This is a genomic window from Mesorhizobium sp. ISC15 (genome assembly GCF_037162615.1).
Taxonomy (GTDB): Bacteria; Pseudomonadota; Alphaproteobacteria; order Rhizobiales; family Rhizobiaceae; genus Mesorhizobium; species Mesorhizobium mediterraneum.
Window position 1 is genome coordinate 5,457,402 of sequence record NZ_JAVSPX010000001.1, and the last position, 111,644, is coordinate 5,569,045.

General features: G+C 62.9%; 112 protein-coding genes and 1 pseudogene (1 of these 113 only partly in view). 57 read left to right on the plus strand and 56 right to left on the minus strand.

Features of this window, described 5'->3' with window-relative positions; genetic code table 11:
* Window positions 1-532, plus strand: the final stretch of a protein-coding gene (locus RPG13_RS26315; protein ID WP_337126365.1) for a mandelate racemase/muconate lactonizing enzyme family protein. Its footprint begins 626 nt before the window's first position; only the last 532 of its 1,158 coding nucleotides appear in the window; its start codon lies off the left edge, out of view; its stop codon occupies window positions 530-532.
* Window positions 533-1,254: 722 nt separating this feature from the next.
* Window positions 1,255-3,447, plus strand: a complete 2,193-nt coding sequence (locus RPG13_RS26320; protein WP_337127056.1) for a tetratricopeptide repeat protein — start codon at window positions 1,255-1,257, stop codon at window positions 3,445-3,447.
* An 11-nt stretch (window positions 3,448-3,458) separates the two neighbouring features.
* On the opposite strand, the gene RPG13_RS26325 is transcribed toward RPG13_RS26320, so the two are convergent.
* From RPG13_RS26325 to RPG13_RS26340, 4 genes are all read right to left on the minus strand, one after another.
* Window positions 3,459-3,977 (minus strand): YHS domain-containing (seleno)protein, encoded by a 519-nt coding sequence (locus tag RPG13_RS26325; protein ID WP_127204159.1) that lies wholly within the window; start codon window positions 3,975-3,977, stop codon window positions 3,459-3,461.
* Between the two features lie 13 nt (window positions 3,978-3,990).
* On the minus strand, window positions 3,991-4,581 hold the full coding sequence (locus tag RPG13_RS26330) for an ankyrin repeat domain-containing protein (protein ID WP_337127057.1): 591 nt from the start codon (window positions 4,579-4,581) through the stop codon (window positions 3,991-3,993).
* 241 nt (window positions 4,582-4,822) lie between these two features.
* Window positions 4,823-5,722, minus strand: coding sequence for a sigma-70 family RNA polymerase sigma factor (locus tag RPG13_RS26335; protein ID WP_337126366.1), 900 nt, complete (start codon window positions 5,720-5,722; stop codon window positions 4,823-4,825).
* A gap of 1 nt (window position 5,723) precedes the next feature.
* Window positions 5,724-6,035 carry a hypothetical protein gene (locus RPG13_RS26340; protein WP_337126367.1) on the minus strand — a complete coding sequence of 104 codons (312 nt, stop codon included), beginning with the start codon at window positions 6,033-6,035 and terminating at the stop codon, window positions 5,724-5,726.
* Between the two features lie 148 nt (window positions 6,036-6,183).
* Here RPG13_RS26340 and RPG13_RS26345 point away from each other — a divergent pair, with 148 nt between their 5' ends.
* Entirely contained in the window at window positions 6,184-6,549 is a 366-nt protein-coding gene (locus RPG13_RS26345) for a VOC family protein (protein ID WP_127293740.1), read from the plus strand.
* Between the two features lie 82 nt (window positions 6,550-6,631).
* On the opposite strand, the gene RPG13_RS26350 is transcribed toward RPG13_RS26345, so the two are convergent.
* Window positions 6,632-7,369: a cation transporter gene (locus RPG13_RS26350; protein WP_095482837.1), complete on the minus strand. Its 738-nt coding sequence runs from the start codon at window positions 7,367-7,369 to the stop codon at window positions 6,632-6,634.
* 65 nt (window positions 7,370-7,434) lie between these two features.
* On the opposite strand from RPG13_RS26350, the gene RPG13_RS26355 reads away from it, so the two are divergent.
* On the plus strand, window positions 7,435-7,860 hold the full coding sequence (locus tag RPG13_RS26355; RefSeq protein WP_095482838.1) for a MerR family transcriptional regulator: 426 nt from the start codon (window positions 7,435-7,437) through the stop codon (window positions 7,858-7,860).
* Between the two features lie 105 nt (window positions 7,861-7,965).
* On the opposite strand, the gene RPG13_RS26360 is transcribed toward RPG13_RS26355, so the two are convergent.
* Window positions 7,966-8,670 (minus strand): SDR family oxidoreductase, encoded by a 705-nt coding sequence (locus tag RPG13_RS26360; protein WP_337126368.1) that lies wholly within the window; start codon window positions 8,668-8,670, stop codon window positions 7,966-7,968.
* Between the two features lie 127 nt (window positions 8,671-8,797).
* On the opposite strand from RPG13_RS26360, the gene RPG13_RS26365 reads away from it, so the two are divergent.
* Window positions 8,798-9,703 (plus strand): LysR substrate-binding domain-containing protein, encoded by a 906-nt coding sequence (locus RPG13_RS26365; protein WP_337126369.1) that lies wholly within the window; start codon window positions 8,798-8,800, stop codon window positions 9,701-9,703.
* Between the two features lie 220 nt (window positions 9,704-9,923).
* On the opposite strand, the gene RPG13_RS26370 is transcribed toward RPG13_RS26365, so the two are convergent.
* From RPG13_RS26370 to RPG13_RS26380, 3 genes are read right to left on the minus strand one after another with little or no spacing between them, the layout of a single operon-like run.
* Window positions 9,924-10,634 carry a HoxN/HupN/NixA family nickel/cobalt transporter gene (locus RPG13_RS26370; protein WP_337126370.1) on the minus strand — a complete coding sequence of 237 codons (711 nt, stop codon included), beginning with the start codon at window positions 10,632-10,634 and terminating at the stop codon, window positions 9,924-9,926.
* Window positions 10,635-10,673: 39 nt separating this feature from the next.
* Window positions 10,674-11,717: a cation diffusion facilitator family transporter gene (locus RPG13_RS26375; RefSeq protein ID WP_442921357.1), complete on the minus strand. Its 1,044-nt coding sequence runs from the start codon at window positions 11,715-11,717 to the stop codon at window positions 10,674-10,676.
* Entirely contained in the window at window positions 11,714-11,992 is a 279-nt protein-coding gene (locus tag RPG13_RS26380; protein ID WP_337126371.1) for a metal-sensing transcriptional repressor, read from the minus strand. Before RPG13_RS26380 ends, RPG13_RS26375 begins: the two co-directional genes overlap by 4 nt.
* A gap of 299 nt (window positions 11,993-12,291) precedes the next feature.
* On the opposite strand from RPG13_RS26380, the gene RPG13_RS26385 reads away from it, so the two are divergent.
* Window positions 12,292-12,513, plus strand: coding sequence for a hypothetical protein (locus RPG13_RS26385; protein WP_095482866.1), 222 nt, complete (start codon window positions 12,292-12,294; stop codon window positions 12,511-12,513).
* 21 nt (window positions 12,514-12,534) lie between these two features.
* Here the strand turns inward: RPG13_RS26385 and RPG13_RS26390 are convergent, their stop codons facing one another.
* Entirely contained in the window at window positions 12,535-12,774 is a 240-nt protein-coding gene (locus tag RPG13_RS26390) for a hypothetical protein (protein WP_337126372.1), read from the minus strand.
* Between the two features lie 187 nt (window positions 12,775-12,961).
* Entirely contained in the window at window positions 12,962-14,206 is a 1,245-nt protein-coding gene (locus RPG13_RS26395) for an NAD(P)/FAD-dependent oxidoreductase (RefSeq protein ID WP_337126373.1), read from the minus strand.
* A 135-nt stretch (window positions 14,207-14,341) separates the two neighbouring features.
* Here RPG13_RS26395 and RPG13_RS26400 point away from each other — a divergent pair, with 135 nt between their 5' ends.
* Window positions 14,342-14,992, plus strand: a complete 651-nt coding sequence (locus RPG13_RS26400; protein WP_337127058.1) for a GntR family transcriptional regulator — start codon at window positions 14,342-14,344, stop codon at window positions 14,990-14,992.
* 2 nt (window positions 14,993-14,994) lie between these two features.
* The gene (locus RPG13_RS26405) at window positions 14,995-15,789 is read left to right on the plus strand and encodes a pseudouridine synthase (RefSeq protein ID WP_442921358.1); all 795 of its coding nucleotides are present in this window, start codon (window positions 14,995-14,997) and stop codon (window positions 15,787-15,789) included.
* Window positions 15,790-15,989: 200 nt separating this feature from the next.
* Here RPG13_RS26405 and RPG13_RS26410 read toward each other — a convergent pair whose 3' ends face one another.
* The 4 genes from RPG13_RS26410 to RPG13_RS26425 all read right to left on the minus strand — a co-directional run bounded on the left by RPG13_RS26410 (window position 15,990) and on the right by RPG13_RS26425 (window position 21,083).
* On the minus strand, window positions 15,990-17,720 hold the full coding sequence (locus RPG13_RS26410) for a Na/Pi cotransporter family protein (protein ID WP_337126374.1): 1,731 nt from the start codon (window positions 17,718-17,720) through the stop codon (window positions 15,990-15,992).
* Window positions 17,721-17,804: 84 nt separating this feature from the next.
* Entirely contained in the window at window positions 17,805-18,899 is a 1,095-nt protein-coding gene (gene pstS, locus RPG13_RS26415) for a phosphate ABC transporter substrate-binding protein PstS (protein ID WP_337126375.1), read from the minus strand.
* A 433-nt stretch (window positions 18,900-19,332) separates the two neighbouring features.
* Entirely contained in the window at window positions 19,333-20,076 is a 744-nt protein-coding gene (locus tag RPG13_RS26420; protein WP_292220090.1) for a 2OG-Fe(II) oxygenase, read from the minus strand.
* Window positions 20,077-20,189: 113 nt separating this feature from the next.
* Entirely contained in the window at window positions 20,190-21,083 is an 894-nt protein-coding gene (locus RPG13_RS26425) for a DMT family transporter (protein WP_337126376.1), read from the minus strand.
* 169 nt (window positions 21,084-21,252) lie between these two features.
* Here RPG13_RS26425 and RPG13_RS26430 point away from each other — a divergent pair, with 169 nt between their 5' ends.
* Window positions 21,253-22,650 carry an NfeD family protein gene (locus RPG13_RS26430; protein WP_337126377.1) on the plus strand — a complete coding sequence of 466 codons (1,398 nt, stop codon included), beginning with the start codon at window positions 21,253-21,255 and terminating at the stop codon, window positions 22,648-22,650.
* Window positions 22,647-23,417: a slipin family protein gene (locus RPG13_RS26435; protein ID WP_292505975.1), complete on the plus strand. Its 771-nt coding sequence runs from the start codon at window positions 22,647-22,649 to the stop codon at window positions 23,415-23,417. The genes RPG13_RS26430 and RPG13_RS26435 overlap by 4 nt, the downstream gene beginning before the upstream one ends.
* 172 nt (window positions 23,418-23,589) lie before the next feature.
* Here the strand turns inward: RPG13_RS26435 and RPG13_RS26440 are convergent, their stop codons facing one another.
* A complete protein-coding gene (locus tag RPG13_RS26440) occupies window positions 23,590-24,519 on the minus strand; it encodes a LysR family transcriptional regulator (RefSeq protein ID WP_337126378.1) in 930 nt (309 codons plus the stop codon).
* A 110-nt stretch (window positions 24,520-24,629) separates the two neighbouring features.
* On the opposite strand from RPG13_RS26440, the gene RPG13_RS26445 reads away from it, so the two are divergent.
* A complete protein-coding gene (locus tag RPG13_RS26445) occupies window positions 24,630-25,640 on the plus strand; it encodes a zinc-dependent alcohol dehydrogenase family protein (RefSeq protein WP_337126379.1) in 1,011 nt (336 codons plus the stop codon).
* Window positions 25,641-25,713: 73 nt separating this feature from the next.
* Here the strand turns inward: RPG13_RS26445 and RPG13_RS26450 are convergent, their stop codons facing one another.
* The 3 genes from RPG13_RS26450 to RPG13_RS26460 are packed head-to-tail and all read right to left on the minus strand — an operon-like array spanning window position 25,714 to window position 29,515.
* A complete protein-coding gene (locus tag RPG13_RS26450) occupies window positions 25,714-28,035 on the minus strand; it encodes a xanthine dehydrogenase family protein molybdopterin-binding subunit (RefSeq protein WP_126105616.1) in 2,322 nt (773 codons plus the stop codon).
* Window positions 28,032-29,015, minus strand: a complete 984-nt coding sequence (locus RPG13_RS26455; RefSeq protein ID WP_337126380.1) for an FAD binding domain-containing protein — start codon at window positions 29,013-29,015, stop codon at window positions 28,032-28,034. The genes RPG13_RS26450 and RPG13_RS26455 overlap by 4 nt, the downstream gene beginning before the upstream one ends.
* Window positions 29,012-29,515, minus strand: coding sequence for a (2Fe-2S)-binding protein (locus tag RPG13_RS26460; RefSeq protein ID WP_337126381.1), 504 nt, complete (start codon window positions 29,513-29,515; stop codon window positions 29,012-29,014). Before RPG13_RS26460 ends, RPG13_RS26455 begins: the two co-directional genes overlap by 4 nt.
* A 435-nt stretch (window positions 29,516-29,950) precedes the next feature.
* Here RPG13_RS26460 and RPG13_RS26465 point away from each other — a divergent pair, with 435 nt between their 5' ends.
* Window positions 29,951-30,583 (plus strand): TetR/AcrR family transcriptional regulator, encoded by a 633-nt coding sequence (locus tag RPG13_RS26465; RefSeq protein WP_337126382.1) that lies wholly within the window; start codon window positions 29,951-29,953, stop codon window positions 30,581-30,583.
* A gap of 83 nt (window positions 30,584-30,666) precedes the next feature.
* Here RPG13_RS26465 and RPG13_RS26470 read toward each other — a convergent pair whose 3' ends face one another.
* The 3 genes from RPG13_RS26470 to RPG13_RS26480 all read right to left on the minus strand — a co-directional run bounded on the left by RPG13_RS26470 (window position 30,667) and on the right by RPG13_RS26480 (window position 32,043).
* A complete protein-coding gene (locus RPG13_RS26470) occupies window positions 30,667-31,572 on the minus strand; it encodes an alpha/beta hydrolase (RefSeq protein WP_337126383.1) in 906 nt (301 codons plus the stop codon).
* The gene (locus RPG13_RS26475; RefSeq protein WP_210212089.1) at window positions 31,569-31,805 is read right to left on the minus strand and encodes a hypothetical protein; all 237 of its coding nucleotides are present in this window, start codon (window positions 31,803-31,805) and stop codon (window positions 31,569-31,571) included. Before RPG13_RS26475 ends, RPG13_RS26470 begins: the two co-directional genes overlap by 4 nt.
* Before the next feature lie 79 nt (window positions 31,806-31,884).
* Window positions 31,885-32,043, minus strand: a complete 159-nt coding sequence (locus RPG13_RS26480; protein ID WP_292651573.1) for a hypothetical protein — start codon at window positions 32,041-32,043, stop codon at window positions 31,885-31,887.
* Window positions 32,044-32,115: 72 nt separating this feature from the next.
* Between RPG13_RS26480 and RPG13_RS26485 the strand changes: the two genes are divergently transcribed.
* The 5 genes and pseudogenes from RPG13_RS26485 (at window position 32,116) to RPG13_RS26505 (ending at window position 35,395) form a co-directional block, all read left to right on the plus strand.
* A complete protein-coding gene (locus RPG13_RS26485; RefSeq protein ID WP_292651571.1) occupies window positions 32,116-32,415 on the plus strand; it encodes a hypothetical protein in 300 nt (99 codons plus the stop codon).
* Window positions 32,416-32,856: 441 nt separating this feature from the next.
* Complete coding sequence (locus RPG13_RS26490) at window positions 32,857-33,639, plus strand: SDR family NAD(P)-dependent oxidoreductase (RefSeq protein ID WP_127292923.1); 783 nt, start codon at window positions 32,857-32,859, stop codon at window positions 33,637-33,639.
* A gap of 234 nt (window positions 33,640-33,873) precedes the next feature.
* Window positions 33,874-34,809, plus strand: coding sequence for a hypothetical protein (locus RPG13_RS26495; RefSeq protein WP_337126384.1), 936 nt, complete (start codon window positions 33,874-33,876; stop codon window positions 34,807-34,809).
* A gap of 116 nt (window positions 34,810-34,925) precedes the next feature.
* A pseudogene (locus RPG13_RS26500) lies at window positions 34,926-35,054 on the plus strand (DinB family protein); the annotation flags it as partial.
* Between the two features lie 110 nt (window positions 35,055-35,164).
* Window positions 35,165-35,395 carry a DinB family protein gene (locus RPG13_RS26505; protein ID WP_337126385.1) on the plus strand — a complete coding sequence of 77 codons (231 nt, stop codon included), beginning with the start codon at window positions 35,165-35,167 and terminating at the stop codon, window positions 35,393-35,395.
* Between the two features lie 201 nt (window positions 35,396-35,596).
* On the opposite strand, the gene RPG13_RS26510 is transcribed toward RPG13_RS26505, so the two are convergent.
* The 5 genes from RPG13_RS26510 to RPG13_RS26530 form a co-directional block, all read right to left on the minus strand.
* A complete protein-coding gene (locus RPG13_RS26510) occupies window positions 35,597-37,153 on the minus strand; it encodes a serine hydrolase (RefSeq protein ID WP_337126386.1) in 1,557 nt (518 codons plus the stop codon).
* Window positions 37,154-37,390: 237 nt separating this feature from the next.
* Entirely contained in the window at window positions 37,391-37,966 is a 576-nt protein-coding gene (locus RPG13_RS26515) for a dihydrofolate reductase family protein (RefSeq protein ID WP_292506011.1), read from the minus strand.
* Window positions 37,967-38,091: 125 nt separating this feature from the next.
* Window positions 38,092-38,616 (minus strand): SRPBCC family protein, encoded by a 525-nt coding sequence (locus RPG13_RS26520; RefSeq protein ID WP_095489352.1) that lies wholly within the window; start codon window positions 38,614-38,616, stop codon window positions 38,092-38,094.
* A 5-nt stretch (window positions 38,617-38,621) separates the two neighbouring features.
* Window positions 38,622-39,011, minus strand: coding sequence for an ArsR/SmtB family transcription factor (locus RPG13_RS26525; RefSeq protein WP_128284027.1), 390 nt, complete (start codon window positions 39,009-39,011; stop codon window positions 38,622-38,624).
* Between the two features lie 102 nt (window positions 39,012-39,113).
* A complete protein-coding gene (locus RPG13_RS26530) occupies window positions 39,114-39,749 on the minus strand; it encodes an ankyrin repeat domain-containing protein (protein WP_126105604.1) in 636 nt (211 codons plus the stop codon).
* Window positions 39,750-39,877: 128 nt separating this feature from the next.
* Between RPG13_RS26530 and RPG13_RS26535 the strand changes: the two genes are divergently transcribed.
* From RPG13_RS26535 to RPG13_RS26550, 4 genes are all read left to right on the plus strand, one after another.
* A complete protein-coding gene (locus tag RPG13_RS26535; RefSeq protein ID WP_337126387.1) occupies window positions 39,878-40,447 on the plus strand; it encodes a histidine phosphatase family protein in 570 nt (189 codons plus the stop codon).
* 87 nt (window positions 40,448-40,534) lie between these two features.
* Window positions 40,535-40,927 carry a VOC family protein gene (locus RPG13_RS26540; RefSeq protein ID WP_337126388.1) on the plus strand — a complete coding sequence of 131 codons (393 nt, stop codon included), beginning with the start codon at window positions 40,535-40,537 and terminating at the stop codon, window positions 40,925-40,927.
* Window positions 40,928-41,160: 233 nt separating this feature from the next.
* Window positions 41,161-42,171, plus strand: coding sequence for an Lnb N-terminal periplasmic domain-containing protein (locus RPG13_RS26545; protein WP_292651565.1), 1,011 nt, complete (start codon window positions 41,161-41,163; stop codon window positions 42,169-42,171).
* A 116-nt stretch (window positions 42,172-42,287) separates the two neighbouring features.
* Window positions 42,288-43,142, plus strand: a complete 855-nt coding sequence (locus tag RPG13_RS26550; protein WP_337126389.1) for an aldo/keto reductase — start codon at window positions 42,288-42,290, stop codon at window positions 43,140-43,142.
* Between the two features lie 123 nt (window positions 43,143-43,265).
* On the opposite strand, the gene RPG13_RS26555 is transcribed toward RPG13_RS26550, so the two are convergent.
* The 3 genes from RPG13_RS26555 to RPG13_RS26565 all read right to left on the minus strand — a co-directional run bounded on the left by RPG13_RS26555 (window position 43,266) and on the right by RPG13_RS26565 (window position 44,980).
* Entirely contained in the window at window positions 43,266-43,571 is a 306-nt protein-coding gene (locus tag RPG13_RS26555) for a hypothetical protein (RefSeq protein ID WP_337126390.1), read from the minus strand.
* 145 nt (window positions 43,572-43,716) lie between these two features.
* Window positions 43,717-44,523, minus strand: a complete 807-nt coding sequence (locus RPG13_RS26560) for a class I SAM-dependent methyltransferase (protein WP_292625204.1) — start codon at window positions 44,521-44,523, stop codon at window positions 43,717-43,719.
* Window positions 44,524-44,737: 214 nt separating this feature from the next.
* Complete coding sequence (locus RPG13_RS26565) at window positions 44,738-44,980, minus strand: hypothetical protein (RefSeq protein ID WP_337126391.1); 243 nt, start codon at window positions 44,978-44,980, stop codon at window positions 44,738-44,740.
* 486 nt (window positions 44,981-45,466) lie between these two features.
* Between RPG13_RS26565 and RPG13_RS26570 the strand changes: the two genes are divergently transcribed.
* The 5 genes from RPG13_RS26570 to RPG13_RS26590 all read left to right on the plus strand — a co-directional run bounded on the left by RPG13_RS26570 (window position 45,467) and on the right by RPG13_RS26590 (window position 54,305).
* Window positions 45,467-46,141: a response regulator transcription factor gene (locus RPG13_RS26570; protein ID WP_337126392.1), complete on the plus strand. Its 675-nt coding sequence runs from the start codon at window positions 45,467-45,469 to the stop codon at window positions 46,139-46,141.
* Between the two features lie 335 nt (window positions 46,142-46,476).
* Window positions 46,477-50,094: a beta strand repeat-containing protein gene (locus RPG13_RS26575; RefSeq protein WP_337126393.1), complete on the plus strand. Its 3,618-nt coding sequence runs from the start codon at window positions 46,477-46,479 to the stop codon at window positions 50,092-50,094.
* Window positions 50,095-50,172: 78 nt separating this feature from the next.
* Window positions 50,173-51,954, plus strand: coding sequence for a type I secretion system permease/ATPase (locus RPG13_RS26580; RefSeq protein WP_095489274.1), 1,782 nt, complete (start codon window positions 50,173-50,175; stop codon window positions 51,952-51,954).
* The gene (locus RPG13_RS26585; protein WP_127203967.1) at window positions 51,951-53,300 is read left to right on the plus strand and encodes an HlyD family type I secretion periplasmic adaptor subunit; all 1,350 of its coding nucleotides are present in this window, start codon (window positions 51,951-51,953) and stop codon (window positions 53,298-53,300) included. The genes RPG13_RS26580 and RPG13_RS26585 overlap by 4 nt, the downstream gene beginning before the upstream one ends.
* A gap of 111 nt (window positions 53,301-53,411) precedes the next feature.
* Window positions 53,412-54,305 (plus strand): LysR family transcriptional regulator, encoded by an 894-nt coding sequence (locus tag RPG13_RS26590; protein ID WP_095489211.1) that lies wholly within the window; start codon window positions 53,412-53,414, stop codon window positions 54,303-54,305.
* A 58-nt stretch (window positions 54,306-54,363) separates the two neighbouring features.
* Here the strand turns inward: RPG13_RS26590 and RPG13_RS26595 are convergent, their stop codons facing one another.
* Complete coding sequence (locus RPG13_RS26595) at window positions 54,364-54,702, minus strand: winged helix-turn-helix transcriptional regulator (protein ID WP_065008584.1); 339 nt, start codon at window positions 54,700-54,702, stop codon at window positions 54,364-54,366.
* Window positions 54,703-54,720: 18 nt separating this feature from the next.
* Here RPG13_RS26595 and RPG13_RS26600 point away from each other — a divergent pair, with 18 nt between their 5' ends.
* The 3 genes from RPG13_RS26600 (at window position 54,721) to RPG13_RS26610 (ending at window position 57,127) form a co-directional block, all read left to right on the plus strand.
* Window positions 54,721-55,761 carry an NAD(P)-dependent oxidoreductase gene (locus RPG13_RS26600; protein ID WP_337127060.1) on the plus strand — a complete coding sequence of 347 codons (1,041 nt, stop codon included), beginning with the start codon at window positions 54,721-54,723 and terminating at the stop codon, window positions 55,759-55,761.
* Window positions 55,754-56,167 (plus strand): GFA family protein, encoded by a 414-nt coding sequence (locus RPG13_RS26605; protein WP_337126394.1) that lies wholly within the window; start codon window positions 55,754-55,756, stop codon window positions 56,165-56,167. The genes RPG13_RS26600 and RPG13_RS26605 overlap by 8 nt, the downstream gene beginning before the upstream one ends.
* Before the next feature lie 306 nt (window positions 56,168-56,473).
* The gene (locus tag RPG13_RS26610; RefSeq protein WP_337126395.1) at window positions 56,474-57,127 is read left to right on the plus strand and encodes a hypothetical protein; all 654 of its coding nucleotides are present in this window, start codon (window positions 56,474-56,476) and stop codon (window positions 57,125-57,127) included.
* A gap of 84 nt (window positions 57,128-57,211) precedes the next feature.
* Here RPG13_RS26610 and RPG13_RS26615 read toward each other — a convergent pair whose 3' ends face one another.
* From RPG13_RS26615 to RPG13_RS26635, 5 genes are all read right to left on the minus strand, one after another.
* Window positions 57,212-58,996 (minus strand): ABC transporter ATP-binding protein, encoded by a 1,785-nt coding sequence (locus RPG13_RS26615; protein ID WP_126105594.1) that lies wholly within the window; start codon window positions 58,994-58,996, stop codon window positions 57,212-57,214.
* Window positions 58,996-60,066: a glycosyltransferase family 2 protein gene (locus tag RPG13_RS26620; RefSeq protein ID WP_126105593.1), complete on the minus strand. Its 1,071-nt coding sequence runs from the start codon at window positions 60,064-60,066 to the stop codon at window positions 58,996-58,998. Before RPG13_RS26620 ends, RPG13_RS26615 begins: the two co-directional genes overlap by 1 nt.
* A gap of 1 nt (window position 60,067) precedes the next feature.
* Window positions 60,068-61,171 carry a glycosyltransferase family 2 protein gene (locus tag RPG13_RS26625; protein WP_337126396.1) on the minus strand — a complete coding sequence of 368 codons (1,104 nt, stop codon included), beginning with the start codon at window positions 61,169-61,171 and terminating at the stop codon, window positions 60,068-60,070.
* Between the two features lie 2 nt (window positions 61,172-61,173).
* Window positions 61,174-62,358 (minus strand): acyltransferase family protein, encoded by a 1,185-nt coding sequence (locus tag RPG13_RS26630; RefSeq protein ID WP_126105591.1) that lies wholly within the window; start codon window positions 62,356-62,358, stop codon window positions 61,174-61,176.
* A 625-nt stretch (window positions 62,359-62,983) separates the two neighbouring features.
* Window positions 62,984-64,186 (minus strand): MFS transporter, encoded by a 1,203-nt coding sequence (locus RPG13_RS26635; protein WP_337126397.1) that lies wholly within the window; start codon window positions 64,184-64,186, stop codon window positions 62,984-62,986.
* A 212-nt stretch (window positions 64,187-64,398) separates the two neighbouring features.
* Here RPG13_RS26635 and RPG13_RS26640 point away from each other — a divergent pair, with 212 nt between their 5' ends.
* Window positions 64,399-64,821: a VOC family protein gene (locus RPG13_RS26640; protein ID WP_292670513.1), complete on the plus strand. Its 423-nt coding sequence runs from the start codon at window positions 64,399-64,401 to the stop codon at window positions 64,819-64,821.
* A gap of 69 nt (window positions 64,822-64,890) precedes the next feature.
* On the opposite strand, the gene RPG13_RS26645 is transcribed toward RPG13_RS26640, so the two are convergent.
* Entirely contained in the window at window positions 64,891-65,784 is an 894-nt protein-coding gene (locus RPG13_RS26645) for a LysR family transcriptional regulator (RefSeq protein ID WP_337126398.1), read from the minus strand.
* 97 nt (window positions 65,785-65,881) lie between these two features.
* On the opposite strand from RPG13_RS26645, the gene RPG13_RS26650 reads away from it, so the two are divergent.
* Both RPG13_RS26650 and RPG13_RS26655 read left to right on the plus strand, forming a co-directional pair.
* Complete coding sequence (locus tag RPG13_RS26650) at window positions 65,882-66,631, plus strand: SDR family NAD(P)-dependent oxidoreductase (protein ID WP_337126399.1); 750 nt, start codon at window positions 65,882-65,884, stop codon at window positions 66,629-66,631.
* Window positions 66,632-66,773: 142 nt separating this feature from the next.
* Window positions 66,774-67,157 carry a YybH family protein gene (locus RPG13_RS26655; RefSeq protein WP_337126400.1) on the plus strand — a complete coding sequence of 128 codons (384 nt, stop codon included), beginning with the start codon at window positions 66,774-66,776 and terminating at the stop codon, window positions 67,155-67,157.
* 105 nt (window positions 67,158-67,262) lie between these two features.
* Here RPG13_RS26655 and RPG13_RS26660 read toward each other — a convergent pair whose 3' ends face one another.
* Window positions 67,263-67,724, minus strand: coding sequence for an Lrp/AsnC family transcriptional regulator (locus RPG13_RS26660; RefSeq protein WP_095489198.1), 462 nt, complete (start codon window positions 67,722-67,724; stop codon window positions 67,263-67,265).
* Between the two features lie 158 nt (window positions 67,725-67,882).
* Between RPG13_RS26660 and RPG13_RS26665 the strand changes: the two genes are divergently transcribed.
* On the plus strand, window positions 67,883-68,890 hold the full coding sequence (locus RPG13_RS26665; protein WP_337126401.1) for an ornithine cyclodeaminase family protein: 1,008 nt from the start codon (window positions 67,883-67,885) through the stop codon (window positions 68,888-68,890).
* A gap of 46 nt (window positions 68,891-68,936) precedes the next feature.
* Here the strand turns inward: RPG13_RS26665 and RPG13_RS26670 are convergent, their stop codons facing one another.
* Both RPG13_RS26670 and RPG13_RS26675 read right to left on the minus strand, forming a co-directional pair.
* Window positions 68,937-69,869: a dimethylarginine dimethylaminohydrolase family protein gene (locus RPG13_RS26670; protein WP_095489196.1), complete on the minus strand. Its 933-nt coding sequence runs from the start codon at window positions 69,867-69,869 to the stop codon at window positions 68,937-68,939.
* A 22-nt stretch (window positions 69,870-69,891) separates the two neighbouring features.
* Window positions 69,892-71,487: an amidohydrolase gene (locus RPG13_RS26675; protein WP_292220157.1), complete on the minus strand. Its 1,596-nt coding sequence runs from the start codon at window positions 71,485-71,487 to the stop codon at window positions 69,892-69,894.
* 75 nt (window positions 71,488-71,562) lie between these two features.
* On the opposite strand from RPG13_RS26675, the gene RPG13_RS26680 reads away from it, so the two are divergent.
* From RPG13_RS26680 to RPG13_RS26700, 5 genes are all read left to right on the plus strand, one after another.
* Window positions 71,563-72,450, plus strand: coding sequence for a LysR substrate-binding domain-containing protein (locus RPG13_RS26680; protein WP_095489195.1), 888 nt, complete (start codon window positions 71,563-71,565; stop codon window positions 72,448-72,450).
* A gap of 264 nt (window positions 72,451-72,714) precedes the next feature.
* A complete protein-coding gene (locus RPG13_RS26685; protein WP_126105583.1) occupies window positions 72,715-73,809 on the plus strand; it encodes an ABC transporter ATP-binding protein in 1,095 nt (364 codons plus the stop codon).
* Window positions 73,810-73,884: 75 nt separating this feature from the next.
* The gene (locus RPG13_RS26690; protein WP_337126402.1) at window positions 73,885-75,000 is read left to right on the plus strand and encodes an ABC transporter substrate-binding protein; all 1,116 of its coding nucleotides are present in this window, start codon (window positions 73,885-73,887) and stop codon (window positions 74,998-75,000) included.
* 24 nt (window positions 75,001-75,024) lie between these two features.
* The gene (locus RPG13_RS26695; RefSeq protein WP_337126403.1) at window positions 75,025-75,858 is read left to right on the plus strand and encodes an ABC transporter permease; all 834 of its coding nucleotides are present in this window, start codon (window positions 75,025-75,027) and stop codon (window positions 75,856-75,858) included.
* Window positions 75,858-76,664: an ABC transporter permease gene (locus RPG13_RS26700; RefSeq protein ID WP_126105581.1), complete on the plus strand. Its 807-nt coding sequence runs from the start codon at window positions 75,858-75,860 to the stop codon at window positions 76,662-76,664. Before RPG13_RS26695 ends, RPG13_RS26700 begins: the two co-directional genes overlap by 1 nt.
* Here the strand turns inward: RPG13_RS26700 and RPG13_RS26705 are convergent.
* On the minus strand, window positions 76,661-77,449 hold the full coding sequence (locus RPG13_RS26705) for a 2-keto-4-pentenoate hydratase (RefSeq protein WP_127203953.1): 789 nt from the start codon (window positions 77,447-77,449) through the stop codon (window positions 76,661-76,663). The two genes, RPG13_RS26700 and RPG13_RS26705, sit on opposite strands and share 4 nt — an antisense overlap.
* A 252-nt stretch (window positions 77,450-77,701) precedes the next feature.
* On the opposite strand from RPG13_RS26705, the gene RPG13_RS26710 reads away from it, so the two are divergent.
* Window positions 77,702-78,019 carry a DUF982 domain-containing protein gene (locus tag RPG13_RS26710; RefSeq protein WP_370453318.1) on the plus strand — a complete coding sequence of 106 codons (318 nt, stop codon included), beginning with the start codon at window positions 77,702-77,704 and terminating at the stop codon, window positions 78,017-78,019.
* Window positions 78,020-78,063: 44 nt separating this feature from the next.
* Here RPG13_RS26710 and RPG13_RS26715 read toward each other — a convergent pair whose 3' ends face one another.
* Both RPG13_RS26715 and RPG13_RS26720 read right to left on the minus strand, forming a co-directional pair.
* Entirely contained in the window at window positions 78,064-79,128 is a 1,065-nt protein-coding gene (locus tag RPG13_RS26715) for a glycosyltransferase family 2 protein (RefSeq protein WP_126105579.1), read from the minus strand.
* 493 nt (window positions 79,129-79,621) lie between these two features.
* Complete coding sequence (locus RPG13_RS26720) at window positions 79,622-80,953, minus strand: dicarboxylate/amino acid:cation symporter (RefSeq protein ID WP_245457973.1); 1,332 nt, start codon at window positions 80,951-80,953, stop codon at window positions 79,622-79,624.
* Window positions 80,954-81,194: 241 nt separating this feature from the next.
* Here RPG13_RS26720 and RPG13_RS26725 point away from each other — a divergent pair, with 241 nt between their 5' ends.
* Both RPG13_RS26725 and RPG13_RS26730 read left to right on the plus strand, forming a co-directional pair.
* Window positions 81,195-83,054, plus strand: coding sequence for a sensor histidine kinase (locus RPG13_RS26725; RefSeq protein ID WP_337126404.1), 1,860 nt, complete (start codon window positions 81,195-81,197; stop codon window positions 83,052-83,054).
* 13 nt (window positions 83,055-83,067) lie between these two features.
* The gene (locus RPG13_RS26730; RefSeq protein ID WP_337126405.1) at window positions 83,068-84,423 is read left to right on the plus strand and encodes a sigma-54-dependent transcriptional regulator; all 1,356 of its coding nucleotides are present in this window, start codon (window positions 83,068-83,070) and stop codon (window positions 84,421-84,423) included.
* Between the two features lie 30 nt (window positions 84,424-84,453).
* On the opposite strand, the gene RPG13_RS26735 is transcribed toward RPG13_RS26730, so the two are convergent.
* Window positions 84,454-84,981 carry a hypothetical protein gene (locus tag RPG13_RS26735; protein WP_292505950.1) on the minus strand — a complete coding sequence of 176 codons (528 nt, stop codon included), beginning with the start codon at window positions 84,979-84,981 and terminating at the stop codon, window positions 84,454-84,456.
* A 44-nt stretch (window positions 84,982-85,025) separates the two neighbouring features.
* Window positions 85,026-85,451 carry an OsmC family protein gene (locus RPG13_RS26740; protein ID WP_292505947.1) on the minus strand — a complete coding sequence of 142 codons (426 nt, stop codon included), beginning with the start codon at window positions 85,449-85,451 and terminating at the stop codon, window positions 85,026-85,028.
* A gap of 286 nt (window positions 85,452-85,737) precedes the next feature.
* Here RPG13_RS26740 and RPG13_RS26745 point away from each other — a divergent pair, with 286 nt between their 5' ends.
* The gene (locus RPG13_RS26745) at window positions 85,738-86,463 is read left to right on the plus strand and encodes a 3-keto-5-aminohexanoate cleavage protein (RefSeq protein WP_128242203.1); all 726 of its coding nucleotides are present in this window, start codon (window positions 85,738-85,740) and stop codon (window positions 86,461-86,463) included.
* A 50-nt stretch (window positions 86,464-86,513) separates the two neighbouring features.
* Here the strand turns inward: RPG13_RS26745 and RPG13_RS26750 are convergent, their stop codons facing one another.
* Complete coding sequence (locus RPG13_RS26750; RefSeq protein ID WP_128242202.1) at window positions 86,514-87,350, minus strand: NAD(P)H-dependent oxidoreductase; 837 nt, start codon at window positions 87,348-87,350, stop codon at window positions 86,514-86,516.
* A gap of 93 nt (window positions 87,351-87,443) precedes the next feature.
* On the opposite strand from RPG13_RS26750, the gene RPG13_RS26755 reads away from it, so the two are divergent.
* Window positions 87,444-88,367, plus strand: a complete 924-nt coding sequence (locus tag RPG13_RS26755; RefSeq protein WP_337126406.1) for a LysR family transcriptional regulator — start codon at window positions 87,444-87,446, stop codon at window positions 88,365-88,367.
* Between the two features lie 81 nt (window positions 88,368-88,448).
* Here the strand turns inward: RPG13_RS26755 and RPG13_RS26760 are convergent, their stop codons facing one another.
* Entirely contained in the window at window positions 88,449-89,177 is a 729-nt protein-coding gene (locus RPG13_RS26760) for a class I SAM-dependent methyltransferase (RefSeq protein WP_128283994.1), read from the minus strand.
* Between the two features lie 253 nt (window positions 89,178-89,430).
* Here RPG13_RS26760 and RPG13_RS26765 point away from each other — a divergent pair, with 253 nt between their 5' ends.
* The 6 genes from RPG13_RS26765 to RPG13_RS26790 all read left to right on the plus strand — a co-directional run bounded on the left by RPG13_RS26765 (window position 89,431) and on the right by RPG13_RS26790 (window position 94,199).
* Window positions 89,431-89,952 carry an Lrp/AsnC family transcriptional regulator gene (locus tag RPG13_RS26765; protein ID WP_095489182.1) on the plus strand — a complete coding sequence of 174 codons (522 nt, stop codon included), beginning with the start codon at window positions 89,431-89,433 and terminating at the stop codon, window positions 89,950-89,952.
* A complete protein-coding gene (locus RPG13_RS26770) occupies window positions 89,949-91,112 on the plus strand; it encodes a saccharopine dehydrogenase family protein (protein ID WP_095489181.1) in 1,164 nt (387 codons plus the stop codon). Before RPG13_RS26765 ends, RPG13_RS26770 begins: the two co-directional genes overlap by 4 nt.
* 109 nt (window positions 91,113-91,221) lie before the next feature.
* Entirely contained in the window at window positions 91,222-92,010 is a 789-nt protein-coding gene (locus tag RPG13_RS26775; RefSeq protein ID WP_127203944.1) for an ABC transporter substrate-binding protein, read from the plus strand.
* Between the two features lie 88 nt (window positions 92,011-92,098).
* Entirely contained in the window at window positions 92,099-92,770 is a 672-nt protein-coding gene (locus tag RPG13_RS26780; RefSeq protein WP_337126407.1) for an amino acid ABC transporter permease, read from the plus strand.
* Complete coding sequence (locus tag RPG13_RS26785; RefSeq protein ID WP_095489178.1) at window positions 92,767-93,441, plus strand: amino acid ABC transporter permease; 675 nt, start codon at window positions 92,767-92,769, stop codon at window positions 93,439-93,441. The genes RPG13_RS26780 and RPG13_RS26785 overlap by 4 nt, the downstream gene beginning before the upstream one ends.
* A 29-nt stretch (window positions 93,442-93,470) precedes the next feature.
* Entirely contained in the window at window positions 93,471-94,199 is a 729-nt protein-coding gene (locus RPG13_RS26790; protein ID WP_127293006.1) for an amino acid ABC transporter ATP-binding protein, read from the plus strand.
* 42 nt (window positions 94,200-94,241) lie between these two features.
* On the opposite strand, the gene RPG13_RS26795 is transcribed toward RPG13_RS26790, so the two are convergent.
* The gene (locus tag RPG13_RS26795) at window positions 94,242-95,243 is read right to left on the minus strand and encodes an NADP-dependent oxidoreductase (RefSeq protein ID WP_292650601.1); all 1,002 of its coding nucleotides are present in this window, start codon (window positions 95,241-95,243) and stop codon (window positions 94,242-94,244) included.
* 107 nt (window positions 95,244-95,350) lie between these two features.
* Between RPG13_RS26795 and RPG13_RS26800 the strand changes: the two genes are divergently transcribed.
* Together RPG13_RS26800 and RPG13_RS26805 are read left to right on the plus strand one after the other, a co-directional pair.
* Entirely contained in the window at window positions 95,351-95,953 is a 603-nt protein-coding gene (locus tag RPG13_RS26800) for a TetR/AcrR family transcriptional regulator (RefSeq protein WP_337126408.1), read from the plus strand.
* Window positions 95,950-96,816 carry an alpha/beta fold hydrolase gene (locus tag RPG13_RS26805; protein ID WP_292505934.1) on the plus strand — a complete coding sequence of 289 codons (867 nt, stop codon included), beginning with the start codon at window positions 95,950-95,952 and terminating at the stop codon, window positions 96,814-96,816. Before RPG13_RS26800 ends, RPG13_RS26805 begins: the two co-directional genes overlap by 4 nt.
* A gap of 182 nt (window positions 96,817-96,998) precedes the next feature.
* Here RPG13_RS26805 and RPG13_RS26810 read toward each other — a convergent pair whose 3' ends face one another.
* The 3 genes from RPG13_RS26810 to RPG13_RS26820 all read right to left on the minus strand — a co-directional run bounded on the left by RPG13_RS26810 (window position 96,999) and on the right by RPG13_RS26820 (window position 100,644).
* Window positions 96,999-98,057: a Gfo/Idh/MocA family protein gene (locus tag RPG13_RS26810; protein ID WP_337126409.1), complete on the minus strand. Its 1,059-nt coding sequence runs from the start codon at window positions 98,055-98,057 to the stop codon at window positions 96,999-97,001.
* A gap of 76 nt (window positions 98,058-98,133) precedes the next feature.
* Window positions 98,134-98,919: a ThuA domain-containing protein gene (locus RPG13_RS26815; RefSeq protein WP_337126410.1), complete on the minus strand. Its 786-nt coding sequence runs from the start codon at window positions 98,917-98,919 to the stop codon at window positions 98,134-98,136.
* Between the two features lie 231 nt (window positions 98,920-99,150).
* Window positions 99,151-100,644 carry a DUF2778 domain-containing protein gene (locus RPG13_RS26820; protein WP_128283987.1) on the minus strand — a complete coding sequence of 498 codons (1,494 nt, stop codon included), beginning with the start codon at window positions 100,642-100,644 and terminating at the stop codon, window positions 99,151-99,153.
* A gap of 500 nt (window positions 100,645-101,144) precedes the next feature.
* On the opposite strand from RPG13_RS26820, the gene RPG13_RS26825 reads away from it, so the two are divergent.
* Entirely contained in the window at window positions 101,145-101,570 is a 426-nt protein-coding gene (locus tag RPG13_RS26825; RefSeq protein ID WP_095489267.1) for a hypothetical protein, read from the plus strand.
* Between the two features lie 148 nt (window positions 101,571-101,718).
* Here RPG13_RS26825 and RPG13_RS26830 read toward each other — a convergent pair whose 3' ends face one another.
* Window positions 101,719-103,158, minus strand: a complete 1,440-nt coding sequence (locus RPG13_RS26830; RefSeq protein ID WP_095489171.1) for an FAD-binding oxidoreductase — start codon at window positions 103,156-103,158, stop codon at window positions 101,719-101,721.
* A gap of 397 nt (window positions 103,159-103,555) precedes the next feature.
* Window positions 103,556-103,879: a hypothetical protein gene (locus RPG13_RS26835; RefSeq protein WP_126105556.1), complete on the minus strand. Its 324-nt coding sequence runs from the start codon at window positions 103,877-103,879 to the stop codon at window positions 103,556-103,558.
* Between the two features lie 282 nt (window positions 103,880-104,161).
* On the opposite strand from RPG13_RS26835, the gene RPG13_RS26840 reads away from it, so the two are divergent.
* Window positions 104,162-104,425, plus strand: coding sequence for a hypothetical protein (locus tag RPG13_RS26840; RefSeq protein WP_095489169.1), 264 nt, complete (start codon window positions 104,162-104,164; stop codon window positions 104,423-104,425).
* Between the two features lie 314 nt (window positions 104,426-104,739).
* On the opposite strand, the gene RPG13_RS26845 is transcribed toward RPG13_RS26840, so the two are convergent.
* The 3 genes from RPG13_RS26845 to RPG13_RS26855 are packed head-to-tail and all read right to left on the minus strand — an operon-like array spanning window position 104,740 to window position 107,743.
* Window positions 104,740-105,969: an NAD(P)/FAD-dependent oxidoreductase gene (locus tag RPG13_RS26845; RefSeq protein ID WP_292220205.1), complete on the minus strand. Its 1,230-nt coding sequence runs from the start codon at window positions 105,967-105,969 to the stop codon at window positions 104,740-104,742.
* Window positions 105,966-106,679, minus strand: coding sequence for a methyltransferase domain-containing protein (locus RPG13_RS26850; RefSeq protein ID WP_095489167.1), 714 nt, complete (start codon window positions 106,677-106,679; stop codon window positions 105,966-105,968). Before RPG13_RS26850 ends, RPG13_RS26845 begins: the two co-directional genes overlap by 4 nt.
* Complete coding sequence (locus RPG13_RS26855) at window positions 106,676-107,743, minus strand: type III polyketide synthase (protein ID WP_128286212.1); 1,068 nt, start codon at window positions 107,741-107,743, stop codon at window positions 106,676-106,678. The genes RPG13_RS26850 and RPG13_RS26855 overlap by 4 nt, the downstream gene beginning before the upstream one ends.
* 903 nt (window positions 107,744-108,646) lie before the next feature.
* On the opposite strand from RPG13_RS26855, the gene RPG13_RS26860 reads away from it, so the two are divergent.
* From RPG13_RS26860 to RPG13_RS26875, 4 genes are all read left to right on the plus strand, one after another.
* On the plus strand, window positions 108,647-109,042 hold the full coding sequence (locus tag RPG13_RS26860; RefSeq protein ID WP_245330098.1) for a hypothetical protein: 396 nt from the start codon (window positions 108,647-108,649) through the stop codon (window positions 109,040-109,042).
* Between the two features lie 242 nt (window positions 109,043-109,284).
* Complete coding sequence (locus RPG13_RS26865; RefSeq protein ID WP_442921359.1) at window positions 109,285-110,619, plus strand: multicopper oxidase family protein; 1,335 nt, start codon at window positions 109,285-109,287, stop codon at window positions 110,617-110,619.
* A 29-nt stretch (window positions 110,620-110,648) separates the two neighbouring features.
* Complete coding sequence (locus tag RPG13_RS26870) at window positions 110,649-111,089, plus strand: DUF411 domain-containing protein (protein ID WP_095489164.1); 441 nt, start codon at window positions 110,649-110,651, stop codon at window positions 111,087-111,089.
* A gap of 14 nt (window positions 111,090-111,103) precedes the next feature.
* Window positions 111,104-111,631, plus strand: a complete 528-nt coding sequence (locus tag RPG13_RS26875; protein WP_128244338.1) for a TlpA family protein disulfide reductase — start codon at window positions 111,104-111,106, stop codon at window positions 111,629-111,631.
* Window positions 111,632-111,644: the final 13 nt, after the last annotated feature.

The following is a 111,644-nucleotide window of genomic DNA, read 5'->3' on the forward strand; positions in this document are numbered from 1 at the left end:
GAATGTCAAGCTCGCGATGGACGGCAATCTGCGCATGAATCTGGCCCAGGCAGCGGAACTGTGCAAGCGATGCGAGGAACTCGACATCAGCTTCGTCGAGGAGCCGCTTTACTACAACGACCCGAGGCTGCTGCGCGAGCTGCGTTCGAAAACGACCATCCCGGTCGCTGCCGCAGAGAATGAGAAGTTCTCCGCGCGCGACCTGATCCTGGCCGACGCAGTCGACTACATACAGCCCAATGTCAACAATGACGGCGGCTACTCGGCAGCGATCCGCACCGCCGCCCTTGCCAAGATGTTCCATATCCCGCTCTCGCACGGCAACGGCAATGGCCCGCATAACATCGCGCTGCATGCCGGGATTTCGAACGGCGGACTGGTCGAATACCACTTCCACAAGTGGATGGCCTACAACGCAATCTTCAAGAGCGTCCCACAACCCGAGGATGGCTATCTGCGTGTGTCGCAGGAGCCGGGGCTGGGGCTTGAGCCGAAGGATGGCCTGATCAAGGAGTTCGCGGTGCAAATGTAGCGCGGCCAGGCGTCGGCGTAATAAGGTAGATTGGCCCAACGCGGCCGGCGAGCGAAGTTTGCTGCCTGTCCCGCCATCTGCCCTTCCCTGTCAATGACCATGGAATGGGAATCCCAGCCTTTCGTGCAAAACGGGCTGTGACTCATATGTGGGAACGTATAGGACCCCGCCCGATTGCAACAGGTTAGCCGAATCCGGTTGATGGTCACAACTGCTGACGTATATCCGGCTTCTTGATGCGGCTGGATGTTCAGCGCCGTGAGCCTCGATGGGTTTTTGCCCGCATCCATCTCAACGGCCCACACATCGACATCGCCGAAGCCGTGCCGGGTCCACACAAGGTTCGGGACACGGCGGGGCGAGGAACGTCTCGATTGGGCCGGAAGCGGACGGTCGGCTTTCAGCCGTTAAAGGGGTGGAAGCGGACATTCAGGACCTTGGGGAGCATCGACGCGATCTGACCCATTCCGGTCATTCCCAGAGCATTTTGGCGTCTCCAAAGCGGACACTCAGCCAAGCCGGCGCTGATGACCTAAGCGGACATCTTGTCGAGAGAGCTTTCCGTTCAGAACTCTCGTGGATGGAAGGACCGGCGCGTTGCGTATGCCGAGTAACCCCGCCATCCGCTAGCTATAGCTAAAGCACGCTCGCGTCCGAAGCAGGACTAGAATAGGGTGAAAGGTAAAGCCGCTACGACCGACCAGGGAAGGCGCACGGCACGTATGGACCGACGGCTTACGGCAATACTTGCTGCCGACGTGGTTGGCTACAGCCGCCTCATGGGCGAGGACGAGGTAGGCACGCTCGAGGGACTGAAGAGCTGCCGTCGCGAACTGATCAACCCCGAGATCAAGAAGCACCACGGCCGCATGATCAAGCTCATGGGCGACGGCGCGCTCGTCGAGTTCGCCAGCGTCGTCGATGCCGTCCAGTGTGCTGCTGTAATCCAGCGCCGGATGGCCGACCGCAACAAGGGCACCGCCGAAGCCCGGCAAATCCGGTTTCGCATTGGTGTCAATCTCGGTGATATCATCGTTGAGGGTGACGATATCTACGGCGACGGGGTAAACATCGCCGCCCGTCTGCAGGCGATCGCAGAGCCCGGCGGAATTTGCATCTCCGGCACGGCGTTCGATCACGCAGCGCACAAAGTGGATGTAGGCTTTGCCGGTCTGGGAGAGCAGCGCCTCAAGAATATCGCCGATCCGATTCGCGTCTATCGGGTCCTGCTAGATCCCGGACAATCGGGGAAGATCGTGGCCGCGCCACACCGGCCGGGCTCCTGGATCATGATTTTGGCAGGAATCGCGGCGGTCCTGTTGATCGGCTTGGTTGTAGGCATCTTTGCCTGGCAGAGGCCCTCCGCGCTTCAACGACCATCCGTTGCGGTCCTGCCATTTGCAAACCTGAGCGGCGATCCGAGCCAGGACTATTTTGCCGACGGCATCACCGAGGACTTGATTACCGACCTTGCCAAGCTTTCAGGCCTCGATGTCATCGCTCGCAACTCGGTTTTTGCCTACAAAGGAAAGCCCCTCGTTTTGGCCGATGTCGGACGCGATCTTGGCGTGCGGTTTGTCGTTGACGGCAGTGTAAGGCGGACCGGCGATCAAATCCGCCTCAATGCGCAGCTAATCGACATAGCCACTGGCGACAATCTGTGGGCCGATCGGTTCGATCGCGGCATCGCGGAAGTGTTTGCCGTCCAGGACGAGATGGGCCGGGAAATCGCCAAGGCGCTCGGCGTCCAAGCTTCGGCAGCCGAGAGCGAGCGAATGGCACGCCCGCCGACTGCAAATCTCGAAGCCTATGATACCTACCTCCGTGCGGAGCGGGAGGCGCGCACCGGTCGAGGCGACGGATTGCGCGAGGCGCTTGCGCTGTATGAGAAGGCGCAGAAGCTCGACCCCACCTTCGCCGAGGCCTTCGCCGCCGACGCACGGCTGAGTGTCTATCTTTGGCGCACTGCCTCCGATGATATCATTCAGAGCGCGCTTGCGCGCAAGAGAGCATATGAGAAGGCAAGCCGTGCTTTGGAGCTCGATTCGGAGTTTTCATCGCCCTACGCCGTTCTCGGGATTATGCAGGTCATGGATCGCCGCTATGAAGATGCGATCACCTCGGCGGAGCGTGCTGTCGCATTAGGCTCCGGAGACGCTGCGACGCAAATTGCCGTTGGTTATATCCAGCTGTTCGCCGGCAACCATAACAAAGCGGCATTGGCGGTCGAGACGGCATTGAAGCTTGATCCCAATCTGGCTCCGATAGACCGGGAGGTTGTCGGGGTTGTCTTGCTTTTGCTCGGGGACACCAGGAAAGCCATTGAGACTCTCGAGCGCGCTCGCGACGATGCGCCAGAGGCGGGCAGCCTTAGGATTCTGCTCGCAGCGGCCTATTCCCGCGCCGGCCGCACAGAGGACGCCAAAGCGGCGATTGCGGACGGCCTCCGGCTGGTGACGAAGACCGAATCCTTGGCTCGACTGCGGTCGTTGGACGCGTTTCGGAATCACTATGCCCATCTTCGCAACGCTGAAGATTTGGCGCCGATCATCGACGCCCTACGCCTGGCAGGACTTCCCGTATGGCCGTTCGGCTTCACCGCCGATGAACAGGACCGGTTGAACGGCGCGGAAATCGCATCTCTTGTTGTTGGCAAGACCTTGAAAGGCAACATCGAACCCGACGGGCTTCCAGCCATTATGCAGATAGAACAGGACGGCACGGCAGTCTTCCGCACGATGACACGAATGCTCACCGAGAGGGTCTACGTCGATCGCGACCTCTTATGTGAGCATAGCGAAAATATGTTTGGGCGCCCCATCTGTGGTCCCGTCTACAGACGCAGGGACGCTGCCGGCAACGGGTATTCTTATGTCAATGCAGGTATGGTGTTTCACTTCGTGACAGTGAATTGAGCTCGCAAGACTCAGGGGTTATTGATCAAGTTCCAATCCGGCTCATCGACTGCCAACTTTGCTTCGACGACCGGCCATTTTGCATCGCCCTTCGGAACAAGATCATCGGCATTGTCCGCAAAGGCGGCCGCGTTCCCTTCGTCGTAGATCAGGTAGAGCTTGCCATCGATGATCTTGAACGCTTCCGGATCGACATTGACGGTGACGGATTCATGGAGCGCGACCTCGCCCGCGCAGTAACCACCGTATTGAGGAGCGTATTTGGCAGGTTCGCTCATGAACATTTCCTTGTGTTCCTTGCTGGCGAAATGCCACGGCGTGCCAAGCCACTCATAGGAAAAATCTTCGGAACCCTTCACGGCCTTGCCATCGGTGAAATAAGCGACCGTGTCGTAGCCCATGATCGCCACTCCGCCGAAGTAGCCGGTATTCACCGAGTCGGCGAAGGCAGAGCCTGCACCGGCCATCAAGGTGAGCGCACATACGACTGCCGACGCCGAATTGGGAACCAGTCTGATCGATATGTTCATCTGCGTTCTCCGTTCAATCGTGGATAGATTCGCACTTCGCAGCGTTCGCTTCGCCAAGGACTTTCGCCTGGCACGTCGCGCCATGCCGTTTGAATAGTTTTATGATGTCGGTATTGCCCTTCCAGAACGCGCGGGTGGTCGGCCAGTAGCCGTGAGCTTCAGGATGGTTCACATCCGCGCCTTTGCCGATGAGGAACTCTGCCAGTTCAACGTGGTTTTCCTCACCCGCTACTATCAACGGCGTGACGCCAGACTTGTTGGCCGAGTCTTCCAGCACCGCCCCCTTCTCGAGCAACAGCTTGGCGATCGGGAGGCTTCCGGAAAAGGCAGCCGCATGGAGGGGGGTAAACCCACCGGAATTGCGTGCCATGACGTCGGCGCCCTTGCCAAGCAGGAATTCCGCAATGGCAAGCTGATCGTCGAGAGCAGCAGCGATGAGGGGGGTGGCCTGGTCGCGCGCCCGGCTGTCGACGTCGGCACCGCCTGCCAAGGCTTGCTCCACGGCACTCTTGTCGCCGGCAGCGATGGAGTCGAACAACGGCTCACCTGCGACTACTCTTGTAGCCGCCAATACCAGCATAGTAAGTGCCAGCAGTCCGCGCATCGTGTAAAATAGCATATTAGCTTCGAGTCATACAAGCTGCATTGGGCTCATCGGGGCAGATGCCGGCGGACAGCGCGGCCGGATGTCCGCTTTAAGCTCCACCAGGGAAGTCGCCTCCGGGTCACGGCGGAAGGTTCCACCCGCGACCGCAGGCTGTGTCAAATGCCACCTCGATAAATAGGGCAGCCGGTGGCTTGGCCATGTCGCCTTCGCGCCATATCCCGCTATTCCAGCCTTCCCCTCACCGCTCCATCGGGCTGATCTCCGCATCGACCAGGCACCAGGGCGCGTAGCGGAAATCGCGGATCTGGACGACCCGCTCGTCCCGCCATTCGACCAGCATGAAGCCGCGCACGGCGCCATCCGGCTCCTGCGGGTTGCGGATCAGGATCGCCGGCCTGCCGTCGACGAAGCCCAGCGACAGCGCCCAGTCGGTCACGCGGTCGTAATTGCCGAAATAGGTCGACACTTCGGCCTTGCCGCGCAGGCGGAGGCGGTTGACGACTTCGAGCTGGATATCTTCGGCGATCAGCGCCCTGACCGCGTCGAAGTCACGTGCGTTGAACAGATCGACATAACGGCGCAGCCGCCGCTCGTCATCGGCGTCGAGCCGGGGCGCGGCGACCTGCTCCGGCTCGGCTGCAAGCAAGCGCAGCTGCGCCCGCCCGCGATGCAGCGCCGCCTTGGTCGCGGCCAGCGTCGCGCCGGTCACCTCGCAGGTCTCGTGCAGCGAAAGGCCAAGCACGTCGACCAGGATCACGGCGCCGCGCTGCGCCACCGAAAGCTGCATGAAGCTGCGCAGGCCGGCCGCCGCGGCGAGCCGCGCGTCGGCGCTGCCGGAGGGATCCTCGATCGTGGTCATGTCGGTCTCGGCCATGCGCGATCTTTCCCGATGGCGCCGGCGCAAATGGTCCTGCGCGGCATTGTGGGCGATGCGAAACAGCCATTGCTCGGGCCGTTCGACCGTCATGCTGCCGTCGACCGCCTGCAGCGCCTTCACCAGCGTGTCCTGCACGATGTCCTCGCCGTCGATGACCGAGCCGGCCATGCGGGCGCAGTAGCGGTGCAGCCTCGGGCGAAGCTCGGAGAGCATCGCCTCCAGCGCCGGCCGGTCGAGTTTCCGTGGAATCGTGGCGTCCATTCTATCCGGCTTTGCCGCCCTCGAGCACATGATAGTTGCCGATGATTTTGGCAGGCGATCGCTTGACCGGGGTCGAACGCCGCTCCGCATGGTTTTGCGTGAACGCCTCGAAAGCCGCAAGCCCGGTCAGCGCGGATGTGTCATTTCCCTCGCCGACGACGTGGATGAATTCGCAGTCGTCGAGTTCGAGCACAAGATAGCGCACGCTCTGCGGCGCCGTCTCATTCAGCGCCTCGAACACTTTTGCCACCAGCGCTCGGTTCTCTTCAAGCCCGGTGTCTTTCACGCCGTAGCGAATGAGTTTGTAGCCCATTGTTCGTCTCCTGATTGGTTGACCTGAGCAGAAGACGTTTCGCGTTCCCGAAAAGATTCTCGGCTCGGCATGAATCTTTTCGGCCGCCCGGATCGTCTTCCACCTGTGAACCGCTACGCAGCACCATCAAGGAGCAGGAGAGACGACCATGCACATCCAGTTTGCTGAACTGCCGGTGTTCGACCAGGACCGCGCCAAGGCGTTCTACATCAGGCATCTCGCCTGCCAGGTCGCAGCCGACGAGAAGATGGGCGATAGCGGCTGGCGCTGGATCGAGCTGACATTTCCCGGCGCTGTCACCAACCTGCATTTCGTGAGGCGCGCCGACGACACGGCAGGCGCGGAGCCCGTGCTGGTGCTGGTCGACGAGAATGTCGAGGCCACGATCGCCGCTTTGAAGGCTGGCGGCGTCGAGATCATCACCGAACCGCAGGAGGCGCCCTGGCAGCCAGGCCGCACGGTGGCGGAATTTCGCGACAGCGAGGGCAACCGCATGGTGGTCGCCAGCCAATAAGCGACCGGCCGGAGAGCGAGCCTCTGAATTCTGACGCGGCCATTTGGACGGCTGGAGAGGGTGGTGAGTGGACGATGGCCTGTCATTCTGCAGCAACCCGACCAGGGCGCTGTCCTTCGTGATACTCGCGCCACGCCTGTCGCAGGATTTGCACTGAAGACGTGAGGAAGATGCCTGCCATCAGTGCCGCCACCGCCAGATCGGGCCATGCCGTCGATGTGCCCCACACACCCAATGCCGCTGCCATAACCACAACGTTTCCGATCGCATCATTGCGGGAGCAAAGCCAGACCGATCGCACATTCGCGTCGCCGTCCTTGTAGCGTCGGAGCAGGAGCACGGAACCAAGGTTTGCCGCTAGCGCAAGAAAGCCGATCGCACCCATTACCTCAGCGCTCGGAAGTCCAAGGACAAGGGTCTGATAGACGGTGGAGCCAAAGACCCAGACAGCCATAACGGAAAGCGAGAGGCCCTTGAACAGGGCGGCCGTCGCTCGTGTGCGCAGGCTTGCCCCGATCACGGCGAGGCTCAACCCGTAGGTGATGGTATCGGCGAAAAAATCTAGTGCATCCGCCTTCAACGCCTGCGAGCCCGCAAGCTGACCGGCCACCATCTCCGTCAGGAACATCGCCCCATTGATGCCGATGACTGTCCAGAGCATGCGCTTGTAGCGCGGGTCCATACCGTCAAAGATTGGCACGCGCCCAGAGCAGCAAGCCTTTTCGACCTCGTTGCGAGCGGCCGTCGTGCTCACTGGAAAGACCAACGGCGTCGGGACGCAGCAAGCGTTCGTTTCGTGATTGCAGCAATGGTCAGCCATGCGGCGCCTCCTTTTGTGCAGGCACCGTAGTCCCTATAGTGACTAGAGGTTCAAGAGGCTTTTTCATGGATTTTTCGATTGGCGAACTCGCGCGGCGCACCGAAGTGAAGGTGCCGACCATCCGCTACTATGAACAGATCGGCCTGTTGCCGCCGCCGCCTCGCACCGAAGGGCAGCAAAGGCGCTATGGCAAAAACGCCACGGCGCGACTTGCGTTCATCAAGCATGCGCGTGAACTTGGCTTCGATATCGAGGCAATCCGTGCGCTTCTGTCGCTGCAGGACAACCCAGATCAATCTTGCAGTGTTGCCGACAGGATCGCAAAAGCACGCCTTGCTGAAGTCGAGGAACGCATTGCCAGCCTCAACGCTCTACGAACGGAATTGCAGCGGATGGTCAAGGAATGCGCCTCTGGCCGGGTGGCTGAATGCCGCGTCATTGATACTTTGGCCGACAGTAGTCACGGGCATGGCCGCTTAGTTGAGACCTGATTGAGTGCAGTCTGCAAAGGGTCGATTCCGGCCGGTGGATCCGGGCCGCTTGTAGCGTCATTTTGCCCCCTGCCGTAATGCCCCAGCCACGGCGTCGAGGCGGCGTCAGATCGCACGGATGATGCCACCATCGACGCGAATGTTCTGACCGGTGATGTATCCGGCCCCTTCGGAAGCGAGGAAGGCAATCGTCGCGGCGATTTCATCGCTGGTGCCATAACGCTGCATCGGCACGCTGTCGCGGCGCTCCTCGGTGGCGGGAAGGCTGTCGATCCAGCCGGGAAGGACGTTGTTCATGCGAACGTTGTCGGCGGCGTATGTGTTGGCGAAGATCTTGGTGTAAGCGGCAAGCCCCGCCCGGAACACGGCCGAGGTCGGGAACATCGGGCTCGGTTCGACAATCCATGCCGTCGAGATGTTGATGATGGCGCCGGCTTTCTGCTTGACCATGTGCGGCGCGGCGATACGCGTCGGCCGGATGACGTTCATCAGGTAGATGTCGAGGCCGGTGTGCCATTGGTCGTCGGTGATTTCGAGGATCGGCGCACGTGGCCCATGACCTCCGCTATTGACCAGGACATCTATGCGACCCCAGCGATCGAGCGTGAGATCCACGAGACGCTGCAGATCGTCGTTCGACTGGTTGGAGCCGGTCACGCCAAGCCCGCCAAGCTCCGTGGCCAACGCCTCGCCCTTGCCGGATGAGGACAGGATGGCGACCTTGAAGCCATCCCCCGCCAGGCGCTTTGCGGCCGCAGCGCCCATGCCGCTGCCACCGGCAACGACAACAGCTACTTTTTCTACACTCATCTTATCTTCCTTCTCGGGTGACAGGAATCTGAAAGCGATGTCTTCGAGGCTGAAGTAGTGATATAACCGGTTCTCCCGGCTGGTTCGAACCAGAAAGTCTGAAATCAACCTGTAGAAAAACTCCTGGATGCCCGAAGCCTTCCATAGCTTGCCGGCGCTCAATGCGCTTCGCGCCTTCGAAGCGTCCGCGCGCCATCTCAACTTCCGCATCGCAGCCGAAGAGCTGAGCGTGACGCAGGGTGCTGTGGCGCAGCATATCCGCGGGCTGGAGGCCGATCTGGGGGTAAAGCTGTTCGAGCGGCTGCCGCGCGGCCTCGCGCTCACGAGTGAGGGTCGCGCCTATGTGCCGAACATTCGTCGTGCCTTCGACCTGATCTCGGAGGCAACCCTGCTGCTGCGCCCCGAGCCGGCCCGGCTGACGATCAGCGTAACCCCGAGCTTTGCCACCAAATGGCTGATCCCGAAACTGCCGGAGTTCGTGGCGCACAACCCGCTTGTCGACCTGCGAATTCTGGCCAGCGAAAGCCTGTCGAGCTTCCAGGCCGACGGCGTCGACATCGCGGTCAGGCAAGGCCGCCCGCCCTTCGGCGCTGGCCTCGTCGTCGATCTCCTGTTTCCGCAACAGATCATCGCCGTGTGCTGCCCCTCCTTGCTGCCTGCCGGCGCGAGCGAAATCGCGCCGGCAGAAATCAAGGATCATGTGCTGCTCCACGATGCGCACAATCTGTGGCCGGAATTCATGGAAAAGGCCGTCGGCCTGAAGATGACGACGGAGCTAAGACGCATACGCTTCAATCAGACCGCGCTTGCGATAGAAGCGGCTGTCGCGGGCCAGGGCATCGCGCTTGCCAGCCGCTTTCTTGTCGCGGCTGATCTCGCCGCCGGCCGGCTGGTCCAGTCTCTCGGCGTGGAGATGCGCGGCACGCAGGATTTCTACGTCGTGGTTCCACGCAAGCAGCGGCACCCCGAGCCGACGCAAGCCGTTCGGCAATGGCTGCTGAACGAGGGTGATGAGGCACGGCTGTTGTCGTGAACACCAGCCCCGATGTTCGAGAGACGCGCCTGACACGGCTCGCCCATGCCGAACCTCGGGTCTGAACGTCATGGCGCCGACAATCCTGCGTCGAAGCGGCTGCGCGCCCGACATCGTGGCGCGGAGACATCACATGATCCGGAAAAGTTCCATCAAACAAGGAGATAGAGACCTATCTTGATCCTATTGTGCGGATCAAGCGCCTGACACCTGAGCACGATCAGGAACCGGACATGATCTGCCAGACGGCCACGCCCGCAAGCGCTAGCCCAGCAGCGCCTTCGATGGTTCGGGAAATGGCTTCGAGTGGCTTGTCGGCGAAGAAATCCATCAGGCGTTCCCGAAACAGGATCGACAACACCGCGACGCAGGACAGCGTCAGCGCCACACCGACCATCATGGTGATCGCGAAGAGAATGCCGGCGCCTGGAATGCCCCTGGACATCGCGAAGGTCATCACGAAAAGCGTCAGCGGGCACGGGATCAGACCTGCCATAACGCCGACCGCCTCGCCCTCGTGCTTGTGGTGACGGCCGCGGCTCAAAGCGCGCCAGAGCATCCAGACACCGATCAGGCCGAGCAGCCCACGACTGATATCCTCCAAAAGCGGAGCGCGGCCGACACTGCCCAAGGCGATGGAAACCAGTGGCAGCGAGAGAACCGCAATCAGAACGGCAATCATCACATGCGTGAACGACAGCGTGATCGATACGAGAAGGCCGCGCGGAACCTTTGCATCCGAACCGGCAAGATATGTCGCCAGCACGGCCTTGCTATGACCCGGCGTCAGCGCATGGGCGGCGCCGAAGACGATGCCCATCGGCAGAAAAGCCATGAACGCCAGCCAGTCGCCTCCCACCGAGAGCAGTTTGATCTGCTCGCCGACCGCCAGATAGATCGTTCGTTGAAACTCGACAAGAATTTGGAACATCAGCCGAGGGTAACAGAAACGAGCCGGTCGGAGCGACCGTTAGTGCCTGTGTTCGCCGTGACCATGTTCATGGGGATGATCCGCATCCGCTCTCGCCAATCTTATGTTTGCCGCCGCAAGCGCCGGCATATGATCGAACAGCTCGGCTTCCAGCGCTGCCGTGATCTTTTTCGCTTCGGAAACCGGCAGGCTTTCTTCGACAGCGACAGCAATATCGGCGTGCAGCTTGTGACCGATCCACCGCGCCTTGGCATCGACAATGCGCGCCCCAGGCACATGCGCGGCGGCATGGTGGATTTCGCCAATGACCTCAGGCTCAATACCGTCGAGCATGCGGGTCAGCACCGAGCGAGCCGACTGCCAGACGATGCCGAAGATGGCAAGCGTGATGAGCAGGCCGACAATCGGGTCGGCCAGCGGAAAACCGAGCCAGACCCCGAGCGCCCCGATGACCACGGCAAGGCTGGTCAAGCCGTCGGTGCGGGCATGGTAGCCGTCGGCGATCAGCGCGGCGCTGCTGATTTCCCGGCCGACGCGGATGCGGAACACCGCAACGGCCTCATTGCCGAGAAAGCCGACAATGCCTGCCGCCGTCAGCCACCCAAGATGCGTCACCACGCGTGGATTTATCAAACGATCGATGGCCTGATAACCGGCGACGATGGCGCTGAACAGGATGATCCCGACGATGATGATCCCGGCCAGGTCCTCGACCCGGCCAAGGCCGTAGGGGAAGGTCGGCGACGGCTTGCGCCGGGCCAGTATGAACGCGATCCACAGCGGAATGGCGGTGGTGGCGTCGCCGATGTTGTGGATCGTGTCGGCCAGCAGCGCCACGCTGCCCGACAGCACCACCACGACGATTTGCAATGCCGCGGTGATCGCCAGGATGACGAACGACCATTTTATCGCCCAGATGCCCCGGTCGGTCGTCGTGATGGTCGCATCGATGACCCCGTGGGTATGCCCATGCGAGCCGTGATCGCCATGGTCGTGACCATGCGCCGTGTGATCGCGCGCCCCGAACCCAAACCAGTCGAGAATGCGCGCGCCGAGGCTGTTCACAGGTATTTGACTGCTCACAGGTATTTCGCCAGTTGCTTGAGTTCCGCCAGCGAGTTGCCGCCCGCTTCCGCGGTGCCCGTTTCCGCAGTATCGCTCAGGCAGTGCTCGATATGATCGTGGATCAGTTCGCGCTTTGCGCTGCTGATGGCGCTTTCCACGGCATGGAGTTGCTGCGCCAGATCAACGCAAGGACGATGCGCCTCGAACATGGACAGCACCGCCGCAAGGTGGCCTTGCGCGCGCTTCAGACGCTTCACGATATCGGGATGCGAACGGTGGATGCCTTCGGACATGCCTGCGTTCCTATCCTCCCCGGGGGGATATGGTCAATCTTTTTTGAACTCACCTTGCCGGTGAGGCTTCCCACAGATCGAAGAAAACCACCGGCCCGTCCAGCGACTTGCCACCTTCCTGCGGTTAACCTGTCGGACCGGCCGGCCCGTATTATTTCGTGACCATGTCGCGCTGGAACCTTCCCTCGCACCACGCGTTCGGGGCGCTGTATTCGCCGTGCCTCATATTTAGGCAAACTTGGCGACGGGCGAATATCGGTGGGGAGGCAAGAGCATGGGTTGGGGAGGAGCATGTTGTCATGTCGAACCGAGAAATTGGAACGTCCCACACATTGGGGCTGCGCGTCGCTGATCTCAAAGCCAGGATGCAGAGCGCCCGGATTACCGAGCACGAGATGAAAACCTTTCAGAAGGTCGCCGCCGTCATGGGAGGAAGTGAAGGCTCCCTACGCCTCGATGCCGACGACCTGATTGCCGCGTCTTTCGTTGTCGAGATGCTGGACGACCCCAGGGCGAATTGACGATCGTGGCACCCCTGGCGATCAGCCAGGCACCACGTCGGAGGCCAGGAAAGCGGCGCGCCCGAGACTGGCGGCCGCTTTCCTGACGCGTTGCAAATGCGCCTGGCGCTCGGCCACGGAGACAGTGTCCATGCGATAGAGCGCCAGGAATTTGGTCGAGCACAGCGGATGGCAGACGGAGCGGAAGCCGCGCAGCAAGGTGCGCCGGCCCGGCTGTCCCATGATCCACGACATCAGCGGCGTCGCGCCGCATGTGGTCAAGACGGAACACCATCAGTCGCGTCAAGGCCTGCTCGCTAAGGCTGATGCTCTACGACGCCCCCTCTGTCCTGCCGGACAGAGGGGGCGCGGTCCAGCAATGCCGGCATTGAAATCCTGTTTCTTCTCAAGTGGATGCAAGTCACAGGTGAATCTATTGAAGAGGTGCCGTCGCAATGACGGCAGGCACTCATCGCCCCCAGCCGGGAAAGCGCTCCGGACGCAGCCATTGCTGCGCCGGGTTGCCGTCGCCCGAAAGCACCGCGTCCACCAGCCAGCGCGCCGTGGCCGGTGCGGCATGCATGCCGATGGAGCCCATGCCGCCATGCACGAACAAGCCATCGATATCAGTTTTGCCGGCGACCGGCAGACCGTCGGAGAGCATCGGCCGGTTGCCGGGATAGACGTTGCTCACCCGCGGCGAGCCAAGACCGGGCAGCATGCGCAGCGTGCGGCTGGCGATCCGGCTCGCCATATCGGTGTTGCGAACCAAGTCGCGAAAAGCCGGCTGGACCGATGCGCCGAGCCGCGCATCGCCGCCACGCATCGGATTGAGGCAGATGGCCTCGACGGCCGGCTGGTCGTCCCGCTGTTCGGCGACGTCGGCAAGGCCGGCGAGGCTCATCCGCTTTCCCAGTTCCTCCTGGTCCGGCCATGTCAGCTCCTCGACGATCCACGGCAGCTCGAAGTCGAGCTTGCCCAACTGGATCAGCCAGCCGCGGCCGGCTGTGAACGGCAGGCTAGGCAGCGGCCCGTCGCCGACGGTTCGCCGCAGCAGGTCCGACATCCACAGCCCGTTGGCGATGAAGACGAGGTCGGCTGATATGATCCCCTGATCCGTCAGCACGCCCTGGACCTTGCCGCCCTTCGAGAAAATCTGGGCGACGCGAAGCCCTGTCCGGATCGCGGCACCGGCCTCGCGGGCAGCGTGGGCGAAGGCATGCGTCGCCCCCATCGGCTCCAGGGTCCAGGCGCGGCCGACGCTATAGCCGCCCGCCACCTTGAAGCCGATGCGCGGATGGTCCCGCGCGAGTTCCGCGCCGGTGACCTTCTCCATGGCGACACCGGCGGCCCGGTAGCGATCGGCGACAGTGCCGGCCGCCTCGAAGCTGGCCTGGTCTTCCGAGATGAGCAGGTGACCTATCGCCGAGAACTCGAAGGGCACCGCTCCTTGAGAAAGCTCCTCATAGATCGCCGCGCAGGCGTCGAGCATCTCGACCACTTGCGTCTGCGGGCCGCTGAGCAAGGTGCCGGTGTTGCGTCCCGACGATTCGGCGGCAATCACGGCCTGTTCGAGAACGACCGTTTTGACGCCTCTGGACGCCAGCTCCCAGGCCAGCGTGCAACCGGCGATGCCACCGCCGATGACGACGGCGTCGACCGGTCTGTTGTAGGAGCCCGGTTGCTTGGCTGAGCGGCCCGATGCGAGCGACATGGAGTTTCCCCCTGCGGATATATGGCATATCTGGATACTCGTATACGAGTATCCAGATATCCAGACAAGCTGCTTTCTGTTAGGCAGGGTCCAAGTGACAAGGAGAATCGAGTGAGCGGACTTGGCGAGGGCTTGATGCAGAAACCGCTGACGGTGGCCGAGCAGGTGGCGAATGTGCTGCGCGAATCGATCGCCGACGGCAGTCTGGCGGCCGGCACGCCACTGCGTCAGGACGATCTTGCCGAGCGCTTCGGCTTCAGCCGCATGCCGGTTCGCGATGCGCTTCGCCAGCTCGAAGCCGAAGGCATCGTTTCGATCCATCCGACCAAGGGGGCGCATGTCGCCAGAATGGACGCTGCCGAGATCCGGGAGATCTTTGCGGTCCGCGCACTGCTCGAAAGCGAAGCGCTGCGGCTCTCGGTGCCGAACCTCGGCAAGGAGAAGCTCGACGAGGCCGGCTATGTGCTCAACCAGATCGACGCCGAGCCGAATGTCGGCCGCTGGGGAACGCTGAACCGTGCCTTTCACCTGGCCCTTTATAGCGCCTGCGGCAACGCCCGTCTTCTTGGCCTCATCGAAGCCCACCACAATGCGGCCGACCGCTACGTTCGCGTTCTCCTGTCCAACCTCAACTATCGCAGCCGCTCGCAGGCGGAGCACCGCGACCTGGTGACCACCTGCCGCCACCGCGATGCCGAGGCGGCCGTCCGCGTCTTGCGAAAGCACCTCAGCGAAGGCATGGAAACGCTTGCCAAGGCTGGAGATGGGCTAGCGGGAAAGTCCTGACCTTGCCGGAACGACGTAAGCCGCCACAACCGAGTACCGGCCGGCCACGCCCCTCGCCTGGCGCCAGTCGTCCCCGAGCGAGTCCACCCAGCGTCAGCCTTTGCCGTGCGCTGTCGAAACTCGGCCTGTGCTCGCGCAAGCAGGCCGAGATCCTGGTCGCCGAAGGGCGCGTCCGGGTCGCCGGCAAGATCGTGCGCAACGGCTCGATGCGCGTCGATCCCGGCCGCGACCGCATCGAGGTCGACGGCAGCCGCGTCGTCGCCGAGCGCAAGGTCTATCTGATGATCAACAAGCCGCGCGGCCTGGTCACCACCCGCGACGACCCGCAGGACCGCGGCACCGTCTATGACTGCCTGGCAGAACTCGACCTGCCCTTCGTGTCGCCGGTCGGCCGCCTCGACAAGGCCAGCGAAGGCCTGCTGTTGATGACCAACGACACGCGTTTCGCGCAGCGCCTGCTCGACCCCGCCTCGCACGTCGCCAAGATCTATCACGTGCAGATCGGCGCCCTGCCCGACGAGACCATGCTGGCGCGGTTGCGTGCCGGCGCGACGGTCGATGGCGAGCTTTTGACGGCGCGGTCGATCGATGTTCTGCGCAGCGGCACCAGCACCGCCTGGCTGGAAATCACCCTTGACGAGGGCCGCAACCGCCATATCCGCCGGCTGCTCGGGGCGCATGACGTGGAGGTGCTCCGCCTCGTGCGGGTGGCGATCGGCCCCTTGCAGCTCGGCGAGCTTGCCAAGGGCAAGGCACGCCACCTCACCGCCGAAGAGCTGGCGCTGTTTCAGGGCTGAGCGAAGACGCATCGCTCTCCCTTCTCCCCTTGTGGGAGAAGGTGGCCGAGCGAAGCTCGGTCGGATGAGGGGTGTTCCAGCTTGGCACCAACAGCGATCCTTCCAACACCCCTCTTCCGTCTTGGCGCTACGCGCCAATCCACCTTCTCCCACAAGGGGAGAAGGGAAAGGGCAGCCCCGCCGCCCCCCCAGCTTTCCCGCTACTCGGCCGGAACCGGGCTGAGGCCGGTATCGCCCATCGAGTGCGGCCTGGCTTCCTTGCGTGCCGAGGCACGGGCGAGAACGCTTTGCCGGTTGATCGATTTGCGCTCGGCATCGATGCGCTGGATCAGGATTTCCGCGCGTTCGATCGACCCGAGCAGGGCCAGGATCGTGCCACGCTCAGCAGCGCCAGCATTCGGTCCGAGCGCCAGCGTGCGGGCGCGCAGCTCCTCGACCTCCGGCAGATTGACGTGGCCGGCCGGCATCTGCGGGTTGGAGATGCCGTAAGTCGGCAAGATCTCCCGCAGCGAAACATCGAGCTTGCTCAACGCCACGTCGACGATGGCCTGCGCCGGGCCGCTGAACTTCTCGCGCCTGACGCGGCGTGCCACCTGATGCATCGATTCCGTCAAGGCAGCCGTGAAGTCGGCTTCCTCGATCAGGCTGGCGATCAGGTCGAGCTGGTCATAAGGCAAATCCTCCTTCATTAGTTCGGCGGTGTAGGCACGGATATCGCGGCTGAGAATGTCGGTTGCGAGATAGTGCTCGCCCGGATCCGACGGCGCCTTCTTGGACGAGCGTGCGATGTCGAGGAACATTGCGCCGGCCTCGAGGTGACGGGCCGTTTCCTGCTGAACGGCGGGAACGGCCTTGGCAAAATCGCCGGCCAGCTTGCGGTCGAGGAATCTCGGCGTCGAGAAATCCTCTGCGTCATCGGCATCCGTGTGGCCGACACGCGACAAAATCCGCTCGAACACACCGATGAACGGGAACAGCAACAATGTATTGAAGATGTTGAAGAAGGTCGAGTAGAGGCCGACCGCGACCGGCACCAGGGGGAAGGTCTCCTTGCCGTCGACGATCACCGGGATGGCGGGATCGCCGCCGAAGAACTGCATGGCCCATTCCAGGACCTGCATGGAGACGAAGAACAGCGGGATGGTGATGCACACGCCGATGATGTTGAACGAGATGTGCGCGTAAGCGGTCCGCTTGGCGTTCTTCGAAAGATTGAGCGAAGCCATCCACGAGGTGATCGTGGTGCCGAGATCGGCGCCGAGCGAGAAGGCGACGGCCGTCGTCCAGTCGAGAATGCCGGCGGCGCCAAGGCCCATCACAATGCCGATCGTCGCCGAGGACGAATGGATCATGGCGGTCACGCCGGCGGCGATGAACACGCATTTGAGGAGGTTGAGATAGGAGTCGGCCGTGAGGGTCTGCAGCAGGGCCATGACTTCAGGCAGGTTGCGAAGCGGGCGCAGGCCGCCGGTCATCAGGTTGAGGCCATAGAAGATCAGCGCGAAGCCCATGCAGGCGAGCGCAATGTTCTTGACCTTTTCGCTTTTGGCGAAGCAGTAGACCAGCGAGAACACGCCGGCCAGGATCAATCCAAGCGGGCCGAGCGGCAGGGCGATGAGCCCGTTGCCGAGCGTGGTGCCGATATTGGCGCCCATGATCACGCTGATCGCCGGTCTCAGGGCGATGACCCCGGCATTGACCAGGCCGACGACCATGACGCTCATCGCCGTCGACGACTGGATGACGCCGGTGATCAGCGTTCCTGCCAGCACGCCCTTGATCGGCGTTCCGGCGGCCTTGGCGAGAAAGGCGCGCATCCGGTTGACCGAAAGCGCCTGGATGCCGTTTGCCATGAAGTCGAGGCCGAGCATGAAGATGCCCAACCCCCCGATCACCGGCACGAGGATGTCCTTGAAGATATCTATGTCCATGTCACGCAGTCCCCAACAAGCCGTTACCACGGCGCGATATGACGTTCAGTTCAGGTGCTGCGCGAGGCAGCCTGGCTCTTCAGCTCAGTTTCCGACGGGCGCTTGGCTCGCCCAGTATTGTTCGACCTGGTCGACGAGCGCCTTCGGCAGCGGCACATAGCCGAGCGCGGCGGCGTCGCCCGCGCCCTGCGCGAAGGCGAGCCGGAAAAGGTCGTGCACGCGGCGATAGCGATGTTCCGAACGGCCCGAGACCTGAACGACCGCGAACACAGCCGTGCTGATCGGATAGGCGGCATCTCCGTCTCGATCGGTCAGCGAAGCGAAGAAATCGGTCGTTTGCGCCCAGTCGATGGACGTCGCAGCAGCCTGCACGCCGTCGGGCTCCGGCTTGACGAACTTGCCGGATTTGTTCTCGATCAGCGCGTAGGAAAGGCTGGCGCGCTGCGCCTGGCCGGATTCGGCATAGGCGATCGCCCCCTTCGTGTCATGCACGGCTCGAATGAGGTTCTGCGTGCCTTCGGCATCGGCGCCGAGCGGCCACGAGATCAGTGTGTTGGCGCCGTATTTGCTCTTCCACTCGTCGCTGACCGCCGACAGATACTCCGTGAACACAAAAGTCGAGCCGGACCCATCCTTACGGTGAAGAACGCTGATCCTAAGATCGGGCAGCGTCAGATCCGGATTCGCCGCCTTGATCGCGGGATCGGACCATGACTGGATCTTGCCCAGATAGATGTCGGCCAGAAGCGGCCCCGTCAGGCGAAGGCTTCCCGGGCCAATGCCGTCGAGATTGACGACGACGGCGATGGCGCCCATCACGATCGGAAACTGCTGGCGGCCGGCTTTCCTGAGGTCGGCGGCGTTGATCGGCGCATCCGTCGCGGCAAAGTCCATGTCCGGCTGGTCGAGACGCAGGATGCCGGCGAGCGAGCCGACGATCTCATAGTCAACCTTCCAATCGGGCGAGATATAGTCGCCGCCATCTGCGCGGGCGCTCTCGTAGGCCGTTGCCCATTTGCCGATGATCGGGGCAGCCAGTGTCGATCCAGCGCCGCGAATAGGCTCAGCCTGCGCAGCGGCACCGATCATCAAGGCAACAGCCAGCGTGATGGCGCCACTTGATCCGGTTATCTTCGGCCATTTGCGCCGAAGTGACGCAAAGCTTGCTGGAAACATCATGGCGATCCCCGACTATACTGCGCAAATAAAAATCTACTTTTCAGTCTTGGCAGATATCAACAGTCGTCCGCCCGGCGAACACACACCGGCCGAGAGACAACATTGCTCATCGTATGAACCTTGGTTAACAATTGGATGACAGAGATCTTGTGGGGCGAATCTTTTTTATTCGGATTTTCCGCGATCACTTGTCCCGCCCGTTCCTCGGACTCCTATGAAGAATTGGGGTCCGAAGGACTGGGCTCCAACGTTGCGCCTCGCGCTCACCCTTCTCCCCCTTGTGGGAGAAGGTGTCGCCGAAGGCGACGGATGAGGGGTGTTCCAGCTTGGCAACGACGGCGCTCCGTCCAACACCCCTCAACCGTCTTGGCGCTGCGCGCCAATCCACCTTCTCCCCCAAGGGGAGAAGGGGAGAAGGAAGTCTACGCAGCCCTCACTTCGCGTCGTGGAAGATGATGCCGACGGTATGGCGCATGCCGGAGCGAAGCCTACTGACGCCGTGCCTGAGATTGACGCGGTAGCTGCCTTTGCTGCCCTGGACCGGACGATTGTGCACCGCGAAGGCGACCGCATCGCCCTGGTGCAACGGCACCACCTCGGCCCGGCTCTGCATGCGCGGGCGCTGTTCGGTCAGCACGAACTCGCCGCCGGTGAAGTCCTTGCCGGGTTCGGACAGCAGGATCGCCACCTGCAGCGGGAAGGCAAGATCGCCGTAGAGATCCTGATGCAGGCAGTTGAAGTCGCCGGTACCATATTGCAGCAGAAGCGGCGTCGGCCGTGTCTGGCCCTGGTCATGGCATTGCTTGAGGAACGCGGCATGCTCGTCCGGATAGCGCTGGGCGATGCTCATGCGCTGGTTCCAGTCGTTGGCGACCGCGGCGAGGCGCGGATAGAGCGCGGTGCGCAAGCCGCCGATCAGCTCGGGCAAGGGATAGCGGAAATAGCGGTACTCGCCCTTGCCGAAGCCGTGCCGCGCCATATGGACATGGCTGCGGAAATGGCTCTCGTCCGGGTAAAGCCCGGCGACCTCCCGGCATTCTTGCGGCGTCAGCAGCTTTTCCATCACCGCGCAGCCATAGCCGCTCATCTCCCCGGCCAACGCCTGCCAATCATATGCGGCGACGCGCGTCTCCGCCGATCGGACCGCTGCCCTCGAACCTATCGAATGAATGGTCATGGCTTTGCCTCCTCTGGCTTCGTCCTGCCCATCAGATGGGTGAAACAGTGCGCGCGAACCACCCGTTTCCTGCCAAAGGGGTTGCATAGTTCGGTGTGTCGCGTCTCACAATCTCAAGCACCGGTGGCGCCGTTTTCGGGCGCTGGCCTGATCGCTCCGCCCCCCGAAGTAGCGAGGTAGAGGGCGGCGGCCAGCATGATCGTTGCCCCAAGCATGCCGACGAACGATGTCCGCTCGCCCAGGAAAAGTGCCGCGCCCAGGGCGCCGAACACGCTTTCGGCGCTGACGATTACCGCCGCGTGGCTGGCCGAGGTGAAACGCTGGGCAATCGTCTGGATGCCGAAGCAGACGGCGGTAGAGAATACGCCGAGCACAAGCAGTTGCGGCCAGGCATCGAACGCATTGGCAGGCGACAGATTGCCATGGAAGAAGCCGAGCGGCAGGCTGATCACCGCCGCGCCAAGGAACTGCGCCGCCATGGCGGTGAACGGGCGTCCATAGGTCTGCGCATGACGACCGAGCTCGACCATCCAGAGCGCGTAGCAGGCCGCCGACAGCATGATCGCCACATCGCCCTGGTTGAAGCTGGCGATGCCGCCGGACAAGAGCAGCGCGCCGACCAGCGTCAGGCCGGCGGCGAGGCCGACGGCCGCTGTCAGCCGCTCGCCGACCAGCAGCCACGCCGCGAAGGGCGTCATCACCGTCGCCGTGCTGACCAGAAAGCTGGCATTCGTCACCGACGTGCCGAGATAGCCGATCTGCTGCAGGACGATCGCGATTGCAAACAGCACGCTGACCCTTGCCAAGCTCGCGCGATAGAGGCCGCCTGGCGGTCGCCGGGGTTCGGTGGCGATCAGCGGCAGCACCAGGATCCAGCCGATCAGGCAGCGCATGCCGACCGCGCTCAACGGGTCGAGATGGTCCAGAATGGTCTTCTGCGAAACATTGCCGAGGCCCCATAGTGCCGCGGCGAACAGAAGCAGAAGATTGGCATGCAGCTTCGACATCGGTCTTCCCCTCGCTTTGGACGTCGAGGGAAGGCTGGCTGAACCCCGCTTACGGATCGCCTACGCGTTGGAATCGGACGGGGCGTTGCCCTGGATCAGCTTCACCCGCCGCGAAGTGTCATGGATTTCGGCAAAATCGAGCCCATATCCTTGATATGGAGCTTTGAGCGTGAAACTCGCGCGTGTAGCCCTGATTGCCGCGGCTTTTGTAGCCGCTGTGTTCGTTTGTTTTTCTTCCACAACCGGAGAGGCGAACGGCCAGGAGAGGATTGCGCTGCGCGTCGAGATAGACGGCGCCATCGGTCCGGCGAGCGCCATGCAGCTCGAGGAAGCGCTGGCGGTAGCCGCGCAGCGGAACGCCGAGGTTCTCATCCTGCAGATGAACACGCCCGGCGGGTTGGTCACCAGCATGCGCGAGATCATCGCCGATATGCTCGCCTCGCCGGTTCCCGTCATCGGCTATGTCGCGCCCGCCGGTGGTCATGCGGCGAGCGCCGGAACCTACATCCTCTACGCAACCCATGTGGCGGCGATGGCGCCCGGCACCAATCTGGGTGCGGCAACGCCGATCGAGATGGGCGGACCGCTGCCATCCTTTCCCGGCGGCGACGACAAGAACAATGGCCCAGGAGCCGGCAAAGACCAGAAGAACCCGCCAGCGGGCGATGCGATGATCGCCAAGGCGACGAACGACGCGGTTGCGTTGATCCGCAGCCTGGCTGAACTGCGCGGGCGCAATGCCGAATGGGGTGAAAAGGCCGTGCGCGAGGCGGCCAGCCTGTCGGCCAACGCGGCGCTGCAGGAGCATGTCGTCGACTTCGTCGCCCGCGACACGACCGAGCTGCTTCAGCTGGCTGACGGCCGCACGGTGGAAATGGCCGGCAGGAAAGAGGTGCTGGCGACGAAAGGGCTGCCGGTTGAAACGCTGGAGCCCGGCTGGCTCATCCGGCTTCTCGCTGTCATCACCGACCCGAACATCGCCGTGATCCTGATGCTGATCGGCGTTTATGGCCTCGTCTTCGAGTTCACGAGCCCGGGCGCGGTCGCGCCCGGCGTGATCGGCACGATCTGCCTTCTGCTCGGACTCTATGCACTCAATCTCCTGCCGATCAGCTATGCCGGCCTTGCCTTGATGCTGCTTGGCATCATCTTCCTCGTGGTCGAGGCCTTCAACCCCACAGTGGTGCTTGGGCTGGGAGGCGTGGCTGCCTTTCTGCTGGGCGCTGCCATGCTGCTCAGGATCGAGGGGCCCGGCTTCGAGATGTCGTGGGCCGTCATCGGCACCGCCGCCGCCCTGACGCTCGGCCTGGCGCTGTTGACCGGCAGCTATCTGTGGGCGGCCCGCAAGAACGCTCCGCGTGTTGGCGCACAGGCCATGCAAGGGCTGCCGGCCAAGGTCCTCGACTGGGAGGGCAGCGAGGGTCACGTGCTCGCCCGAGGCGAGCGCTGGCGGGCGAAGGCCGACGAACCCTTTGCAGTCGGCGACAGCGTCGAGGTGGCTGATGTCAGGGGTCTCGTGCTGACGATACGGCGCCGCAATGCGGGAAGCGATGGAGCAAGGCAATGATCATCGGTTATGTGGCCTATCTGGTAGCAGCGCTCGTCGTGCTCATGTTCCTGTCCGCGGCCATTCGCATCCTGAGGGAATATCAGCGCGGCGTGGTCTTCACGCTCGGCCGTTTCACCGGGGTCAAGGGGCCCGGCCTGATCATCCTCATCCCCTTCGTGCAGCAGATGGTGAGGGTCGACCTGCGGGTGGTGGTCCAGGATGTTCCGCCGCAGGACGTGATCTCGCGCGACAACGTCTCGGTGAAGGTCAACGCGGTGCTGTATTTTCGTATCGTCGACGCCGAGCGGGCGGTGATCCAGGTCGAGGACTTCATGGCCGCGACCAACCAGTTGGCGCAGACCACATTGCGCTCGGTGCTCGGCAAGCATGAGCTCGATGAAATGCTGGCCGAGCGTGACAAGCTCAACAGCGACATCCAGGAGATCCTCGATCAGCGAACCGATGCCTGGGGCATCAAGGTCTCTGATGTCGAGATCAAGCATGTCGACCTCAACGAGAATATGGTCCGCGCCATCGCCAAGCAGGCCGAGGCCGAACGGCTGCGGCGTGCCAAAGTGATCAATGCCGACGGCGAACAGCAGGCGGCGGCAAAACTCGTCGAGGCCGGCAAGATGCTGGCCGAGGCACCGCAGGCCATGCAGCTGCGCTATTTCGAGGCGCTCCACGACATCGCCGGTGAGCGCTCGTCGACGGTCGTGTTTCCGCTGCCGGTGGATCTCCTCGCTCATTTCATCAAGCAGCAAGGTGGAGGCGGAGGCGGCTGAGCGCGTAATCTCCCCCTCGAGGGGGAGATGGCCGCGAAGCGGCCAGAGGGGGTCGTCTCACATAGATCGCCGACGCCTTCCTCTACGAGAGACGGCGCTGACGCCCCACGCGCGGCGACCCCCTCTGTCGCCTTCGGCGACATCTCCCCTCAAGGGGGGGAGATCAGCACCCTCACCTCCGCCAAGGCGGCTCTGGCGCAAAGCGCTTGCCGATCCAGTCGGCGAAGGCGCGCGTCTTGGCCGCTTGCCCCTTGGCTGAAGGCATCACGATATAGACCGCGCCCTCGTCGGCGAGCGTCCAGTCCTCCAGAACAGGCACCAGCCGTCCGTCGGCGAGTTCGCGTCCGACCAGCCAATCCGTGCTCATCATCAGGCCGACGCCCTGCACGGCGGCCTGGACCAGCACCTCGGCATCATCGGTGACCAGCGGCCCGGAAACCTCGATACGGACGCGACGGCCCGTGCCGTCGGTCATCTCCCAGGCGGGAAAGGTCTGGAACCCGGTGAAACCCAGGCAAGCATGCTCGACAAGCGCCTGCGGCCTGGCCGGCGTGCCCGCGCGAGCAAGGTAGGACGGTGCGGCGCACAGCAGCCGGCGCCGCGTCGCCACCTTGCGCGCCACCAGGCGCGAATCCTCCAGCGCGCCGAGACGGACGGCGACATCGAAATTCTCGGCGACGAGATCGACGAAACGGTTGGAGAACTCGGCCTCGATGCGGACGTCGGGAAATTCGGCGAGAAATTCTGGCAGCAGCGGTCCGATCCACATGCGCCCGAACGATCCGGGCAGCGCCAGTCGCAGCACACCGCGCGGCCCGCCGCCGGCATGCGCCGACGCAGCCGCCTCGGCCTCATCGACTGCGGCCAGGATGGCGCGGATGCGGACGAGGAACTCCGCTCCCGCCTCGGTCAGCGACACGCTGCGCGTCGTCCGGTGCAGCAACCGCACGCCGAGCCGCTCCTCCAGCGAAGCGAGGCGACGCGACAGGATCGTCGCGTCGCGTCCGACGCGCGCCGCCGCTTTGGTGAAGGAGCGTGCCTCGGCGATCGCCGCGAAGGCTGCCATCTCGGCCAGTGCGGCCGGTTCATGGGATTGCTGCATCTGGCGCATAACTCAACTGCAAAATCCAAGGATTATGCAGAGATAGCGCAGCAGCTAGTTTCACTCAATCCCATCTATTGGCCCGTCGGCCGATCAACCGGAGTGAGACCATGAAAGCCATCGAACTGACTGCACCCCGACTGGACGCCTTTCGCGCGGCAACCGTTGCCACACCTGAACCGCAGCGCGGCGAAGTGCTGATCCGCCTGCGCGCCGGGAGCCTCAATTTCGTCGATGTCGCGGTGGCGAGCGGCAATTATCCTGGTCCGAGCTTTCCGCTCATTCCGGTCGTCGACGGCGCCGGCGAGATCGTCGGCATCGGCGAGGGCGTGTCGAGGCTCGCCGTTAACGACCGCGTCATCGCCCATGCAAAGCCGCACTGGATCGGCGGCCGTCCGCGGCCCTACGAGACGACCGAGATGCGCGGCCTGACGCTACCCGGATCGCTCGCCGAATATGTCGCGCTGCCGGCCAATGCCGTCGTGCCGGTGCCGGCGCATTTGTCCTTCGAAGCGGCGGCGACGCTGCCGATCGCCGGCACCACCGCGTGGAATGCGATCCGCGCCGCCGATGTCGGGCCGGGATCGGTCGTCGTCCTGCTCGGCACCGGCGGTGTCTCGATCCTGACCCTACAGCTTGCCAAGGCCGCCGGCGCCACGGTCGTCATCACCTCGTCATCGGACGAGAAGCTGGAGCGCGCCAGGGCGCTCGGCGCCGATCACCTCATCAACTACCGCACGACGCCGGACTGGGACACGAGGGTGCTCGAACTGACCGAGGGCGTCGGCGCCGACCTGATCGTCGAGACCGGCGGATCGGCCACCTTCGCCCGCTCGGTCAACGCCGCCGCGCCCGGCGGCACGGTGTTCACCATCGGCTTCGTCACCGGCGCCGAGACCACCGCAAACCTGCTGCCGATCATCGTCAAGGCACTCAGGGTGGTGGGCAACAATACCGGCTCGGTTTCCGACCTGCGCGACGCCGCCCGCGCCATCGCCGCTGCCCGTATCGAGCCGGTCATCGACACGGTGTACAGCCAGGACCAGGCAGCCGAAGCCTACGCACACATGGCGGCCGGCGGCCGGCATTTCGGCAAGCTGGCTTTTGCGCTGTCGTGGTGAGTCTGGACAGGGCGCCGTAGTTGAAGCTGCCAATCTCCCCACGACGGGGAGATCGACAACTTCACGGCCTCCGCTAAATCAGCTTCTCCAGCGTGATCGGCAGATCCCGCACCCGCTTGCCGGTGGCGTGGAACACCGCGTTGGCGATCGCCGGAGCAACGCCGACGATGCCCAGCTCGCCGACGCCCTTGCCGCCGAGCACCGAGGAATGCAGGTCGGGGATGCCGACCGAGATCACCTCAATGTCGGGAATATCGGCATTGGTGGCGATGAGATAGTCGGCCAGATTGTTGTTGACGACGCGGCCGTGGCGGCGGTCGACGATGCCTTCCTCCAGCAGCGCCTGGCCGATGCCCATGATGATGCCGCCCTTCCACTGGCTTTCGGCGAGCTTGGGATTGTAGAGCCGGCCCGAATCGAGCGCCGACACCACGCGCGACACGCGAACCGTGCCAAAGTCCTCGTCGACGCGCACCTCGATGAAATGCGCGCACCAGCTGTGGCGGGAATAATCGCCCTCGGTGTGCGACAGCGCCATCGTTATGGTCGTATTGTTCTTGTAGCGATCCTCCGCCGTCCAAGTGGCCGGCGTGGTGTCGCCCATCGCCTCGATCTGCTCGCGTCCGACGCTGCCGAGCAGCTCGGCGATCGAGACATCCGGACCGTCGCCGCGCGGTGACCTTATGCGGCCCTCACTGACGACCAGCGTGTTGGCCTGCAGCGCATGGAACGGCGAATTGGGATCGCTGATCGCCAGCCCGACCAGCTCATCGAGCGCGGCAGTCGCCGCCTTGTGCACCGCGCCCGTCATCACGCCGGCCAGCCGCGACCCGCCGGTGACGCCTGCTCGGGCATAGCGCGAGTCACCTAGCTTCACCACGACGTTCTCAGCCGGCACGCCCACCACTTCGGCGGCGGTCTGCGCCAGGATCGTATAGGTGCCCTGCCCCATGTCGATGCTCGAGCTTTCGACCTCGACCGAGCCGTCGGTGAGGATGCGCACCATCGCCTCGCCATAGGCGCGCCGCACCGGATAGGTGCCGGCGGCAACGCCCCAGCCGATCAGCTGATTGCCGTCGCGCATCGAGCGCGGCTCGCGTGGACGCTTCGACCAGCCGAAGGCTGCCGCGCCAACCGCGAAGGCCTCCCGCAACTGCCGCGTCGACCACGGCTTCTTCACCTCCGGATCCTGCTCGGCATAGTTCCTGAGCCGGATTTCCAGCGGATCGATGCCGACCTCATAGGCGAGCTCGTCGATCGCGCTTTCGATGCCGAAGGCGCTCGGGTTCTCGCCCGGCGCACGCAACGCACCCGGCACCACGGTGTTCACCCGCACGACATTCTGCCGCGATGAGAAATTCGGCGTCGCATACATGATCGAAGTGACCGAGCCGAGCGGCTCGACCCACATGCCGTCGACCGAAGTCTCGTTGACGCCGCGATGCACGATCGACTGGATCCGTCCCTCTGCGTCGGCACCGAGCGCCACCGTCTGGCGCGTTGCCGCCCGTCCGCCATAGGCGGTGAAGGTCTGCGGCCTGGTGACCGCGAGCTTCACCGGCCGTCCCAGCATTTTCGCGGCCATCGCCGCCACCGCGCCGTAGCCGTAGGCGAACGCCTTGGAGCCGAAGCCACCGCCGATATAGGGCGAGACCAGGCGCACATTCTCGAACGGCACGCCGAACCATTCGGCATAGGTCCGCGCCATGCCGTCGAGCCATTGGCTGGGCTCCCACACCGTCAGCCGGTCGCCTTGCCAATGCGCGATCAGGCCATGCGGCTCCATCGGCGCCTGGTATTCGCGCGGCGTGTTGTAGGCGGCGCAGATGCGCACCGGGGCGGCGGTGAAAGCCGCTTGTGCATCGCCCCATTCCTTGGTCATCGTGTCGACCGGAATGCCGTCGCCGGCCTTTGGATCGTCGAGATCAACGATGGCCGGCGTCTCGTCATAGCTGACCTTGACCAGCGCCGCGGCCGCGACCGCCTGCTCGAAACTCTCGGCAACCACCGCCGCGACATGCTGGCCGCTGAAGGTGATGTCGCGCGCCAGCGGGCAATAGGGAACATCCGGCGGCGGCGTGCCCAGCCAGTCCGTCGCGGTGTTGAGGCGCAACACATTGTCCGGCGTCAGCACCAGAAGCACGCCGGGTGCGCTTTCAGCGGCGGCGGTGTCGATCGACCGCACCTTGCCGGCCGCAATCGTGCTCTCGACGAGAACGGCGTGGCTGAGCCCTTCGAGCTGCTGCTCGACCGCGTATTTTGCGGCACCGGTGATCTTGGCCGGGCCATCGACGCGCGACAGCCGCCCGCCCACTGCCTCTGCAAAGATGGCGCCGTCCGATGCGTCGCCCCTCTTCGATTCACTTTGTCGGGTTCTGATCTCGTGAACGGTCATGCCGTTTCTCCAACTTTAAGGATGGCGCGGGCGACGACGCGCGGCGCCAGTTCGATCTTGTAATGGTTGGCGCCGTGGTCGACGGCGCCCTCGATGGCGAGCAGGCTGGCTTGCTTGACGATATCAGCCTCCAGCAACTTGCCTTTCAGCGCCTCTTCCACGGCGCGTGCCCGCCACGGCTTGGTGGCGACACCGCCAAGCGCCACACGCAAATCCCTGATCGTGCGGCCGTCGGCCTCGAATTCGACGCCGACAGCAGCGCTCGCCACGGCAAATTCGTACGACTGGCGGTCACGGACTTTCAGATAGGTCGAACGTCCCGCAGCGGCGGAAGCAGGAATGCTGATCGCGGTGATCACCTCGCCTGGCTCGATCGCATGCTCTCTGTCGGGCGTGGCGCCCGGCAGGAGAAAAAAGTCGCCGGCCGCGACCTGGCGGTCGCCGAGATGGACTGTTGCGTCGAAGGCGACCAGCGCCGTCGCCAGATCGCCCGGATAGGTGGCGATGCAGGCCTCGCTGGTGCCGAGCACGGCATGGCCGCGGGTGACGCCGCCGATCGCCGAGCAGCCGCTGCCGGGCGTGCGCTTGTTGCAGGCGGGAAAGTTCGCCGGATCGCGGAAATACGGACAGCGCGTGCGCTGCATCAGATTGCCGCCGATAGTCGCCATATTGCGGAGCTGCGCCGAGGCCGTCTGCCACAGCGCTTCCGAGACGGCGGGGAACCGGCTTTTTATCTCGGCATGGTCGGCGACGCTGCTCATCCTGGCCAGCGCGCCGATGGTGACGCCCCGGTCATCGACCGTGATCGTATCCAGTCCCTTGAGATGGCTGATGTCGACCACGGTTTCGGGTTCGGTGACGCCGCATTTGGCGAGATCGATGAGGGTGGTGCCGCCGGCGAGCAGCATGGCGCCGGGCAGCGCCGCCGCCTGGCGTGCCGCATCGACGGAATTGGCGCGCAGATACGAAAAATCCCTCATGACGCGGTCTCCATGGATGACGCAACCTCCAGTGCCGCCTGGCGCACGGCGGCGACGATGTGCGGATAGGCGCCGCAGCGACAGAGATTGCCGGCCATGTATTCGCGGATCTCGTCATCCGAGCCGGCATGGCCTTCGCGGATGCAGGCGACCGCCGACATGATCTGTCCCGGCGTGCAGTAGCCGCACTGGAAGGCGTCCTGTTCGAGGAAGGCGGCCTGGACCGCGTGCAGCGTGCCGTCGCCATCGGCAAGCCCTTCGATTGATGTGACCGCCCTGCCCTGGGCCTGGGCGGCAAGCGTCAGGCAGGCCAGCACGCGCTGGCCGTCGACATGCACGGTGCAGGCGCCGCATTGGCCCTGGTCGCAGCCTTTTTTGGTGCCGGTCAGGCCGAGATGATCGCGCAAGGCGTCGAGCAGCGTGACGCGCGGCTCGACCTCCAGTTCATGGCGAAGTCCGTTGATCTGAAGTTGGATGGGAATTCGGGTTTTGCTTGTCATAGGGGCGTCTGGCTCCAGTTTGCTTGACGCGGAGGGGAGTGATCTGATGCCCGGCCGGCGAGCGGCAAGGTCACCAGGTGGCTAGGTCTGGCGGCTCCCCGGTGATTGGCGAAAGCGGCGGAGCGCATAATCTCCCCCCTTGAGGGGGAGATGGCCGCGAAGCGGCCAGAGGGGGTCGCCTCGCATAGAGCGCCAACCTCCATCTGCCGCAGGAGGCCGCGCCCGGTCGAACCGACCCCCTCTGTCGCCTTCGGCGACATCTCCCCCTCGAGGAGGGAGATCACGCTCTCGCCGGCTTGCAGGCTTTCAACACGTGACATACGCGTTCCCCTGATTATATGATAAAGGTGCTCCACTAAAACGGAGGCGCCTCCGTTTATTACGTGGGGGCTGAACCCGTCGGGTTCAAGCCCCGTATTTGCAGTGGAGAAAAAATTGGCTTCACAGCCGCCCGCAACCGCCAAAGACAAGCCCGACGCGACAGCGGCAAAACCGTTGCGCGCCGATGCGCAGCGCAACCGCGACGCGCTGGTCGAGGTCGCGGCAGTGGCCTTTGCCGCACATGGCGTCGATGCCTCGCTGGAAGAGATCGCGCGCCAGGCCGGCGTCGGCATCGGCACGCTCTACCGGCATTTTCCGACGCGCGAGCATCTGGTCGAGGTGGTCTACCGGCGCGAAGTGGAAAGTCTGTGCGCGGCCGCAGACGAACTCGCCCTTCACCACCCGCCCGACGTCGCGCTCGAACAATGGATGCAGCGCTTCGTCGACTACATCGCCACCAAGCGCGGGCTGGCGACAAGCCTGCGCATCCTGCTCAACACCAATTCAACCCTGTTCTCGGACATGTCCGGCCGGGTGTCGCTCGCTTTGCGGCGGCTGATCGAAGCGGCGGTGGCCGATGGCTCGATCCGCAGCGACGTCGACGCCTCCGACGTGCTGCACGCGCTGGGCGGCATCTATTCGGCGCCCGATACCGACGACTGGCGCGACCGCTCGCGTCGGCTGGTATCGCTGCTGATGGATGGGCTGAGGTTTGGGGCGGGCAGGTCGGCGAAGGATAGCGGGTGAAGGCTGGGCCGCCGAAAGCGCGGCGCTCGGACGAAGTCCGCTTTGCGCCGGCAGCTGCCCCACCCAAGGGTTATAGCCAAGGGTTATAGATAGTCGCGGACAAACATGCCGGCGCTGTGAAGAGCGCGCCTACCGGCACTCAACCCCGCATTCCAAACCGGCCAAGCGTGAATCATATGCGGCCAAATTTCGAGACGTGCTTTGACGTCAGCCGCGCCAGCGGCTTCCGCGAGCCGAGTTGCGTCCGACAACAGCGTCTCGGCCGAACCGACTTGTATCAGCATTGGGGGAAATCCGCTCAGATCGGCGAACAACGGCGAGATCAGGGGATCGCGCCGACCAACGCCATGGCGAACATAGGCGGTTGCCAGTTCCTCCAGATACGCCCGGTGGATGATAGGGTCGATCGCGTCCTTAGTTGATAGTGTCGCGCCGGACATCGAAAGGTCCGTCCAGGGCGAAACCAGCCAAAGACATCGCGGCAGCCGCTCCCCTGCCGCGCGCAATATACTGACCAAGCACAGGGTAAGGTTGCCGCCCGCACTGTCTCCGCCAACCACGATGCGATCCGGCGCGATGCCTTGCCGGCTCAGAAAGCGCCATGCGGTGAGCGCGTCTTCATGTTGCGCAGGGAAAGGATGTTCCGGTGCGCGTCGATAATCGATCGCGAGGGTGCGCATTCCCATTGCTCGACCTGCCTCGGTCACCATTCGACGATGACTTTTGAGAGAGCCTGAGCAGTAGCCACCACCGTGGAAAAAGAGCAGAACCTTATCCCTGTCACTCTCAGGCGCTAGGGACCACTCTCCCTCGAGGCCATCGAAAACCGCATCCTCGCATCGGATGTCGTCCGCAATCGGCCACACCGAACCAACCTCGTCGAGCCGTGCCCGGCGTTCGTCCCAGCTCACCGGTCGCGGCTTTGACATCAACAACCTGCGGACGGCGTTGATCTCCGTCAGATCGACGTGTGCGTCCACATCGCTCATTTTGCTTCCCTAGCCTCATCAAGCATAGAAAACCGGCGGACGGCAGCAGCCACACGCATCCAATAAAGCGCCAATGCCAGCGCTGGGAATTTTTCGTTACAATTGAATACATGGGACGACAGTTCGCCCGCAAACCCGCTCGTCGTCTTTTTAGCACTGACCCACCTTTTAGCACTGACCACCTCCCGCACATGGTCGAATATTTCCATCTGATATTTGGCCGCTTCGGGCACATAGCTGTCCTTCAAGATGAAACATGGTACTCGGACGGCGCGCGAGAGGCTGGTGTTCGAAAGCGACGCCTAAGGGCGCCTAATCGAAACGCCAGCCTGTCGCCTTGCGCGGACGGCCGGTGCGGTTCGCCGAAGACATCATCGGCTCGAGGCTCGGATCGTCGATATTGCCGAAATCGGGCAAGCCATACTTGTACGCCCGGGGATGTGCAGGTGCTGCCCCCTTAGTCAATCTCATTCCAAGCTGCCCTTCACACAGCCTGGATGGGCTCTATCTGCATCTGGAGTCCAAATACTGGAGGACAGCACAATGAAGCACGTTCTCGCATTTGCACTCTTCATCGGCGCCGGATCGCTGTTTGCCACGGCAGCCTATGCCGAACCGCCGGACCATGCCCGCAACGATGACGCATCGCTCCATCCCGGTCATCAAGGGCACCTGTCGAGCGGCCGCGAATACCCAGGAAGACCTGCCACTGAGTTCCACGAGAGCCTAGAGGCGGAAGGAGAGCCGAGCTTTCCGACCGGTCCGGGTGGGTGGGCCGAGCAACAGAGCGACGGCGCCAACGTCCAGCGCAGCAGCACCGACGCAACGGCCGAGGGCAGGTAAACACAGGTCCTGACGGGTAAATCGGCAATGGCCGGTGCATGCACCGGCCATGATCCCGATAGCGGGAGAGCAGGAAGAAAATGACTGCGGCATGGATCGCAGGTCCATGAGGCCTAAACGATCGATGACCGGCTGACGGTCGTAGAGCCGCGCGCTTGCCGCGCCGCGATGGCACCCTCAAGCTCGCCTGAATGCGGCTGCTGCCCTTATTCGATGCCTCTTGGCGTTTCGGTCTAAGAGACTGAGATCCGCCTTCCAGCTGACTTCCCGCGCCGATTAATAGGTCAATCGGAAAGAGCGCCGAGCGCCATTGCCCGACGTTGGCAGTCAGCGTCGCGGGTGTCGCGATCCGCCGCGTCACTCGCAAGACCTTCCTGCGGCAGTGCCAATGGCTTTCCCAGACTGCAAAGGTATAGTGCTCGAAACTGGCGGGGTGGTGTGATGTCGACCATACTTGTGACTGGGGCAACAGGTGGGATCGGGCAAGCAATCTGCGAGCGCCTTGCGGCCAGTGGCACTCGGCTGATGCTAGCGGCCCGTAATCAGGTGCGACTTGAGTCGCTGGTTTCGAGCCTGCCTGCACCAGCCGACGGTTCGCATGAGGCCATACCGGTTGATATGGCATCCGATGCCGCATTGGTCGAGTTCGATCGACACCTCGCCACCTCCGCCCTGAAGCTTGATGGGGTGGTTCTTATGCCGCCCCAACCGCATTCGTCCGCTGACCCTATGCCCGAGCCAGAGGTCTGGCGAACACTGTTTCAGACAAGCTTCATTGGGCCGTTGTCCCTGTTGAAGTCGGCTATCGCTCGGATGGAACCGGCCCCCGAAGCAGGCCGTCGCTGCAAGGTCGTGATCATTTCCGGCATTTCTTCGGCTCAGGTTCTTAGCCACTATGCAACCGCCAACGTCATCCGCACTGCTTGGCTTGGAGAAGCGAAGACGCTTGCCTTTGCGCTGGGCGAAAGAGGTATTCATGTGAACACTCTTTCACTCGGCGGCACGCTGTCGCCCTGGTATCGGGATGCGATTGGCAGGCGTGCGCTAGATGCCGGCGTGACCTTTGAACAAAGGATTGCGGTCGAGACCGACAATATCCCACTCAAAAAGTATGGGACGCCGTCTGAAGTTGCCGTCGTCGTCGAGGGCTTGTTGTCGCCCCTCACTGATCACATGACAGGTTTGAACATTCTACACGATGGCGGCTTCACTCGGGCGTATTGAGGACGCCCTGAGCGCGATTGCGGGCTGACCTTCCATCTTGTCCGTGGTTGCCTGATCTGCCGTTTATTTGTCGTGCAACGCTCCCCTTTCACCGATTGCTGACGTTGAGCGCAACGGAGCTGAAGGTCGTTTTGGGGTCATTTTCCGGATGTTGACGCCCCTATGAACATGTAGGTGTTGAGGCCGAATGGTATTAGTCTGCGCGGTCTGGGGCTTCAGGGACGCGGCAAAGGAATGGATTTCAACTCAGGCCAAGGCTATTTCCTCATCGGCGGCCTCATCCTGGTCGGTGCCGGGCTCCTGATCCTTTCGCTGATCGTCAATATTCGTGTGGCACAAAGCGTGCGCCACGACATGCGCCATCGTGAAAAGCTGCTGGAATATTATCGCAACATCTTTTCCCAGCTCGGCGTCATCCTGATCGGCATTGGCGTTTCCCTGTTCATCTTCTTTTTTCAGCAGAATTATCAGGACCAGCGCAAACGCGAAACGGAACTCCAGCTGGTTCTCGCCAAACTGGCCGCGCGCATTGCTCGCGGCGCCGCCGTGGTCGAATACCTCGGCGAATTCGATGCGCTGCTGGACGATGGCGGGCCCTACGTCAGCCCGGAACTCGGTGGAACGAACACCGCGATCAGCGCACACGGGGCGGAACTCGGCAAGCAGGTCGCCAGTATCTTTTTGGTTGAGCGCGACGTTGAGGTTCAAGCGTTCGAGATCCTGAATTTGTCGCGCGATTTCGAAGCATCGTTCGTCGTCAACGAACTTGATCCCTCGCTGTGGTTCAACATCGTCCGGGATGAGAGCGAAATCAAATATGCCACCACGCAGCTCGCCCTCGACTACAAGGACCTGCAGGATGCGATCGGCGGAGACTCAATCGCGGTTGCGATCGCAAATCCTGGAAAGGAGGCAAAGATCAAGCAGGAGGTGCTCGACATCTTTTATGATGCCGACCTCTTGCGCCTGCGCAGCAGGAGACTTCTCGGCCGTGCGTGCTGGCTTTTCAGCGAGGGGCGGAACTTCGTCAACCTTGGACCGGTCAACGAGATCGAAGCCGATGCCAGGTCGCACCAGGAGTGGATCGACCGGTCGAAACCCTTCCTGACGCAGTTGAAATCGGGAAGCGGCGATTGCTTCAAATTGCTCCAGTTCAGCCCGGCACCCTGAGTTGAGACCAGCGTCTTGAGTTGGTCAAAACTCGATCAGCTGGCTGCCGCCAATCCACCGAACATCGATAACTATTGGAGCCCGAGAAAATGATCTCAGCCGAATACTGCCGACTTATGGCCCGTTACAACACTTGGCAGAATACCTCTTTGGTAACTGCCGCCGATGGGCTCACGAATGTGGATCGCTGGAAGGATCGAGGTGCGTTCTTCCAATCAATCGCAGCTACGCTGAACCATCTTTATTGGGCTGATGCCCTGATTCTACAGCGATTAAAGGGAACGAGCGCCCAGAGGAAACCATCAAGCACTCCCTCACAAGCCCATCGGATTGGGATGACTTCAAGACGCTCCGTTTGCAACGGAACGAGGAAATCGAAGAGTGGGCAGCACGATTGCTCGACGCGGACCTCAACGGGATGGTTGTTTGGTATCCTGGGGGAGGTTCAACGCGGATCGAGAAGCCAAAGGCTCTCTGTGTTGTTGAACTCTTCAACCATCAGACCCACCACCGGGGTCAGGTCCACGCGATGTTAACAGCAGCGGGTGCAGAACCAGAGCCAACTGACCTTTCGATGCTGGCATAGCTTGTCCGTTATGGGCTGATTGCGGGCGAGTGCTTTGTCGCGAAACTCCCGATTAAAACGACAGTTCTGCACCCGACTTCTGCGACAGATATGATCCATGACGACGGCCACCTGCAAGGTCAGCTTTCAGAGCCATCACTTCCTGACTGAACGGCCGAGATGGGGTCGAACTCGGTCGTTCAGATTGATTGGGTTTTGACTCTAATCTCCCACGCGCCGCAGTGTGCCGAGATGATTGTCGTCGAGAAACTCTATGGTCATGGCCGACGCCTTGCCGTCGGGGCCGATGACAAAGCTTACGCCGGCGGGCCTGTCCGGCGTCTCGGCGTCCGGGAAGCTCAGGAACAGGTCGCCGTCGAAATGCTTCAATGAATAGGACCGCGCGCCGGCTGGCCCGACCTTGAGCACAAGAGCGTCTCCCGCACTGGATACGACCGCATCGCCGATGAAGTCGTTGGAGTAACGGCCTGCATAGGCGCTGGCCGGGACGGCTGGCCTTGCCGGAGACGGTGGCACGGCATAGGTGGCCTTGGCCCTCGCGACCGCCGGGCCGAACAGGCTCGCATAGGTGTCATCCCATGCCTTGACCCAATCCTTCTCGACCGTTCCGTCAAAGGCGAGATCGGCGAAGCTGTCGGACAGCCCTTCCGGCACGCCTGTCGAAAAGGCATTGGCGACGATGACGATGCCAAGCTTCTCCTCCGGAAAAAGTGTCACCAGGGTGCGGGCGCCGACGCTGAAGGCGCCGGCATGGCCCCAGCTCAGGCCATGCCGGCCGAATTCGACATTCCAGCCGAGGCCGTAGAAGGACGTGCCGCCTGAGACGGGGTTCTTGCCGCGGGCCATCAGGGGAACATGCGTCTGGTCCAGCGCGTCGGCTTTAATGAGTGTCTCACCGGCATAGACCCCATTGCCGAGCACGAGGCGCACCCATTGCGAGAGATCGCGTGCCGTGGAGCTGACGCCGCCTGCGGGCGCCTGCGCATCCGGGTCGCGCCTTACCTTCGCGGTCCAGACGCCGTCGATCTTGACGTGGAGCGCGGCGCGATTGGCGTGCTTGATGAAGTCCGCATGACGGGAGCTGGTCGAGGCCATTCCAAGCGGTCGGTAGAGCTTCTCCTCGGCGATCTCCTCCCAAGGCTTGCCCGTTGGCTTCGCGGCCGCGACGGCACCCTCGGTCAGTCCGAAATTGCTGTAGGAGTAGCCGGCACGAAAGCTCGACGATGGTGACACGAACCGCAGACGACGCAGGATCTCCGCGCGGTCGTAGCCAATGTCCTCGAGGTCGTCGCCGGCGGTGCCGGGAAGTCCGCTGCGGTGGGCGAACAGGTCGCGGACCGTGAGCTCACTGGTCGGATAGGGCTCGGACAGCCGGAAGGCCGGATCGAGATCGGCGATCTTCGCATCCCAGGAAACGATTTCCCCGCTGACCAGCGCCGCCACTATCGTTGCGGAGACCGGCTTGGAGAGGGAGGCGATCTGGAACACCGTGTCGGCGTCGACGGCCTCCGGCTTGCCGGCCTCGCGATGCCCGAACCCCTTGAGGAAGACCACCTTGTCGCCGTGGACGACCCCGATGGCGAGACCAGGCACCCCACCATCCGCGACGACGCCTTCGGCGAGCGCCTCGAGCTTCGACAGGGCGGCAGTGATCCGATCAGGCGTAATGGTGTCGGCCGACGCCGCATGCGGCGAAAGCACCATGACGGCGATGAAGGCCCACATCCCCCAACGGCGGAGAGTCCGATCCAGTCGCACGCTCCAGCTCCTCCCCTGCATTCACCTGTTCATAGTACAGGCCCGCGCAGGAAAGGCCAACACTCAGGATGATGCAATGTGGCAAAGCTCCGCGATGGTCCGGATTGTGTCACGACCGGACCTTTGTCGACGCGAAGCTCGCCCCGAGCCTTGCGGTCGTTCAGTTGCAACGGCGGGTCTCGCTCCTGATGGACGGCCTGCGCCTCAGCGCTGCGAAGTCTGCGAAGACCGGCTGAGTTAGCCAATTCCATAGACCAGGCTCACGCGCCCATCCGAAAGCTGCCCGACCTTCCGCAATTCGAGCCCACGACGATTTTGCGTCGTCGCAAACAGCGCCTTCCCGTCGCCGACGAGCAGCGGGTAGACGATCAGCCGGAGCTCATTCACCAGCCCGGCATCGATGAGGCTCGCGGTCATTCGGGCGCCGCCCATGAGATAGATGTCCTTGCCGGGCTGCTGCTTGAGGGCAGCGATGTCCTCGAAGGTCCGCACGAAGCGCGTCTTTGGCCACAGCGCCGAAGTCATCGTGTTCGACAGCACATAATGCGGGGTCTGTTCGGCAAAGCGGGCCCATTCGAGCTCGGCCGGCGTCGGCAATTTGCCGGTCATCGGCAGCGGCTTGTCCGGCTCGTTCTGTATCGCGGTCCAATAGCGCTCGTAGCCGGCATACATGGCGCTCCCGAGCAGACAGGCGTCGATTTGCGGCATCAGGCCGTATTCCTCCGACCATGCGTCGACCCAATCCGCGTATCCCTCGGGTCCCTCCATCTTGCCGTCGAGGGAAATCTTCATTCCGGTGATCAATTTGCGCATGACTTCCTCCATCGGGCTTGCGAAATGCAAGCACGTCTCATCGTCGGTCCGTTGCTGGTGTGCGAGCTTTCCAGGGGCGGATGCCGGCAGAGGCTCGGCGGTGACTTCAGGGCTGGCCGATCGTGTCAGGCCGGCAGGCGGCGGTCGTATTCTTCGCGCAGGCGGCTCCAGCCATCCCAGAACGAGGTCGGCGTCTTGCCCGCGAGGCGGGCGGCCAGCATGTCGAGGTGCATGTGCCAGCCGGCGGTGACGTTGAGCTGGGTTGCGCGTTCCGGCAGCCGGCGATGGATGACGGTGAGCAGCACATCATTGCCCTCCGGCTCCAGCAAGAAGGAAACTCCGCCGGTGTTTCCCCAGGTGATCGCGAGCTTGCGCGGCGCATCGAGCTCGGTAATACGGCCCTCCATCCGATGCTCTTCGGGAAAACCTGCGGGGCGCTGGCCAGGCGGATCGGTCAGCTCGTCGTTACGCCAGACGAGCTCGAACGACGTGCCGGCCTTCATTTCCATCTGGCCCGCAGCCATCCACTGCCGGCGCAAGTCACTCTCGGTGAGATAAGCCCAGACGCGCTCGATAGGACCGGGCAAAAGGCGTTGAATGGTGAACGTGGCGGGCTCGGTCAGCTCGCCATAGGCTTCGATGCTTTTCATCTGGTTCACTGGTCGTCTCCTTCTTTTGAGTTGGGCGATTTCTTGGAATCATCCTGGGCTTTGCGTGCGTCCTCCTCGCGAAGGAGGCGTTCGAGAACGTCGAGACGGCTGGTCCAGAAGCGCTCGTAGAAGCCCAGCCACTGATGGGCGCTGGCCAGCGGTCCGGGTTCGAGCCGGCAGACATGCGTCCGGCCCCTCACCTCTCGACGGATAAGCCCTGCGTTCTCCAGCGCCTTGATGTGCTTGGAGGCGGCGGCAAGCGACATGGCGAAGGGTTGCGCCAACTGGCTCACCGTTCGCTCGCCGCCGGCGAGATCGCGAAGCATGTGCCGGCGGGTGGCGTCGCCAAGCGCGTGAAAGACCGAGTCCATCTGGGGCGTCTCTAATTCAACCATGTAGTTGAATATAGACGCGCGTCTTCAGATAGTCAACCGTTTGGTTGAATGATTTGGAAGGAGACTCCACAGGCAGCCTGTAGCGGAAGCGGAGCGAAACCTTCACTTGCCTTCGAAGAAAGTATGAATCGAGGTTTCCAGCTTTTCGATAAGTTGAGGGTTATGGCAGCTTCCAGCCCAGATCAGGGCGTTCAGTCTCATATCCTTGTTGAGAAAGTTCATTTTCCGAGAATCAAGCAGGTATCCCGCGACGTCGTAGTGCCGTCCCTTGATAGCCTCGATAAGCGCGTTGTTTCTTCCGGTCTTATCACTCAGATTCACGTCGGCGCCATTCTCGACAAGCAGCTTAACGACATCCAGATGCCCGTTCTTTGCTGCTTCGATAAGGGCCGTCCTGCCGTAGTATTCGGCTCTTGCATTGATCTCTATTTCGGGATGTTTCACGAGAGCTAGAATGGATGCGTAGTGGCCCTTGGCCGAAGCGAGGCTCAAAGGCGTGCTCTTCCATGTGTTTCTGGAGTTCACATCGACAGCTGGGTGTTCGATCAACGCCTCGACCGCCGCGGTGCGGGCGTTGAGGGCTGCGAGATGAAGTGCTGACCAGCCGCCGCCGTCCGCCTCGTTGATATTGGCGCCGGCCGCCAACTCCGCTCGAACGGCCTCCGCATCGCCCCGTTCTGCCGCGAGCAGCAGATTCGACCAACCTCTCGCCCCTTCGGCTTCCAAGTTCTCGGTCAATGCAGTCGCCTCTCCGAATGCTCCCGCAGAATATCATTGTTCCGGTTCGGCCGACATCCATCGAATGACAGGCTTCCAGCGAAAAGCCTTCTCATTCGACAGCCCTATCGGATAAGGTGAGAAGCAAGATGCGAATTGGACGTCGGCGATTTCTGGTCCTGTCGCTCGGAGCGGCTGCCTTCGGCAAGGCACAAGCCTCCGAGCCACTTTGGGCAGCCCTGCGATCCGGAAAAGCTATCGCCTTGCTGCGCCATGCTGCAGCCCCTGGCTCCGGCGCCCCCCCTGGCTTCAGGCTCGGTGATTGCAGCACACAGCGGAATCTGTCGGCAGAAGGTCGTGCGCAGTCCCGCGCGATCGGCGACCTGTTCCGTGCAAATGGCATCTCCTTGGCAGCGGTCTATTCGAGCCAGTGGTGTCGTTGCATCGATACAGCTCGCCTGCTCGGTTTGGGCAAAGTTGTGCCTCTTGAGTTGCTCAATTCGTTCTTCGGCGACAGTGCGGCCGCAAAGGAGCACACCGCTGCCCTTTCGGCCTGGCTCCGCGGGCAGCGTTTCGGTGGACCAGCCGTTCTTGTCACGCATCAGGTCAACATCACCGGCTTGACCGGCGAGGTGCCGGATAGCGGCGAAATGATCATCGCCAGTATTCATGAAGCTGACCCCGTGCAGGTCATCGGGCATGTTGCCACGCCAGCTTGAGCATCATGGCCTTCGACCCCATCTCGTGCAGCGTCGCCTCAGTCGTGGAACAACGACGCGCGAGGAGAGATCAAAGGGAGTGATGGCATGGCTATCGATTTCAACCACACGATACTGTCGGCCCGCGACAGCGAGGCGTCGGCAAAATTCCTGGCGGAAATGCTTGGCCTTCCAGCCCCGAGGCGCTGGGGACCTTTCCAGATGGTCACAACCGAAAACGGTGCCAACCTCGACTACATGGATACCTCAGGCGAAATCACGCCGCAGCATTATGCGTTCCTGGTCAGCGAAGCCGAGTTCGACGCGATCTTCGGTAGGATTCGTGAACGGGCGCTCCCCTACTGGGCTGACCCTGGCCGAGCGCAGCTGGGCGAGATCAATCACCACGACGGCGGCCGCGGTGTTTATTTCGAGGACCCGAACGGTCACCTTCTCGAGATCATTACCCGTCAATACGGCAGCGGCGGATGGAACCCGTGATCGCTCGGTGACGTAGCCAGGCGGCGGACGCACTCAACTAGGTCATCATTTGATCGAACGGCCGATGCCGAGGCGCGCCCGTTTCGCGTGGGTACCTTGTCGCTCGCTCCATGCCTGCGAAATCCGCGGCGACAGGTGGTATCGGAGTGATTGGTGCGCAATATTGACATGTGGAGTTGCCTCGACGTTCCGTGACGGGCCGCCGGAGGGGCAGCCCGCCAGAGGGGGACTAAATGCGTCGCATCGCTCGGATCTCGCTTGCCATCGTCCTTTCGCTAGCCGTTGCAATCTTGACTGGCTGGGCCGGACTTGCCATGTGGTATCGTCTGCCCGTGGCCGAGCTTGGACGGGCTGTGGGCGGCGTCCTTTTCATCTTGTTCGGTCTCGCCACCGTCATTGCGCTCTTCAGCCGATTTCGCATCAGGGCGCTTGTCCCGTTTGTGGCTGCGCTTGCTGTGGTTCTGGCTTGGTGGAGCACCATCAGACCTTTCGACCACGCGGACTGGGCGCCCGATGTCGCCCGTCAGGTGACCGGCACCCGCGACGGGAATCTGTTGACGCTGACGGACGTGCGCGACTTCGAATGGCGTAGCGACACTGATTTCACCGAACGCTGGACAACGCGGACCTACGACCTCTCCAACATTCAGACGGTCGACCTCTTCATGTCTTATTGGTCCGGGACCAAAATCGCCCATGTCATCATAAGCTTCGGCTTTGCAGGAGGTGACTACCTTGCCTGGTCGATTGAGGTGCGGCGCCGTGCAGGCGGCAAGTTTTCACCCATGGCAGACCTGTTCAAGAGCAATCCCCTGGTCATTATTGCGGCTGATGAGCGAGACGTCGTCGGCGTCAGGTCAAACGTTCGTGGAGAGGACGTCCAAATCTATCGGCTAAAAGTGTCACCGGACGCGGCCCGGGCGCTCTTGCTGGAATACGTCCTGGACGCAAATGCACTTTCCACGACGCCGGAGTTCTATAATTCCATCACGACGAACTGCACGACCACGATCGTCAAGATGATGCGAGCCGTCGGTGACGTGGTCCCTCTTGACTGGCGCCTGATCGTTAATGGCTATCTTCCAGAATATGCGTATGCACGGGGCGCGCTCGATAGCCGCTTGCCGATGTCGGTTTTGAGGGAGTTGGCCCACATTGACGGCCGTGCGCGGGAGTCAGGCCTTTCGCCGGACTTTTCGAGATTGATCCGGATTGGCGTGCCATCTCCCGGTCCAATTTATTGATCTCCAGGACCGTGTCACGGAGCACTTCTACTTTCTCCGCCTGTCGACTGGCCTTGGCGGGCACCGAGCCTAGATAAGCACTGCGCTGGGGCGAAAGGATGCAGAAGGACCTGAGCATGCCTGAACAGATTACCCTGAGTAAACCTGAACAGATCACGTTGAACGATGGCTCAGCCATTCCCCAGATCGGCCTTGGCGTGTGGCAGGTCGATCCAGCCATCACGAGCCAAGTGGTGAGTTGGGGAATCGAGGTCGGCTACAGGTTGATCGACACCGCCGAAGGCTACCGGAACGAGGAAGGCGTCGGGCAGGCGATCCGCAAGGCTGGCGTGCCGAGAGGCGAGTTGTTCATCACCTCCAAGCTGCGCAACGGCGCGCATCAGCGTGACGCCGCCCTTCGGGCTTTCGACGAGACGATGAGCAAGCTCGGGATCGAAAAGATCGACCTGTTTCTGATCCACTGGCCAGTGCCCAGCCAGGATAAATATGTCGAGGCGTGGAAGACCCTGATCGAACTCAGGCAATCCGGCCGAATCAAGTCGATCGGCGTTTCGAATTTTAACCAGGACCATCTGGAGCGGATCATCGGCGAGACCGGGGTCACGCCCTCGGTCAACCAGATCGAGCTTCATCCCCGGTTTCAACAGCGCGGCATCAGAGATTTTCATAGCACGCACGACATCCGCATCGAAAGCTGGAGCCCGCTGGGCAGCGGCCGGCTATTGAGCGACCCGACCCTTGAAAAGCTCGCCGGAAAACATCGCAAGTCCGTGGCGCAGGTGATCATCAGATGGCACCTTCAGGAAGGGCTGATCGTCATTCCAAAGTCGGTCCACCAGAACCGGATCGCCGCCAATTTCGATGTCTTCGATTTCGAGCTGGACGCGGCAGACGTTGCGCTCATTCGAGGCATGGACTCATCAGACGGTCGCACCGGGCCGAACCCCACCACGGCTGCGTTCCTGTTCTGAGGGAGCCGACGGCGAAGCTGCCAATCTCCCCCCTCGTGGGGGAGATGCCAAGTTGGCAAAGAGGGCAGGACAGAGGGGGGCGCTGTCCCGCCGGCCCGTTGAAATTAGCCCTTCCCGCTCACCTCATATCCCCGATCCATCCAGCAGCGGGACATCTTCTTCGTCCCAGGGGCTCGGCAATGAACCCTTGCTCAGATTGGCTGTCGGCAGCGGCATCCAGCATTTCAGCTCGGGTTCGGCGTATTCAACCACGCGTCCTGGAGACGAGTCGGACGCGCGCCAGCCCTCGCTGCCGAACTGGTCGGCTCGAGACCAGTAAGCCAGGTCGACTTCCGCCGGCCCCTGTTCGGAGGGCCGAACCGTGACGAGGATTCGGCTGCCATCCCTTGGCGCGCTTGACATGTGATGCCACCGATCGGGCTCGTCCATCGTATCTCCTCCTGACGCCGGCATGACGACCTCGGCCGTCCAGACGAATAGTCGCTTCACGTGCAAAGCCGGTCAACCCGAACTTTGCGCAGGACAGGCTATAGTTGGCGGCCTGTCGGTCTGTCGCGACGTGGGCTCGCTGTCATCAGCGAACCTTGGCCTTGACCGCCCAGGCTCTCGTTTTCAGGGGAATCGACCCGTCCTCGCCGCGCGGCAGACTCTCACGGAGCCTCTCCATCAATTTCTGGCGAGCTGCGGGGGCGAGGCTCATGCAATAGCCGGGTGCGGGTCCCGCACCCAGGGTGAAGGGGTGCCAGTAGTCGTCAAAATCCTTGAATACGGCCGGCATTTCAAGCCGGGTGGAGTCGACGGAAACCAGGCCGGCCTTCCTGGCGAGATCGGTCAATCCGTCTTGTGTGCAGAACGGAAAGCGCCTGTCCTCGGTAAGGTCGACAGCGCCGGGGTCGAGCGCCGCCGCAGCGGTCCAGAAGGCCCGCATGAATTCCACCCCGCCACCAGGATAATCCCAGACATAGAACCCAATCGTCGCGTCGCGGCGGGCCACCCGCCCCATCTCCGCGAGCGCCTTTTCCTTGTCGGGGATGAAGTTGAGAACAAGCGCCGACACGACCATGTCCTTGCTGCCGGATTCCATGGCCAGGGCCTGCGCATCGCCTGCGAGAAACTCGACGCGTTTGTCCGGCACGTTTGCCCGCGCCTTGGCGAGAAAACCCTCCGATGGGTCTATGGACACCAGGCTCCTGGGATTGCAGCGCGCCAGGATGGCTGCCGACAGCGCCCCGGTTCCGCAACCCACCTCCAGCCAATCCAGTCCCTCCGCCGGATCGAGCCAATCCAGGAACAGTGGAGCGATCTGACGGCTCCATCGCCCCATATAGAGATCGTAGCTATCCCCGGCCTGCCAGGCGTCGTGACGCGTTGCCTGAGCCATCGCAATCTCCTCCCCGAGATAATTTCAGAGCATTGGTCGGCGGCAAGAATACGCCCGCCGCAATCCCAGGAACAGAGGCGCAAGAGTGCGACTTGAGCTCGAAATGCATAATCAGAGGGTCAGACGCTGGACCTCTCCGGTCCCGAGGGAAATCGCCTGCTGACGCAGGCGATCGGTCGGCTGGTTTCGTGCGGCTCTCTGGACCGCTCGCCGACTATCGCCGCGTTGCCGTTCTGGGAAATTCCACCACGTCTGCGGGCGGACGCTTGTACTGGGCTGCGGCAATTGCATCGATCAGAATATCCAGAGCCGCACGAGCCGTGCTGCTCGTCTCGTCATCGCCGCGCAAATAGTGGCAGGCTCGTTCAAGATGGAGGTGGGCGGCGGCAAAGTCGCTAGTCATGGATTCTCCTTTTGCCCGCCGTTCGACAAGGATGGCCCATTTCGATTTACCCAAAGGCGAATATCCACAGGTGGATTTGAATCAATTTTGGCCGGTTAACCAGATCTTCAGCATCTCAAGGCGACCTTGCTGTGCGGACATGTGTTGAGTTCCGCCCAGGCAACAGACCCGCTCCGGAGACCGGGGCGGGTTTTTGCTTGAATGTCGCCTGGGCAGAACTTGACATGGCGCGACGGCTGGAAGTCCGCCATTCGTCCAGGTTGGGCCAACCGGAGCAAGCATGCCTGACGTGGAAACCAGCCGCTACGCGCGCGCTCTCTTTCGCCCGACACCAGCAGATCGACGAGGGCGCGCACCCGGTCGGCCTAAAGCGCGCCGCATCAGCCGTGGTATCGATGCTACACATGCGTGCCAGGCTAGGGCAGCCGGGCCCGGCATGGCCCTAGCCTGGGTTACTGTTATAGCTACAGGTATATTAGTGATTTCTTGACAATCGCTTGGAGCTCTGCTTTCCTTGATTCATTGATAATTAAGTAAGTCGTGCGTTTTTTTGGGGACGGTGTTCGCATGTCAACCTTGGTTGTTGCGGACCCGCGGGGAGTCTATCTCGCCGGTCTGGAGTGGGTTCTGCGGAAGGCTGGCCACAGCGTTGTGGCAAACTGCCATCGCATAATTGACGTTGTCCCGCATGTGGAGCGCCATCGGCCTGATATTGTCGTCATAGGCGTGGACATCGCCAGTCAGCAGACGGCCAGTCTCTCCTCTCGACTGAGAACTATGAACAGCGCGCTGGGCATAATTTTCATCCTGCAACCAAACGGCGGGTTCGGCGTCAAGGACATACAGGAGCTCGACGCCGACGGCTTGCTGCTGGACGGCATCAGCCATAGCTATCTTGTCGAATGCGTAAATGTCGTGGCGGCCGGTCGAAAATGGGTCGACAACAACATCCTCCAGCATCTGTTGATGCCGATATCTCAGCATCATCCCGAGCCGAGGCTTACAGGACGTGAGGCCGAAGTCGCCAGCCTCGTCGTGCGCGGGTTCCGCAACAAGAACATCGCCGAGCAGCTGCACGTATCCGAGGGCACGGTGAAAATGCACTTGCACCACGTCTACGAAAAGCTCCACCTCAGCAGCAGGGCTGAATTGGCCTGGGCGACGTTTGACAAAGCTGCCGATCATCCGGGGACAGGTCACAAGAGCGGGCTTTGACCATCACCTTCGGCCAAGCGTCGAGGCCGCTGCGTCAACATGATATCGGCCACAGGCCGGAAACCCACAGCATATCGATCGCCCGTTACACCAACGCGGTCATCCGCAAGCGCCTGTCGGCGCTCGATAAATCGAAGGATGTATATCGTTCGATCAGGGTGCGGTTATTCACCACAATACTATCGAACCGAGAATGGACGCGTCCTCTCCATCGGCGACACAATAGGTTCGAGGGCTGCAATTCAGGACGCGACCGATTCACTCGGGTAGGTGCAATTCCGGCGTCTGGGGGTGGATCCCTTTTTCTTGAAGCGTTTTAACCAAGGAGAATCTCCATGGCAATCGACATCGTAGCTCAAGACATCATCATCGACGAGACCACCGGTCTTCAGGTCGAGGACGATGATGTTAACCCGTTGGATTCGCCGCACAGCACCGATCCCACGCTGCAATATCTCCTAGGTCTCGACGATGCGGGCGGGCTGACCTCACCGGAGGTCGCCTTCCAGACCGACTTCGTGGTCGCCTCGGCGAGTGCAGGGGAAACCATCACCTCGGTCGTTCTCTCCCAGAACCTCAATGGAACCCCGTTTTCCACCACCGTCGGCGTGAACAGCGACATTCAGACGGTCGATGGCAATTATGTCTGGCTGTTCCAAGACCCAACTCATGCAAACGTCGTGATCGGCGTCATCGGTACCTCTGACGGGACCGTCGCGCCCGACCCAACCGGTCCGCTCGCCTTCTCGCTTGGGCTGAACAGCACCAGCAACACCAATGCGAACCTGTACACGGTCCAGTATGTGCCGTTGTTCCATCCGGACGAGACCAACCCGGACGACCGCATCGATCTGACTGACAAGGTGTTCGCCTCTGTCACGGGGACCACCGTGGTCAATTTCGGCCAGCTTGGTGACGCCCCTCCTGGACACAACAATTGGTATATCCTCGACGCCGACGTAGCGAGCCCGCAGAAGATTCTTGTCACGGCTCACGACAATGGCGTGCAAGCTGAAGTCAACATCAGCACGCAAGGCTTGGGTGTCGCATCTCAAGACGTGCGCTTTGGCCGTGAGCTCCAGATCGACCTGATCAGCGGCGGCACCCAGAGCGCGGGTAAGGACTTTACCAACACGCCAACCGCGCCTGACTACGACGCCCACATCGAGAACGTCTCCGGCGCGGGTTTCTCGGTCTCGCAGTCGACGCCGACCAACACCGTGGCTGACATCGAGATCCACGCCTATAATAATGACGACAACGCGGAAGGCGCTAATCTCCCCGGTGATGACAACGATACGGAGATCAATATCACCGGAGTGACTTTCAAACTGAACGGCGTCGCAACAACAGCCGCGGCCCTGGGCATCACGGTTGATCTCAGCGGCACTGGACTGATCCTTCAGGATGTCGGCGAGGGCGTGACGGTCGACTTCACGACCGCAGGCGGGGCTGGCGGAACCTTTGACCGCTTCACCATCAAGAACATCGACACCGAGAAAGACTATTTCGATGTCAAGGAGGTGCACTTTTCTGGTGCTGTAGCCAACGCCCACAACGAACAGGTCGGCTCCTTCATCAACTTCGACGATGACGGGCCGACACTCTCGATCACGGCCGCGCCGACGGTTGGCGCCGCCGAGGTGGTCGAGGCGAGCGGGGTTGGCGGGCAGAGCCAGGCGACGATCACGCCGCCGACCTTCACGGCGAGCGCGGTCGACGGCTTCACAACCAATGTGACCTACGCCCTGGCCCTGGCGGGCGGGACGGCGACCGGGCTGCTGACGACGGCGGGCAACCATGCGATCACGCTAGTGGCCGACTCGGCCAGCCAGATCTCGGGCCAGTATGACAGCGACGGCAACAACACGCTCGATGCGACGGCGTTCACGGTGACGCTGTCTGGCACGACGGTGACGCTGACGTCGTTGGTTGCCCTTGAGCATTCGAACGCGCCGCAAGGCGCGGGCGAGGACAACTCGCTCGACCTCGGCACTCTGATCAACGTGGTGTCGACGGTGACGGTGACGGACGGCGACGACGACGTCGTGTCGTCGCAAAGCGCGAGCTCGGGGCTGTCGCTGACCTTCAACGACACCGATCCGACGCTCTCGATCACGGCCGCGCCGACGGTTGGCGCCGCCGAGGTGGTCGAGGCGAGCGGGGCTGGCGGGCAGAGGCAGGTGACGATCACGCCGCCGACCTTCACGGCGAGCGCGGTCGACGGCTTCACGACGAATGTGAGCTACGCACTGGCCCTGGCGGGCGGGCCGGCGACCGGGCTGCTGACGACGGAGGGCAACCATGCGATCACGCTGGTGGCCGACTCGGCCAGCCAGATCTCGGGCCAGTATGACAGCGACGGCAACAACACGCTCGATGCGACGGCGTTCACGGTGACGCTGTCTGGCACGACGGTGACGCTGACGTCGTTGGTTGCCCTTGAGCACTCGAACGCGCCGCAAGGCGCGGGCGAGGACAACTCGCTCGACCTCGGCACTCTGATCAACGTGGTGTCGACGGTGACGGTGACGGACGGCGACGACGACGTCGTGTCGTCGCAAAGCGCGAGCTCGGGGCTGTCGCTGACCTTCAACGACACCGATCCGACGATCACGGCACCGTTCGACGGTGACCAGACCGGTGCCCCCGGAACCCCCGAGACGCTGGCTAACACGCTCAACGCGTCGGCTACCGGAGCCTTCGGGTACGACATGACGGACAAGCACACGGCCGCAGAGTATGCGGCGGGTGTTAGCGACTTTGTCGATACCAACGGTGCTTTGGCGGGCACCCAGATCGCGCTGACCGGCACGGTCGACAACGCGCAGAACCCGAATATCACCCAAGCGGTCGCAACCCGCACGGCTGAGACCGATACATCTGCGTCGTTTGCCTTCTCGTTCCACTACGACAAGGACCCAATCACGGCTGGTGTGCAGGACGCTACGGCGGGCGGCACGCTTATCTTCGACAAGGCTGCCGACACCTACACCGTCACCCTGACCGACGTGATCGACGGGTTCAGTTTCGACGTGCTTCACACCAGCGAGTTGGTGGCGAAAGCGCCCACCGGCAACACGGGACACCCGCTGATCGTCGCGGAGCAGCTGACGCCGAACGGCGATCCGGATCCGTTCTTCGTGCAGTTCACCGCAAACTCGACCACCCAGCAGATCGGCTTCGGGTTCAACTCGACCGGCGACGGAGCGACCGTTGGTGACACCACGTTCAACAACGGAGGTGCCACCCACGACATGATCACCAACACCCACGAAGACTGGGTGTCTGCAACCCGGGCGACAAACGGGGTCGCCGGTGACACGATCCAGAAGGGTGAAGTGCTGACGTTGCGGTTCTTCCAGGAGAACATCCTGGGCGACGTTAACCCGAATGCTCCCGGGGGCGGCACCGAGAGGCTTGACCCGACCACATCTGCCAGTGGGGTCGTGATCAAGTTCGACGGCATCGGCAACAGTGAGGACCTGGTCCTGATCCTCGATCTCAGGGACGCCAACGGCAATGAGATCACCAGGGCCGTCAACGTCCAGAACTTGGACTTGATCAAGGGCAACGCCAATGTCCCCTTCCCGTACAACACGGAGTTCACGCTCGATAACAACGATGCCCTCCTGATCTTGGAGAGCAACGACTACAATGATGGCATCGAGACGTTCCAGATCCAGGGCGTGCAGATCATGCAGAGCGACAATGGGCTGACGGGTACCGCCATCAACCTGAACGGGGCCGTCGGAGCGGGCGGTGACAGCAGTGCCACCTCTGGTCTGACGGCATGGGACACGACCGATAACGACGTCCTGAAGATCGTGGACATCGGGTTTGTGCAGCAGACCAGCGGGACGATCAGCGCCGACCTCGTCTTCGCCTTCAACGTTGCGGACGCGGACGCGGACCAGACTTTGACGCAGCAGATACTTGTTGACGTCGCCTGACACTTGACCAAACGGGGGCAGCCAATGCTGCCCCCGTACTGCCACCCGCGATCTGTTGCACGAGATGTCATCCAAATGATGAAAACCAACCAACAGCCCCCTGCCCTGCAGGTGGTGATGAAAGAGGCCCGACGCGCCGTCAAGCCGCTTATCTGGTTCAGCGCCGGTATTAACATGCTGATGCTGACCGGGGCGCTGTACATGCTCCAGGTCTACCACCGCGTGTTGGGCAGCCACAGCACGGAGACACTGGTGGTGTTGACGTTGATGGCGGCGACGGCGCTGGCGACAATGGCGGCACTGGAAGTCGTGCGCCAGCGCCTGCTGGCCAAAGTCGGAACGTGGATGAACGCGCGGTTGGCGCCTGTTCTCCTGACCGCATCGGTAGAGTACGCGGCCGCCGCGCCCGGTCAGGTTACCTCCCGCCCGCTGCGTGACCTCGACCAGGTGCGGAATTTCTTCACCAGCCCGAGTATCTACCCGATCCTTGACGCGCCTTGGGCACCGATCTTCTTCGCCGCTATCTTCCTCATGCACCCTTGGTTGGGCTGGCTGGCGTTGTGTGGCGGGATTGTATTGTTCGCACTGGCGTTGCTGAACGAGTACACCACACGCAAGCCGCTGACGGAGGCCGGTAGCGCGCAGTCGCGGGCTTACACGCAGGCTGAGGCCGTGATCCGCAACGCCGAGGTCGTGCAGTCTATGGGCATGTTGAAGCCCCTGCTCGAAATTTGGAAGGTCCACCAGGACGAGGCGAACGAGGGACATTCCCGCGCCAGCAGCCGGGGCGGCACCATCTCGGCCATCGCGCGCTCCTTCCGTCAGGCCCTCCAGATCGCCATCCTCGGCCTCGGCGCTTATCTTGTATTGCGGAACGAGGCTTCCGGCGGCATCATGATCGCCGCCTCCATCCTGATGGGCCGCGCGTTGGCCCCGGTCGAACAAGCGATCGGCACGTGGAAGGCGACGGTGGGGGCCCGCGACGCCTACAAACGTCTCGTCGCAGTCGCCGGACAGCACCCGGAGGCCACGCCGGCCTTGCCGTTGCCGCGCCCGAAAGGTAAGTTTGAGGCCGAGAACATCGCACTCGCCCGGCAGGGCGGCGGCGAGCCGATTCTGAAAGGAATCAGCTTCCAACTCAACCCGGGCGAAGTGATGGCGTTGATCGGCCCGAGCGCGGCCGGCAAGACGAGTCTGGCGCGAGTGTTGGCCGGCGCTTGGCGCCCATCCGCAGGCCGCGCGTTGCTCGACGGCATGGACGTCGCCCAATGGGCGGCGGAGGACCGGGGCCGTCACGTCGGCTACCTGCCGCAAGACATCGAGCTCTTCGCCGGTACCGTCTCCGAAAACATCTGCCGCTTCGCGACGCTCAACCCCGCGGTCTTCAAGCACGTGGTCAACGCCGCGCAGCTGGCGGGCGTCCACGAACTGATCAAGGGGCTGCCGAAGGGTTACGCCACCGAGATCGGCGAGGCGGGCGCGGTGTTGTCGGGCGGACAGCGCCAGCGCATCGGGCTGGCGCGGGCACTCTACGGCGACCCGGCGCTCCTTATCCTCGACGAACCCAACTCCAACCTCGACAAAGAGGGCGAAGACGCACTGGCCGCCGCCATCGGTATCGCCAAGGCCACGAAAACGACCATCATCTTGATCGCACACCGCCCGAACATCATGGAGAAGGTCGACAAGGTGTTGGTCCTCAACCGCGGCCAGCAAGACCTCTTCGGCCCGCGCGACTATGTCTTCAACGAACTCGCCAACCGCGCCGGCAAGGTGGCCCAGATGCCAAAGGCAGCCCAGCTGCCAACCCTCGAAGTGGTCAAGGAAGTCAAAAAAATTAAAGAGGTCAAAGAAGCATGAGCCGTTCCCCAGAATTGAACGTCGTGCCGTTACCCGTCCCGCCACCCTCCGTGCTGGAACCGGTACCCCTGCGTCTCACGGGCGTGACGTGCACCGGGTTCGCGATCATATTCCTGTTCTTCGGCGTGGCGGGGGGTTGGGCGGCGCTGGCACCGTTGGACAGCGCCGCAGTGGCTCCGGGCGTTATCAAGGTCGCCGGCGACCGCAAGCTCATCCAGCACCTCGAGGGCGGCATCATCGCGGAGTTGAACGCCGCCAACGGTGATATCGTCAAGGCGGGCAAGGTCCTCATCCGACTCGACAACACACAGGCAACGGCGCAGCTTGACCTGATCCAGAACCGGATAGCAACGCGTGAGGCGCTGGCCGCGCGTCTCAGGACTGAGCGTGACGGCAAGGCCGAGATCGAGTTTGATCCGGCGTTGCTCGCAGACCCCGCCACCGCCGTAAAGGACGCGGTGGCCGCACAGCGTGACGTGTTCGCGGCGAAGCACCACAACTTGAAGGACGAGCGGGAAATTCTCAGCCAGCGCCGTCACCAGACCGAGGAAGAGATAACGGGACTAGAGGAACTTATCGTCACCGAGGACAAGCAGATCGAGGCGATCGAGGGTGAAACCAAAGACCTTGAAAGTCTGCTCAAGAAGGGGCTGACCACCCGCGAGAGGAACCTGTTGCTCAGACGACAACAGCGGGTGGTAGAGGGGGAGCGCGCTACCAACGTCGCGGCAATCGCTCGTGCCAGAAGCGCCATGGCCGAGATTGAGATGCAAATTTTGAACCTCAACACAGTGCGGCTGAACGAGGCCGTCGAGGAGTTGAGCAAGGTCGAGGCGGAGTTGTTTGACCTCAGACAGGAGGAGCGTTCCGCCAAGGACGTGCTTACCCGTACCAATGTCGTCGCCCCAGTTGACGGCATCGTCATGGACCTGAAGGTCCACACGGCGGGCGGTGTCGTGAAATCCGGTGAGACATTGATGACAGTCGTGCCGCTCGGACAACAACTCGTGGTCGAGGCTATGGTCAAACCAGAGGATGTCGAGACGATCGCCCCCGGACAGCCCGCGCGTGTCAGCTTCCCGGCCTTCGCCCGCTACAACCTGCCGCCACTCGACGGCGTCGTGGAGATCGTGTCGGCCGACCGCATGGTGGAGGAGCGCAGCGGCGCACCGTATTTCGCCGCAACCGTGTTGATCGACAAGAGCGAACTCGCCAAGCTGGAGGGCCGTAAACTGCTGCCGGGCATGTCGAGCGAGGCGCTGATCCGGACAGGTGCTCGCACCGTGCTTTCTTACCTCGCCGAGCCGATCACGCAGAACTTCCGCCGAGCCATGCGGGAAAAATAGGCCGCCCAACGTCTTCTTCATCTGACCAGATAAAAAACCGGCCCCGCGCTTGTGCATGGCCTTGCAATTAAGTGCCTGAATTGGGCATTAAGTTATGAGGTGGATTCATGAATGGCGCGCACAAACGTCAACGACCTTCTTGCCTTCCTGGCTGTGGCGAAGGAGCGAAGTTTCACCAGGGCGGCCGCGCAACTCGGCGTTTCGCAGTCGGCGCTCAGCCATACGATCCGGGGGCTTGAAGAGCGGCTCGGGCTCCGGCTGCTGACCCGCACCACACGCAGCGTCTCTCCGACGGAAGCGGGCGAACGCCTGCTGCAAAATGTTGGCCCCCGGTTTGATGAGATCGAGACGGAGCTTGCCTCGCTGAGCGAGCTGCGCGACAAGCCCGCCGGCACCATTCGCATCACGGCTGGCGAATACGCGGCCGACACGGTCCTCTGGCCCGCGCTGGCGAGGCTCCTGCCGGACTATCCCGACATCAAGGTCGAGATCATCGTCGACTACGGCCTCACCGACATCGTCGCGGAACGCTACGACGCCGGCGTCCGTCTCGGCGAGCAGGTGGCAAAGGACATGATCGCCGTGCGCATCGGGCCCGATATGCGCATGGCGGTCGTCGGCGCGCCGTCCTATTTCGCCAGGCGCAAGCCACCAAAGACACCGCAGGATCTGACGGCGCACGACTGCATCAATCTGCGGCTGCCGACCTATGGCGGACTCTACGCCTGGGAGTTCGAGAAAAACGGGCGCGAGCTCAAAGTGCGGGTGGAAGGGCAGTTTGTCTTCAACACCTCTGCGCTCAGGCTGAACGCGGTGCTGGCCGGGTTTGGGCTGGCGTACCTGCCCGAGGATCAGGCGCGGGCTCACATTGCGGAAGGGCGCCTTGTCCGTGTGCTCGCCGACTGGTGCCCGCCCTTCTCGGGCTGTCACCTCTACTATCCGAGCCGAAGGCAGAACTCGCCGGCCTTCGCCGTGCTCGTCGACGCGCTGCGCTTTCGCGACTGAAAGGAGAGGCCGCCGCTCGCGCGGTTGATACTAAACCGACGCGACGCCGATGCCCGCGTCAGGCCGCTTTACGCTGGGATTTCCATGTCTCGTGGTGCTTGCCCCAGGCCGACATGACAGTCACCGCATCGTTCAGACTAAAGCCGAGCGGCGTGATCGAGTATTCCACGCGCGGCGGCACCTCGTCATAAGCGCGCCGGCTGATGAGCCCGTCGGCTTCCATCTGCCGCAATTGCTGCGTGAGAACCTTCTCGCTGACGCCAGGTAGCAACCGGCGCAATTCTGCAAAGCGGTATGGCCGCAGGTGCAGTTCCCATAGCAGCGAGGTTTTCCACTTTCCGCCGATGGCCTGCAACGCGGCAGCAAAACCGCAGCTGTCTGGTTCCTTGCGCCTCATTTGGCAGCTCCTGTCATGATGGCGATAGCTTACCTCAAGGTGCGTACTTCTCAATGCAGCAAGAATTTATATCTTCGGATCGAGCGCGCCAAACATAAAACGGACCCTCGTCGAGAGGGCCATCAGTCTATCGGAGAAGTTATTATGACATCAAATGTCTGCGTGCTCGGCGCGGGCCGAATGGGCTCGTCCATTGCTCGAACGCTGCTCGATCGCGGCTACACAACGTGGGTCTGGAATCGGACCGCGGCAAAGTGCGAGCCATTGGCGGCCCTTGGCGCCAAGGTCGTCCCTTCCGTGGAGGCTGGCATCCAGGCGGCCGAAATCGTGATCATCAATGTTCTCGACTATGCCGCCAGCGATGCTTTGCTGAAGCGGGACGGCATCGCTTCGGCATTGGCCGGCAAAGCCGTCGTGCAACTCACCTCCGGCTCACCGCGTCTGGCCCGGGAAGAAGCGCGCTGGGTGGAGGCGCATGGTGCCGGCTATCTGGACGGGGCGATCATGGCCACTCCGGATTTTATAGGCAAACCAGAGACCGCGCTGCTTTATTCGGGTTCCCGCGACGTTTACGAGAAGCACAAGTCCCTGCTGTTCGCGCTCGGCGGCGGCACGAGCTATGTCGGCGAGCTGCCTGGCCAGGCCTCTGCGCTCGATACCGCTCTGCTCACCCAGATGTGGGGCGGGCTCTTCGGGGCACTCCAGGGCATGGCTGTCGCCGAGGCTGAAGGGCTCGACCTGGAGACGTTCAGGAGCCATCTTTCCGCATTCAAGCCGGTCGTCGATGCCGCTCTGTTCGACGTGGTGGATAGAACAAATGCGCGCCGTTTTGCCGGCGACGACGCAACCCTCGCCTCATTGGGTGCCCACTACAGCGCCTTCCAGCACCTGCTTGAGGCATGCGAGGAGCGAGGTCTCGACGCGGCTATGCCGCGCGCCATGGATATGATCTTTCGACAGGCGCTTTCGCGCGGGCGCACGGAAGATGATTTCGCATCTCTCGCGCCCTTGTTTCGAAACGGCGCGCCGCGCCGGAGCCGGGAGCCAGCGAATGCATAGCGGCAAGACGAGAAGAACCGCGACCTGCTCGTGCCGGGGCGTGGAGCTTGTCCTCGCCGGAGAGCCGCGACGCGTCTATGCGTGCAGTTGCCTGGAGTGCCAGCGATGCACCGGGGCGGCGTTCTCGTATCGGGCCATCTACGCCGACTCCGCCCTCGTCGGCCTGAAAGGCGAGACCAGATCCTGGCGCAGAACCGGCTCGTCGGGGCAATGGTTGGAGCAGACATTCTGCACCACGTGCGGGTCGGTCGTTTTCATGCGGGCAGAAGGGCTGAAGGATGCGCTGTCGGTATCGGTCGGCTGTCTGGAGGACCCGGAATTCCCGCCCCCGATCATGCTCCATTGGCCTGCCCGAAAGCATAAATGGCTTTGTTTGGAAGGCGTGCCCGAAGCCGCCGCCTCTTGAGGAGCGGATCACCAACGGCGATGCCTGGCTTGCGGCAGGGCGGATAACTGCCGCGGGCGACTGCGAACTGTAGGCTCCTTTGCAACACTTTGCGCTCCTCGACGTTCCCCCAAGGCACGCTCCGAAGCTGATTGTCGCGGCAAGTTTTTTCGACTCCCGACGGCTTGCCGAGGGGTCAGATCGCGAATCCGATCACCGGAGTGAGGAAGCCGTGTCGGCTTCGCCCGGTGGGCTGCGGGAAGCCGGCCGGCCGATCATAATCGCTTTTGGTCGCGTTGTGGTTGAGCCGGCCGAAGGAGGACGCCAATGGCGGTAGAGAGCAACAACACGCAGCAGGTCCTGCAATGCATGACAACCGAGCACTTCGTGCTGCAGACCGCCCGCGCAGCCACGATTCAAGAAGCGAACCAGCGCGCCAATCTGTTCCTCACGTCGGTCTCAAGCGTAACGATCGCTCTGTCATTCGTCGCGCAAGTCACGGAAATGGGTATGCCTTTCGTGCTGTTCAGCCTGATCCTGCTGCCTTGCCTGTTCTTCATCGGTCTGGTCACCTTTGTGCGCGCCGTGCAGGTTGCGATCGAGGATATGGTGCACGCTCGTGGCATGGCGCGGATCCGGCACTATTACGTCGAAATCGCGCCAATCATGCAAAAGTACCTCATCCATTCCACGCATGATGACCGCTCGGCGGTGCTCGTCGACAAGGGCTTCAACCCGTCGCCCCTGCAGTATTTCATGACGACCGCAGGCATGGTGAGTACGATCAGCGGCGCGATCGCAGGCGTCTTTACGGGCATAGTGGCAACATCGGTAATCGGCTCGGGAATGTCGCTCGGGGTTATTTCCGGAATTTTGGGTTTCGTTACAAGCATCCTGCTGCTGCGGCATTACCACGCCCGAGCCTGGGCGGCGGCCGAGCAGAAATTGATGACACTTTTCCCGGGCGTGCCCGGCAAATGACGTCACTCAGCCCTGCTCGCCCCTACGCCGGTTGCAGCCGCCCGCGGCAAGGCGCGACCGCGCCAGGCAGAATCGCAGCCCTCGTCAGTCGAGCGGTTCATGCTGATAGAGCTCATCCATGCTGAGCGATGCCAGCGCAGCAAAGGGCGCCTGCTTTTTCACACGGCCGCCGCTCAGGATCACCACGTCGTCGCAGAACGAGATGGTGCTGTGATGATGGCTGATGACTATGGTCGTGCGGCGGCCGGCCCTCGACTTCAGGGTTTCGACGATCGCCGCTTCCGACAGTCCGTCCACCGCATTGGTGGCTTCGTCCAGGATGAGGATGTCGGGATCGCGCACCAGGGCTCTCGCCAGTGCGATCCGCTGCCGCTGTCCCGCTGAAAGATTGACGCCCCTGTAGCCGACGACCGTCTTGTAGCCTTGCGGCAGATGTTCAATGAATTCGTGCGCCTCGGCCAGCCTTGCAGCGCGCTCGGCATCGCCGGCCGAGGCTGCGTCCTGCCCGTAGATTATGTTGTCGAAAATGGTGCCATCCACCAGTTCCAGGTCCTGGCTGGCAAGTGCGATATGCCTTCGCCATTGGCTGGGATCGATCTGGTCGAGGGGTGATCCATCGACGAGAATTCTACCGGTATCAGGCTCGACAAAGCGGCACAGGAGATTGACGATCGTCGTCTTGCCTGCGCCTGACCGGCCGATCAGCGCCGTCGAGCGGCCGCTGCGGATTTCGAAAGCCGCCGAATGCAGCACCACGGCGCGCCGGTCCTTGCCGGAATAGGTAAAGGTCACGTCATCGAACTTGATTCCCTGGCCCAAGCCGCGAAAGGGTCCGCTGCCTTGCGGAGGTTCGGGCTTGTCGGATGGATCCAGCATCCAGACCACCTCTTCAAGCGATCCGCTCAAGCCCTGCAACTGGCTCCAGGCCATTTGCAAAGCCCGCATATACGGCTGCAGCCTGTAGAGCAGGATGACGAACGCGACGATCAGCGGGAAACTCACGCCCACGAACCAGGCGCCGATCACCACCGCCAGAAAGAGCATCGCGTGGAGAACCTCGGTCAGCGGCGGCAACGCGCCCTGACGCGTAAGCAGGACGAAAGCAGCCCGGCGAACCCCATCCGATGCCCGATCGAATACCGCCTTCTCGCGGCTCTCCTGTCCGAAAATGCGGATCAGACGCCCGGCATGCACGAGGTGGAGCATCTGCGATGCGAGATCGCTGTTGCGCGAGGCGACGCTGCGGCTGGGCGCCTTCAAATTGGCTGACAGCACAGCGTGCGCGATCTGAACGAGAACCAGCCCCAGCGTGACCAACAGCGTCATCTGCCAGGAAAGCAGGAGCAGAAAGACCAGCAGGATGATTGCAGCCGAGGCGCTGACGATGGCCGCCAGCATGATCTGGATCGCATCCGATGCCCGCCAGGATTCGTTGGAGATGATGTTGAGCAGCCGTCCGGGACTTTGCTGCAGGAAGAATGGGTAACCCACCCGCAGCAGCTGCTCCGACAGCGCGCTGCGGATCGAATGGCTGGCTTTGCCATAGATAAAGGTCGTCAGCAGCGTGTTTGCGAAGGCGAAGACGTTCTTTAGGACGATCGAGCCGAGGATGGCGGCCGAAATGACGATCAACCGGTCGCGCTCGCTTAAGCTCGATCCGACGTGCTGGAACACGGCAGAAAAGCCGGCCATTCCGGTTTGATCCCCCTGCCCCATGATGATGCCCAGCAAGGGGATGATCAAGCCTATGCCAAAACCTTCAAGAGCCGCACTGACGAGACCCAGCACCACCACGGCGGGAAGCAGGCGCAACTGCTTCCTTCCAAGCGCGCGGCGCAGCATCGGCAGGCTCGGCGGAACCAGTCGCATTATGGCGTATTCACCCTCGCCTCGGCATTTGCCTGTTGATCCTGTGCCTGTTGATCCTGTGCTTGTTGATCCTGCCGCACTTGCGGCGCCTGCGGCCATCTCGCCAGCAAAAGCACGGCGAACTTGGCCGCGCCGAGCATATTCATGACGACGATCGGCCAGTGCGACAGCTTGAGTTCGCAATCGAACGCAGGACCCTTCACCAATTCCCGGAATGCCGATCTGACTGCCCAGTAGAAATGGCGAAGCAGCCAGGGCGCACGGCGAACATGTTTCAGGCACAGCCCGCCATTGCCCATGCTATAGTCGCGGTGGAGTTTTTCGATGGCTTTGCGATCTCGCCGGCCGTGATGGTGGAAGATCGTCATATCAGGCACATACTCGACCGGGATGCCGAGCAGCACCGCTCGCACGAGGTAATCCGTATCCTCCGCGGAGCGCAGCGGGCCGCCGGCGCCGAACCGCTCGTCGAAAAGCCCGATACGGGCCGCAACATCGCGGTGCATCGTCATGTTGCATCCCAGCACGAAGCCGCCGGGATGAACATCCGATGTAAGCCGCTCGCGGACCGGCGACCGCTTGATCGTGAACGGCAGATCCCTGGCATCGCCGATCTCGACGCGGCCTCCCCGGACGACCCGTTCCCCGGTCGCATAGTGTCGCTGCAAATCGCTGAGATAGTCACCATGGACCTGACAATCATCATCGACGAAGACCAGCACACGGCCCCGTGCGCGCGCCAGACCGGCGTTGCGGGCCGCTGCCAATCCGGGTCGTGGCTCGCAAATAGCCTTCAATGGAATGTCCGACAGTTCGGCGATGCTGGCCAGGCGCTCTGCCGTGCGGTCGGTCGAGCCGTTGTCGACAACCACGAGTTCGGCCGCGAAGGCAGGATGGGCACGGCACGCGGCCTGGATCGACTTGATGCAAGGCTCAAGCACCGCAACGCGGTTGCGTGTGCAGACGATGAAGCTGACCTCGGGCGCTGGTCCATGCTGCGACCCGACCGAATTGGCCGCAGGCATCGTCGCGCGGTTATGCTGCAGAAGCTGGTCGGACTTGACTGTCATTCTAACTCGACCCAAGGGAAGGCAGAACCGCTGCGGCCGGCACGGACTGCAAGTACCGCGACAAGGCGTCGACCTGCCTGGTCGCCGACATCGAGACGAGGCTGAACCGCGGCGCGTAAGCGCCGGCACGCAATGCGTACCGCTCGCGACGCCGAATGAGGTCCCATTTCGCGGTCCGCGTCAGGAACTCGTGCGTCAGCAGCGGTTGCATCTCATCTGATATGAGTTGGTAGAGGAAATAGAACAGGTTCAGCGTGCCGGCCTCATAGCTAGGCCTCGTTTCCGCCGGCAGTCCGGAAATTCTCGCTTCCAGTGCCAGAAGCCATTCGGCGGCACGGCCTACCGTATCCGTCGAGACAACATCGCCGATGTCGCGCAGGTCCCGCGTGTTTTGCGCGAGTTCCTCCCGCTCAAGGGTCTCGGCCACGATCTTCAAATGTGTCCTCCGCATTTCCCCCTTGTGCCTGTTCGTCACGCTTTCGCCGTGGATACGATAGGCAATCAGGTTTTCGGGGATCATTGCGGCCGGGTAACGGTCGGTAAGCCGTCTGAAGAGATCGAAATCTTCGGCGTGCCTGTAGCTCCCGTCGTAATATAGATCGCCGCCCCTTATGACGTTCCTATTATAAACCACTGTAGGATGCATGAATATCGTGAAGAACCTCGACAATATCCGAAGGAGATTTTCTTGGAGCGCCGGATCGGGCAAGCCTTTGACGATGCGGTTGCCAAGCAGGAAATCCACGCCCGCGCCACACAGAGCAAGGTCGGGTCGCTGGTTGAAGAGTGCTACCTGACGTGACAAGCGCCAGGGATAGGCGATATCGTCCGCGTCCATCCTGGCGACCAGATCACCCTGAGCCACAGCCAGCCCTTCATTCAGGGTTGCGACGAGGCCGCGGTTTTCTCGTGAGATGATGGAGATGCGATCGTCGGTCTGGCGGCACTTCTGCAGGATCTGCAGGGAGTTGTCCGTCGATCCATCATCGATCGCGATGATCTCCAGGCGATCGTAATCCTGCCGCAGGATGCTGCCGAGCGCGGCAGCCAGATAAGGTCCGGCATTGTAGATCGGCAGCAGAACGGACACCAAAGGAGCAGCCATGGTCAGCTCCGATCTGTTCGCGGGAGGTCGCGTGCCAAGGATGATGTGCGGCCACTGAGACGGGCTCCTGCTGTCCTCCCGAGCCACCCGCCACCGTTCGTTTTGACGCCTGTCGGGATGACAGCGCCGGCTCTTGGCGCAACATAGGAAAAATGGCGTTTGAGGCTGTTGAGCGGCTTTTCGAAAAACAGCCATGAGACTGAAGCCACGATGAGCGTCGCCGTTCCCGCAACCAGGAACCGCCCCGGCCCTTGCTCCGAAACATTGAGCGGGATCCAGGGCTGGGACATGACGGCCAGCGACAGGACGATCGGATGGTATAGGTAAACGCCATAGCTGACGCGGCCAAGGGCCAGCAGTGGCGGCAGTTCGAGAAGCCTGCCCCGGTAACCGCCGATGCCGGACGAGCAGCTCGCCACGACCACGACAAGCGGCGCGAGAGGCAGGACTTCCAGCAGCAGCCAGCGGCCCCATTCCTGCACGGGATTTGCCGGCGCCGGCGCAAGCCACTGCAGGACGAAAAACGCGGCCGCGAGGGCCGGCCAGCCACGTCGCAGCCACTGCGGCAAGCCGGCGGCTCTGGTTCGGTAAACTGCAAGCAGCGCACCTGTCGCCAGCGCGTCCATCGATGCCGGCGGAAGCAGGTCGCGCGCGAGGTCGGGACTTCCAGCGATCGGCCAGTAAAAGCGATACGACAGCGACAGCAGGATGACGCCGATACAGATCGATTGAAGACGCCGGCGCGGCGCCAGCAACACGATCAATGGCCAGACGATATAGAACTGCTCCTCGATGCTCAGGCTCCAAAGATGGGCAAGGACCCAAGGCGTCCATTCGTTGCGCAGCGCGAACCAGAAATTCGACAGATAAAGCGCATGCCAGACCAGCGATCCCCTCGACTGCTCCAGATCGACCAGCCAAACGAAACCCAGCACGGCAAAGTAGGGAGGGAATATGCGCAGCGCTCGCCTGATGTAGAAGGATTTGAGTGCTGGCGCCGTTTCGAATTCAGCGGCCGAGCGCGCGTCCAGAAGAAGGCGCGTGATCAGAAACCCGCTCAGCACGAAGAACAATCGCACGCCGATGTGGCCCCAGAAGGAAGACCCTCCCGCCGCAAAGAAATGCGAATACATCACCATCGTCACCGCGATGGCCCTTAGCGCGTCCAATTGCGTGTCGCGTCTCATCGGCCGCGTCCGCCAGTTGGATGTCTCCGCTGAAATTGTTGCCGCCGATCGTGTTCGCCGCTGCTCACTCTGCGGACAGCGGCGCCTGCGCAATGGCGCTGATCGTTTTCGCTCGAAGCGCTGCGTCTCGCACGGCTTGCGGAGGTTCGGGCGGGGCGATCGAATGGCTCTGCGCCAATCCCCGCCAGTGGGTCCACCAGATTGCAGATTGCCTCAACACCACGCTTCACCGGGCCTCCAGGGAGAATTGCCAAGGAGAGTCTCTTCACGCCATCGAATGCCCCAAGCCCGACGATAGGAAAAAAATGCTGCGCCGCAACACAAAATGTTAACGTGACTGAAATAGTCGCGTGAGGTACGCCTGCGAAATGCGCGAAAACCGCCCGAAATTGCCTATTTTGGCAGGTTTGCGTCCGAATCCCCGACTTATCCACACTTCGTATTGGCGTGAGCGCGCTGCAATGCAGCATGATCGATCGCTAATCAAGAGGAAACGGGCCCACAGACCTGACCTAAACAGAGCACAAAGCTCCCATCGTTGCCGATCGGGTCTCGTAGTTGGGGGACAAAAGCCGGCATAGTTTATGTCCACTTTTGACCCCCTGCGCCCACTCTCGGCCAATCCTTACGCCGGTTGCAACTCCCTGCGCGGCAGCCGCGGGAAGGCGATCGCCACCGCCACCGCGCCGAGCCCGACAAGGGCCGAGCCGATGAACAGCCAGGAATAGCTGGCATAGGCATCGAACACCATGCCGCCGGCGAGCGGGCCGAAGGCCATGCCGATGCTGGACAGCATGGTGACGGCACCAAACACCGTGCCGAGGATGCGCTGGCCGAAATATTCGCGCGCCAGCACCGCATAGAGCGGCATCACGCCGCCATAGGTGGCGCCGAAGATGATGGCGAGCGTGTAGAATTGACCAAGCTCGCTGACGGCGAGATAGGCTGCGATGACCACGGACTGTATCGCCAGACCGGTAATCAGCACCGGCTTGACCCCCAGCCGGTCGGCAAGCACGCCGTATAGAAGCCTGCCGCCTAAGCCGGCCAGGCCCTCGATGCTGTAGATGCTGACCGCCGCCATCGGCGCTATGCCGCACAGCATCGCATAGCTCACCATGTGGAAGATTGGCCCGGAATGCGCCGCGCAGCAGGCAAAGAAGGTCAGTGCCAGAACGATGAATTGCGGCGAGCGGAACGCTTGTGGAACTGACATGCCGGTATCGTTGGCGGCAATATCGGCGGCTGCGCCGTCGGCGGCAGGCTTGGGCGGCTGGCGCACCAGCAATGCGGCCGGCACCAGCAGCGCCCATGCCGCGACGCCGATGACGAACATGGCGGTGCGCCAGTCATAGGCCGTGATCAGCCATTGCGCGAAGGGCGAGATCGTCATCGGCGCCACGCCCATGCCCGCCGAGACCAGGGAAACGGCCAAGCTGCGATTGGTGTCGAACCAAGCGGCGGTCAGCGCGATCATCGGCGCGAAGAAGGCGCTTGCCGCCAGGCCGACGAGCACGCCATAGGTGATCTGGAAGACAAGCAGCGAGCCGGTGCGGCTGGCCAGCACCAGCGCCAGCCCGAGCAGCAACGCACCTGTCATCACCACGATGCGGGCGCCGTAGCGATCGTAAATGGCGCCCCAGGCGAAGCCGCCGAGGCCCATTACCAGGAAGTTCAGCGTCATCGCGCTCGATATGCCGGCGCGCGACCAATCTGTGTCGAGCGCCATCGGTTCGAGGAAGATCGCCAGCGAGAACATCGCCCCGAGGGCGACGCAGGTCATCAGGGCGCCAGCCGCGACGATGACCCAACGATAGGAAAGGCTCATGTTTTTCTCCCGAGATCGTTTGGACACGGCGCGACTTCTTTCGAGCTTCGTCACACCGCTTGCGTCCGAAGGACGATGGCGACATTTCGAATCCTACAATCCGGTTGCGTTTTTTATCCAGTCGGGAAATCGCCCCACTCAATTGCTCCATTGCATTGACCGTGCACCGTCCTGAGCTAGATTTCCAACCTGGCGATCAGGAGCTAACAGGCATGGAACTTCATCGCGGCCGTCTCATCGACCACGTCCAGCTGGTGGTCAGGGATCTCAAGGCCAGCCGCCGCTTCTACGAGGCGGTTTTCAAGGTGCTCGACGTTCCCATCGGCGGCAGCGCCGAGGATTATTTCTGGGCCGACGAGCTGTTCGTCTCCAGCATCGACAGCCGGGCGGCCAACGGGCAACTGACCGGGCGCCACCACCTTGCCTTCCAGGCAAAGGACCGCGCGATGGTCGACGCCTTCTACAAGGCCGGCCTCGATGGCGGCGGCACGGACAATGGCGCACCGGGCGAGCGGCAGCACTACCATCCCGGCTATTATGCCGCCTTCCTGCTCGATCCCGACGGCAACAACATCGAGGCCGTCTTTCACGGGCCGGCGAACCGCAGCGCCGCTTCGGTGGAGATTACGTTCTGATCACTGGGTGACGACGTCAGAACCTTGCTTGCGATGGCATCGGATCGACTGCGGACGCCATCCGCCTGCCTATCGCGTCAGCGCCGCCATTTGGCCCGCCAGGAAGTCGACGAACAGCCGGGCGCGGACCGGTAGCTGCCGCCCATACGCATGGACGATGTGCACCGGCATGGTCGGCATCGCCACCTCGGGCAGGATGCGGACCAGACGGCCGGTGTCGAGATCGTCCTGCACGGCAAACTGCATCAGATGCGCGATGCCGGCTCCGGCAAGCGCCGCTTGCCGGATGGCGCCGCCGTCATCGGTGTCGAGTCGCCCGTTCGGCACGATCACCGTGCCGTCGGCCAAGGTGACGGGATAAGGCCGGCCGGCCATCTGGTAGCGGACGAAGTCGTGGTTCTGCAAATCCTCGATCGAGGCCGGCCGGCCGCGCCGTTCGACATAGGCGGGCGACGCCACCAGCACGATCGGCAGATTGGCGATCTTGCGAGCGATGAGCCCGGTGTCCGACAGCGCCCCCATGCGCACCGCGACGTCATAGCCTTCGCGGATCAGGTCGGCGTGGCGGTCGGTGACGCTGAGCTCGAGCTTCACCTCGCCGTGCTGAGCCAGGAACGCTTGCGCCCATGCGGCGATCAGGCCGCGCCCGAGTTCGACGGATGCCGTGACGCGCAGCAGGCCGCGCGCCGTATCGGCCATCTGGACGATGTCCTCGGCATCGTCGAGCGCTCTCAGCAAAGGCGCGACCCGCTCGTAATAGGCGAGGCCTTCGCTGGTCAGTGCCAGGCGGCGCGTCGAGCGCTGGATCAGCCTGACGCCCAGCCGCCGCTCGAGCCGCGCTACGCTCTTCGACACCGCCGACGGGCTGGAGCCGACCAGCCGGCTGGCGGCATGGAACGAACCGGCATCGACCGTGCGCACGAAGGCGACGAGACCGGCGGTCTTTTCGAGGATGGTGGTCATTCAAGAATTCCAGGCACGAAAGAACCGATCGAGGCGATCCTAATACGCTATACCATCACTATTAAATACCGCTCATCGTCAACGAAGGAGAGATTTGATGAGCAAGCTGAACGGCAAGGTGGCCATCGTCACCGGCGCCTCCAAGGGTATCGGCGCCGGCATCGCCAAGGGTCTTGCGGCGGCCGGTGCCGCCGTGGTCGTCAACTATGCTTCGTCGCGGGAAGGTGCGGACCGCGTCGTTGCCGCGATCAAGGCCGCAGGCGGCCGAGCCATTGCCGTCCACGGCGACGTGTCGCAAGCGGCCGACGTGCGCCGCCTGTTCGAGGCCGCCAAATCGTCGTTCGGCGCGGTGGACATCCTGGTCAACAATGCCGGCGTCTTTGCGTTCGAGCCGCTGGAAGCGGTGACCGAGGCCGAATTCCACCGTGAGTTCGACACCAATGTGCTGGGCACCATCCTGACCATCCGGGAAGCGGTGAGCCATTTCGGCGCCGGAGGCGGCAGCGTCATCAACATAAGCTCGGTCGCCAGCCTCAACCCGCAGCCGAACTCGCTGGTCTACGCCGCCACCAAGGGCGCGGTGGATTCGATCACGCTGTCGATGTCGAGAGAACTGGGCGCCCGCAACATCCGCGTCAACGCCATCGCGCCCGGCGGCGTCGACACCGAAGGCCTGCAGCGGATCGGCATCGTCGGCAGCGAGTTCGAGAAGCAGGTCATCGCCATGACCCCGCTCGGCCGCTTCGGCCAGCCCGACGACATCGCCCGAATCGCGGTGTTCCTCGCCTCAGACGACGGGTCCTGGCTGACCGGCGAGCGCATCACCGCCTCGGGGGGCTGGCGGTAGGCATCGAGCGCGGACTGCGCCGTTTCACGGACCCAAGCAGCGACATTGATCACCGGCAATCGATGACGGGGGCGATCTGTGCCCTATGTTGCGACGAGGGAGGAGCGCCGTTCGGTACCGATGACGGCGAGGAACCAGGAAGATGACGGACGACGAAAGAGCAATCCGAAAGCTGGTCGAGACGTGGATGGATGCGAGCAAGCGTGGAGACACCGCAACCGTCCTCAGCCTGATGACGGACGACGCGATCTTCATGGTTCCCGGCCGGGAGCCTTTCGACAAGGAGATCTTCGCAGCGGCCGCGCAGGAGATGGCCGGCGTTCACATCGACGGCACGAGCGATATCGTGGAACTACAGCTTCTCGGCAGTTGGGCCTTCATCCGCAGCCGCATCGACATGACCGCGACGCCGCCGAACGGGAAGCCGGTGCGTCAATCGGGATATACGCTGACGCTCCTGCGCAAGGAGGCTGATGGCGCGTGGCGGCTGGCCCGCGATGCGAACCTGCTGACCGCGCAAGACTAGAGCCGGTCTCCGGCATCTCTGCACCGGAAGGTGCGCCAGGGGAGCGATAAGATGGCAAAGAAGCGATGCAGCTCGCCCTGAACAGCGTTCCCCTCCTCCACCTGATCACACCGGCAACAGGGCGTTCGGCTTGACATCAGCGATGGAGGCGAAAGTGTGCGTTTCGCGCACGCCGGGCAGTGGCAGGATGACCCGCTGCAGGAAATCCTGGAACACCGCCATATCGGCGATCCGCGCCTTCACCAGATAATCGAAACCGCCAACCACCATATGGCACTCCAGAACCTCCGGAGCTTTCGCCACGGCTTCGGCGAAACGGTCAAAGACATGCGGCGCTGTGTGGTCAAGCCGGACCTCGATGAACACCAGCGTTCCCCGGCCGACCTTGCGCGGATCGAGCACGGCCCTGACCGCGGTGATGAACCCGTCGCGGAACAGCCGCTTCACCCGCTGGCTGGTTCCGGTCGGCGAAAGCCCGACACGCCCGGCAAGATCAAGCGTCGTCCGGCGCCCGTCCTCCTGCAGCAGCCGGAGCAGGCTGCGGTCTATCTGGTCGAGATCGCCCATCTCACAATCCACGCTATCTCAGGGATTTATATGCTAATTGCACGCAGAGATGTCAAAATCAACGTATTTCATCACATAAAACCCCGCAATAGCCTGCGCTTCCCTCACCCACTCAAAGCGAACGTGGTGAGCCAATTCGACGAACACAGGAGTGCAGGATGACCAAGGAAGCGTTCAGCCCAACCGGCAAGAGTGCGGCGGAAATCAGCAAGGGAGCGACCGAGATCCTGGTGCTGAGCGAAGCCGACGTGATGGCGTGCATCGACCTCAGCCAGCTTCTCGATGTTCTGGAAGACGGCTTCAAGGCGCTGTCACAAGGCAAGGTCGTCAATCCACCCCGACCACAACTCGACATCCCCGGGGCCGGCTACAGCCTCGCCATGCCGGCCTGGATGGAGGGCATGAACCTGACCGTCAAGATCGTCAATGTCTTCGAAGGCAACCTGGCCAAGAACTTGCCCAGCCACCTCGCCACCATCAGCCTGTTCGATCCGCTGTCCGGCCTGCCGGTCTGCATCATGGACGGCACCTTCATAACAGCGGTGCGAACCTCCGGCTCCGCCGTGCTGTCGGTGCGCGCGCTTGCCCGCCGGGACGCCAGGATTGCGACCGTGGTCGGCGCCGGCGTGCAGGCCAACCAGCACCTGCATCTGTTGCCGCTGGTGCGCGACTTTGCCGAAATCCGTGTCGCTTCAAAGAGCTTCGACGATGCGGCAGCGCTTGCCCGGCTGCATCCGTCGGTGGTGGCGGTCGCCGACATCGAGGCGGCAGTGCGCAGTTCCGACGTGGTGTGCCTGGCGACCCACTCCTACGAGCCGGTGATCGACGCAGGCTGGGTCCAGCCGGGCACGCATGTCTCGTCGGTCGGGGTGGCGCCGCCCGGCGGTGAAATGCCGATCGAGCTCATCGGCAAATCCAGTCTTTTTGTCGAGACCAAGGATGCATTCAAGCCGACCCCGGTCGGCTCTTGCGAGCTTGCCGGCTTCGATCCGGATTTCGGCACCGAGCTTGGCGCCATGCTGATCGACCGCGCGCCGGGCCGCGTTTCGGATCAACAGATCACCACCTACAAGGCGATGGGCATTGCCATGGAAGACATGGTCGCCGCCGACCTCGCCTATCGTTGCGCCAGGCGTCTGCGCAAGGGAAAGCTCATCGTGCTGTAGGCGCGTGCCGCGAGCCAGGCGGGATCGACGTTGCTGACAATGGCGCTCAGGCCGGCTCGCGCTTCAGCGCCTGCGCCATGCAGTGGATGCCGCCGCCGGTCTTCGAGATCTCGCTCATGTCGATGGCCGCCACCTCGAAGCCGCGCGCCTTGAGCTGACCGATCAGCGTCTGGCTGGACGTCGGCGCGATCACCCTGTCCTTGCCCAGCGACATGAAGTTGCAGCCGAGCGCCATCGTATCCTGGAACGGCACGTCGATGATCTCGTGGCCCTTGCCCTTCAGCCAGTCGACGATGCCCGGCTCCGTGCAGGCGAGGCAGACGGCGGTCAGCTTTTCGGCGATCGGCACTACCATCAGGTCGATATGGACATAATATTCGTCGATGAAGGCGATGCGGGTCTCCCAGCCCTCCTTGTCGAACCAGGCCTGGACCTGGCGCGCGCCCTCCTCCTGCGTGCGGGCGCCGCCGCAGCCGATCAGCACCACGCCGTCCTCGATGACGTTGAAGTCGCCGCCCTCGAAGGTGCCCGCGGTGACCATGTCGTAGATCGGAATGCCGAGCTTCTCATAGGTGCGGATCGCGGCGTAGTTCTCGCCGCGCCGCCACCAATTGGCCATCGCGGTGATGATGACGCCATACGGCGTCATGACGCTGGAATCGCGGGAGTAGACCTGCATCGGCAGTTCCGGCGTCGGCTCGTGCCAATGGATGTTGACGCCGAAATGCTCGTAGGCGGCGACCAGGTCCTTGTGCTGCGCCTGCGCGATCTGGACATTGCAGGGCGCCTCGCGCAGATGCTTTCGCGACAGCGAGCTGGTCGAGAGATGGCGCAGGAAATTCGGCGAGCCGAGCAGCACGTCGGTCAGCACATCGGTCTCGTTGGCAAAGCCCCAACCGGTCAGCGGCTTGGTGCCGCCGGCCGGGTTGCGACGCTGCAGCGAAAACGGTTCTGCTACGATGCGGTCATGAACGGTCATGGGGTTCTCCTGGCTTGGGTGATCACGCGGCTTGCGGGTTGCTTGGTATCCACCAGTCCCGTCCGCGCGGGGTGGTGACATATTCCGGCCAGCGGAAATGGATCGGCGGCTCATAGTCGCAGAGCGGCGCCAGCCATTTGCTGCCGCCGATGCCGCCACCGGTGCGGGCGACGAATTCGTCCATCGCCGCATCGCGGGCGGCCTTGTCCTCCAGCAGGCGAAGTGCTGCCAGCGCAATCGTCTTCGACGCGCAGGTGACCATCGGATCGATCGTCGCGGAAATGCCGCCCAGCGCGTTCATCGCCCAGGACGGATAGGCGCGGCCATTCTCGGAACGCAGCGCCGGGCGGGCGACGTAGAACCGCGCCGTCGGCGTGTGCCACGACATGTCGGTGTAATCGTCGGAGGTCGAATTGAGCTGCGACGGCGGCAAGTCGCGGCGCAGGATCGCTTCTGCATCCTGCGGCGCAATCAGCTGCTCCAGCTCGGCGATGAACGGCTCGTCGGTCGCCGTGCCGCCGGCATTGACCTGGATTTCGCGGGCGATCGCCTTGGCCGCCTCGTCCCAGCGCGGCGGCCCGACTGTCGACAGCGCCTCATAGGCGATGCCTGACATTGCGTGATTGGCCAGCCCCGGCCGCGACTTCGACACCCAGTGCCGCTCATGGCGGCAGCCGCTCATCTTAGCGGCGGCTTCCGCATTGCGGTCGAGCACGGCGGTCACCTGCTCAGCCATCGCCAAGGTCGGCACGCGGATCATGTATTGGATCTCGGCCAGCCCCGTCGGCAGATTGTCGGCGGTCGCCTGTCCTGCCGTCAGGATCGCCTCGCTGATCGACCAGCCGCCCTGATGCGGCAGCATGGAATCGCGCAGCGCCTTGGACGCCATGTACATCATCATGAGCGCGTCATTGGCGCCGGGAGCCCTGATCGCCGAATGCGCCTGCGGGATCGGCGCGCCATCGCTTGCGCGAACCCAATTTTGGGGTTCGTCGCACACAAAGCGGTAGATCATCGCATAGGCCGCACCGCAATGCGTGTCCCAGCGCGCGGTGTTGCAGAGCGGCAGCATGTAGAAGGGATGGAAGGAGATCATGCCGGCGAGGCCATCGTAGTAGCCCTTTGCCGCGTGGATCGGCTTCGACCCCCGCACCTTCTCGGCCGGCTCGCCGGTGAAGCGCAGCGTGCCCGGTATACCGTGGCGCTGCATCGCCGCCTTGGTCGCCAAAAGCCCGCCCAGGCTGGCAACGCCGAGCCCGGAATGCGGATCGGTGTGGCCTCCGGCCTGTTCGCCAAGTCCCGGACGCGGACGCTTCACAGTCGCTGCGTCCTGGCAATTGCCGGGCACCGCGTCATACTCGGCATACATCCCGATGGTCGGCCCGGCGCCATTGGTCCAGTGGGCGCAGAAGGCGGTGGGCATGCCGCCGGAGCCTTCCTCGACGGAAAAGCCTTCGTACTTCAACTGCTCGACATACCAGGCGGCCGACTGGTATTCGCGCCAGGCGGTCTCGCCGAAATCGAAGATCGTCCGCGTCCACGCCGACAGCGACGGCTGGACGTCGTCCAGACAGGCAAGCGCGGTCGCTTGGGCTGAGGTGGTCACCGGTTCCTCCATCGGTCAAAGAAAGCAGTGAAGCGCCTCGCCAAAAAGTGATATGTTTTCCCGGCTCATGCAAATTCGGTTCACCTCTTGAGAATTCCATCGACGCAGGCGCTGCGCGCCCTCGACAGTTTTGCCCGACACGGCAGCGTCTGGCGCGCCGCCGACGAACTGCATCTGACCCGCAGCGCCGTCAGCCATCAGCTGCGCCTGCTCGAACGCGATCTCGGCTTCGACCTGCTCGAGCGCATCGGCAAGGGCGTGGCGCTGACGCCGCGCGGCCAGCGCTATGCCAGCGACGTGCGCAAGGCGCTGACAGTGCTGGGCGATGCGGTGACGCGCCATGCCGGCACCGGCGTCGGCGGCTCGTTCAGCGTCAGCTGCACCCCGGGCTTCGCCTCGCTGTTCCTGTGCACTCACATTGGCGAATTCCGGCAGATGTACCCCGATGTCGCGCTGCGCATCCTGACGCCGCGGCGGCTGGACGATGTCAGCAATGCCGAGGCCGACGCCTTTATCGCCTTCGGCGTCGGCAACTGGCCGAACCGCGCGGTCGAGCTGTTGTGCGAGATCTCGTTCACGCCGCTGTGCAGCCCGACGCTGCTCAACAAGATCGGCGGCTTTTCCAAGCCCGCCGACGTGCTGCGCGCCAATCTCCTGCATCTCGGCGACACCGAGGACTGGGCGCGCTGGCTGGCGCTGTCGAAGGTCGAGAATCCCGACATCGAGGGCGGCATCTTCTTTTCCGACATGAACCTGGTTTTCTCGGCGGCGATCGCCGGCCAGGGCATCGCCATGGGCGACGAGCTGACCAGCCGCCGGGCGCTGAGCGAAGGCCGGCTGGTGCGCCCGTTCGACATCGCGATCAAATCACCGCGGTCGTATTTTCTCGTGTCAGAGCATGCGAAGGCCGGGCATCCGGTGCTGAATGTTTTTAGTGGATGGTTGCGGTCGAAGCTGTCGGAGAACCAGCGTTAATCTCCCCCCTTGAGGGGGAGATGGCCGCGAAGCGGCCAGAGGGGGTTGGTCCGACTGGGCTCGGCCCGATCTGCTTTCAAAGAAAGAGGAAGTCGCCACTCCACGCGCAGCGACCCCCTCTGTCGCCTTCGGCGACATCTCCCCCTCGAGGGCGGAGATTAGCTGCATAGATGAATCAAATTTGCCGGTCAGGCGAAAACTATTCGGTTGCGGTAAGCCGCCGCCCTGCCTACGATTTCAATCAGCATTGAGGACAAAGGCAGGATGCAGCAACCCGGCCGGGCCGCAGAGATCAAGGCAATCGGGATCGGCAAGAGCTTCGGCTCATTCCGTGCGCTGGACGATCTGACGCTCGATATCGGCCGCGGTGAGTTCCTGACCCTGCTCGGTCCGTCAGGCTCGGGCAAGACCACCTTCCTGATGATCCTTGCCGGCTTCATTCAGCCCACCGACGGCCGCCTTTACAGCGACGGCGTCGACATCACCGAGCGACCGGCCGAGCAGCGCGCCGCCGGCATGGTGTTCCAGGGCTACGCGCTGTTCCCACATATGAGTGTCGAGGCCAACATCGCCTTCCCGCTCAAGGTGCGCAAGAAATCATCGGCCGAGATCAAGCGGCGCGTCAGTGAGATGATCGAGCGCGTCGGGCTGAAGGGCCACGAGAAGAAACTGCCGTCGCAATTGTCCGGCGGTCAGCAGCAGCGCGTGGCACTGGCACGCGCCCTGGTATTCGAGCCGGGCGTGCTTTTGCTCGACGAGCCGTTCTCAGCGCTCGACAAGGGCCTGCGCGGCCAGATGCAGGCCGAGATGAAGCGGCTGCACCAGGAGACGGGCACCACCTTCGTCTTCGTCACCCACGACCAGAGCGAGGCGCTGGCGCTGTCGTCGCGCGTCGCCATCTTCAACCACGGCAAATTGCTGCAGGTCGGCGCGCCGGACGAGGTCTACGACCGGCCGGCCAACCGTTTCGTCGCCGAGTTCCTCGGCGAGATCAACATGCTGCCGCTGAAGGGCGTGCGCAACGCCGACAATGGCGCCACCGGCCTGTGCGAAGACCGCACCATCAACCTGCGCGGCAATGCCAACGCGGTCGGCAGCAACGCCATCCTGGCGATCCGGCCAGAATATATGTCGATCGCGCCCGAAGCGGCAGCGGGCGAGAACGGCATCGCCGCCACCGCGGTCGCCTCGACCTATCTTGGCGCTGCGACGCGGCTCGATCTGACGACACGCCAGGGCGCCAAGGTGACGGTCTCCGTGCCGAACGAGGTTGCCGCCTCGGCGCTCAGCAAGGGCAATTCCGTGTGGCTGACATGGCCGGCGGAAAAGGGTTTCCTCCTTCCGGACGGAGGACAATGACGATCGGCGTGGCGAAGCTGAAATTCGCCAAGCCTACTTTCGGGAAATATCAACGACAAAAAAAGGGGAACTGACATGACAAATGAAACCAAGAAACATTCCATCGAGACGCTGTCCGCCAGGGCGGCGCGCGGCGAAATCTCGCGTCGGCAGTTCACGCAGCTGGCTGCACTCGTGCTGGCCGGCACGCCGATGCTGCTGCGCTCGACCGGTGCCTTCGCGCAAGCCAAGCAACTGGTGCTGGTCAACTGGGGCGGCGACGCCATCACTGCCTATGATGCGGCCTATGGCCAGGCTTTCACCAAGGAGACCGGCATCACCGTCAAGATGGACGGCTCCGGCCCGACCGAAGGCGCTATCGCCGCGCAGTTCAAGAGCGGCGCTCCGGCCTGGGACCTGGTCGACGTCGATCCGTTCTCGGCCATCACGCTCGGTGCGCAGGGCATGCTCGAGCCGATCGACTATTCGATCGTCGACAAGAAGAAGATGCGCGAGGGCTTCGGCTGGGAGCACGCCGCCTCGACCTATTTCTTCTCCTATGTCATCGCCTACGATTCCGAGAAATTCGGCAGCCAGGCACCAACCGGCATGGCCGATTTCTTCGACGTGGCGAAATTCCCCGGCAAGCGCTCGCTCTACAAATGGGGCGTGTCGAGCTGGGAAGCCGCATTGCTTGCCGATGGCATCGCGCCGGCCTCGCTCTACCCGCTCGACCTCAAGCGCGCGCATGACAAGATCGCCGCCTTCAAGGAGAATGTCGTGGCCTATTGGGGCGGCGGCGCCGAAAGCCAGAGCGTGCTGCTCGACGGCGAGGCCTCGATGGCGATCGTCTGGTCGACGCGCGCCTCGCTGATCGAGCAGGATTCCGGCGGCAAGATCAAGTTCATATGGGACCAGGGCCTGATCTCGCCCGGCGCGCTCGCCGTGCTTAAGGGCAACCCCGGCGGCAAGGACGCGGCGATGAAGTTCATCGCCAGCGCCCAGGACCCGCAAAAGCAGCTCATTATGTTCGACAAGCTCGGTCAGGGTCCGGCCAATCCGGCCGCCGACGCGCTGATCCCCGCCGACAAGAAGCGCATCAACCCGGTCGATCCGGAAAACATGAAGAAGCAGATCGCGCTCGACATGGAGTGGTACGCCAAGAACTACGGGGCCGCGCTCGACGAGTACACGAAGATCATCTCCGCCTGATAGGCCTGGGGAAACCGGGCCGAGATGAAAGCATACTTCTCCGACAGGATGGGCGCGGCGCTATTGATGGCGCCGCTGCTCCTATTCCTTGGCGCCGCCTATGCCTGGCCATTCTTCGGCGTCGTGAACTGGAGCTTCACGCTGCCCGAGCCGGGGCTCGGCCAGTATGGCACGCTGCTTAGCGACCCGCTGGTGCAGTCGGTATTTGTCCGCACGCTGCGCATCGCGGCGATCGTCACGATTGTTTCGGTTGCCGCCGCCTACGCCATCACCGTGGTGTGGGTGCGCGGCACGCTGGCGCAGCGCGTGGTCGCCGAGTTCTGCATACTGGTGCCGTTCTGGATCTCGGTGCTGACGCGCGCCTTCGGCTGGGTGGCGCTGCTTTCCAATCGCGGCCTGTTCAACACGTGGCTGCAGGCGATCGGCTTCATCTCAGAACCGCTGACGCTGGTGCGCAACGAGTTCGGCGTCATCGTCGGCATGACGCATTTCCTCATTCCCTTCGCTGTGTTTCCGCTGGCGTCTTCCATGCGCGGCCTCGACGACCGCGTGCTGCTGGCGGCGCGCGGGCTCGGCTCCAGCCGCATGCGCACCTTCTGGTCGGTTTTCGTGCCGATGACCCGCTCCGGCATCATCGGCTCGGCGCTGATCGTCTTCGTCTTTTCACTCGGCTTCTTCGTGACGCCGGCGATCCTCGGCGGCGGCCGCAGCGTGATGATCGCCGAGCTGATCTATCTCCGCATCTTCCAGAGCCCGGACTGGGGCCTGGGTGCTGCGATCAGCGTCGTGCTGGTGCTGTTCGTCGGCGCGCTGATGGCGCTGCTGTTCCGCTATGTCAGACCGAAGCAGCTGATCTGATGCCCACTTACCGCCCCGGCCCCGTCTCGCTGATCCTCGCCGGCCTGGTTGCGCTGTTCCTGCTGTTGCCGCTGCTTGCCGTCATACCGGTGTCGCTGACGCCGACCCGCATGCTGGCGATGCCGTCGGGCGAATTGTCGCTGCGCCACTACCGGGCGCTGATCGAGGATCCGCGCTGGATCAACTCGATCCTGCTCTCGATCAGGATCGGCGTCGTCAGCAGCGCTTTCTCCACCGTGCTGGCGCTCTGCTTCAGCCTTGGTGTGTGGATGTTCCAGCCGCGCTTCACCGCCGCACTCGTCGGCTTCGTGCTGCTGCCGATGGTGGTGCCGCCGGTGGTCTCGGCAATAACGCTCTACTTTCTTTTGACCTCGATTTCCGGCGTCAGCTCGTTCTTCGGCTATGACACCTGGCTCGGTGTCGCCATGGCGCATGCGGTGATGACGGTGCCCTTCGCCACGGTGCTGATCCTGGTGTCGCTAAGCCAGCTCGACCGGCGTATCGACCTTGCCGCACGCGGCCTCGGCGCCACGGTGTGGGAGCGCGCCACCCGCATCATCATGCCCAATATCAAGTTCGGCATCATCACCGCAGCCCTGCTGTCCTTCGTGCTCTCATGGGAAGAGATCGGCGTCACCCTGTTCATCACCTCGGTCAACGCCATCACGCTGCCAAGGCTGATGTGGATGGGCCTGCGCGACAACATCGACCCGGCGATCGCAGCACTCTCGGTGATCCTGATCATCATCACGGTGCTGGTGCTTGTGGTGCGCAGTGTTGTGGTCAGGCTGCGCGGGGCGCCTTAGACAAAACTCACCGAGACGCGGCCAAACCTGCCTAAATCGCCGGTGACTTTGTCACCGGCCTCGACGCTTATCGGCGTCACACAGGTGCCGGTTATCACCATCTGTCCCGGCTGGAGTGCTATGCCCAGGCCCGACAGTTCATTGACGATCCATGTGAGCGCAATCCGAGGATCGCCCAATACAGCTGCCCCCGTTCCGTTATGCTGCGATTTTCCAGAAACGAAAGCGACCACCGGGTGCTTCGCGAGATCCACGTCGCGCCAATCGTCTTCTGCAGCTTGGCCGATGACGAACAGGTTGGCACAGGCGTTGTCCGCTATGAGCTGCGGCGCCCCGACTGCGCAGAAATCGTCGTATCGTGAGTCCGGTATTTCGATCGCGGGGTGCAAGGCCGCTACGGCATCCATCACCTCAGCGATTTCATAGGGTGCTGGACGAGGCGGCAGTTGGCGGCCGAAACGGAAAGCGAATTCGATCTCGGCCACGCGCATCTTGCTCGTCGCCAGGGAAATGGCCCCACCGACCTCAATCTCTTTTTCAGCCAGGAGACGCCCGGCCATCGGGCCGTCGACGTTGATGTGCCTTTGTCCGGCCAGACTGGTTGCGGCAATCTTCCAACCGAAAAGCGGAGCCGCCGAACGATCCATCACATGCGACTGGATAGCGTAACCTTCGATCCGCGTTTGTGGCCGTAACTCCTGGGGTATGGCGTCGAGACGGGTGCCCTTCTCCCAATGGCTCACCAACAACTGGGACGCGGCCCTGGCCTTTTCTGGATCGAGCATCGTCAGCTCCGGAAATCAAAGAAGACGCCTCACTACCCGTCGCTTCGTGGATCAGGAGCCGGCAAGGAACATTCTGCTAGTGGACCCGTCCACACATGGGGCAAGGATAGATGACCAGGAATCGCGAGTCCACATTCACGCTCCGCATACCAGGCATCATAGCCGGCCTGCCCCTGTCAGATCGCAGTGCCGTCGCCGATTGTCTTTCCGAGATGGAACAGCGGGCGACGTCTCCATCACCGGGTTCACGCCGTGGTGATTGGTGACAAGGAAACCTTGTGCCATCGGATGCGTTTTAGGGTGTTCGACAGCAGGGGCTTCACCATGAATCAAGGATGGTTTTCCAGGCCGGTGTCAGTTTCGGTCGGCATTGCCGGCGCGACCCGACACATCTTGAGCGCACAGCAGGCAGTAGAACTACTGGCGGGCCATTGGCGGGATGCGGGCAGTCTGCAACACAGCTCAGCGCTGCGCGCATGCCGCCGGGCCATGAGCGGCGATGTTTCAGCCGAAATCGCCAGGGATGCGTTTGTCGGAGCCGCGCGGGAGGCGCATGTTCTGGTCGAGTGAGCCGCCGAACAGAGCCGGATAGTTGGCGGCTATATCAAGGCAAGCTATCCCATGGCGTGGCGGATAGTCTTGGACAGACGGCTGAGGAATGCCGGCCTGGACGATGCGTCAAGCTTCCACGATAGGACCGCCGTCGCCATTTTCCGCGGCAACACCCCGACCGACAGGAACCACGCGGCAAGCACGGCGCGCCGGCGCAGGGACGCTGTCATTTCGAGGCTGGCGACGGCGCCGGCCGCCCCAAGCGCCAGCCGGGAATCGTCGGCCACGGGGTGCTGGCGCCTGTCTGCGCACAGCGACGCCAGCCGCTCTTCCAGGTGGACCGGATCGTGGCGGACAGCCTCCGACGGCACGATGGTCAGGCCGATCTCGGAGGCCTGGTCCGACAACGCCTGCATGCGGCGGAAATCGTGGATTACCCTCCAGCGCGCCCGCTCGGCGAGCTTTTCACCGAAGACCGAATGGTTGGCGCCGTGGATCCGGTATGCGCCGACGCATTCCTCGATGGACTGGACGTGCCCATACATGGGCGCCAGCGTTGCAAGATAGCCGTCGGCGCCCTGACGGAACTCCGGCTCCGGAATCGGCATGATCGATTCCAGGGTTGCGCGGTCAAAGGCCAGCCCGCTGGTCACGGTTGTTTGATAGCGGCCCTTGTGCAGCAGTTTCGGCATGACGTCGCCGCTGTCGAAGGGCAATTCGGGCGGCGGAAAGACGTCCTTGATGCGTTGCCGCTCGTCGACGATATGCAGCCTGGACTGCACCTGGGCCGTTGCCGCATCCCAGGTGTCGACGATCGTGGAAACGGCGGTCGGATAGAGGTAGTCGTCGGCGTCGAGGAAGAGGACGATCTTGCCGGAGCTTGCCGCAAAGCCGGTGTTGAATGCCGCCGCATGCCCGCCATTTTGCGCTCGCGGACACGCGACGATCTCGTCGCGGTATGATTCTATGATTGTCGTGGAATTGTCCTGCGATGCATCGTCGACGACGATGACTTCGACGTCCGCGTAGTCCTGCTCCAGGGCGCTGTCGATGCTGCGTTTGAGGAAACGCGCGTAATTGTAGTTCGGGATGATGATGGATACCGGAGTCCTCGGTGCAGACTGCATCGCGTTTGACCTCGCATCTTGCTTTGGTTTCGGCAAAGCCCGCTCACGGGCCGCCCCCCTCTTCAAGCGCGACGAGTTCCTGAGAGGAAAGCCTGCGCCTTCCGTCAGGAGACGGGTCACGTCTCTTGCGACTTCGTATTGAGGCCGCCATTGCCTTCGAGGCTGCCGCCTTGGTCAAGGTTGCGGTTGGCGGCAGCAAAAGCTCCGACGGTTTCGGCCGGTCGCAACCGAGCCCGACGGAAATGTCTCGCCTTCGGTCGCGATCAGGTCGGGATCGAAGTGGACGAGCGCCTTGAAGGCATGGCGGATACTGGCCTTCAAATGCGGCTGGGACAAGCCCCGCGCCAAGAACAAGGCTCACAAGCCTGTTACATTGAGGCAGGCGCGCAGCGGCGTGGCCTATGGATAATCGCAGATGTTGGAGATGGGCAGCGGCTAGCCCGAAGCCGGCGGCGAGCCGGCTCCGGGCCTTGCGTGCTGATAGCCTGAACGATCAGGCGGGCTGCAGCCCGGGCAGCGACAGGTCGGCTTCCTCGGGCAAGTCGCCGGCCATTGCGGCAGCGAACTTGGTCTGGTCGAGTTCCCCTTCCCAGCGCGCCACGACCACGGTCGCCACCGCGTTGCCGACGAAGTTGGTCAGCGCCCGGCACTCCGACATGAAGCGGTCGACGCCGAGGATCAGCGCCATGCCGGCAACCGGCACGGTGGGAACCACCGAAAGCGTCGCGGCCAGCGTGATGAAGCCGGCGCCGGTGATGCCGGCGGCACCCTTGGAGCTTAGCATGGCGACGGCGAGCAGCAGGATCTGGTCGCCGAAGGTGAGCGGCGTGTCGGTCGCCTGAGCGATGAACAGCGCGGCCAGCGTCATGTAGATGTTGGTGCCGTCGAGGTTGAAGGAATAGCCGGTCGGGATGACCAGCCCGACCACCGAGCGGTTGCAGCCGGCACGCTCCATCTTGGCCATCAGGCCCGGTAGTGCCGCTTCCGAGGACGAGGTGCCGAGAACCAGCAGCAGCTCCTCCTTGATGTAGCGGATCAGCGCCAGGACCGAGAAGCCGTTGTAGCGGGCAACTGCGCCAAGCACCACCAGCACGAACAGCAGCGCGGTGAGGTAGAATGTGCCGATCAGCATGGCGAGGTTGGCGATCGAGCCGATGCCGTATTTGCCGATGGTGAAGGCCATGGCGCCGAAGGCGCCGATCGGCGCGGCCTTCATCAGGATGGCGACGAGGCGGAAGATCGGCGTGGTCAGCGCCTGCAGGAAATCGACGACCGGACGGCCGCGATCGCCGACCATGGCCAAGGCAACGCCGAACAGCACCGAGAAGAACAGCACCTGCAGGATGTCGCCCTTTGCGAAAGCGCCGGTGATCGTATCGGGAATGATGTTCATCAGGAAGCCGACGATGGTGGTGTCATGCGCCTTCTCGGCGTAGCCCGTCACCTTCGTGGCGTCGAGCGTGGCCGGATTGATGTGCATGCCGGCGCCGGGCTGGACGACATTGGAGACGACGAGACCGACGACAAGCGCCAGCGTCGAGAACACCAGGAAATAGATCATCGCCTTGCCGGCGACGCGGCCGACCTTCTGCAGGTCGGAAACGCCGGCGATGCCGGTCGCCACCGTCAGGAAGATCACCGGCGCGATCACCATCTTCACCAGCTTGATGAAGGCGTCACCGAACGGTTTCATCGCCTCACCGGTTTCGGGATAGAAGTGGCCGAGAAGCACGCCGGCGGCGATCGCCGCCAGCACCTGCACATAGAGATGGCGGTAGAAGGGAAGTTTGCCGCGCGGCTCGGCGGCAGCGAATGCTGTCTGCATGACGTCCTCCATTGTGCTCCGATCGAAAGCTCGACCTCCCGGAGCAATTGCATTGACCACCCCCAGCAGCCTCACGACCGCTGAATTCGTGTTTGCAACTGCCGTGCCAAGTGCGCGGAAAAGAGCCTACCGTTTGATTTTATTGAATATTCTCGGACCCGAGGTTTCGTCTCGCGCACAGAAAGTGCGGATATTCGCGTAGCCGAATTGTGCTTTGTGCGAAATCATGCACAAATGTGTGATGCTGCAACGCCCCGCCGCCGCCTTGCCGTCGACGCCCGAGCAACTCGGCAGGCGGGCGCGCCGTGCTTGGCTGCTGTTTGCGGCCATCGCCCTTGCGATCGCCACGGCCGCACTTCACGGCGCCGGCCTTTATGGCCGCGCCACTGAGCTCGGGGCACTGGCGGCGCAGGGCCGCACCGATGCCAATCTGAAGATCGCGCTGCTGCGCGCCGTGCTGGAAAGCCCGCGCGCCCTGCCCCTGCTTTTGTCGGAAGACCAGCAGGTGCGCGATGCGCTGGCGCAGAAAAGCATTGCGGCGGTCGATGTGCTGAACCGCAAGCTCGACGGGCTGGTCTCCGGCACCAAGGCTTCGGTGCTCTATGTCATCGGCACCGACGGGCTGGCGATCGCCTCCAGCAACTGGCGAGAGCCGATCAGCTTCGTCGGCAACGACTACCGGTTCCGCGATTATTTCTCCGGCGCGATGCAGGCCGGAACTGCCGAATATTTCGCGCTCGGCAATGTCAGCAAACGCCCCGGCCTCTACATCTCGCGCCGCGTCGGCGACGCTGCCGCCCCGCTCGGCGTCGTCGTTGTCAAGGCGGAATTCGATCAGCTCGAGGCCGACTGGCACGAGGCAAACCGCCCGGCCTATGTCAGCGACGAGAAGGGCGTCGTCCTGATCACCAGCGTGCCGTCCTGGCGCTTCATGACGGCGACGCCGCTGGCCGGGCCTGATCTTGCCGCCATTCAGAACAGCCAGCAGTTCGGCGACGCACCGCTGATGCCGCTGCCGATCACGCGCCCCCAGGCACTCAGCCCGGACGTCTCGATCGTCCACGCGGTGACGCCCGGCGGCAGCGACGCGGAATATCTCAGGCTTTCCACACCGGTCCCTTCGACCCCCTGGCGGCTCGATTATCTCGTTCCGGCTGAAGCGCCGATCGCCGCCGCGGTCCGTGAAATGCGGCTCCTTGCACTCGGCGTCGTTGTCCCGTTGCTCGGCCTTGCTGCGTATCTGTTGTGGCGTCGGCAGTCGGGACAAATGCGGATCGCCGCCGAACAGGCGGCGCGCACCGAGCTCGAACGCCGCGTCGTCGAACGGACCGAGGATCTGAGCCGCGCCCGCGACCGGCTGCAGGCCGAGATATCAGGTCACCGCAGCACCGAAGCCAAGCTGCAGGTGGTGCAGCAGGATCTCGTCCAGGCGAACCGCCTCGCCATCCTCGGCCAGGTTGCCGCGGGCGTCGCGCATGAGATCAACCAGCCGGTTGCCACCATACGCGCCTATGCCGACAACGCCCGCACCTTCCTCGACCGCAAGCAGACAGCGCCGGCCGAGGAAAACCTCGGCGCCATAGCCGCGCTGACCGAACGCATCGGCACCATCACCGAAGAATTGAAGGCCTTTGCCCGCAAGGGCCGCACCGCCGCCGAACCTGTCGAATTGCGCGACGTCATCGGAGGCGCCGTCGTGCTCTTGAAAAGCCGCTTTGCCGGCCGGCTCGACGCACTGGCCATCGACCTGCCGCCGCCTGCCCTCAAGGTCATGGGCAACCGGGTCAGGCTCGAACAGGTGCTGATCAACCTCTTCCAGAACGCGCTGGAGGCGCTGGAGGGCCGCGACGACGCAAAGGTGCGGGTTTCGGTCGAGGAGACGGCGGACGGCGTGACGGTCGGCGTGTCCGACAACGGACCGGGCATTCCGCCCGCAATCCTTAGATCGCTGTTCACGCCATTCAACACATCCAAGGAAAAAGGCCTCGGCCTTGGCCTCGTCATCTCGAAGGATATCGTCGCCGATTATGGCGGACGCATCGAGGTTTCGAGCAACGACAGCGGCACCCGCTTCACCATCCATCTCTTGAAAGCAGCGTAATGGCCAAGGCGGCATGACCAACGACAACGCAGCGCCGGTCATCCTGATCGATGACGACAGCGATCTCCTCAGGGCAACCGCGCAGACGCTGGAGCTTGCCGGCTTTTCGGTATTGGCTTTTTCGGTGGCGGCCGAGGCGCTGGCCAGGCTCGACGCCGGTTTTGGCGGTGTTGTGGTGTCGGATATCCGCATGCCTGAGATCGACGGCTTGCTGCTTTTCGACCGCGTCCTGCGGCTGGACGCGGACATTCCGGTCATCCTGGTCACCGGGCATGGCGACATCGCCATGGCGGTCAAGGCGATCAAGGACGGCGCCTACGACTTCATCACAAAACCCTTCGCCGCCGACCGGCTGGTGCAGAGCGTGCGCCGCGCGGTGGAAAAGCGCCGCCTGGTGATGGAAAACCGCGCCTTGCGCGAGGCGGCCGGAGAAGCGCAGGACGGCTTGCCGCTGATCGGCCAGACGCCGGCGATGGAAAGGCTGCGCCGCACGCTGCGCCAGATCGCCGACACCGATGTCGACGTGCTGGTGACCGGCGAAACCGGCTCCGGCAAGGAGGTGGTGGCGAGCCTTCTGCATCGCTGGAGCCGCCGCGCCAGGGGCAATTTTGTTGCGCTGAATTGCGGCACGCTGCCGGAGACGGTCATCGAGAGCGAATTGTTCGGCCACGAGGCCGGCGCCTTCACCGGCGCGCAGAAGAAGCGGATCGGCCGCATCGAGCACGCCAGCGGCGGCACGCTGTTCCTCGACGAGATCGAAAGCATGCCGGTCTCGACACAGGTGCAGATGCTGCGCGTGCTGGAAATGCGCGAGGTCACCCCGCTCGGCACCAACGAAATGCGGCCGGTCGACCTGCGCGTGGTTGCGGCCGCCAAGGTCGACCTCGGCGATCCGCGCCAGCGCGGCACGTTCCGCGAGGACCTCTACTACCGGCTCAACGTGGTGACGATCTCGATCCCGCCGCTACGCGAGCGCCGCGACGATGTCGCCCTGCTGTTCTTCTATTTCGCCGAGCGCGCCGCCGCCCGCTTCCGGCGCCCGGTGCCGACTGTCCCGGCCGCGGTGCACCGCCATCTCAGGGAGCATGACTGGCCAGGCAATGTGCGCGAGCTCGCGCATTTCGCCGAGCGGCTTGTGCTTGGATTGGAGGAAGACGCTGCGACGTCATCCCCTGCCCCAGCCCAGGCGGATGCCGCCATGAAGCTGCCGGAGCGGCTGGAGCGTTACGAGGCCGACATCATCCGCGAGACGCTTGGCCGCAACGAGGGCGACGTCAGGCGCACGATCGAAGCGCTGGGGATTCCTCGCAAGACCTTCTACGACAAGCTCCAGCGCCACGGCATCGTGCGCAGCGAGTTTTCCAGATAAAGGTCGCCCAGCGCGGCGGCTTCGATTGCCTCAGGCCTTCTTGCGGTAAGCTTCGAGTTCCGGATCGAGGTCGACGCTCACCGCATTGGTGAACACGGTCGTCGCCACCATGATGCCGGCGAAAGCGACCAGGTTGACGAGCAGCGGCTCATCGTAGCGGGCTTTCAGTTCGGCCCAGATCTCATCGGGAATGGCATTGGCGTCGGTCGCGATGGCCTTGCCGAAGGCAATTAGCAGCGCTTCATCGGCTGTCGGCTCGATGCTGTCGGGATCGAGCCCCATATCGATCAGCGCGCGGCGAAAAAAGGTCACCGGCACCTCGGCCCGGCACGCCGCGGAAATCGTCAGCGAAAACAGCCAGATGGCGCGATCGTCGAGATCCGGTCGCAGCAGGTCGCGCAAGGTGAACCACTCGGCATAGATGCGATGGGCGGCCGGCGAATGCAGCAGGGTGCGCTTCATATTCGTCATCCTGCCGCGCAAGCGCAGTTCCTCGTCGTGCGCCGCACGGATTTCAGGCGAGGCGGCGTCATAGTCGATCGGGGAAATGCGTGCCATGGGCGGCCTCGGAGGATGCGTGAAATTGGGCAATCAGGATGCGATCAGCCGGCGAGCATGGTGACAAGCTCGGGCGTCTCACGCAGCGTGTTGCTGACCGTGCAGATCGTTTCGGCGTCCTCGACGATCCGCCTTTTCGTGGCCTCGTCGAGATCGCCCGATATGTCGAGTGTGATCGTGAAGCGGCCGATGCGGGAAACGTCGCCCGCCGCCTTTTCGCCGCTCACATCGGCGCGGACCTCGCCGAGGCTGGCAGCGACACCCATGCGCGTGGCAGCGATCCGGGCGCTCAGCACCATGCAGGCGGCCACGGAGGCATAGAGAAGGTCGAGCGGATTGAAGCCCGGCGCGCTGGCACCGGTCACGACGTCGACCATGCCGCCGGTTGGCGTGGTGACGACGGGCAAGCTGCCCGGCGACAGCACGGCAACCGCGCCGGTCGGTCGGGTCCTGACCTTGAGCTCACTCATTCGCAAATATCCTTTCGGCCGGCCGGGCATGGGGCCGGATACCGCAGCATTCGCCAACGATCGTCAAGCTAGCCGGTCCCAGCAGTGCTGCTTGAGTTCCCAATATGCGTCAAATACCCATATCTCGCCTGCCAACAAGATCGTGACTGAACAAGATGATAGAGGCATATCCTGCCGGATTGCATTGGGTCAGGCCGTATCCGTCTGTCAGGAATGCGCGCCGGACCCGATTCCAGATTTCGGGGGCATGCGCTAGACTGGCTGCAACCGCAACCGGGCCACTCGCATGATCGTCCAGACCTGCATCAATGGCGCGCGCAGCACCGACTTCCACCCGCAGCTGCCGCTTGACGTAGACGCCATGGCGCGCGACGGCGCCGCCTGCGTGGCCGCTGGTGCCGCCGAGCTGCATGTCCATGCGCGCGGGCTCGATGGCCGCGAAAGCCTCGCGCCTGAGGCTATGGATCCGACCATGCTGGCGCTGCGCCGCGCCTGCCCAGGAACGCTGATCGGCGTATCGACCGGCGCCTGGATCGAGAACGACGATGAGCGCACGCTGGCGGCGATCGCCGGCTGGACCGAGTTGCCCGACTATGCCTCCGTCAATCTGAGCGAGAAGGCCGCGCCCGAGGTCATGCAGAGACTGCGCCAGCGCGGCATCGGCATCGAGGCCGGGCTCGCCTCCGTCGCTGACGCCGAGCGCCTGGTCCGCCTCGACCATGGCAGCCAGGTGCTGCGCATCCTGATCGAGATATCGGAGCAGGAACTGGACGTGGCACTGGAGGTCAGCGACGGTATCGCGGCGGTGCTCGACCGCGCCGGGCTGCGTCGCGCCATCTTGCTGCACGGCGCCGACGCCACGGTGTGGCCGTTCGTGCGCAGGGCGGCGGAGCGGAACTGGTCGACGCGTGTCGGGCTGGAAGACGGCAAGGCGCTTCCGGACGGCACTACGGCATCAGGCAACGCCGCACTGACGGCCGCGGCGGTGGCGATCTTCCGGGCCGGTCGCTGATTCATCCCATAGGTTTCGGGCGCCTTGCCCGATTTTTTCGGGACCTTGCGTCAGGCCACGTCCCGCAAAGTCGAACGCGGCGTCGCCGACTTGGCGGTGGCGCCGGCACGGTCCTCATGAAGCGCGAAACCCGCGGCGCCCGGATCGCCCAGTTCGGGGCGGAGCTGCATGCTCGGGATGTGATAGTCCCCGCCATTCTGCTGCCGATAGGGAATCGGCCGGGTTGTCTCGAGCGTCCGCATCCTTTCGCGCAGGCGCTCCGCGACAGGCTCGAAATCGGCCTCCCCGAAACGATCCACTCTGTAGACCACGAACGGCGGAAGCACGTCGTAGCCCGGATAATAGAGAATCCCGTGATTGATCGGGAACAGCAGGTCGTCGATCGGGCCGTTGACGCCGCGGGCGGAGTAATGCTCTTCCCAGCCGCCAGTGGTCACGATCAGCATCGCGCGCTTGCCGGCGAGCGTTCCCTCACCAAAGCGGTCACCCCACCGCTTGTCGCTATGCTCGCCGACGCCATAGGCGAAGCCGTAGGCGTACACCCGATCGACCCAGCCCTTGAGGATCGCCGGCATGGCGTACCACCACAGCGGGAACTGGAGGATCAGCGTGTCGGCCCACAGCAGCTTGTCGATCTCCGCCTTAACGTCATCGGTCAGAGTGTTGGTCGCAAAAGCTTTTTTGGAGGCCCCAGCCGGCAGGAAGCGTGCTTCGGGCGGCCACGACGGAAAATCGGCACGGTCCACCTCGGATTTCCAGCCATCGGCATATAGGTCCGATATGCGCACCTCGTGGCCCTTGGCCTCGAGTTCCCTGATGGCGACGTCACGCAGTGCGCCGTTGAGCGAACGCGGTTCAGGATGAGCAAAAACAAGCAGGACTTTCATGGGTCAACTCCGAAGAAGGACAATGAACGCGAAAGGTAGCCAGCCCCGGGCTAATCCGCTATGTCTAGGTAATGCATAAGATTATGCCGAATAATGGATAGATCCGATGTGACCCTCGAGCGCATGCGCACCTTCGTTCGCGTCGCCGAGCGCGGCAGCCTCTCGGCGGTGGCGCGCGAGCTCGGAGTTGGGCAGTCGACGGTCACACGGCATCTGCGCGAGCTCGAGGAGGCCATCGGCGTGCCCTTGCTCAGCAGGACCACCCGGCGTGTCACGATGACCGATGAAGGCAGCCGTTACTATGCCGACAGCATCCAGATCCTGCGCCTCGTTGAGCAAGCCGGCGATGAAGCGCGGGGCACGCGTGGCGCGTCGGCCGGCACGATCCGGATATCCTGCACGGCGGCACTCGGGGTCTTGCACATCAGCCGGCTGATCTTCGCCTTTCAGGACCGCTATCCCGACATCGGCATCGATCTCAGCCTCACCGACGAACGCATCGACCTTGTGCGGGAGGGCGTCGACATCGCGCTTCGCCTCGGTCCGCTCACCGACAGCTCGATGAAACTACGGGCGCTCGGGCAGTCCCGGCGTCTGCTGGTGGCCGCGCCAGCCTATCTGGCGGCGCGGGGCAGACCGGCTGGCCCGCAGGATCTGCCTGGTCATGAAGGCATCCGGATGTCGAACATCGCGGGAAGCGACACGCTCGCCCTGCAGGGGCCGGAGGGCGAACGCCATGCGGTGCCTTTTGGCGGCCGATTTCGTGTCGACCATGGACTTGCCGCGCGCGAGGCCCTCATCGCCGGACGCGGTATCGCGCCCGCCCATCACTGGCTTGTCGACGATCTTCTGGGGGCCGGCCGGCTGGAAGTGGTCTTGCCGGACTACGCCCCGCCTCCCGTACCGCTGAGCATGCTGATCGTCCCGGAGCGCGCGGGCATTGCCCGGGTCCGGCTGCTGGTCGACTTTCTCGCCGAGCGGATCGGCGGCATTTCCGGTATCCAGAAGCCGCGTTAATGCCCTCGGTCGGCTGCGGCACTGGCAGAACCCCCGACTTCCGGGATACCGGCCTCGTCAAGGCCGCCACCAAAACGGCGCTCAACGTTGCGCCGCGACAATCAGCATCATCGGCCGCTCCAGTTCGTCGGCAAGATCAGGAGCCTGCGCGACCTGATCGGCCGTTGGGCGCCATTCCTCGACCCGGCGTATGGTGAAACCCGCTTCGATCAGCGCGTTCAGCGTCGTAGCGAGCATGCGATGCTGCTTGAGCACGCCCTTGGCGAGCCAGTCGGTGGTACGCGGACCTTCGACGCTATAGCGATTGACCGGCCACGTCTTGCGGCCGTCGACATCGACCGACCAGCCTGGGTGAGACGGTGCCATGTAGATCGGGTGCTCGATGGTGAAGACGAAGTGCGCGCCTGGAAGGAGCGCATCATGCACTGTCTTCACCAGCCGGTCGAAATCCTCGATGTAGTGGAAGGCAAGCGAGCTGTAGGCGAAGTCGAACGATGCCTGGGGCAGTTCGAGGCGGTCGAGGTCGGCGATGACATAGTCGACATCCGGGTCGCTGGTGTCGGCTCTGGCCCGTTCTATCATGTTGCGGGAAAGGTCCAGCCCAAGGACATGCCTTGCGCCATGCGCCTTTGCCCAGCGGGCAAACCAGCCAAACCCACAACCGAGATCGACAATGCGCTTACCGTCGAGATCGGGAAGCAGTGCGCGTATTGCCGGCCATTCGGGTGCGCCGTCCAAGCCGTGAACCGATCGCGCCATCTGGCTGTAACCGGCGAAGAATTCAGGCCTGTCATAGATATTCTGTGCCATTGAGCTTCCGTTTCGGGGCTTGGAGGACCTTTGGTTCAGGTTGAGGCTTAGTGCCGATGGGCGAGACACAGCAAGGGGAAGCCCGTGCCTCGGTAATGTCCACCTGGGCTGCCCGGCTTTGCAGGTTTCCTGCCATCCTGCCTTGTTGACAAGCGGTTGAACGCACTTGCAGTTTCGAAAAATAGTCCCTAGGCTATTTTCATATCAGAAAGAAAACTTCTTCGATAATTCCATTTTATGAAAGCCTAGGCGTTTGCGGGAACATCTCGATCAGACCGACCGGCGACTGGTCAAGCTGCTGTCGCAGGATGCGCAGCTTGGCGTCAATCGCCTCGCCGAGAAGATGGCTGTCTCCGTCCCGACCGTGCGCATGCGGCTGCGCAACCTCTTGGACCGCAACCTGCTCAAGATCGTCGGGCTGCTCAACCTGACCGAGCGCCCCGAGCTGATCTCGGCGATCGTCGGCATCAATGCGCAGGGGCGCGGCCGGGCGCGGGAACTGGCGCAGCGTATCTGCGAGCTGCCTTTCGTGAACTCGGCCTCGGTGGTCACCGGGCGCTTCGACATCATCGTCGACGTGACGGTGGCCGGCGATGTCGCCGACCTCTACCGCGTCACCAGCGAGCTGATCCCCGGCGCGGGCGAGCCGGGCGAAGTCGTGCGCAGCGAGACCTTCGTCGTCATGGCCTCCTGCAACAAATGGGTCAGCCTGCCGGAAGGCTGCTGGTCGGACGAGAACAAGCGCGACGAAACTGGCCGAAAGGAAATGCCATGAAGATCGCGGTTCTCGGCGGCCTCGGCCTGCAAGGCCGGGCGGCGATCGCCGATCTCGTCGCCAGCGCTGGTGTCGAAGAAGTCGTCTGCATCGATACCGCGCCGGATGGGGCAGCCCGACTTGGCGGCCTGACCAACCTTGACCGCGTGCGCTTCGTCGTGCCCGAAGGCGCGATCGGTCCAGTATTGGCGGAGGTGCTGGTGGGTGTCGACGCCGCCATCGACCTGTTGCCGCAGCCGCTGATGCGCGAGGCGGTGCAGGCGGCGATCGCGACGCGCACGCCGCTGGTCACCACCAATTACGGCAAGACGATCGCCGACCTTGCCCCGGCGGCACAAAAGGCCGGCGTCTCGATCATGACCGAATGCGGGCTCGACCCCGGCATCGACCTCGTGCTCTACGCGCGCGCCGCAAAGCAGTTCGACGCCATCACCGCGATCGATTCCTATTGCGGTGGCATCCCCGAGCCGAAGGCAATGGCCAAGCCGCTATGCTACAAGGTGAGCTGGAACTTCGACATGGTTCTGATGAGCCAGAACCGCGACAGCGTGGTGGTCGAGGACGGCCAGCGGGTCGAGGTGCCGGCCGGCCGCCAGCACGACAATCCTTTCATCCATCAGATCGAGGTCGAAGGACTGGGCAGCCTAGAAGCCTTCCCCAATGGCGACGCACCGCATTATGCCGGCATGCTTGCCGCCGCCAAGGGGTTGCAGCGCTCCGGCCGCTATTCGCTGCGCTGGCCGGGCTGGTCGGCGTTCTGGGCGCCTCTGAAGGAGCTTGGCTTCCTCTCTGAAGACAAGGTGCCCGGCGTCGGCGCCAGCCCACGCGAATTTCTTGGCCGGCTGCTCGGGCCGCAACTGCAATATGGCGCCGACGAAAAGGACCTTTGCGTGATGCGCAACGTCTTTACCGGCAGTGAAGGCGGCCGCCGCAAGACGGTGACATCGGACCTGATCATCGAACGCGATCTCGCCTCCGGCCTGTTCGGCATGAGCCTCGGCGTCGGCTATCCCGCAAGCATCGTGGCGCAGATGCTGGCGCGGGGCGAAATCACCGAGCCCGGCCTGCTCAACCCGCTGCTGCATGTGCCTGATGGCCGCTTCCTCGACGAATTGGCCCGGCGCGGTATACGGGTATCCGAAACGATCGACTGGGACTGAAGGATTTTCGAACGGTGGCCGCCGCCGGCAACGGCGCTGCCGCTCAAAAAGCACCCCAAGGGGTGGAACAACAAAGTGGAACAACAACGACAACAAGGAGGAATGCCCAATGAAGATTGCCAAGCTTTTCATAGCAGGCCTTGCGCTCGCCGGCCTCACTGCCGCAGCCAGCGCCGGAACGCTCGACGAGATCACCAAGCGCGGCGAGTTGCGCGTCGCCGTGCAGACGCAGGGACCGCCCTTCTCGCTCGTCGGTGCTGCCGGCGAACGCACCGGCAGTTCGGTCGAGCTCGCCGAGCTGATGGCCAAGGAGATGGGCGTCAAGATCACCTTCCTTGACTTCGACTGGGATGGGCTGATCCCGGCACTTTTGTCGGGCAAGGCCGATCTTCTGGTCGCCGACATGACGCCGACGCTGGCGCGTGGCATGAAGGTCGCCTTCACCAAACCTTACATGTATACGGGCAGCACCGTCTTCACCAAGGCTGACAGCAAGTTCAAGACCACCGAGGACTGCAAGGCCAAGGGCACCAAGATCGCCGTGCTGCTCGGCGCCACCGGCGAGAAGGAAGCCAAGAACGCCTTCCCTGATGCCGACATCAAGAGCTACAAGGGCGGCGGTCCGCTGCTGCTCGACGCCGTCAACAACGGCCAAGCCGATTGCGGCGTCAATGACGTCTCGGCGGTGAAAGGCCAGTCGACCGCCTATCCGGCCGGCAGCTTCACCATCATGCCGGACCTGCTGTCGAAGGAACCGCTTGCCTTCGCCACCCGCTATGACGAGCCGGACCTGCTGGTCTGGATGAACCTGTTCCTCGACCAGGTCAGCGTCGACGGCCGCCTGCAGAAGAACCTCGACTACTGGGTCAATTCCGAAGATTGGAAGAAAGACCACTAAGCAGCGATAGATCCGAGCGGTTTCGCGCGCGCCCCGGCGCCGCGAAGCCGCCCGGAATCCGTTTCGCCCGGGGGAAATCCGTCCAGCGATGCTCGAAAACTTCAGCTTCCGCACCATCGTCGAATATCTGCCCTTGTTCGGGCAGGGCCTCGTCACGACCGTGTGCCTGTCTGTCCTCTCCTTTGCCGGGGCGCTCGCCGTCGGCATTGGGCTCGCCGCCATGAACCTGCAGCGCGGGCGGCTGTTCCGAATCCCGGCCAAAGCCTATATCGACGCGGTGCGCGCCACCCCCTTGCTGGCGCAGCTCTACTTCCTCTATTTCGGCCTGCCGCGGCTCGGCATCATCCTGCCTGAGCTCGTCGTCGGCATCCTCGCTCTGTCGCTGAACAGCGGCGCCTATGTCGCCGAGATCATCCGCGCCGGCATCCTGTCGATCCCGCGCGGTCAGGTCGAGGCCGGCGTCGCTTCGGGGATGACCTATGTCCAGCGCATGCGCCTGGTCATCCTGCCGCAGGCGTTCAAGGTGACGATCCCGCCGCTGCTCGGACAGGCGATCGTGCTGGTCAAGGATTCCGCACTGCTGTCGCTGATCGCGGTCGCCGAGCTGACGCGCGCCGGACAATTGCTCGCCTCCGACCGCTTCATGCCGGCGGAGGGCTTTATCACCATCGCCGCCTTCTACCTCCTGCTCTATTACGGGCTGAAGGGACTGGCGGCGCTGTCCGGGCGCTGGCTCGGCCTAGCGGGGGCACGGACATGATCTGGCAGCAGCTGCAAAGCATCGCCGGCAGCTATCCCCTCGCCCTGCGCGGCCTCGGCATGACCGTGATGCTGTCGCTGATCAGCCTGGTGCTGGGCACGCTGATCGGCTTTGGCCTCGGCATCCTGCGGACCGGCGGCAACCGGCTGATCAGCGGGGCGATCGGCGCCTGGGTCGACCTGATCCGCGGCACGCCGTTCCTGGTGCAGATCTTCCTGATCTTCTTCATCCTGCCGGAACTCGGCATCGAGCTCGACGCCTTCACCGCCGGCATCATCGCGCTGACCAATCTGGCCGCCTGCTTCATCTGCGAGATCGTCGTCGCCGGCATCCGCTCGGTGCCGACCGGCCAGGTCGAGGCGGCGCTGGCGTCCGGCCTGTCGCGCTGGCAGCGCATGCGCCAGGTGGTGCTGCCGCAGGCGATGCGGATCGTGCTGCCGCCGCTGGTCGGGCAGTATGTGCTGCTGATCAAGGATTCTTCGGTCGTTTCAGCCATCGGGCTCACCGACCTCACCCGCGTCGGCTGGCTGGTGGTGCAGCGTGTGCCGAATGGCCTCCTGGTCTTCTTCCTCGTCGGCCTCGGCTATTTCATCGTTTGCTATCCGCTGATCATGCTGGCCCGCCGGCTGGAGCAGCGCATGGGTGCGGCCCATGGCGAGGTGCAGTTATGACGTCGAACCGCAGCAAAAATGGTACCGGCATGATCGAGTTTCGCGGCGTCAACAAATGGTTCGGCACGCTCAATGTGCTGAGGGATATCACGCTCAGCGTCGAGCCGCGCGAAGTGGTCGTCGTCTGCGGCCCGAGCGGCTCGGGCAAGAGCACGCTGATCCGTTGCATCAACGGGCTGGAGACGATCCGCGATGGCGACCTGGTGGTCGACGGCCAGCGCCTCGGCGACCCCACCACCAACATGACGCGGCTGCGCACCGAGATCGGCTTCGTCTTCCAGTCGTTCAACCTATACCCGCACAAGACGGCGCTCGAAAACGTGACGCTGGCGCCTATCCATGTGCGCAAGATTCCGCGCGCTGAAGCCGAGAAGGCCGGGCGCGAGCTGCTTGCCAAGGTCGGCCTTGCCGACAAGGTCAACGCCTATCCGGCGCAACTCTCCGGCGGCCAGCAGCAGCGCGTGGCGATCGCCCGCTGCCTCGGCATGCGCCCCAAGATCATGCTGTTCGACGAGCCGACCTCGGCGCTCGACCCCGAGATGATCTCGGAAGTGCTCGACGTCATGGTCGCGGTGGCCGAGGAAGGCATGACCATGATGGTGGTGACGCACGAAATGGGCTTTGCCCGCAAGGTCGCCCAGCGCGTGGTGTTCATGGATGCCGGCGCCATCGTTGAGAGCGGCACGCCCGACGAGTTCTTCTCGCATCCCAAGACCGACCGCAGCCGCGCCTTTCTCAGCAAGATCCTGCGGCATTAGGATTGCCGGAAGCGAAGGTGCGCCGCCTGAAGCCTTGCAAAGCTATTTCACCTTGATGACAACCTTGCCCTTGGCGCGGCCCTGCTCGATGTAGGCCAAGGCCTGATTGGTCTGCTCAAACGGGAAGACCCGATCTATGACCGGGCGGATGATGCCCGACTCGACGAGAGACGTGATTTTGGTCAACTGCTCCCCATTGGCCGCCATGAACAGGAACGAATATCGGACATCTGCGCGTTTGGCCCGCCTCCTGATGCCGGCGCTCAAAACGCGCATGACCAGGTTCAGCACCACACTTAGACCCTTCTCCCTGGCAAACCCAGAATCGGGCGGACCGGAGATCGAAACGGCGAGACCACCTGGCTTCAACACACGCAGGGACTTGTCGAGGGTCTTGTTGTCTTGGCTGTTCAGGACGACGTCGTAGCCCGAAAGGACTTTCTCGAAGTCATCCTTCTTGTAGTCGATGATGACATCGGCGCCCAGATTCCTGACCATATCCGTGTTGGACGCGCTGGTTGTCGTGGCGACCGTCGCTCCGAGGTGCTTTGCCAATTGAATGGCGAATGTTCCCACTCCGCCGGAACCAGCCTGAATGAAGATTTTCTGTCCTTTCTTCAGCTTCGCCCTTTCAACCAGCGCCTGCCAAGCGGTTAGCCCCACCAGGGGAATGGACGCAGCCTCTTCCATGCTGAGGTTCTTCGGCTTCAGGGCCACGTCCGCATCATTAATGGCGATGTATTCAGCGAAAGTCCCGACCCGACCGTCGCGCGGTCGCGCATAGACCTCGTCGCCCGGTTTGAACTGTCGGACTTTCGAGCCGACGCGAATGACCGTTCCGGCCACGTCGTGGCCTGCAACGAATGGCCGGCGATAGGGCAGAATGAGTTTGAATTCTCCGTCCCTGATCTTGGAGTCCAGCAGATTGAGGCTGGCGGCATGGATCTGCACCAGCACGTCATTCTCCCCTACTTCCGGCTCCGGAACCTCTCCAAGCCGCAGGGGAGCGTTCTTTGCGTATCGATCGACGATGAAGGCCTTCATTGTTGCTTTCCCAAATTGAGGAGACCCGGAGCGACGTGCCCCATTGCATTACGATCATTTAGTGATAATATGACTGTAATGCAATAGCTGATCGAAGGAGAAAAAACATGCGTTACGAGAAGGGCAGGAAAGACGCATCGCGGCAGCGGATTATGGATGTTGCGACCGAACGGTTTCGTTCCGAGGGCATCGCTGCATCAGGTATCGCCGGCATCATGGGCGAAGCGGGGCTGACCAATGGAGCTTTCTATCCCCATTTTCCGTCCAAGGCGGCGCTTGTGCGCGAGAGTGTGGCGGCGGCCCTGGAGGTTCAGGCGACCCAGATTCAAGAGCTGTTGGCCGCCGGCGGCTTGTCAATGGCCATTGACACGTATCTGTCGGCGGAACACCGGGACAATCCCGGCAAAGGTTGCGCTTCAGCCGCGCTGTTACCCGAAATTGCGCGTGAGCCGGCCGATACGCGCCAAGTCTACGCCGAACACCTGCTGAAGCTCGTACGCCAGGTGGCGGCCGAACTCACGCCCGACGCCCGCGATCCCGAAGATGTCGCGTTCGGCGTCTTTGCGACCCTGATCGGCACGCTTGAGCTGTCGCGCGCGGTGAACGGGACCGAACTGTCCGATCGCATTCTTGAGGCTGGCTCGGTGGCGGCGAAGGCGCTGCTCCAGCCCCGCGAGAACGACAAGTCACAAGAAAGGAAACCATCATGAACGTGCATCAGCTATCGCGACCTGCCGCGATCATCAAACACAGGGACGTGCCGACGAAAACGGTCGACGTCGGCGGTACGAAATTCGCCTACCGGGAACTCGGGCCCACAACCGGGGTACCGGTGATCTTTCTTACCCATCTGAGTGCGGTTCTCGACAATTGGGATCCCCGGGTGGTCGATGGCATTGCCGCAAAACGGCGTGTCATCACCTTCGATAACCGTGGTGTTGGCGCATCAGGCGGCTCCACTCCCAACACGGTGGAGGCGATGGCCCGCGACGCGATCGCCTTCATCCGGGCCCTCGGTTTCGAGCAGGTCGATCTTCTCGGCCTATCTCTTGGCGGCTTCATCGCCCAGGCGATTGTTCAGCTGGAACCTGGTCTGGTTCGCAAGATCATCCTCGCCGGAACCGGCCCAGCCGGGGGTGCCGGCATCGACAGGGTGACGTTCGTCACCATCTTCGACATGATCCGCGCCGCGCTGACTATCAAGGATCCGAAGAACTACCTCTTCTTCACCCAAAGCCTCAACGGCAAGAGGGCGGCGCGCGCGTTTCTGCAGCGATTGAAGGAACGGACCAATGACCGCGACAAACCCATCGCGCTCGGCGCCTTCAACCAGCAGCTCAAGGCAGTCCGTGCCTTTGGCCAGGAGCGCCCTGCCGACCTATCGCGTATCCGGCACCCGGTCCTCGTGGTGAATGGCGATCACGACAGAATGGTGCCCACCAGCAATTCCGTCGACCTGGCACGGCGCTTTCCCAATGCCGAGCTGGTCCTGTACGAGGACGGCGGGCATACCGCCATTTTCCAGTATCACGGCGCCTTCGTGGAAAAGGCCCTGGACTTCCTCGAGGCCTAGCGCATCGGCCCGAAAATCGGAATCGATTTTCGGTAAGCACGATGCGCAGATTCAAAAGTGCTAGAGCGGGCTTTGTGCGTCCAAATGGACGCACGTCGCTTCAGCGGCGGCCCGCTTGCCCGATCCATCGGGCAAGACCAGCTGTCACCTGCAAATGCAAGGTTGAACGCCTGCGAACGACATCAATGGGTTTCGGCATGGGCCCTGAGCTCAGCCCTCTTCTCGTCGGAGACGACGGCAAGGTCGAGCACCTTCTGCAGTTCGGCCGCATGGTGGAATGACGGTTCGGCCTGAACGCCGCTGCGCACTGCATCGACAAACCGCTGGTAGTTGGTCGGCACCGTTCCGGCATCGAGGACCTGCCATTTGGCATTCTCGATGTTCTCGCCCATGCACACTTTCAGCTCCGAGCCGTTCAGATTGTGCACGACTTCGATGCCGCCCTTGTCGCCATAGATGCGCAGCCGCAATTCGTTGAGATGACCGGTTGCCCAGCGGCTGGCATGGACGACACCGAAGGCGCCGTTGCTGAAATCCAGCGCCATGGTGAAGCTGTCGTTGGCGTCCAGCTCGTACTCGCCGATCCGGTTGCCGGGCGCCTTGTCGAAGGACCTCAGGCGGCAGAACACATTGTCGATGTCGACCGCCGCGCCATAGCTGGCGAAATCGAGGATGTGGATGCCGACATCGCCCAGCACGCCGTTGGAGCCGTGGCCGCGCGACAGGCGCCAGAGCCATTTCGGATCGGTGCGCCAGTCGCCCCAGAATTTGGAGACCAGCCAGCTCTGCAGATAGGACGCTTCGACATGCCTGACCTGGCCGATCTCGCCGGCCAGCACCATGGCGCGCGCCTTCTGCAGCGGCGCGACGTTGCGATAGGTCAGGTTGACCATGTTGATGATGCCGGCGCGCTCGGCGGCATCAGCCATTTCACTGGCCCTCTGGTAGTTTTCGGCCAGCGGTTTTTCGCACAGCACCGGCTTGCCCGCCGCGACCAGCATCATGGTGGTCGGATGGTGGATGCGATCCGGCGTCACGTTCGCCACCGCGTCGAACTTGCCCCATGCGAGCGCGTCTTCCAGCGACGCGAACCGGTTGGGGATGCCGTTGATGTCCGAAAACTTGTCGACACGCGCGCGATCGAGATCGACGGCGCCGATCAGTTCGACGCCCTCGATCTTGCTGAACTGCCTGGCGTGCTCCTCCGCCATCCAGCCGGTGCCGAGTATCAGGAGACGCATGATTCTCATCCTTAGGATTAAGCTCTATCTTCTTGTTTATCACTGATTTTCCGAACCGAATGTTCGGGATTATGGTCTAGCGATAGCCGGCTTCATCAGCGGCATGGAGTTTTCCGCCGCGCTCGACGATCGGCTCAAGCGCCTTTTCCACCGGCACGTTCGGCGCGTCGAGGATGGCTGGATTTGACCCCTGCGGGTTGTGCGCCCATTTCACGGCGTTGCGCAGCACTTTCTGGACGGTGGCGTCGTGATAGGTCGGATAGGTCTCGTGGCCGGGCCTGAAATAGAAGATGTTGCCGGCGCCGCGGCGATAGGTCAGCCCCGACCGGAACACTTCGCCGCCCTGGAACCAGGAGATGAAAACCGTTTCCAGCGGCTCCGGCACGGCGAACTGCTCGCCATACATCTCTTCGTTCTCGAGCTCGAAATACTCGCCGATCCCTTCAGCGATCGGATGGTTGGGGCTCGTCACCCAGAGCCGCTCGCGCTCGCCGGCCTCGCGCCATTTCAGCGTGCAGGGCGTGCCCATGAGCGTCTTGAATATCTTCGAGAAATGGCCGGAGTGAAGGACGATCAGCCCCATGCCTTCCCAAACGCGGCGCGCCACACGCTCGACGACCTCGTCGGCGACGGCGCCATGGTCCTTGTGTCCCCACCACACGAGCACATCGGTTTGCGCCAACCGGTCGGCCGGCAGACCATGTTCCGGCTGCTCCAGCGTCGCGCAGGACACGGATATTTCGGTGTCGAGCTTCAGCGCGTTGGCGATCGTTGCGTGCATGCCCTCGGGATAGATCCCCGCGACCACCTCATTGGTCCGTTCATGGATATTCTCGCCCCAAACGACAGCGCGTATAGTCATGACATCCTCTCGATTGATTGAAGCCGCCGCCCCGGTCCGGTCAGTCATAGTATCCTCGGCCGGGAATGAAAACCTTCGAGATTGGCCGAAATCTCCCCACAGCTTCGTCATCCCACGGCGGGCAGGAGCGAAGCGACGTCGAGAAGACCCTGGGATGAAGAAGCCATGAAGACGGCCGCCGCGGCGACCTACGCGCCGCGCCCTTCCGACGCGACCTGCATCAGCGGCTTGCTAGCCGCGCACGACGAGACGCTTGACCTTGCCCTTCTTGAAGGCGGCGAGGAAGCGGGCATAGTCCTTGAAAACGACGCAGCCGCTCGATTCTCCGCGGCGGCCGCGCAGCAGGTAGGTGTGCGCAAGAAAGCCGTCCCGACCAAATTTGTTCTTGCCGTCGATAGGAGTGAGACGCAGCGCCTCGACGCCATGGAAGCGCGATTCACGCAGCCTCAGATCGTAGGTGTGGGGCGGCGTTGGGCCGGCATTCTTCCGGTTGGCGTAGCGCGGCTGGTCGGCCATCGAGCCCAGTCCCGAATGCGCCTCGAGCCGCGAACCGTCCGGCATATAGACGGTTTTCGCCGAGATGTCGTAGACGGCGACGCCGCTGCCGATGCCGGGCTTGGTGAACAGGTTGCGGAAGGCCCCGCCGCCCGCCGGGCTGTCGGGTTTGGCATAGGCCAGCATGTCTGCGGCCTTCGACCGCTTGGCCGGCTTGACCGGGCTGCCCTGCATGCCCGGGCTGCCTTGCATGCCCTGCTTGGCTTGCATGCCCTGCTTGGCTTGCATACTTGGCATCGCCGCCGGTGACGAACTCCTCGGCGACAAGGCTGGCGCCCGGGGCATCTCGTCCTGCGGAGCGTCGGCGGTCTGCGCTTTGTTGGCATTGGATGGCCGAGACTGGGCCTTGGCGGCCTTTGATGACTGGACCTTGGGCGCTTTGGCCTTGGGTGCCTCGACCTTGGGCGCCTCGACATGGGGCGCCTCGTCTGACTGGTCGACTTCCGCCCGCGGGCGGAAGGTCGGCAAGGGAACGCTGTCGGGCATCTCGTCCTGCGGCGGCAGCGAGGCCATCTGAACCTCGCCCTCCGGCGGCGCCGTCGCCACCTCCGGCAGCACATCGATCATCTGTTCCGGCAACGCATTCGCCAGCGCGAGCGCCAGACGGGAGGATCGTTCGATCTCGGCGATCTCCGGCCCGAAGCGCACCGCGGCCGGGCCGTTCTGGTCGGGCAGGCGCGCCGGCTCCGCAACGCCCGCGGCCGCCGGCAGGCTGGCAAGCATAGGAGGTGCTGCGTGGGCAAAGGCAGCAGCAAGCTTTTGCGGCGACAGCGCGGCTTTCGCCACCACGCTGTCGAAGCGCGCTTGCGGCGAGATTTCTGCGACAAGCGGCACAGTATCCGGCTGCGCCAGCGGTTTGAGACGCGCCGCCTTGCCTTCATGCACGAAGTTCGCGGCGGCCTGTGCGCAACCGGCATCGCATCGGCTGAGCAGCGACGCCTGACGCTGCCGGCTTGCCGGTAACGGCGCCCACGAATTGGCCCATGAATTGGCAAGCGTGCGATCGGCGAGCGCGATGGTGCGCGGCGCGCGCAGGCTTTGCGGAAGACTGTTGGAGGCAGCGGTGAGCGAGGTTCCCACCGAATAGAGGCCGGCCATGGTCGCCACCGACCACAGAGCGACCGCAACGCCAACAACGGGAACCGCGACCCAGCGCAGCCCGGGCCTCATCGAAGTCAATCCAGAGTCAGGATTGTCACCCCGGTTTTTCAAACGCACAAACGCCATACACCAACCTCAATCGGCCTTGCGGCATGCGGGGCTCGCAGCCGTCACAATCACAGTCGCCTGGTGCCCCCTGCACGCTTCGCGTCTGTTGCCGATTGATTCAAAAGATGGACAAACTTGGTTAACCAATCCCTCTACCGATCGCCGATTGGGCGAAGGTCGATAACAAAAAAGCCCCCTCCACGACTAAGAAAATGGCGGGAATGCCCTCCGTATCAGGCTTTGCTGCCCGTTTTTGCCGACCGAGTCAAGAAACCGAAAGGACTAGACCTTGCCTGGGCGGGCGACAGCTGAAGCTTTCTCGGATCAAAAGCGTCGCGTCACGCATAATCGTCTGCGCGCAGGCAGCGTTGCCGGCGCGGCTTTGCATACAGGTAAATTCGATTGTGCTAATATACCTTGGTCATGCACATTTGTGCGCGACCAACAAACGGGAGGATGCGATGGGAACCATGAATCGCAGGTCTGCAATTGCTCTCGGCGTCACCGCCGCCGCGGTAACGCCGCTATTCGCCTTGGCGACGCCTGCAAGGGCCGCCAAGCAATACGGCCCGACGGAGGGCAAGGAGGTTGCGCCCGGCATCAGAGTGGTGGAGGTCGGCACTGGCAACTCCGACATTCCCGCTTACAAGAGCATCTCAATCGTCGATATAGTCTTCCAGCCCGGAGCAGTCTTTCCTGAAACCGTGATGGACAACGACATGGTATGCACGATTGCTGCCGGCGAATTCACGATCAAGAAGGCGGACAAGGAATTCAAACTTAAGGAAGGCGAGATGTACACTTGCGCCAAGGGCAAGACCGACGGTGCCACGAATACAAGTAGCGTGGTCGGCGTGCATCGCATTGCGATCTTGATGCCTGCCTAGACCAATTCCAGGAAAAGTGTGCAACGGTTTCTGCCCGGAATTGCACAAAGAAATAGCCAGAGCGGTTCAGCGAACCGCTCTGGCGCATGACCGAAATGAGGCCCGCGACCTCCGCCGGAGGGGCGGGCCTTGTCATTGCGTGCTTGTCCTATGCGGCGCGCAGGTTTTCCGCCGGCCGCAAATTCTGGTTCATGCGGAACAGGTTCAGCGGGTCGTAGCGCTGCTTGATTTCCAGAAGCCGCCGATAGTTGCCGCCATAGGCTGCTTCGACCCGGTCGACCTCGTCCTCGGGCATGAAGTTCACATAGGCCGTGCCGGCGGCATACGGCCTGATCGCCTCGTAAACACCGCGCGCCCAGTCGATGCAGGCGCGGTCCATTTGCGGTTCGCGCCAGCGGGCGTGGACATTCATGACGAAATGCGCGCTGCGTTGCGGAAACGCCGTTGCATCCGCTGTCACGCGGCCTGCGGCACCGCCGATATGGGCGAAGAATATCTCGCATTCAGGCCCCGGAAGCCTGGGTATCGCGGCCGTGACGACCTCGATCGCGCTGTCGGAAAGCTCGGTGAAGTCATGGCTCTTCCAGTAGTTTCGGGCGCCGGGCGTCAGCAACGGATCGAATGCCTGCTCCCAGCCGGTGAACGGGTTGGGGCCGACCACATCGGCAATCGGTGTGCCGATGGCGCGAAGCCTTTGCGTCGCTTTCTCGCCCTCCTGAAGATCGCCGCAATAGCACATGGCCAGGACCAGCACCTCCTTGCCATGCCATTCGGCCGGCAGGAACGGCAGCGGCGGCGCCTGCCGCATAACCACCCAGCAGGTCAGCTCATTGGGCGCTGCTTCGAGCGCCGCTCGGTATTCCCGCAACACATTTTCGGCATCGGCGAAAGGATGAACGACAAGCCCCGCCAGCACCTGCGGACCAACGTGGTGAAGCTTGAACTCGAAGGCCGTGACGACGCCGAAATTGCCGCCGCCACCGCGCAGCGCCCAGAACAGGTCGGGATTTTCGGTCTGGCTGGCGCGCAACAGCTTGCCGTCGGCCGTAACCACATCGGCGCCGAGAAGATTGTCGATGGTCAGGCCGAATTTCCGCGTGATCCAGCCGAAGCCGCCGCCCAACGTCAGGCCTGAAATGCCGGTGGTCGAGTTGATCCCGATCGGCACTGCCAGTTCGAAGGCCTGTGTTTCCGCGTCGACGTCGGCGAGCGTCGCTCCAGGTTCCACCCATGCCCGCCGCGTCGCTGGATCGACCCGCACCGACTTCATCGGCGACAGATCGATCATCAGGCCGCCATCGCAGACGGCACTGCCGGCGATGTTGTGGCCGCCGCCGCGGACCGCGACAAGAAGCCGGTTTTCCCTGGCAAAATTCACCGAGGCGATGACGTCGGCGGCACCGGCGCAGCGCACGATCAGCCCGGGCCGCCGGTCGATCATGGCATTCCAGATGCTGCGTGCGTCGTCATAGGCGGCGTCGCCTTCCCTCAGCACGGTGCCGCGCAACTGTGCCGAAAGCGCTTCAAGGGCCGCGGCTTCGACCGTCGTCTTGCCGCGTTCAAGCGTGGTGAGGCTCATGCTGTTCATGGCTTTCCTCCCGATTGCTTTTTCTGAGCTGTTTCCCCCCACCCGGTTTGAAGTGTGCTCTTATATTAGATATCACGCAAGTTCAAAGCCGCTTGCTGGCCGGTCTTGCGGCACGCGGCGGTGGCCGCGCCCAATCGGACGAGATCTGACGCAGGCCGCCGGTTTGCGAGGATGCAGAATGACATTGTTGGCAGCTTGCTAGTCGGCATGCCGCCGGATTTCACCTTCAGCCCGTCCGTGAAGGCGATGGGGCCTAACGGCCCGCCGCCCAGGCGAGGGCGGACTGCACGTCTTCCTCGATCCGGTGCCGCGCTGACGGGCTCACGCCGTCCCCTTCTGCATAGACGATGCTGGGCGAGCCATAGGCCGGCAATTCCGGCCTATGGCGATTTGCCGATCAACACTCTTCGGTAGTCTTCTTCATTTGACCGGGGGCGGCGGTCTTGGTGTCGGTGTCCTGCTGACCAGGAGCGGCCTCTCGCGCGCTGCCGGTCTGCTGGCCAGGTGCGCAATCTTTGGCCGAATTCGGATTCGTGCCGCTGGTGGTGGTCGAGTCAGTTTCCTGATCGGTTGTGGTGGTGGAGTTGGTTCCCTGATCGGTGGTGCTGGGCATGGTTGTGGTCGTCGAGGTTCCGCTCGTCGAGCTTCCGCTTGTCGTCTGGGCAAGTGAAAGCCCGGACGATACTGCCAGCATGACCGACGCCAGAAGGATGCGTTTCATCGTCGTTCTCCTGTTCTGAATGCGCGGGATGCGCTGGAAAACCAACAGTGAGACCGAAGGACTGTTCCTCGACCATGTTCAACTTTTGTAACTCCGGCCTAACGGTCAGCTCTCATTGAGACCAAAGGCCGGAGACTAAAGGCCCGGCAAAAAAGCCCGTCGGCAGGCCAAACCGACATGGCTGCTGGATCGACGTGAAACGATCCCGCCGGTTCGGCCGAGGAACTACGCAGCGGTCCGCGGAGTTAGGCATGTGATCCACATAAGCACAGGAGAGCTCTGATGGCACCGCGCAGAAAATCCGACGATCCGTCCGAAGGCCCGACAATCGAACAGCAGGATTGGGACGCGATCAAAGGCGGCAAAATTCTACCAGACAGCGTGCCGGGAAACGGCGACATCCGTTATGACCTCGAGAAAGAGGGTGAACTGCCCGAGGAAGACGACGACAATCCGTACCAGGACAGCGACGAGGCGCTGCCGGACGATGAGGAGGAACGCGCTCTCGCGCGTAATCCTTCGAAACAAGACATCGACGAGCCATGACGGCAGCATTTAATAGGCCCGGCTAGCCCGCCCGGTTCGGGTGCGCTCCAAATTCCGTGAAAATTCCTGCAGCGACAGAAAAGGCCCCGCGGGGAGGAAGCGCGGGGCCTTTGTCCGAATGCCGTCCGAACGGCCTTCATAGTCGCTGGAGTAGAACGACTGCGCTTCCAACCGTGGCGGGCGGATGTTGTTCCATCGAAACCGAAAAAAAGACGGTGCCCGTTTGTTGTTTGCGCCAGCATTGCTGCCGCAGAGCTAACGCTTGTCGAGGACGCTGTGGCACTTGGTTTGCGCCTGACGCGTCGCACCACTTGTCAGACAAAGCCGGGAACCGGCTTTGTCTTGCCGCTTAGTTGCGCGCCCAATGTCAGTGTCTGCGGGAAATTCCGGACAATTGCCGCCATCAAGGTGGCGCTGCCGGGGCGAAGGGCAATTCCGGCAAGTGCTGCAGCGGCGTGGACCCGTGTCGAAAACAGTCTTTTCCAGGCCGCCTCATAGCGTCTGCCGGCAGCCTCGCGCCCCACCCGGCCGCTTGGCGCGCATGCGAGTTCGCAAGCCAGCAGCCATCCGGACTGAAGCGCCATCGAGATGCCCTCGGCGATAACAGGATGAGACTCTCCGGCTGCATTGCCGACGCGGAAGATGTCCCGTTCGTAGCAGGAGCGAATGCCCGGCCGGATCGGGCCTGCGGCAAGCCACGGACCGTCGCGGTGAGCTGCCCCAAGGGCATCCCTGACACCCCGGCACGATTCCATCAGATGGCGGGAGACCGCATCGGCGGCCGATACATGGCTGTGGTTTGGGCCACGGTGTTTACGCAACCGCGCCAGCATATCGCGCCGAATGCAGCACGAGATCGACAACCGGCCATGATCCGCCGAGACCATGCCGCCATAACCGCCCGGAAACGCCAGCAGAGGCATCAAATCAGGCGCCAGGGACGACCCGGCGAAATGCGCCTTGAAGCCGAGCAGGTCCGAGGGGCGGTTGCTCTTTCCGGGCTGGCTGGGCAGCGGTCCTGGTTCCCAGGAGCCGTGTGCGGCGACAATCACCGAGGCACGTAACATCGACGTTTCGTCTCCGGCTTGAATTCGCACCATTTGCACCTCGCCATCCCGCTCGATGGCGACGGCGCGGCAAGGCTGAAATATCTCGACGCCCGCCGATCGCGCCGCCTGCAAAAGCAGACAGTCGAGAATGTCCCGGCCAAGCGCCCGGCCGAAACCATCGTTTGCAGCGGGCCGATCTTTTGCACGGGGCCCATTTTTTGCAGGAGGCATGGGCGCCTCGACACTAGCTTCGCCGGAAAAGAAGCCGACGCGGCGGATTTCGGGGCCGGCATTGGCACGCCAGGCATCGCCGATCTCCAGCTGGTCCAGAAGCGCAAGATTGCTTGCCGATATATATTCGCCGCAGACCTTGCGGCGCGGGAACGCGCTCTTCTCCACGATAGCCACGGCCCACCCGCGCCGGGCCAGCGTGAGCGCGACGGACGTGCCCGCCGGGCCGGCGCCTATGATGATCGCGTCATGGGTCCGCGTCATAGGTCATCACCGGCGCTGGCACCGACGAAAATGTGGGAAAAAAGGCCGGCGCGCCGTTCCTCGACCGGTTTGCCTTTTGCCGCAAGCCAGAGACCGGAAAGCTCATTGCCGCGAAAGCCGCCACGCACGCTTTGAGCGGCGTCGTTTCGTGTGACGTCATTGGCGCCGATTGCCGGGAGAAGACGGGTAGCGGCCAGCGCCAGTTTTGCCCGCAATGGCTCTGTCGCCAACAGCAGCGGGGCCTTCGGCGCCATCAGCGAAAACAGGCGCACGAGCTCGGCATCGTCGAAATGATGCAGAAACAGATTGACGGTGATCGCGTCGAACCGCCTGCCCTCATTCTTTCTTGCCCAGTCGAAGACATCGGCGGTGATGCCTTCGGCCGTCCACCCCAGCCTGTCGAAATCACCACGCAATTGCGCGGTGATGAGGTCGACGCGGTCGAGCATCACCAGTTCGACCCCAGGCCATTGCCCGGCCATGCGCCGCGCTACCGCCAGCATGAAGGAGCCATCGCCGGCGCCGATCTCCAGAATCCGGCGTGGCGGCTTTGGCACAAATTTCCCGAGCAGCGACGCCATGATCTTTGCCTGAAACATCAGCGCGTTGATGTGACGAAGGTCGCGGCGCGTGGCAAGCGCTCGCGGATCGTCCGCCGCAAGTCCGTCAAGGATTTCCGGCGCAAGCTTACGGTGCTCCAGGCCACTCATGACACGGTTCGAAAAAGCATGGTTTCGGCCGTCAGCCCGGGTCCGAACGACATGCCGCAGCCGAGCAGGCCCGGCGGCGCCTTCAGCATCTCCTTCATCACGAACATGACGGTCGCTGACGACATGTTTCCGTATCGGCGCAACACCTCGCGCGATGGCTCCAGCGCGGTGGGCGCGAGTTTCAGAGCCCTTTCGACGGCGTCGAGAACCGACCGTCCACCCGGGTGAACGGCCCAAAGGTCGACCGCTTCCGCTGTCCGGCCGCTGAGAATGGCGTCCTGGTTGCTCCGCAACGCTTCATGAATCGCTGCCGGGACCTGGCCGGAAAGAACCATCTCGAAGCCGTGGTCGCGAATGCTCCAGCTCATCAGATCCCGCCGCTCACGCGCCACGATACAATGAAAGCTCTCGAGCTCGACGCCGGCCGGCTCTGCGGTGACGAGCGCGGCCGCGCAGCCGTCGCCCCAGAGGCAGAACGACAGCAGCTTTTCCAGTTCGGTCGTTTCGCGCAGATGCAGCGTGCAGAGTTCGATATTGACCAGGAGGACCTTGGCGCGAGGGTCGGAGCGGACGATGTGGCGGGCAAGCTTGAGACCGTTGATCGCCGCGTAGCATCCCATGAAACCAATCATCGTGCGTTCGACCCTGTCCGGCAGGCCGCACCGCGCAACCAGTTCCAGATCGATGCCGGGCGCCGAAAAACCGGTGCAGGTGGTAACGATGAGATGAGTGATGCGGCGAGCGTCATCGCCAAGCTGCAATCCGTCGACGCCTTTTTGCGCCAGAACAGGCGCGGCATCTCCGAACATTGCCATTCTCTCGGCCGTTCCAGGAAAGGCGCCCCGGATAAAAGTCCCGGCAAGATCGGCAGTTGGTCCATCGGGGTCGATGGCTGGTGCAAAGCAGGAATAGCGGCGCTCGATGCCGGCGAGATCAGCCATGCGTTCGAAAATTCTTCGGCGATCGGCCGCAAGCATCGAGGCCGCGAAACGCAGATAGAATTGATGAACCTCATGCTCCGGCACCGCTGTCGCGATCCGGTTGATATAGGCTTTGGCCGGCATATTCTGTCTCCTCGGCGTATGCACGGTGTAACGTGAGGCCACCGCCGGAGGGTCTTTGCTCACCAAGGATGGAGCGTTGTTCGATAAACGTTTCCGAAAACTGATTTCATCCCGAGATTCAGCACACGCTGTTGCAAGGCGATGCTGCGGTTCGCCGGCACTAGCAATATAGGCTCCATCGCCGAGGCGTCGACGGGAGAGCCCGCGCTTCTGGCAAGATGCGAGCCGCGGGCCGAGGCGCCTTGCGTCCGGAACCCACCGGGCACCGTCTTTTTCCTGCATCGACGGAACATTAGCGCATACTAACAGTTGTAGGATGACAGCGGGTATCTCCCGGATATTGGCTGCTGGATCGGGGCCCGTACCCCGGTCGGCCCGCGCTCCTCCAGAGGCGCGGGCCTCCCGGTCCTGAGGGCGGCTATTGGAACAAGAATGCCGAGCAGGCGTTCCACAAATTATGTCCAGCTGCCCGGGATTCGCGGAAAAGACAAAGGAGAGCTGTCATGAACAATATCATCTGGCTGGTTGGGGCCGTCGTTATCGTAATAGCGATACTCAGCTTCCTTGGCCTTCGTTAACATTCGCCTTTAGCGAAAAGGCGACGCAGGACTAAGTAGTCACTTGGATCTACTCCGAAACCCATACCGCAGCGCTAGCTGACGCCGCTGTGTCACGCGTTTTCCTGCTGCAAGTGTTCCGATTCCAATCGCCCGATCGTTTAAGCAAAGCACGATGTTGATCTGCGCACGCCAGCAATTGCGTCGCATCGGTCCGCTGGGGGTTGCGAACTCTCGAAGCCGGTCGCCAAATTGCGTGAGCGGTATGAAGCCAAGGCTTCTTTCTCGTCTTGATGTCAGGGCATTGGGACTTGCAAAAGCCGCACTTTGAGGCCAGCCTATGCGCATGATGGCACGCCGGTCGGCAAAGCAATTGCTTGTCATGCTGCTCGCGGTCTTCCTGACCGCCGGGTTCAGCCTTGCCGGCGCTCAGGCGAGCGTCATGTCGGCGCAGATGATGACGACGACGTCGGACAAAGCCATGGTCATGCACTCCGACGCGGACACGGCCATGTCGTCCGACATGGCTGGCGACTGCAAGGCGTGCCCCAAAGGAGCCGGCGACAAAGGCGATCCTATGCATTGCCCGCCGACCTGCATCGCACCGGTGCTCGCGGTGCTGCCGCAAGGCATCGCCATGAGGATAGTTGCGCGGATGCAGGAGCCGTTGGCGCTACCGACCCCGCTTCTTCACGGGCGAAGTTCCCTGCCCGACCCATACCCTCCAAGACAAGCGATCTGATCTGACGCCGTTTCAGCCGTCCTGCGGCTGATTGTCGGCGCTCGATCGCCCACTGCGCTCATTGTGGCGTAGCGGGCGCGGACAGCAGGTCAATCGATGTCGGACGGTCGCCGTCGATCGAGATCGCAAAGGGCATAAGGGTGCATTCCGATTCCAGTTATTTGATTTCACGCCGCAGGTTTCTCGTTGCGGCGGCGGGGGTTGCCGCGTCCGCATCGATGCGTCCCAGGTGGGTATCCGCCATGGAGGAGCGCCGGATCAGGGTTGCGGCGAGCCAGGCCCGGCTCACCGGCCCCGATGGCCCGCAAACCCCGGTATGGGCCTATGACCGGACAGTTCCCGGCCCAGCGCTACGCCTGCGGCAAAGAGAGCCGGCCCGTATCGTCGTCGACAACGGGCTCGACGAGGACACTACGGTTCATTGGCATGGCATACGATTGCCAAATGCGATGGACGGCGTGCCAGGCCTGACCCAGAAGCCGATCAAGCCGGGCGAGAGCTTCGTCTATGAGTTCACGCCGCCCGATGCCGGCACCTTCTGGTATCATCCTCATGCCGACAGCCTGGTGCAACTTGGCCGCGGCCTTGCCGGCGCACTGATCGTCGAGGAGGCCGAGCCGGTCGCCGTCGACCGCGATCTCTTGTGGCTGCTGCAGGATTGGCGACTTGCCAAGGATGGGCAGATCGCTGCCGGCTTCGGCAACATGATGGATGCGGCGATGTCCGGCCGCGTCGGCAACGTCGTCACCATCAACGGCACGGTGCCGGCCGACCAATTGGTGAAAGCGGGCGAACGGATCAGGCTGCGGCTGGCCAATGCGTCGCTCGCCCGCATCATGGCCTTGCGCTTCGAAGGTCATCGCCCGGTTGTCGTCGCGATCGATGGCCAGCCCTGCGACCCGCACGAACCGGATAGCTGGCGCCTTGTGCTCGCGCCGGCCATGCGCATCGATGTGATGCTCGACATGCAGGGCGATCCGGGCAAGCGCTACGCCGTGATCGACGATTTTTATGATGGCCTCGCCTACACACTGACCACGCTCGCCTATGACGAGGCGCCGCCGCTGCGCGCGCATCCTCTCGACGCGCCTGTCGGCCTGCCGCGCAATCCGCTGCCGGCCCCCGATCTCGCCGGGGCCGAGCGCCAGGAGATCGTGCTGCAAGGCGGCATGATGGGTGGTGGCAAGCTCGCCGGCGTCGGCGGCATGATGGGCATGGGGATGCCCGGTATGAATGGCGAGGCCGCCTGGGCGATCAACGGCACGTCGATGACCGGCGACGGCCACGCCGGCATGGCGCCGCAATTCACGCTGAGACGCGGCACGACCTGTCATCTCACCATGCGCAACGAAACCGCTTGGTGGCATCCGATGCACATCCATGGCTTCAGCATGTCGGTGCTTTCGCGCAATGGTTCGTCGGTGCCGCACCGGCAATGGCAAGACACGGTGCTGCTTGCCCCAAAAGATACGATCGAATGCGCCTTCGTCGCCGACAATCCCGGCGACTGGATGCTGCACTGCCATGTCGCCGACCACCAGATGGCCGGCCTGATGACCGTCTTCCGCGTAACCTGAATCCATTCGTTCAACGAAGGAGAACTGCAATGAAACTGACCTACCGCCTCGCCGCCCTTGCCGCGCTGATCGCAACGCCGCTGCCCGCGGTCGCCGCCACGATCGAAGCGGTGATGTACAAGAACCCGCAATGCAGTTGCTGCGAGTCCTATGCCGCCTATCTCGAGCAGAACGGCTTCAAGGTCGATATCAAGCCGGTCAACAATCTGTCGCAGATCAGCAGCGATGCCGGCGTCCCCGCCGACCTCGAAGGCTGCCACACGCTGATGGTTGACGGCTATGTCATCGACGGCCTAGTGCCGATCGACATCGTCAGGAAGCTTTTGACGGAACGCCCCGCCATATCAGGCATCACCCTGGCCGGCATGCCGACCGGCGCGCCCGGCATGGGCGGCGAGAAGTCAGGGACCTGGACGATCTACGCCTTCACAAAGGACGGCAAGGCGCCGACCGTCTACGCGACGCGGTGAAAACAGTCGTGACCATGAGCAAACTGGCCATGGCCCTGGTTGGCATGCTGCTGGTGTTTTCGCGGTCGGCATCGGCTTCCGAACCGCCGCAGAATTTTGCCGTTCACGAAACCCCGGTGCCGGTGCCAGAAATCAGCTTCGAGGACGGCGATGGTCGACCCCGAAGCCTTGCCGATTTTTCCGGCAAAATCGTGCTGCTCAACGTCTGGGCGACATGGTGCGCCCCCTGCCGGAAGGAGATGCCGACGCTCGACCGGCTGCAGGCCGAGCTCGGCGGGCCGGATTTCGAGGTCGTCGCGCTGTCGATGGACCGCGCCGGCCCGGACATCGTGAAAAAGTTCTTCGCCGAGATCGGCATCGAGCACCTCGCCCTCAATATCGATACCTCAGGCAAGGCCATGTTCGCCATTGGCACCGTCGGCCTTCCAGCGACTTTGCTGATCGATCGCAACGGCAAGGAAGTCGGCCGGCTGATCGGCCCGGCGGAATGGGACGCGCCCGACATGGTCGACTTCATCCGCAGCCGCATCGCTGCCAGGTGAGAAAGGAACAGAT

Coding starts and splice junctions, on each gene's coding strand:
- RPG13_RS26575 (WP_337126393.1), top strand. CDS start 46,477: ATGGCAATCGACATCGTAGCTCAAGACATCATCATCGACGAGACCACC.
- RPG13_RS26840 (WP_095489169.1), top strand. CDS start 104,162: ATGGCACCGCGCAGAAAATCCGACGATCCGTCCGAAGGCCCGACAATC.
- RPG13_RS26800 (WP_337126408.1), top strand. CDS start 95,351: ATGCGTTACGAGAAGGGCAGGAAAGACGCATCGCGGCAGCGGATTATG.
- RPG13_RS26610 (WP_337126395.1), top strand. CDS start 56,474: ATGGCGGTAGAGAGCAACAACACGCAGCAGGTCCTGCAATGCATGACA.
- RPG13_RS26835 (WP_126105556.1), bottom strand. CDS start 103,879: ATGAAACGCATCCTTCTGGCGTCGGTCATGCTGGCAGTATCGTCCGGG.
- RPG13_RS26395 (WP_337126373.1), bottom strand. CDS start 14,206: ATGTCGCTCGCATCGGGCCGCTCAGCCAAGCAACCGGGCTCCTACAAC.
- RPG13_RS26640 (WP_292670513.1), top strand. CDS start 64,399: ATGGAACTTCATCGCGGCCGTCTCATCGACCACGTCCAGCTGGTGGTC.
- RPG13_RS26385 (WP_095482866.1), top strand. CDS start 12,292: ATGTCGAACCGAGAAATTGGAACGTCCCACACATTGGGGCTGCGCGTC.
- RPG13_RS26725 (WP_337126404.1), top strand. CDS start 81,195: ATGCTGCAACGCCCCGCCGCCGCCTTGCCGTCGACGCCCGAGCAACTC.
- RPG13_RS26735 (WP_292505950.1), bottom strand. CDS start 84,981: ATGGCACGCATTTCCCCGATCGACTATGACGCCGCCTCGCCTGAAATC.
- RPG13_RS26485 (WP_292651571.1), top strand. CDS start 32,116: ATGAAGCACGTTCTCGCATTTGCACTCTTCATCGGCGCCGGATCGCTG.
- RPG13_RS26685 (WP_126105583.1), top strand. CDS start 72,715: ATGCAGCAACCCGGCCGGGCCGCAGAGATCAAGGCAATCGGGATCGGC.
- RPG13_RS26585 (WP_127203967.1), top strand. CDS start 51,951: ATGAGCCGTTCCCCAGAATTGAACGTCGTGCCGTTACCCGTCCCGCCA.
- RPG13_RS26700 (WP_126105581.1), top strand. CDS start 75,858: ATGCCCACTTACCGCCCCGGCCCCGTCTCGCTGATCCTCGCCGGCCTG.
- RPG13_RS26695 (WP_337126403.1), top strand. CDS start 75,025: ATGAAAGCATACTTCTCCGACAGGATGGGCGCGGCGCTATTGATGGCG.
- RPG13_RS26780 (WP_337126407.1), top strand. CDS start 92,099: ATGCTCGAAAACTTCAGCTTCCGCACCATCGTCGAATATCTGCCCTTG.
- RPG13_RS26595 (WP_065008584.1), bottom strand. CDS start 54,702: ATGAGGCGCAAGGAACCAGACAGCTGCGGTTTTGCTGCCGCGTTGCAG.
- RPG13_RS26720 (WP_245457973.1), bottom strand. CDS start 80,953: ATGCAGACAGCATTCGCTGCCGCCGAGCCGCGCGGCAAACTTCCCTTC.
- RPG13_RS26790 (WP_127293006.1), top strand. CDS start 93,471: ATGATCGAGTTTCGCGGCGTCAACAAATGGTTCGGCACGCTCAATGTG.
- RPG13_RS26525 (WP_128284027.1), bottom strand. CDS start 39,011: ATGGTTGAATTAGAGACGCCCCAGATGGACTCGGTCTTTCACGCGCTT.
- RPG13_RS26480 (WP_292651573.1), bottom strand. CDS start 32,043: ATGAGATTGACTAAGGGGGCAGCACCTGCACATCCCCGGGCGTACAAG.
- RPG13_RS26540 (WP_337126388.1), top strand. CDS start 40,535: ATGGCTATCGATTTCAACCACACGATACTGTCGGCCCGCGACAGCGAG.
- RPG13_RS26860 (WP_245330098.1), top strand. CDS start 108,647: ATGATGGCACGCCGGTCGGCAAAGCAATTGCTTGTCATGCTGCTCGCG.
- RPG13_RS26855 (WP_128286212.1), bottom strand. CDS start 107,743: ATGCCGGCCAAAGCCTATATCAACCGGATCGCGACAGCGGTGCCGGAG.
- RPG13_RS26845 (WP_292220205.1), bottom strand. CDS start 105,969: ATGACGCGGACCCATGACGCGATCATCATAGGCGCCGGCCCGGCGGGC.
- RPG13_RS26470 (WP_337126383.1), bottom strand. CDS start 31,572: ATGAGCGATGTGGACGCACACGTCGATCTGACGGAGATCAACGCCGTC.
- pstS (WP_337126375.1), bottom strand. CDS start 18,899: ATGATGTTTCCAGCAAGCTTTGCGTCACTTCGGCGCAAATGGCCGAAG.
- RPG13_RS26730 (WP_337126405.1), top strand. CDS start 83,068: ATGACCAACGACAACGCAGCGCCGGTCATCCTGATCGATGACGACAGC.
- RPG13_RS26620 (WP_126105593.1), bottom strand. CDS start 60,066: ATGACAGTCAAGTCCGACCAGCTTCTGCAGCATAACCGCGCGACGATG.
- RPG13_RS26865 (WP_442921359.1), top strand. CDS start 109,285: ATGGAGGAGCGCCGGATCAGGGTTGCGGCGAGCCAGGCCCGGCTCACC.
- RPG13_RS26825 (WP_095489267.1), top strand. CDS start 101,145: ATGGGAACCATGAATCGCAGGTCTGCAATTGCTCTCGGCGTCACCGCC.
- RPG13_RS26365 (WP_337126369.1), top strand. CDS start 8,798: ATGCCCGAAGCCTTCCATAGCTTGCCGGCGCTCAATGCGCTTCGCGCC.
- RPG13_RS26340 (WP_337126367.1), bottom strand. CDS start 6,035: ATGGGCTACAAACTCATTCGCTACGGCGTGAAAGACACCGGGCTTGAA.
- RPG13_RS26555 (WP_337126390.1), bottom strand. CDS start 43,571: ATGGACGAGCCCGATCGGTGGCATCACATGTCAAGCGCGCCAAGGGAT.
- RPG13_RS26370 (WP_337126370.1), bottom strand. CDS start 10,634: ATGTTCCAAATTCTTGTCGAGTTTCAACGAACGATCTATCTGGCGGTC.
- RPG13_RS26460 (WP_337126381.1), bottom strand. CDS start 29,515: ATGACAAGCAAAACCCGAATTCCCATCCAACTTCAGATCAACGGACTT.
- RPG13_RS26410 (WP_337126374.1), bottom strand. CDS start 17,720: ATGGACATAGATATCTTCAAGGACATCCTCGTGCCGGTGATCGGGGGG.
- RPG13_RS26450 (WP_126105616.1), bottom strand. CDS start 28,035: ATGACCGTTCACGAGATCAGAACCCGACAAAGTGAATCGAAGAGGGGC.
- RPG13_RS26705 (WP_127203953.1), bottom strand. CDS start 77,449: ATGCTCGATCCAGAAAAGGCCAGGGCCGCGTCCCAGTTGTTGGTGAGC.
- RPG13_RS26805 (WP_292505934.1), top strand. CDS start 95,950: ATGAACGTGCATCAGCTATCGCGACCTGCCGCGATCATCAAACACAGG.
- RPG13_RS26655 (WP_337126400.1), top strand. CDS start 66,774: ATGACGGACGACGAAAGAGCAATCCGAAAGCTGGTCGAGACGTGGATG.
- RPG13_RS26590 (WP_095489211.1), top strand. CDS start 53,412: ATGGCGCGCACAAACGTCAACGACCTTCTTGCCTTCCTGGCTGTGGCG.
- RPG13_RS26400 (WP_337127058.1), top strand. CDS start 14,342: ATGCAGAAACCGCTGACGGTGGCCGAGCAGGTGGCGAATGTGCTGCGC.
- RPG13_RS26330 (WP_337127057.1), bottom strand. CDS start 4,581: ATGCGCGGACTGCTGGCACTTACTATGCTGGTATTGGCGGCTACAAGA.
- RPG13_RS26520 (WP_095489352.1), bottom strand. CDS start 38,616: ATGAAAAGCATCGAAGCCTATGGCGAGCTGACCGAGCCCGCCACGTTC.
- RPG13_RS26380 (WP_337126371.1), bottom strand. CDS start 11,992: ATGTCCGAAGGCATCCACCGTTCGCATCCCGATATCGTGAAGCGTCTG.
- RPG13_RS26870 (WP_095489164.1), top strand. CDS start 110,649: ATGAAACTGACCTACCGCCTCGCCGCCCTTGCCGCGCTGATCGCAACG.
- RPG13_RS26325 (WP_127204159.1), bottom strand. CDS start 3,977: ATGAACATATCGATCAGACTGGTTCCCAATTCGGCGTCGGCAGTCGTA.
- RPG13_RS26550 (WP_337126389.1), top strand. CDS start 42,288: ATGCCTGAACAGATTACCCTGAGTAAACCTGAACAGATCACGTTGAAC.
- RPG13_RS26715 (WP_126105579.1), bottom strand. CDS start 79,128: ATGCAGTCTGCACCGAGGACTCCGGTATCCATCATCATCCCGAACTAC.
- RPG13_RS26445 (WP_337126379.1), top strand. CDS start 24,630: ATGAAAGCCATCGAACTGACTGCACCCCGACTGGACGCCTTTCGCGCG.
- RPG13_RS26605 (WP_337126394.1), top strand. CDS start 55,754: ATGCATAGCGGCAAGACGAGAAGAACCGCGACCTGCTCGTGCCGGGGC.
- RPG13_RS26775 (WP_127203944.1), top strand. CDS start 91,222: ATGAAGATTGCCAAGCTTTTCATAGCAGGCCTTGCGCTCGCCGGCCTC.
- RPG13_RS26810 (WP_337126409.1), bottom strand. CDS start 98,057: ATGCGTCTCCTGATACTCGGCACCGGCTGGATGGCGGAGGAGCACGCC.
- RPG13_RS26350 (WP_095482837.1), bottom strand. CDS start 7,369: ATGGCTGACCATTGCTGCAATCACGAAACGAACGCTTGCTGCGTCCCG.
- RPG13_RS26665 (WP_337126401.1), top strand. CDS start 67,883: ATGACCAAGGAAGCGTTCAGCCCAACCGGCAAGAGTGCGGCGGAAATC.
- RPG13_RS26580 (WP_095489274.1), top strand. CDS start 50,173: ATGAAAACCAACCAACAGCCCCCTGCCCTGCAGGTGGTGATGAAAGAG.
- RPG13_RS26750 (WP_128242202.1), bottom strand. CDS start 87,350: ATGAAAGTCCTGCTTGTTTTTGCTCATCCTGAACCGCGTTCGCTCAAC.
- RPG13_RS26560 (WP_292625204.1), bottom strand. CDS start 44,523: ATGGCTCAGGCAACGCGTCACGACGCCTGGCAGGCCGGGGATAGCTAC.
- RPG13_RS26815 (WP_337126410.1), bottom strand. CDS start 98,919: ATGACTATACGCGCTGTCGTTTGGGGCGAGAATATCCATGAACGGACC.
- RPG13_RS26820 (WP_128283987.1), bottom strand. CDS start 100,644: ATGAGGCCCGGGCTGCGCTGGGTCGCGGTTCCCGTTGTTGGCGTTGCG.
- RPG13_RS26755 (WP_337126406.1), top strand. CDS start 87,444: ATGGATAGATCCGATGTGACCCTCGAGCGCATGCGCACCTTCGTTCGC.
- RPG13_RS26535 (WP_337126387.1), top strand. CDS start 39,878: ATGCGAATTGGACGTCGGCGATTTCTGGTCCTGTCGCTCGGAGCGGCT.
- RPG13_RS26630 (WP_126105591.1), bottom strand. CDS start 62,358: ATGAGACGCGACACGCAATTGGACGCGCTAAGGGCCATCGCGGTGACG.
- RPG13_RS26830 (WP_095489171.1), bottom strand. CDS start 103,158: ATGAACAGCATGAGCCTCACCACGCTTGAACGCGGCAAGACGACGGTC.
- RPG13_RS26660 (WP_095489198.1), bottom strand. CDS start 67,724: ATGGGCGATCTCGACCAGATAGACCGCAGCCTGCTCCGGCTGCTGCAG.
- RPG13_RS26785 (WP_095489178.1), top strand. CDS start 92,767: ATGATCTGGCAGCAGCTGCAAAGCATCGCCGGCAGCTATCCCCTCGCC.
- RPG13_RS26795 (WP_292650601.1), bottom strand. CDS start 95,243: ATGAAGGCCTTCATCGTCGATCGATACGCAAAGAACGCTCCCCTGCGG.
- RPG13_RS26360 (WP_337126368.1), bottom strand. CDS start 8,670: ATGAGTGTAGAAAAAGTAGCTGTTGTCGTTGCCGGTGGCAGCGGCATG.
- RPG13_RS26690 (WP_337126402.1), top strand. CDS start 73,885: ATGACAAATGAAACCAAGAAACATTCCATCGAGACGCTGTCCGCCAGG.
- RPG13_RS26440 (WP_337126378.1), bottom strand. CDS start 24,519: ATGCAGCAATCCCATGAACCGGCCGCACTGGCCGAGATGGCAGCCTTC.
- RPG13_RS26675 (WP_292220157.1), bottom strand. CDS start 71,487: ATGGAGGAACCGGTGACCACCTCAGCCCAAGCGACCGCGCTTGCCTGT.
- RPG13_RS26600 (WP_337127060.1), top strand. CDS start 54,721: ATGGCGATAGCTTACCTCAAGGTGCGTACTTCTCAATGCAGCAAGAAT.
- RPG13_RS26635 (WP_337126397.1), bottom strand. CDS start 64,186: ATGAGCCTTTCCTATCGTTGGGTCATCGTCGCGGCTGGCGCCCTGATG.
- RPG13_RS26770 (WP_095489181.1), top strand. CDS start 89,949: ATGAAGATCGCGGTTCTCGGCGGCCTCGGCCTGCAAGGCCGGGCGGCG.
- RPG13_RS26850 (WP_095489167.1), bottom strand. CDS start 106,679: ATGAGTGGCCTGGAGCACCGTAAGCTTGCGCCGGAAATCCTTGACGGA.
- RPG13_RS26435 (WP_292505975.1), top strand. CDS start 22,647: ATGATCATCGGTTATGTGGCCTATCTGGTAGCAGCGCTCGTCGTGCTC.
- RPG13_RS26515 (WP_292506011.1), bottom strand. CDS start 37,966: ATGCGCAAATTGATCACCGGAATGAAGATTTCCCTCGACGGCAAGATG.
- RPG13_RS26490 (WP_127292923.1), top strand. CDS start 32,857: ATGTCGACCATACTTGTGACTGGGGCAACAGGTGGGATCGGGCAAGCA.
- RPG13_RS26545 (WP_292651565.1), top strand. CDS start 41,161: ATGCGTCGCATCGCTCGGATCTCGCTTGCCATCGTCCTTTCGCTAGCC.
- RPG13_RS26650 (WP_337126399.1), top strand. CDS start 65,882: ATGAGCAAGCTGAACGGCAAGGTGGCCATCGTCACCGGCGCCTCCAAG.
- RPG13_RS26760 (WP_128283994.1), bottom strand. CDS start 89,177: ATGGCACAGAATATCTATGACAGGCCTGAATTCTTCGCCGGTTACAGC.
- RPG13_RS26355 (WP_095482838.1), top strand. CDS start 7,435: ATGGATTTTTCGATTGGCGAACTCGCGCGGCGCACCGAAGTGAAGGTG.
- RPG13_RS26420 (WP_292220090.1), bottom strand. CDS start 20,076: ATGACCATTCATTCGATAGGTTCGAGGGCAGCGGTCCGATCGGCGGAG.
- RPG13_RS26875 (WP_128244338.1), top strand. CDS start 111,104: ATGAGCAAACTGGCCATGGCCCTGGTTGGCATGCTGCTGGTGTTTTCG.
- RPG13_RS26345 (WP_127293740.1), top strand. CDS start 6,184: ATGCACATCCAGTTTGCTGAACTGCCGGTGTTCGACCAGGACCGCGCC.
- RPG13_RS26745 (WP_128242203.1), top strand. CDS start 85,738: ATGATCGTCCAGACCTGCATCAATGGCGCGCGCAGCACCGACTTCCAC.
- RPG13_RS26495 (WP_337126384.1), top strand. CDS start 33,874: ATGGATTTCAACTCAGGCCAAGGCTATTTCCTCATCGGCGGCCTCATC.
- RPG13_RS26670 (WP_095489196.1), bottom strand. CDS start 69,869: ATGACCGTTCATGACCGCATCGTAGCAGAACCGTTTTCGCTGCAGCGT.
- RPG13_RS26625 (WP_337126396.1), bottom strand. CDS start 61,171: ATGGCTGCTCCTTTGGTGTCCGTTCTGCTGCCGATCTACAATGCCGGA.
- RPG13_RS26645 (WP_337126398.1), bottom strand. CDS start 65,784: ATGACCACCATCCTCGAAAAGACCGCCGGTCTCGTCGCCTTCGTGCGC.
- RPG13_RS26615 (WP_126105594.1), bottom strand. CDS start 58,996: ATGCGACTGGTTCCGCCGAGCCTGCCGATGCTGCGCCGCGCGCTTGGA.
- RPG13_RS26740 (WP_292505947.1), bottom strand. CDS start 85,451: ATGAGTGAGCTCAAGGTCAGGACCCGACCGACCGGCGCGGTTGCCGTG.
- RPG13_RS26335 (WP_337126366.1), bottom strand. CDS start 5,722: ATGGACGCCACGATTCCACGGAAACTCGACCGGCCGGCGCTGGAGGCG.
- RPG13_RS26320 (WP_337127056.1), top strand. CDS start 1,255: ATGGACCGACGGCTTACGGCAATACTTGCTGCCGACGTGGTTGGCTAC.
- RPG13_RS26455 (WP_337126380.1), bottom strand. CDS start 29,015: ATGAGGGATTTTTCGTATCTGCGCGCCAATTCCGTCGATGCGGCACGC.
- RPG13_RS26425 (WP_337126376.1), bottom strand. CDS start 21,083: ATGTCGAAGCTGCATGCCAATCTTCTGCTTCTGTTCGCCGCGGCACTA.